Source organism: Arthrobacter sp. SAFR-044, from assembly GCF_051965175.1.
GTDB lineage: Bacteria > Actinomycetota > Actinomycetes > Actinomycetales > Micrococcaceae > Arthrobacter.
In genome coordinates this window covers 1-97,209 of sequence record NZ_JBQCMK010000015.1, presented here as the reverse complement: position 1 = coordinate 97,209, position 97,209 = coordinate 1, and the positions used below count along the sequence as shown (strand labels likewise).

Below are 97,209 nucleotides of genomic sequence, written 5' to 3'. Positions count from 1 at the left end.
CGCCGGAACAATCATTGAGGTCGAGGCCCCAACCACACGGTTGGGGCCTCCCACATTTAACAAACAAAACACCACACGCGCCGGCCGTTTCAACAGCACGCCCCGCCAGATTCTGCCCGCTTTCCTCCGACGCGCCATCTCCTCCTGCCCGGTTACCTGAGACGCCCCACCAGATCCCGCCCCCAGCCCACAGGACATGATGGCGCGTCTGGGGGGTGAGTGCAGGACGTGATGGGGCGTTGGGGGAGAAGGTGCAGGACGTGATGGGGCGTTGGGGGAGAATGTGCAGGACGTGATGGGGCGTTGGTTGTGAAGATGGCCACGATCCCGGTCCCAGGGCCTGCACTGTTCGGGGGGGTTTGGTGGCTCCACTAGAATTGATGAAGATGTACGGACTTCGAAGCGCTTGATTTCGGGTTGCGTAGGAAACGAAACGAGCGGCTGCAGTTGCGCCAGTGGTCGGCTCACAACAGGAGGAATCCACATGGCCGAGCATAACGGTGGCAACCGAGGCAACGACCGGGGCGCGTTCCGCGGCAACAACAACTCCGGCGGTGAGCCCCGCGGATTCCGGTCCCGGTCCGATCGCGATGGCAACAGCTTCTCCCGCGGCGGCGGTGCCGGCGGTGGCGAGCGGAAGCCTTTTAGTGATCGTGACCGCAAGCCGTTTGGCGACCGTCCCCGTCGCGATGGCGAGGGTGACCGGGGCGGTTTTGGCGGCGGTGCCGGCGGTGGCGAGCGGAAGCCTTTTGGTGATCGTGACCGTAAGCCGTTTGGTGACCGTCCGCGCGGCGATGGTGAGGGTGACCGCCGTGGTTTTGCTGGCGGTGATCGTGACCGTAAGCCGTTTGGTGACCGTCCGCGCCGCGACGGTGAAGGTGACCGTCGCGGTTTTGGCGGCGGTGCCGGCGGCGGCGAGCGGAAGCCTTTTGGTGACCGTGACCGTAAGCCGTTTGGTGACCGTCCGCGCCGCGATGGCGAGGGTGACCGCCGTGGTTTTACGGGCGGTGACCGTGACCGTAAGCCGTTTGGCGACCGTCCCCGTCGCGATGGCGAGGGTGACCGCCGTGGTTTTACGGGCGGTGACCGTGACCGTAAGCCGTTTGGCGACCGTCCGCGCCGCGACGGTGAGGGTGACCGTCGTGGTTTTGGTGGTGGCGACAACCGCAAACCGTTCGGGGACCGGCAGGACCGCGCACCCCGCAGCTTCGATCGCGGTGACTCCCGCGCTGATTCAGGCCGTGGTGGCGGCCCCCGCGGCTTTGGCCGCGATCGGCAGGAAGACCGTCCTGTCCGCGTGCCCAACGCCGCTGACCTCCGCAGCGCCAACCGCCCGGACCGGGAACGCTCGCCCGAGATCGATGAAGACGTCACGGGCAAGGAACTGGACCGCGCCACCCAGCACCAGATCAAGACCCTCGAAGCCAAGAGCTCGGAATGGGTGGCCCGCCACCTGGTGATGGCTGGCCGTCTCATCGATGACGAGCCGGAGCTTGCCTTCCAGCACGCCCTGGCAGCCAGCCGCCGTGGCGGCCGGCTCGCCGCTGTCCGTGAAGCCGTTGGCCTGACTGCCTACGCCGCCGGGCACTACGGTGAGGCGCTTCGCGAGTTCCGCACCTTCCGCCGCATCAGCGGTTCCAACGTCCACCTCCCCGTCATGGCGGACTGCGAGCGTGGACTGGGACGCCCCGACCGCGCCCTGGATGTGGCGCGCTCGGAGGAAGCCCAGGACCTGGATGCTCCCGGGAAGGTGGAACTGGCAATCGTCGCGGCCGGCGCGCGCACCGACCTGGGCCAGCTGGACGCGGCAGTAGCCGAACTTGAAATCCCGCAGCTGGACATGAACCGCGCGTTCTCCTACAGCCCGCGACTCTTCCGCGCCTACGCCGACGCGCTGGCTGCGGTAGGACGCGAAGACGAGTCGCAGAAGTGGAGCCGGCAGGCCGTCGTGGCAGAAAATGCCCTGGGCCTGGGCGCCGACGAGGAACCCGAGATCATCGACCTCGGCTGGGATGAGGAAGAGGAAGCCCGGGAAGAGGCAGAACGCCGCAGGATGCTGGACCAGGCCTCCAAGGGCGCTGGGGCCGAAACGCCCGCAGCAGGTCCCACGGAGGCATCGGCCGGAAGTGCCCGCGCAGCCGAGGCGAAGTCCTCACAGGACAGCAGCATCGACGACCAGGATGCCGACTACTTCGTTTCCGACGACGCAGAATCGGACCAGGACTCGGCGGAACACGACGAGCTCGACTCCGTGCCCGCCGACGACGCCGATGCTGACAATGCCAGCGCAGACGATGCCGACGCGGACAACGCAGAAGCCCAGGACAACGCAGGCATTGAGCACGACCAAGACCGCCGGGAAGACTGACCACAGATGAGCGATGTTTCCCTGGTTTCCCGCTTCGATGCACTTCTCGCCGACCTGGACGGCGTGGTCTACGCCGGGCCCAACGCCATTCCCGGAGCTGTTGAATCGCTGAAGCAGCTTTCCGGGCTAGGCATAGGCCTTGGCTATGTCACCAACAACGCCTCCCGGTCGCCGGCAGAAGTGGCAGCACATCTGCGTGAGCTTGGTGCACCGGCGGAGGACAACCAGGTGGTCAGCTCCTCCCAGGCGGCGGCCGAGCTGCTCGCCTCGATGCTGGCACCCGGGTCCAAAATCCTGATTACCGGCAGCCCGGCGCTGGCCCGGGAAATTGAGCTGGTGGGCCTGGTGCCGGTAGCCGGACAGGATGAGGACCCGGTCGCCGTGGTCCAGGGTTTCAGCCCCGCCATTGGGTGGAAGGACCTGGCGGAAGCCACCTATGTGGTGAACGCCGGCGCCCTCTGGGTGGCCACCAACACGGACATGTCCATTCCCCAGGCGCGCGGCATCGCTCCCGGCAACGGCACCCTGGTGGCCGCCGTCGCTGCAGCCACCGGCCAGCAGCCGAAAGTTGCGGGCAAACCGGAAGCGCCGCTGTTCCATTCGGCTGCCAAGCGGCTTGGCGCCGGCCGACCCCTGGTGGTGGGAGACCGGCTGGATACGGACATCCTTGGCGGCAATAATGCCGGCTTCGCCACCGTGGCTGTCCTGACCGGCGTCGACACGCGCGAGACCATCCTGGCAGCCCGCTCCGCCGAACGTCCCGGTTACATCATCGAAAACCTTGCGGACCTGCACCGGCCGTACCCGGAGGTCACGCACGACGACGGCACCTACACGTGCGGGCAGTCAACGGCGCGCGTGGCCAACGGAGCAGTGGGCATCATTGGCAGGCAGGACGACCTGAACGCTTGGCGCGCGGCGTGCGCGGCTTGGTGGGCGGAGACGCCCGACGCCCCAGCGGCACAGGCACCCAAGCTCGTGTGGCTGGATCACTAGACTGGTTCAATGACTGAGCTGACCGAACCGGACGACTCGACAGCCCAGCCCGCCCCGGAGTGGCCGCACGCGGCCATGCGGGACCGCGGGCAGGAGACCACCGATCCACAGGTGGCCCGCGCCATGGCCAGGCTCCTCGACATCCCCGGCCTCCCGACCGCGGACCACGAAACCGTCTACAACGAACTCCACGATGAACTGCTGGCCGCCCTCAACAGCGATCCCATCGACCAGGTCCGGGCGGCAACCGACCGAGCCGGCGGGGCCGCCTGATGCCGGTACGCCTCGACCAGGCATTGGTGGCCCGCGGCCTGGCGAGGTCGCGGACCCACGCGGCCTCGCTTATCGCCGAGGGCAAGGTCACCTCCGCCGGCCAGGTGCTGGCCAAAGCCTCCCTGCAGGTTGATGACAGCCGTGACCTGGCCGTCGAACTTGATGACCAGGACACCTACGCCAGCCGCGCCGGCCACAAGCTGGGCGGCGCCCTCGACGCCTTCCCGGACGTTTCGGTCCAAGGCAAAAGGTGCCTTGACGCCGGTGCCTCTACCGGCGGCTTCACGGACGTCCTGCTGAGGCGCGGTGCCGCGCACGTGGTGGCGGTCGACGTCGGACACGGCCAGCTGGTGCCGCACCTCCGCAACGACCCGCGGGTGGACGTCCATGAGGGCATGAACGTCAGGTACATGGCACCGGCCGACATCGGCGGCCCCGCCGCCCTGACCGTGGCCGACCTGTCCTTCATCTCCCTCACCCTCGTGGTGCAGCCGCTGGCTGACTGCACCGAGCCAGGCGGCGACCTGGTGCTCATGGTCAAGCCACAATTCGAGATCGGCAAGGACCGCCTGGGCCGCACGGGCGTCGTTACGTCGGAGCGCGAGCGGCGGATGGCCGTGGAAAAGGTGGCCAGGGCAGCGCTCGACGCCGGCCTGGACCTGTGCGGCCTGGCGGCGAGTCCGCTGCCGGGACAGGACGGAAACGTCGAATACTTCCTGTGGATAAAACGCAGGATCACCCAAGACTTGCCTAAGATCGAAGAGCGAGAGGCAGCAGCCGCTGCCTTGCTCGGACGAATCTGGCAGAACCACTAGAGAGCGGAACCTGATGAGCAGGCGTGTACTGGTCCTTGCCCACACCGGCCGCGAGGAGTCACTGAAGGCCGCCTGGGAAGCCTGCGCCCTGCTGCATGCCTCAGGCATGGTCCCGGTGATGCAGGAGTCCGAGCTGGGGGACATGGAACGGTTCTTCGGGCACCTGGCCCAGCCGGTGGAGGTGCTCCACGACCATGTCCAGCTGCCCGACGTCGAACTCGTGATGGTCCTCGGCGGCGACGGCACCATCCTGCGGGCCGCTGAACTGGTCCGCGAGGTGGACGTGCCGCTGCTGGGCGTCAACCTTGGCCATGTGGGCTTCCTGGCGGAAAGCGAGCGGGCCGACCTTGCCCAGACCGTCGAATGGATTGCCAGCCGGGAGTACACCGTTGAAGAGCGGATGACCATCGATGTCCAGGTCTGGGTGCGCGGCCAGAAGATTTGGCACACCTGGGCTTTAAACGAGGCCGCCATCGAGAAAGCCAACCGCGAACGGATGCTGGAAGTCGTCACCGAGGTGGACGAGCGGCCCCTGACGTCCTTCGGCTCCGACGGCATCGTGCTGGCCACCCCCACCGGGTCAACGGCCTACGCGTTCTCCGCCGGTGGACCGGTGGTGTGGCCCGAGGTGGAGGCGTTGGTCATCGTGCCCATCAGTGCCCACGCGCTCTTTGCCAAGCCCCTCGTCGTGTCGCCCCGGTCCAGGCTTGCTGTTGAGGTGCTGGGCCGGACCGACGCCCAGGGGGTGCTGTGGTGCGACGGCCGGCGCTCCGTGGACTTGCCGCCCGGCGCACGCGTGGAAGTGACCAAATCGGCCACCCCGGTCCGCCTTGCCCGCACCCACCAGACCCCCTTCTCGGCCCGCCTGGTCCGCAAGTTCGAGCTGCCCATCCACGGCTGGCGCGGCCCGGTTCCCAAGTCGGATGCCGTGCACACGGGTCCCATCCCCATTGTGCGCACGCCACGGCCCATGCCGCCGCTGCCGGTACCGCATGCGGAGAACCCCGGCAGCGATCCCGATCCGTCGACTGCGAAGTGAAGCCATGCTTGAAGAACTGAGAATCCGCGACCTGGGCGTCATCACCGACGCGACGCTTCCGCTCGGCCCCGGACTGAGCGTGGTGACCGGCGAAACCGGTGCCGGCAAGACCATGGTGGTCACCGCCGTCGGACTGCTGCTGGGCGCCCGATCCGACGCCGGCGCCGTCCGGAGCGGCGCCAAGAGTGCCACGGCGGAAGCGGTGCTCAAACTCGACGCCGGACACCCGGCCATTGCCCGTGCCCTTGACGCCGGTGCCGAAGCCGAGGAGTTCGACGGCGGCGCGGAGCTCATCCTGGCCCGCCGCCTGGGTGCCGACGGCCGCAGCCGCGCTTTCCTGGGCGGCCGTGCCGCCCCGGTGGGCGTCCTGGCCGAGATCGGCGAATCCCTTGTGGTGGTGCACGGCCAGTCGGACCAGATCCGGCTCAAAAGCGCCACGGCCCAGCGGGAAGCCCTGGACAAGTTCGCCGGGGACAACCTGGCCGGACCGCTGGGTGCGTACCAGGAGCTGTACAGCCGGTGGAAGGCCAGCCAGGCAGAACTGGACAGCCTGCGGAGCGCCGCCCGGGACAGGCTCCGCGAAGCCGAATCCCTGGAGGCAGCCCTCGCGGAAATCGACGAGGTGGACCCGCAGCCGGGGGAGGACGAGCTGCTGAAGGCTGAGGCCGTCAAGCTCGCCAATGTGGAGGAACTGCGGATCGCCGCCAGCACGGCACACCAGGCCCTCATTGCCGAAGATTTCGGTGAAACCGGTGACGCCACCACACTGGTGGATGCCGCCAAACGCACGCTGGAGCACGTGGCGGAGCACGACGCCGAACTTGGGTCCGCGGCCGCCCGGCTTGCAGAGGTGGGGTTCCTGCTCAACGACATTGCCACCGAACTGGCCAGCTACCAGGCGGGCCTGGATTCGGAGGGCCCGGAGCGGCTCGCGGAGATCGAGGACCGGCGGGCAGCGCTGGCCAAACTGGTCCGCAAGTACGCGCCCACCATTGACGAGGTGCTGGAGTGGGCGGAGAAGGCACGCGTCCGGTTCGACGAGCTCCAGGACGACTCCTCCCGCATCGAGGCGCTGGACGCGGAGGTGGTCCGCGCCGAAGCGGAACTGAAGAAGCAGTCCGCGGCCATCAGCAAGATCCGGGGCAAAGCCGCCAAGGACCTTTCTGCCCGTGTCAGCGCCGAACTGAAAGCCCTTGCCATGGCTGACGCCACCCTGGTGATCAACCTGGAGGCCGCCGGCCAGCTGGGCCCGCACGGAGCGGACGAGATCAGCTTCCTGCTGCAGCCGCACTCCGGAGCCCCGGCCCGGCCGCTGGGCAAAGGGGCGTCCGGTGGTGAATTGTCCCGGGTGATGCTCGCCATCGAAGTGGTGCTCGCCGCCGTCGACCCCGTCCCCACGTTTGTGTTCGACGAGGTCGATGCCGGCGTGGGCGGACGCGCCGCCGTCGAGATCGGCCGCCGGCTGGCCATGCTGGCGCGCCACGTTCAGGTGTTGGTGGTCACGCACCTTCCCCAGGTGGCCGCCTTTGCCGACCAGCACATCACTGTGACCAAAACGTCCGTCAGGGGAGCCGACGGCGGCACGGCCACCGGATTCACTTCCAGTGACGTCCGGCTCCTTGACGGGCCGGAACGCGTGCGTGAGCTCGCCCGCATGCTGGCCGGCCAGGAGGACTCCGAGTCCGCACAGGCGCACGCCCAGGAACTGCTGGATGACGCCAAACTCCTGCCACAACGGGCCTGACGGGACAACCACGGGAAGGCTCAATTGATGATAGGCTCGAATTCCGTGGTGCAGCGATCAAATTCCCGTGTAAATTCCCGGTTCCCGGGCTCCTCCAAGATGACCAAGCACATCTTCGTCACCGGCGGCGTGGCGTCCTCGCTCGGCAAGGGACTGACGGCCTCCAGCCTCGGTCACCTGCTCCGGGCACGCGGCCTGTCCGTCACGATGCAGAAGCTCGATCCCTACCTGAACGTGGATCCGGGCACGATGAACCCCTTCCAGCACGGTGAGGTCTTCGTCACCGACGACGGCGCCGAGACGGACCTGGACATCGGGCACTACGAGCGCTTCCTCGACGAGAACCTTGAGGGTTCGGCGAACGTGACCACCGGCCAGGTGTACTCCACGGTGATCGCCAAGGAACGGCGCGGCGAATACTTGGGTGACACCGTCCAGGTCATCCCGCACATCACGGACGAAATCAAGCGCCGCATGCGGCTGCCTGCTGAAGGCAAGAACGCCCCCGACGTCATCATCACCGAAATCGGCGGCACCGTTGGCGACATCGAATCCCAGCCGTTCCTCGAATCGGCCCGCCAGGTCCGCCAGGACGTGGGCCGCGGCAACGTCTTCTTCGTCCACGTGTCACTGGTCCCGTACATCGGACCGTCGCAGGAACTGAAGACCAAGCCCACCCAGCACTCGGTGGCAGCCCTGCGCTCCATCGGTATCCAGCCCGAAGCCATCGTCATCCGGTCCGACCGCGAGATCCCGGAAGCCATGCGCGCCAAGATCGGCCGCATGTGCGACGTCGACCTCGAAGCCGTCATCGGCTGCCCGGATGCCCCCAGCATCTACGACATCCCCAAGACCCTGCACGCCCAGGGCCTGGACTCCTACATCGTCCGTGCCCTGGACCTGCCGTTCAAGGACGTGGACTGGACCAGCTGGGACCGTCTCCTGGAGGCCGTCCACAACCCCAAGCACCAGGTGGAAATTGCCCTGGTGGGCAAGTACATCGACCTTCCGGATGCCTACCTCTCGGTGACCGAAGCCCTGCGTGCCGGCGGCTTCGCCAACGAAACCAAGGTCAAAATTCGGTGGGTCCCGTCCGACGAGTGCGAGACCCGTGAGGGTGCCATTAAGGCGCTCGACGGCGTGGACGCCATCTGCGTGCCGGGCGGCTTCGGCATCCGCGGCCTTGAAGGCAAGCTGGGCGCCCTGAAGTTCGCCCGCGAGACCAAGCTGCCCGTGCTGGGCCTGTGCCTTGGCCTGCAGTGCATGGTCATCGAGTACGCCCGCAACGTGGTGGGCATGGAGGGTGCTTCCTCGAGCGAGTTCGAGCCGGATTCGAAGTACCCGGTCATCGCCACCATGGAAGAGCAGCTGGAGTTCGTTGAAGGCCGCGGCGACCTGGGCGGCACCATGCGCCTGGGCCTCTACGAAGCCAAGCTCGACGAGGGCTCGGTCATCGCCGGCACCTACGGCAAGACCACCGTCAGCGAACGCCACCGGCACCGCTACGAGGTCAACAACAAGTACCGCCAGCAGATTGCCGACAAGGGCCTGGTGTTTTCGGGCACCTCCCCGGACGGCAAGCTCGTCGAATTCGTTGAGCTGCCCGCCGACGTCCACCCGTACTACGTGGCCACGCAGGCGCACCCCGAGCTGAGCTCCCGGCCCACCCGCCCGCACCCGTTGTTCGCCGGGCTGGTCAAGGCTGCCCTGGACCACCAGGGCAACGGACACCAGGACGCCAACCACCAGGGCGCTGCCGACACGGCTGCGCCCGCGGCGGGGGAGCCTGCAGCATCGGGTACCGTTACCGCTAAGTAGTCAATAGAACAAAAAGGACGGCGCGATGCCTGGTACACCTGAAGCCACCCCTGCCAAACAGGTTTCGGATGCACCAAGCCCGCGCCGTCTTTTGTCCACGGAGAAGGTCTACCAGGGCCGGATCTGGGACGTCGTCAGTGACACCTTCCAGCTCTCCGAGTCCGGCGACGCCCTCACGCGTGACTACATCGACCACCCGGGCGCTGTCGCCGTCCTGCCCATGAACGGCGAAGGCCAGATCCTGCTGCTGAAGCAGTACCGGCACCCCGTGGGCATGGACCTTTGGGAAGTCCCCGCCGGCCTGCTGGACGTCGAAGGCGAAGACTTCCTGGTGGGGGCGGCGCGGGAACTCGCCGAGGAAGCGGACCTGGCCGCCGGGACCTGGAACGTCCTGGCCGATGTCTTCAATTCCCCCGGATCCTCCAGCGAGGCCATCCGCATCTACCTGGCCCGCGACCTCACCGAGGTGCCGCATCACGAGCGCCACGAGCGGACGGACGAGGAAGCGGAGATCGAGTTCCACTGGATCAGCCTGGACGATGCCGTGGCCTCCGTACTGGCAGGCCGCCTGCACAACCCGTCCGCCGTCGTCGGGATCCTTGCCGCCGCTGCCGCACGGGCCGGCAACTATGAAGGTCTTCGTCCCGCCGACGCCCCCTGGCCCGCGCACCCCAGCCAGCGGTGATGGGTCCCGGTCCCTCGGCTGAAGCGCCCCCGGTCGCTGAACCGGCCCCCAACGCTGAAACTGCGAACCCTGCAGCGGCTGCCACCGCCCCGGCTATACCGGCCGCGATCGACCGCGGAATCACTGACTACCTCCAGCACGTGGGCGTGGAACGGGGCCTGGCCGTGAACACCCTGGCAGCTTACCGGCGGGACCTCGCACGCTACGCCCGCTACCTCGCCGCCGCCGGGTGCAAGCGCCCCGGGGAGATCACGAGGCATCACGTCACAGGGTACGTCCGTGCCCTGTCGGACGGATCCGATGGCGGCTCCGCCCTGGGCGTGCGTTCCGCGGCACGGACGGTTGTGGCCGTACGGGGACTCCACAAGTTCTGGGCCCTGGAGGGGTTCACGCCAACGGATCCGGCCAGCGAAGTGCACCCGCCGATGGCCGGCAAGCGGCTGCCCAAAGCCATCAGCGTTGACGAGGTGACCCGCATCCTCGAAGCGGCGGGAACTGACACCGCCACGGGACTGCGGGACCGCGCCCTGCTTGAATTCCTCTACTCCACCGGCGCCAGGATCAGCGAAGCCGTTGGGCTGGACGTTGACGATATATCCCTGGCGGAGCCGGAGTCCGGGCCCGCCATTGTCCGCCTGTTCGGCAAGGGATCGAAGGAACGCCTGGTGCCACTTGGCTCATACGGGGCACGGGCACTGGATGCCTACCTGGTCCGTGGGCGCCCGCTGCTTGCCGCCAAAGGGAAGGGCACGCCGGCGCTGTTCCTCAATGCCCGCGGCGGCAGGATCAGCCGGCAGAGTGCCTGGACCATCCTGAAGGCGGCGGCGGAGAAGGCCAACATCACCCGTGATGTCTCGCCGCACACCCTGCGGCATTCCTTTGCTACCCACCTGCTGGAAGGCGGGGCGGACGTACGGGTGGTGCAGGAACTGCTGGGCCACGCCTCCGTGACCACCACGCAGGTGTACACACTGGTCACTGCCGACACACTCCGCGAGATCTACGCCGCGGCGCATCCCCGGGCATTGGGCTGAACACGGTCCTGACACCGGGCCTTGGGTCGATTCCCACGATAATTTTCCCGCTGCTGTAAGAATCAGCGCTGCCCGGGACACTTAGTCTTCAGGAAGAAGTCATCACGTGTCCGGGGGAAATACTATGTTGGCAGCGGACGAGCAGGCATTCATCGATCTGCATTCCCGGCATTCGGGGCGGGTCTACCGGTACATCGCCTGCCGCATCAGCGACACGGGCCGGGCCGAGGAGCTGGCGGCCGATGTGTTCCGGATTGCCTGGCAGAAGCAACTTCCGGAACCACCCGGCATCGGCTGGCTGCTCGCAACGGCCCGGCATGTGCTCGGCAACGAGTACAAGGGCCGTCGCCGCCGCCAGGAACTTCTCGACCGGTTGCAGGACGAGGCACGCAGCAAGGTCCCGCAGGAGGAGACCGGGGAACAGTCCGCGGTAGCGGACGTACTTGGCCGCCTTCGGGAACGGGACCGCGAGATCCTCATGCTCTGTTACTGGGATGACCTGACCATCTCCGAACTTGCCCAGGCCTTTGAATGTTCCGCCTCAACGGCTGCCGTGCGGCTGCACCGTGCACGCCGGGCGTTCGCCAAAGCTGCACCAGCCCAGCTCATGACCGAACGGAAGGACTAGCCATGGATCGGATCGAGCAGTTGATGAAGGCAGCCAAGCCCCGGCCCACGGCACCGAATGAGGTGGCCGGAGGCGACGCGGCCCACGGGTTGGGGCCCATCGTGGAAACGGAAGTCATCCACCTGGCCGCCCGGGCACCGGAACGCCGAACCCAGCGGGGACGGACAGCCGTCCGCACAGCTGCTGCGACAGTGCTCGCTGCGGCAGCTGTGGCCGGCGCCGTATACGTGGGCGGAACCATGGCACAGAGGCCCATGCCCGGCCCCGCCGTGGCGCCCTTGGAGCCAGCCGGAAGCCCTGCTTCGGCCAGCCCGTCGGCCACACCGCCGGCCAGTGGAAAACCCACAGCCACCGCGCCATCCTCCACCGCACAACCGGGAAACCCCGCCGCCGGTGGCCTGAGCACCGGCGGGGTGCCCTGCACCATGGACAACGTGGACCTGCAGCGAAGTGACCAGCAGCGCATTATCTTCCCGATCCCCGCCGACCAACAGCATCTCTACACCGTCCTGGGTTGTGCCGGCGGTTGGCTGGCCTTCTCCATCTCGGATGAGGGAGCCAAAGCCCTCCAACTCGATGGCGGCAACGCCTGGTACCAGATTGCCAGGCTGCAGGACAGCCGGTTCCTTTGCGATTTCCGCCAGCAGACCGCCAGCGTCCTGAACTGGGAGTTCCAGGCGCTCAACAACCAGGGCCTCACACCCCAGGAAGCGATGGACCGGGACTTTGCCACCAAGGGGCTGCCGGTGGAGCTCCGGCAGCAACTGGTTGGCGAGGGCCCGTCCGGCGGATAGCTTCAGGGCCCGCTGGCAGCTATAGGGTTGTGCACATGAAATCCTCCCAGGTGACCCTCTGCTTCCTGCTCCGCGACGGGGAGAACGGGGCCGAAGTCCTCCTGGGGCTCAAGCAAACGGGGTTCGGCAAAGGCAAGATCGTGGGCATCGGCGGCCATGTGGAACCGGGGGAGACCGACGCGCAGGCAGTCGTCCGGGAAGTCCTGGAAGAAACCGGCGTGGTGCTCCGGGTGGAGGACCTGGCCGACGCCGGTGCCGTGCACTTCGTCTTCCCGGCGCGGCCGGACTGGGACATGCAGACCACGCTGTTCACTGCCCGTATTTGGGAGGGCGAACCGGAACCCAGCGACGAGATCCTGCCCGAGTGGTTCCCGGTGGATACCCTGCCTGTGGACCGCATGTGGCAGGACGCCGACCACTGGCTGCCGGTGGTGCTGGAGGGCCGGAGGGTCAACGTGGTGGTCACCATGCACACCGACAACGAGACCGTCGCTTCGTCCCATAGCCTCCTCGGCCAGGGCGGCCAAACGCCAGGGGGTTAAACGCCGACGGCGGAACAGGCACCAAGGCGCCCGCCCGCCGTCTGACGTTCCTGCCAAACGCTAGGCCAGGTGCCGTTCCTCCACACCGTTGTATTCGCTCAGTGGCCGGATCAACGAATTGGCATCCAGTTGCTCCATGATATGCGCGGTCCAGCCCGTGATGCGGCTGGCCACGAACAGCGGAGTGAACGTGGGCGTATCGAAACCCATGAGGTGGTACGTGGGCCCGGCGGGGTAGTCCAGGTTCGGCTTGATGGCCTTCGCCTCGTCCATCGCAGTTTCCAGGCCGTTGTACAGCCCCAGCAGCTCGGGGCGGCCGTAGTGGGCGATCATCTTGTCCAGGGCAGCCTTCATGGTGGGAACCCGGGAATCGCCGTGCTTGTACACACGGTGGCCGAAGCCCATGACCTTCTTCTTCTGCGCCAGGGCATCCTCCATCCACGCCTTCGCCCGCGCCGCAGCCTCCTCGAGGGACTCCTCCTGCCGGATGCCGATCTCGTCGAACGTGTGCATGACGGCCTCGTTCGCCCCGCCGTGCAGCGGACCCTTCAGTGCCCCGATGGCTCCGGTCACCGCCGAGTGCAGGTCCGAGAGCGTCGACGTGATGACGCGGGCGGTAAACGTTGACGCGTTGAAGGAGTGCTCGGCGTAGAGGATCATCGAGACGTTGAAAGCCTCCACCACCTCGGGCACCTGTTCCTCGCCGAAGGCCATCCACAGGAAGTTCGCCGAATAGCCCAGGTCATCGCGGGGCTCCACGAGTTCCTGGCCGTGCCGGCGGCGCTGGTCATAGGCGACGACGGCCGGCATCGCGGCGAACAGGTCCACGGCCTTGGCCATGTTGGCATCCCGCGAGGAGTCCTCGGCCAGCGGGTGCCGGGCACCCATCACCGAGGCCGCAGTCCTGCAGACATCCATCGGGTGCGAGGTCACCGGCAAGGCGTCGATGACCTGCTTCACCACGGGGTCAAGGGCACGTCCGGCGCGCTCCCGCGCGGTGAACTCCGCCAGCTGCTCTTTTGTGGGCAGTTCGCCGTTCCAGAGCAGGTAGGCCACTTCTTCGAAGCTGCACCGGGCGGCCAGTTCCTGGACGGGGTAGCCACGGTAGAGCAGGGAGTTGGTGTCAGGGTTGACCTTGGAGACGGCGGTGTAGTCCACCACGACGCCGGCGAGGCCCTTTTTGATCTCATTTTCAGCCATTGCTGAAACTCCTTTGTTCCTAAAGCCTGTGTTCCTGAAGCCGGTGTCCTCAAAGCCTTGTTCCAAAGGCCTTGTCCGGCAGTTGCCGGCGTCCGGTGTGGTGCAGGGGCGGGATGTCAGGTTCCGGGAATCCGGAAATTGAACACCCCGGTGTCAAAGTGGTTGTAGGCCTCATAGTCAACGAGGTCGTAGAGCCTGGCACGGGTCAGCATGCTGGGAACCTGTGCCTCCTGGGTGCCGTCGGATTTGATCGATTCCAGAGTACGCTCAGCAGCCCCCATGGCACTACGGAGCAGCGTCACCGGGTAGATGACCATGTTGACGCCCACTCCCGCCAGTTCATCCACCGTGAAGAGCGCGCTCTTGCCGAACTCGGTCATGTTGGCCAGGATCGGCACGTCCACCGCGTCCCGGATGGCCTTGAACTCGCTGAGGTCCTTCATGGCTTCGGGGAAGATCGCGTCGGCGCCGGCTTCAACCAGGGCTTTGGCACGCTGCTGCGCCGCCTCCAGTCCATCGGTGGCACGGACGTCGGTGCGGGCCATGATGAGGAAGTTCGGGTCCCGGCGGGCATCAGCTGCGGCACGGATCCGCTTGGTGGCAGTGTCCAGGTCCACCACGTTCTTTCCGTCCAGGTGGCCGCAGCGCTTCGGGTTGAACTGGTCCTCGATGTGGCAGCCGGCCAGGCCGGCATTCTCCAGCTCCTGCACGGTGCGGGCCACGTTCATGGGTTCACCGAAGCCGGTGTCGGCGTCGACGATCGAGGGCAGGTCCGTCATGCGCGCGATCTGGCCCGCCCGGGTGGCCACTTCGGTCAGCGTGGTCAGGCCGATGTCCGGCAGGCCCAGGTCGTTGGCCAGGACGGCGCCGGAGATGTACACCCCGGCGAAGCCCTTTTCCTCAATGAGCCGGGCGGACAGCGGGTTGAACGCGCCCGGGAACTGCTGGATGGTACCGGAGGACAGCAGCTCCCGGAAACGGATCCGCTTCTGCTCCGGGGTGGTCTTCGAATACAGCATCAGAAGAGTCCCTTCGGTGCCGCTGCCAGGTCGATGACCCCGGGCGCGGCGGTGATGTTGAGCTGGTCCAGCTCGCCGGCGGCGAGCTCGGGGAGGCGTTCGACGGCGGCGAGGAACCTTTCGATCTCGGCCTCCTCCACCAGCCCCGCGGCGAGGGTGCGGAACTTGTTGATGTACTGTTCCCGGGCGAACGGCCGGGCGCCGAGGGGGTGGGCGTCGGCGACGGCGATCTGGTCCATGATGACGGTGCCGTCCTTGAGCGTGATCTCCACGGAACCGCCGAAGGCCTTCTCGGCAATGTCGAGGGAGTGGTAGCGCCGGGTCCATTCCGGATCCTCCACCGTGGTGACCTTGTGCCACAGCTCCACGGTGTCCGGGCGTGCAGCGCGTGCCGGTGCGTAGGAGTCCACGTGGTGCCAGGCGCCGTCCTGCAGCGCGACGGTGAAGATGTACGGGATGGAGTGGTCAAGCGTTTCCCGGGACGCGGTGGGGCTGTACTTCTGGGGATCGTTGGCGCCGGAGCCGATCACGTAGTGGGTGTGGTGGCTGGTCTTGATCAGGACTGATTCGACGTTGGCCGGGTCGGTCACCTCGGGGTGTTCGCGGTGCAGCTTGCGGGCGAGGTCGATCCAGGCCTGGGCCTGGTATTCGGCCGAGTGTTCCTTGGTGTAGGTGTCCATGATGGCTCGCTTGGCTTCGCCGGGCGTGGGGAGCGGGACCAGGTAGGAAGCGTCCGGGCCGTCGAGCATCCAGGCGATGACGCCGTCTTCGCCTTCGTAGATCGGCACCGGTGAGGTCTGGCCGCGCATGGCCCGGTCCGCGGATTCGATGGCCATCTTGCCCGCGAACGCAGGGGCGTGGGCCTTCCAGGTGGAGATCTCGCCCTTGCGGGACTGCCTGGTGGCGGTGGTGGTGTGCAGTGCCTGCCCCACCGACTGGAAGATGGTCTCGACGTCGAGGCCCAGCAGGGTGCCGATCCCGGCGGCAGCCGAGGGGCCAAGGTGCGCGACGTGGTCGATCTTGTGCTTGTGCAGGCAGATGGCCTTGACCAGGTTCACCTGGATCTCGTAGCCGGTGGCGATGCCGCGGACCAGGTCGTGGCCGCTGGAGCCAACGTGCTGGGCGACGGCAAGGATCGGGGGAATGTTGTCGCCGGGGTGGGAATACTCGGCGGCGAGGAAGGTGTCGTGGTAGTCGAGTTCCCGCACGGCCACGCCATTGGCCCAGGCAGCCCATTCCGGCGCCACGCGCTCCTCGATGCCGAACACCTTGGAACCCTTGCCGCCGGTGCTGGGTCCGTGGGTGAGCGCCTGCGCCCGGGCCGCGACGATCGGTGCCCGGTTCAGGGAAGCGATGGCCACCGAGGCGTTGTCGATGACGCGGTTGATGACCATGTCGGTCACTTCGTCGGAGACGGCTACAGGATCGGCCGCAACCTGGGCGATCTTGTACGCGAGCTGGTCCTCGCGGGGCAGGTTCTCTTCGCTCTTATAGACGCGGACGTGGTGTTCCTTAACCATGGTGCTCCTTCGGGTGGGATGCGTGGGTTGCTTTGACGTGGGAGAGGCTTCGGTGCAGGTGGAGGACGGTGGCCGCCTCGGCGAGCTTCGGGTTGCCGGCCGCAATGGCCTCCGCGATGGCGGCATGTTCGGCGGCCGCGGCTGTGAGGCGGCAGGCGTCGTCCGCAGCCAGCCGGCGGATCCGGACCAGGTGCACCCGCAGGCTTCGCATGGCCTGGGCCAGGTAGGAGTTGGAAATGGCGGCGTCGATGGCTGTGTCCAGCCTGCCCACCAGTTCGTAGTAGTCGTGCAGGGCTGGGTCCTCGCCGCTGACCAGTTGGGGAGCATTGAGGAGTTCGCGCTGCAGGCGCTCGAACGTGGCTGCGTCGCCGCGCCGGGCGGCTAACGCGGCAGCCTTGCCCTCCAGCGTTTCGCGCAGTTCGAACAGTTCGTCGATGTCCTCGAGGGAGATGTCTGTGACGACGACGCCGCGGCCGCCCGCCGTCGTCAGCCCTTCCGCCGTCAGGCGGCCCAGTGCTTCGCGAAGCGGCGTGCGCGAGACGCCCAGGCGTTCGGACTGCTCCACTTCGGCCAGCACCGTGCCGGGGGCCAGGCGCCATTCAATGATGTCGTCCCGCAGGGCCGCGTAGGCCTTGTCGCTGGCGCGCATAGTGTCCTCCTTCCTCGGTGACAGCATCAGTGTATACACAGATGCTGCCTGAATGCAGTAGAAGCGGGGAAATCTTCCTTGGCATCAAGGTTTTGTATACATGACCCTTGTGGCGAGCGTCCCTCGGCCGCTACCATGAGCTGCATCACAACGTCGTGGACGGGATACCCTCATGGTCACCAACAGCTACCGGGACAGCTATCAGCGCAGCATTGAACAGCCTGAAGATTTCTGGCTGGAGGCAGCGCAAAAGATCTCCTGGACCACTCCACCGGGACGGGCCCTGGACTCCAGCCGGGCGCCGCTTTACGGCTGGTTCCCCGACGGCATCCTGAACACCTGCTACAACGCGCTGGACCGGCACGTCGCCGAGGGCCGCGGTGGGCAGGATGCCCTGATCCATGACTCCGCCATGCTGGGAACGCAGCGGCGCTACACCTACGCCGAGCTGACCGACCTCGTGGCCCGCTTTGCCGGTGTGCTTCGCAGCAACGGCGTAGGCAAGGGCGACCGGGTGGTGATTTACATGCCCATGATCCCGGAAGCGGCTATTGCCATGCTGGCCACTGCCCGGCTTGGCGCGGTCCACTCGGTGGTCTTTGGCGGTTTCGCGCCCAAGGAGCTCGCCGCGCGCATCCGCGATGCCGCCCCCGCCGCGGTGGTCACTGCCTCCGGCGGAATCGAACCGGCCCGCCGCATCGAGTACCTCCCGGCGGTTGCGGAGGCCCTCGGGCTGGCCGGCGCGCCGGACATTCCCGTGCTGGTCAAAGCGCGCGACGGGTTCGCATCCGCCGCCGCGGACCATGCGGGCTGGCTGGACTGGGACTCGGCCATGGCGTCGGCCGAACCCGTGGCCCCTGTCGCCGTGCAGGCCACGGACCCGCTGTACATCCTTTACACCTCCGGAACCACGGGCGCGCCCAAAGGTGTGGTGCGGGACAATGGCGGGCACGCCGTCGCCCTGCGCTGGACCCTGGAGAACATCTACGGCATCGGTCCCGGCGACGTCATGTGGACTGCCTCAGATGTTGGCTGGGTGGTGGGGCACTCGTATATCGTCTACGGTCCGCTGCTGGCCGGAGCCACCACCGTGATGTATGAGGGCAAACCGGTGGGCACGCCGGATGCCGGGGCGTTCTGGCGTGTAGTCCAGGACCACCGGGTCAACGTGCTGTTCACCGCTCCCACTGCACTGCGCGCCATCCGCAAGGCTGATCCGGAGGCATCGCTGCTGGGAGGCTACGACGTCTCCAGCCTGCGGACGCTGTTCGCCGCCGGTGAGCGGCTGGACACGGACACGTTCCACTGGGCATCCCGGGTTTTGGGGGTGCCGGTGGTGGACCACTGGTGGCAGACCGAGACGGGCTGGGCTATTTGCGCCAATCCCCGTGGCTTGGAGCCGCTGCCCATCAAGGCGGGCTCACCGAGCGTTCCCATGCCCGGGTTCCGGCTGCGGATCCTCGACGGCGCGGGCGGGGAAGTGGAGCCCGGAACCGAAGGCAACATCGTGCTGGAACTGCCCCTGCCGCCGGGGACCCTCACCACCCTGTGGGGCAACGACGAACGCTTCATCTCGTCCTACCTGCAGGCCTTCGAGGGCTGCTACGCCACGGGTGATTCGGGATACCGCGATGACGACGGGTACCTGTTCGTCATGGGCCGCACCGACGACATCATCAATGTTGCCGGCCACCGGCTGTCCACCGGCGCCATGGAACAGGTGATCGGCCAGCATCCCGCCGTCGCCGAGTGCGCCGTGATCGGACTCGCCGACCCCCTTAAGGGCCAGCGTCCCAGTGGCTACGTGGTGCTCAAATCCGGCGTCGACATCCCCGAGGACGTCCTGGCCAAGGACCTGGTGGCACTGGTCCGGCGGGACATCGGCGCGGTTGCGGACTTCAAGCACGTGACGGTGGTGGACGCCTTGCCCAAGACCCGGTCCGGAAAAATCCTCCGCAAGACCATGCGCCAGATCGCGGACGGCGAGGAGTATACGGTGCCCTCCACCATCGAGGATCCCGGGGTTATCGAGCAGCTGATCGGCGCCCTTCGGGTGGGCGGGGCGGAAGCCCGCTGACCCGCCAGGCATGCAGCCTGGGGCGGGTCAGCGCGCGTTCCAGCGGTACTCGTTTTCCGGCCTCCCCGGGGTGCCATAGCGCGCGGTCCGGGAAACCGTGCCGGCGTCCGCTAGGTATTCCAGATAACGCCGCGCCGTCACCCGGGACATTCCCAGGGCATCCATGACCTCGGTGGCGGACACTGCTTCGGGCTGCCGGCGGAGGAACTCCTGGACCGAGCCGAGCGTCGAGGTGGAGAGGCCCTTGGGGAGCGGCAGCTCGGACGGCGCCCGGAGGCTGGCGAAAGCCTGGTCCACCTCGCTTTGCGAAGCGCCACCCTTGCCGGGGCCGCCGGGTGAACCTGCCAGCTGCTGGCGGAACTGGCGGTAGTTTTCCAGCTTGTCCGAGAAGGTGGCGAACGTGAACGGCTTGATCAGGTACTGGACCACGCCGATGGCAACGGCGCTGCGGACAATCGCCAGCTCGCGCACGGCGGTGATGGCGACGATGTCCGCGAGGATCCCGGCCGAACGCATGCGCCGGGCGATGTCCAGGCCGTGCAGGTCGGGCAGGTTCATGTCCAGCAGGACCAGTTCCACCGGCTCGCCCGCAGCCACGAATTCGTTGAGGAGCCGCAGGGCGGACTGCCCGTCGGGCGCGGTCCCCGCGAGTTCAAATCCTTCCAGCCGCCCCACGTACGCGGCGTGGGCGGCCGAGGCGACGGCCTCGTCTTCGACGACGAGGACCCGGATGTTGCTCACTGTCTATGCTCCTTCTCCACGGGCACCGCCGCAGGAAGGAATACTTCGAACTTCGCGCCGCGCCGGCCGTTAATGGCCAGCGTACCGCCCAAACGCTGCACGGCCTGCCGGACCAGCGCCAGGCCGATTCCCCGGCCCCCGGTCCCCGCAGGCTTGGTGCTGAATCCGTGCCTGAGGATTTTTTCCGAATCCGCGGGGTCGATGGGCGCCCCGGAATCGTTGACGGCGATGTCCAGTCCTTCCTCGTCCAACTCCAGCGTCAGATCCACCCGCCGCGGAGGAGGTGCATCCGCGGCGGCGTCGATGGCGTTGTCCAACAGGTTCCCCAGGATCGTCACCAGGTCCTGGACAGCCACCCCGGCTGCCGCGCCGGAGCCGAGGGTGGAGAAATCCAGCTGGACGCCGCGTTCGTGGGCCTCGGCCACCTTGCCCATGACCAGGGCCCCCACCACGGGTTCATCGATCGAGCTCACCATGTCGTCAGTGAGCTGCTGGCTCAGGGCCAGGTCCTGGGTGGCAAAATCGAGGGCTTCGCCTGTCCGGCCGAGTTCCAGGAGCGAGACCATGGTGTGGAGCCGGTTGGCGTGTTCGTGGGTCTGGGCACGCAGCGCATCAGAGAGGGTCCGCATGGTCTGCAGCTCATTGCCAAGGGCCTCGATCTCCGTCCGGTCCCGGAGCGTGGCCACTGTTCCGTATACGGGCACCTTTCCGCGCGACCCGGGGGACTCGGGGCCCCTTGCCGGCCCCTGATTAACGACCAGCACGCGGGATCCGGTCAGCACCATCTCGTCCTTGGTGGTGCGTCCGGATTCAAACAGGCTGCGCAGTTCGCTGTCCAAGGGGAGGTCTGCCAGCGACGGGGGCCGGGTGGGATCGTTGCTGCCGGTTTCGGCCAGGCCCAGCAGTTCGGCGGCCTGGTCGTTGTACATCACCACCCGCTTCCTGGCATCGATGAGGATCAGTCCTTCGCGGACCGAGTGCAGGACCGATTCGTAGTAGGTGAACAGCTGTGCCAGCTGTTCGGGCCCCCAACCGCGCGTCACCCGGCGGAGATACCTGCCCAGCAGCCACGACGCAAGGGACCCGCCCACCAGCAGGGCTATGCCCACGGCGAGCAGGACCGGCAGGCGGCCGGTGAAGGCCACATCGACGCTGCGGACGGTGACGCCCGCTGCCACCAGCGCCTTGACGGTCCCTTGGGCGTCCTTGACCGGAACGATGGTGCGGACGGAGGGGCCAAGGGTGCCCGCGGTGACTTCGGTGAATGCCCTGCCCTGCAATGCGGCGTCGATGGAGCCGATGTACGGGCGGCCCAGTTCTTCGTCCCGTGGGTGCGTCCAGCGGGTCCGGTCAGGCGCCATGATGGTGATGAAATCGATATGGGCGGCGCTGGTGACGTCTTTTGCGTAAGGCTGCAGCAGGGCGGACGGGTCCGGAGTGGCGGCAGCCTGCAGCACCAGGGGATTGGCGGCAATGGAGGCGGCCACCCCTTCCATCCGGCGGCCGGCTTCGTCATACGTCCGGTCCCGGGCGTCCACATAGGCGGCAGTCCCCACGATGGCGATGAAGGAAACGACGATCAGCAGGTTCGCCAGGAAGAGCCGGCGGGCGATGCTCCAGCGGTGGATCATGCAAACCTCCAAGGGACCCCTGCGGATGCCGCGACCAATATGAACGCAACGGTGAGCTGTATCACGGAGTGCCCAATGATGGATATCACATTGCACGGACGTGTTGAGCCCAGAATCTGCGCCGCAGCGTCTATCAGAATATCCACAAGGAGACACATCATGGCTTCTCAACGAGGAGAGTCGCTCGAGACCGCGACCCCGCGGCGCAAGGGACTGGACAAGTCCCACTACCTCTACATCGCCGTTATCGCCGCCGTCATCCTTGGCGCGGTGGTAGGCCTGCTCTTCCCGGAGGTGGGCAAGTCCCTCAAGCCCCTGGGCGACGGCTTCGTCAAGCTCATCAAGATGATGATCGCACCAGTCATCTTCTGCACCATCGTCCTGGGCATCGGCTCCATTGCCAAAGCAGCCACCGTCGGGAAGGTGGGTGGCCTGGCACTGGGCTACTTCATCGTCATGTCCACCTTCGCCCTGGCCATTGGCCTGGTGGTGGGCAACATCATCCACCCGGGCGAAGGCCTGAAGCTGACGCCTTACGACCCCAACAAGAAGGCGGCCACGGACAGCACCGTGGACTTCCTGCTGGGCATCATTCCCGGTGACGTTCCCGTCCTGCCCACCCTGCTGGCCGCCATCCTGGTTGGCTTTGCGCTCCAGAAGATGGGCGCCCAGGGCGCACCGATCCTCAAGGCCATCGGGTACGGCCAGGCGCTGGTGTTCCGCATCCTCATCATGATCATGTGGCTCGCCCCGGTAGGCGCCTTCGGTGCCATCGCCGCCGTCGTCGGTGCAACCGGCTTCCAGGCCATCGTGAGCATGTTCACCCTGATGATCGCCTTCTACATCACCTGCGCACTGTTCATCGTGGTGATCCTGGGCGGCCTCCTCCAGGTGGTAGCCGGCGTGAACATCTTCAAGCTGATGAAGTACCTGGCCCGTGAATACCTCATCATCTTCTCCACCTCCTCCTCCGAAGCGGCGCTGCCCCGCCTGATCGCCAAGATGGAACACCTCGGCGTCTCCAAGCCGGTCGTCGGTGTCACCGTTCCCACCGGCTACTCCTTCAACCTGGACGGAACCGCCATCTACCTGACCATGGCGTCCCTCTTCGTGGCCAACGCCATGGGAACCCCGCTGGACCTGGGCGCCCAGGTCTCCCTGCTGGTCTTCATGATCATCGCCTCCAAGGGCGCCGCCGGCGTGACCGGCGCCGGCCTGGCAACCCTGGCGGCAGGCCTGCAGGCACACCGTCCCGAGCTGCTGGGCGGCGTGGGCATGATCGTAGGCATCGACCGCTTCATGTCCGAGGCCCGCGCCCTGACCAACTTCACCGGAAACGCCGTGGCGACGGTCCTGGTGGGGACCTGGGTCAAGGAGATCGACGGCGGCCAGGTGGGCCGGGTGCTCTCCGGCGAAGAACCCTTCGACGAGGCAACCATGATGGTTCACCACCACGGCGAGATGGCTCCCAAGGAAGAGGGCGCACGCGAGGCCGCAAAGGCCTAGCCTCCACCCGCATAACTCACCAAACCGCCCCTGCAGCCCTGCTGCGGGGGCGGTTTTGCGTTGCCCGAAACTCCAACCTTCGACCTCAGCTAGAGGGTCAAGGCTCAACATTCGCGGAAAGTCAAGTTCCGTCGAATACCGTGTCGGGCGCTGTAGCCTAGGGAGCAGAACGAAGGGCGCTGGTAAGCCAGCGGCAGGAAATCACCGTCATCGAAAGTGTGGACAGATACGTGAGCAGCGAACAGGGTTCAGCAACTCTGGAGGGCACGGAATTCGACCTGGAAAACGCGGTGATGGGCCCCACGGGGCGCCCATACCGCGAGTTCCCGGAACCCGCGCCCCTGTCCTCCCACGGTCCGGCCCGCGTCATCGCCATGGTCAACCAGAAAGGCGGGGTCGGGAAGACCACCTCCACCATCAACCTGGCCGCGGCGCTCGCAGAGTACGGCCGCCGGGTCCTGCTGGTGGATTTCGACCCCCAGGGTGCGCTGTCAGCTGGCCTCGGCGTCAACCCGCACGAGCTCGACCTCACCGTGTACAACGTCCTGATGGACCGCAAGGTGGACATCCGCGACGCCATCCACCAAACCGGCGTCGAGAACGTCGACCTGCTGCCGGCCAATATCGACCTCTCCGCGGCGGAAGTGCAGCTGGTCAATGAGGTGGCGCGCGAACAGGTCCTGGACCGTGCCCTGAAGAAGGTCGAAGACGACTACGACGTCGTCCTTATCGACTGCCAGCCGTCCCTGGGCCTGCTGACCGTCAACGCCCTCACCGCGGCCCATGGCGTCATCATCCCGCTCATCTGCGAGTTCTTCGCGCTCCGCGCCGTGGCCCTCCTCGTCGAAACCATCGACAAGGTCCAGGACCGGCTGAACCCGCGGCTGCAGGTGGACGGCGTGCTGGCCACCATGTACGACGCACGGACGCTGCACAGCCGCGAAGTGATCACCCGGCTGGTGGAGGCGTTCGGGGACAAGGTCTTCGAAACCGTCATCAAGCGCTCCATCAAGTTCGCCGATGCCACCGTGGCCGCTGAGCCCATCACCAGCTACGCCGGAAACCACGTGGGAGCCGACGCCTACCGCCGGCTCGCCAAGGAGCTGATCTCCCGCGGCGGCGCACCCTAAGCACGCCGTGGCCGAATCCAAACCCGGCTTCGAGGTGCGGCTGGCCAACTTCACGGGTCCCTTCGACCTCCTCCTGGGGCTGATCGCCAAGCATCAGCTGGACATCACCGAAGTGGCCATCGCCACGGTCACCGACGAGTTCATCAAGTACATCCGCGGGCTGCAGCAGCTCGGTGAAGAATGGGCCCTGGACGAGGCGAGCGAGTTCCTGGTCATTGCGGCCACCCTGCTGGACCTCAAGGCGGCACGGCTTCTCCCCGCCGGCGAAGTCGAGGACGACGAGGACATCGCGCTGCTGGAGGCCCGGGACCTCCTCTTTGCCCGGCTGCTCCAGTACAAGGCCTTCAAGCAGGTGGCCGGCATCCTGGGCGAGACCCTGCACCAGGAAGGCCGCCGCTTTCCGCGGCAGGTGGCGCTCGAGGAGCATTTCGCAGCCATGCTGCCCGAACTCGTCTGGAAACACACCCCGCAGCAGTTCGCCGCATTGGCCGAAGCCGCGCTCCGGCCCAAAGTGCCGGCGCAACCCCCGCAGGTTGCCCTCGGCCACCTGCACGGCAGCAATGTCAGCGTCAAGGAGCAGGCCGAAGTGCTGGGCCTCAGGCTCCAGCAGGAGTCACCGCTGACCTTCCGTTCCCTGATTGCTGACGCCGAGTCCACCCTCGTTGTGGTGGCCCGGTTCCTGGCCCTCCTGGAACTGTTCCGGGACCGGGCCGTATCCTTCGACCAACTGTCCCCGCTGGCGGACCTTGCCATCCACTGGACGGCCGGCCGCGGGGACTGGTCGGCGGAAAACCTAAGCGAAGAATTCGAGGAGCAACCGTGAACCCGTCGCAGGAAACGCAGGCACAGCATACGCAGCGGCAGGACGACGCCAGCCACGCTCCGGACTTCGCCCACCTTCCCGGCGGTGCCAAGGCAGCCCTGGAAGCGGTCCTTATGGTTTTGGACGAGCCGGCCACGGAGGAGGAGCTGGCCGCGGGGGTGGGGCTGACGGTCGATGCGGTCCGCACCCTGCTGGCAGAACTGCAGCGCGATTATAACGGCTATACTGTTAAAGCCCCGGAGGTGGAGAGTGCCAGCAGCGCTGGTATCGGATCCAGTCCCCGGGGTTTTGAATTGCGGAACATCGCCGGTGGGTGGCGCATCTACTCCCGCACTGAATTTGCCGACATTGTGGGCAAGTACGTGCTGGAGGGGCAGACTGCCAGGCTTACCCAGGCGGCGTTGGAAACACTGGCGGTCATCGCGTACCGCCAGCCCGTTTCCCGGGCGCGCGTGTCTGCAATTCGCGGGGTCAATGTTGACTCTGTCGTACGGACGCTGGCCCAGCGCGGGCTGATCGAGGACGCGGGAACGGATCCCGAGTCCGGCGCAATCCTCTACAGGACTACCTCGTATTTCCTCGAACGGATGGGAATCAGTTCAGTGGGGGACCTGCCCCATCTGTCGCCGCACCTTCCGGGGCTCGACGGGATCGCAGAGTTCTACGACGCCGGGACGATGTAGGCAGGACGCCCCTGCCCGCACCAGTCCATCCAGCACGGTTATTTATCAGGGCAGACGAAGTCTGCGCGGCTGGCTAAGGTTGTCCTTGGACATCTCAGCCGGCCAAAACATATTGAAGGACGGGTCATGACACAGGCGGGACGCCAGGGTTCACCACGTAACGGTTCGGGACGCGGCGGGAACGAACGAAACAGTTCACAGCGCAACCCGGCACAGGGCGGCAGCTTCAGCGGCGGCTCCCGCGGCGGAGCAGGCAAGCGTGCCTCGGGATTCGGCGGCGACCGTCCGCACCGCGCGCCCAAGCCACGCGAAGAGCGCTTCATCGACCCCGACCTCGCCGGGGACCAGCAGGGACGCGGAGCCGAGCCCGCCAGGGGTGCCAAGCCGTCGTCGCGCAAGCCGGCGGCCCGCAAGCCCGGTGCCAAGAAAGCCCCCGGAACTCCCGGGGCGCTCAAGCCCAAGCCGCGTACCGGCGCTCCCGGTGCAGCCGCTTCCCGCGCCTTCGGCAGCGAACGCTTTGGCCAGAACCTGGGGCCGGTCCGCAAACCCGCCCGGAAGAAGGGCCCCCGGGGCAACGTTCCCCAGTCCGAACTCCACGATGCCGACGGCGTGCGCCTCCAGAAGGTGATGGCCTCCGCAGGAGTCGCGTCCCGGCGCGTCTGCGAGGAGATGATCGCCGAGGGCCGCGTTGAGGTGGACGGCCAGGTGGTCACCGAACTCGGTGTCCGCGTGGACCCCAAGACTGCCGTGATCCACGTTGACGGACTGCGGATCCAGCTGGACGAGAACCTGGTGTACATGGTCTTCAACAAGCCCAAGGGCGTGGTGTCCACCATGGAAGACCCTGAGGGCCGTCCCTGCATCAGCGACTTCCTGAAGAACAACAAGAACACCGGCGAACGCCTCTTCCACGTCGGTCGGCTCGATGTCGCCACCGAAGGCCTGCTGCTGCTGACCAACGACGGCGAACTCGCCAACCGGCTGACCCACCCGTCCTATGAAGTACCCAAGACCTATCTGGTGCAGGTGCGGGGGCCGTTCCCGCAGGGCGTCGGCGCCCAGTTGAAGGCAGGCGTCGAGCTGGAGGACGGGTTCGCTTCGGTTGACTCCTTCCGCCTGGTGGACTCCACCCCCGGCCACGTGCTGATCGAGGTTGTGCTCCACTCCGGCAAGAACCGGATTGTGCGCCGGCTGTTCGATGCTGTTGGTTTCCCGGTCCAGCGGCTGGTCCGCGTCAAGGTGGGCCCCATCGGGCTCGGCGACCAGCGCCAGGGCAGCATCCGCAACCTGGGCAAGCAGGAAGTCGGCCACCTGCTGGCATCCGTAGGGCTCTGAGGCATGTCCGCGTTCAAAAGCCATGGCCGCGGCCACCTGGATGGCCCGGTGGTGGTCATTGGAACCGGACTGCTGGGCACCAGCATTGGGCTGGGCCTGCGGGGGCGCGGAGTGCCCGTGTTCCTTTCGGACCCGTCGCCCACCAACCAGGCCGTGGCCGTGGACATCGGTGCCGGGCGCCCGTTGTCCGAACTCGGCGACGCGTCGCCGCAGCTTGTGGTGGTGGCTGCTCCGCCGGACGTCACGGCCGACGTCGTCCTCGCCGCCTTATCCACCCACCCGGATGCTGTGGTCATCGATATCGCCAGCGTGAAGGCGCACATCCTGGCCCGGCTGCGGGAATCCGGCGTGGACCTGTCCCGCTACGTGGGGACCCACCCCATGGCGGGACGGGAAAAGTCCGGCCCGGTGGCGGCGCGCGGTGAGCTTTTCACCTCCATGCCCTGGGTGCTCTGCCCCTCGGAGGAAACGTCCGGTGCCGCCTTGCAGGTGGCCCGCTCGCTCGCCTCGGACCTTGGGGCCGTCGTCTCGCAGTTCACGGCTGACGAACACGACGAAGCTGTTGCGCTGGTCTCGCACCTGCCCCAGGTGATGTCCTCGCTGCTCGCCAGCCGGCTGCAGGGAACTCCGCTGCATGCGCTGTCCCTGGCGGGCAACGGCCTGCGGGACGTCACCAGGATCGCAGCCAGCGACCCCACCCTGTGGGTCCAGATCCTTGGCGGCAACGCGGACAAGGTGGTGGAGATCCTCTACGGTGTCCGGGAAGACCTGAACCGGTTGATTGGAACCCTGGAGAACCCCACGGCACCCGGGGCACGGCTGGACCTCGCGCAGCTGATCAGCGAGGGCAACGCCGGACAGGCGCGGATCCCCGGGAAACACGGCGGCCCGCCGCAGGCTTACGCGTGGCTTACCGTCCTGGTGGATGACAAACCCGGCCAAATCGCCCGGCTGCTCACCGAGATCGGGGAGATCGGCGTCAACCTTGAGGACCTGCGGCTTGACCACTCCTCGGGCCAAAACGTGGGTATGGTGGAAATCTCCGTGTTGCCGAACAAGCACGACCACTTGATCGAAGCTCTCAACGACCGCGGATGGCGGGTACTTCAGTAATGACACAGGAACTCCTCGAATCCATGCGCGCCCTGCGCATCGGCCGGCCGCTGGTGGTTGCCATCGACGGGCCTTCAGGCTCCGGAAAGTCCAGCGTGAGCAAGGAAGTTGCCCGCAGGCTGCGGCTGGCCTACCTGGACACCGGCGCCATGTACCGTGCCCTGACCTGGTACTGCGTGACCGAAGGGATCGACCTCGAGGACGGCGCTGCGGTGGAGCAAGCGTCCCGCGATTTCGTCCTGGAACTGAGCACCAGCCCCTTGGAGGAATATGTCCGGGTCGGTGGCGTGGACGTCACTGATGCCATCCGTGAGCCGGCCATTTCTTCCGCCGTCAGCGCCGTCGCCACCACGCTCGGTGCCCGCACCGAACTGATCCGGCGGCAGCGGGACCTGATCGAAAAGCACCACCGCCGGATGGTGGTGGAAGGACGGGACATCACCACCGTCGTCGCCCCCGGTGCCGAGGTGCGCATGCTCCTCACCGCCAGCGAGGAAGCCCGCCTCCGCCGCCGGGGCATCCAGCTGGGCGGAACGCAGAACGCCGAGCAGCTGGCAGCCCAGGTGACGCACCGGGATGCCAAGGACTCCACGGTAGTGAACTTCACGCAGGCCGCTTCCGGCGTAGTGACGCTGGATTCCTCGGACCTCGACTTCGAACAGACCGTGGATGCTGCCCTCGTGATCGTCACCAAGGTCCTGAACCGTGACTGACGCCGGGGCCGGCCTGCCGTCCGGGCTGACCACGGCATGGAGCAGGCCGGTGGGCTGGATCCTGGACCACCTGGTCTACCGGACCACCGTGAACGGCAGGACCAACGTGCCCACGGGCGGACCGGTGATTTTCGCAGCCAACCACATCAGCTTCCTTGACGGGCCGGTGATGTTCGGCGCCGCGCCGCGGCCCATGCACATCCTGGTGAAACAGGAGATGTTCAAGGGCTTCCTGGGCCGCGTGCTCACCGCTTCCGGGCAGCTGCCCGTGGACCGCAGCGGGGACCGCGCAGCGCTGCAGCGCTGCAAGGACGTGCTCGACGCCGGGCGCTGCGTAGGCATTCTTCCGGAAGGGACGCGGGGGAGCGGCGCAGCAGCGGACATCAACGGCGGGGTGGCCTGGCTGGCGCTGAACTCCGGAGCGCCCGTGGTCCCGGTCGCCATCCTGGGCACCAGGCGGGGAGACGAGCACCTGGACTTCGTTCCACGGCCCGGGCGGCGCATCCACGTCAGCTTCGGATCAGCCCTGACCCTGGCCCGCCGGGCCGGTGAAACCGGCCGTGCTTCAATGGACAGGGCGGCGCAGGACATCCGTGCAGCGCTGGCAGGGCACGTCCAGGACACCATCCAACTCAGCGGGCAGCCCCTGCCCTTCGCTGACCACACAGACTTGACAGCAGTAGCCGGGGACGCCGGCAGATGACCACTAAGGACAGTGCAATGAGCGACACCACCCAGACTTCCGGGCACTCCGGCGCCGACGACGAATACACCCCCTCCGGCACCGACCAGGTTGCAGAGCGCCTGGCAGCGATTGGCGACGACGAAGCCGAGCTCCGTGCCGCCTCCCTCCGGGCCGGCCTGGAGGACTACGAGCTGGACGAGGACGACGCCGCCCTGCTGAGCGGGGAATACGGCGACGAGGACCTCGAGGGTCCGCTCAAGCTGGACCCCGTCCTGGCTATCATCGGCCGTCCCAACGTGGGCAAGTCCACGTTGGTGAACCGCATCCTGGGCCGCCGCGAAGCGGTCGTGGAGGACACCCCCGGCGTGACCCGCGACCGCGTGATGTACTCCGCGAACTGGAACGGCCGCAACTTCACCCTGGTGGACACCGGGGGATGGGAACACGACGCCCGCGGCATCCACGCCAGGGTTGCAGAGCAGGCCGAAATGGCAGTGGAACTCGCCGACGCCGTCCTTTTCGTAGTGGACTCCGCCGTCGGCGCCACCGCTACGGATGAAGGCGTCATGAAGATGCTGCGCCGCAGCAAGAAGCCGGTCATCATGGTGGCCAACAAAGTGGACGACTTTGCCCAGGAAGCCGACAGTGCAGCACTCTGGGGCCTGGGCTTCGGCGAGCCGTACCCCGTCTCCGCCCTGCACGGCCGGGGCGTGGCCGACCTCCTGGACCACATCATGGACACGCTGCCCGAGTTCTCCACCGTTGAAGGAGTGGAACGCTCCGGCGGCCCGCGGCGTATTGCCTTGATCGGCCGCCCGAACGTGGGCAAGTCCTCGCTGCTGAACAAGCTGGCAGGATCCGAGCGAGTGGTGGTGGACAACACTGCCGGCACCACCCGCGATCCCGTGGACGAGTTCATCGAACTCGGCGGCCGCACCTGGCGTTTCGTGGACACCGCCGGCATCCGCCGCCGCCAGCACATGGCGCAGGGTGCCGATTACTACGCCTCACTGCGGACGCAGGCCGCGCTCGAGAAGGCGGAGGTCGCCGTCGTGCTCCTTGCTGTGGACGAGGTCCTCAGCGAACAGGACGTGCGCATCCTGCAGCTGGCCATCGAGTCCGGACGGGCGCTTGTCCTGGCCTTCAACAAGTGGGACCTGCTCGACGATGAACGCCGCCGCTACCTGGAGCGCGAAATCGAACAGGACCTGGCCCACGTGGACTGGGCGCCGCGGGTCAACATCTCCGCGAAGACCGGCTGGCACAAGGACCGACTGGTCCCTGCCCTGGACCTGGCGCTGGAGAACTGGGACCGGCGCATCCCCACCGGGCGCCTTAACGCGTTCCTGGGCGAGCTCGTCGCCGCCCACCCGCACCCGGTCCGCGGCGGCAAGCAGCCCCGGATCCTCTTCGGCACCCAGGCCTCCAGCCGGCCGCCGAAGTTCGTGCTGTTCACCACCGGGTTCCTGGATCCCGGGTACCGCCGTTTCATCACGCGGCGCCTGCGGGAGACCTTCGGATTCGAGGGCACGCCCATCGAGGTGAGCATGCGCGTCCGGGAGAAGCGTGGCCGCAAGCGTTAATTGCGACACACCTTGGGGCTGATCACCGGAAAGTGTCACTGGCACCCCTCCGGATCGTGTAAGCTCTTCTAGGTGGTTCGGCCGGACTGCTGATGAAAACCTTCGGGTTGGGTTCAGCGGAGAACGGCGGAACCAGCGGGCTGTAGCGCAGCTTGGTAGCGCACTTGACTGGGGGTCAAGGGGTCGCAGGTTCAAATCCTGTCAGCCCGACCAGAAAGCGGAAAGCGCCGGAGAATTTCTCCGGCGCTTTTCGCTTTTTTGGCTTGCGGGACCCGGTGCATCCGACACCCTGCGCCGTCTGCGATGCCCGCGTGGAGTCCATGCCTACTTCAGGAACTTCGACGTCCTCCGGTCCGCCAGGATCTTGCCCTTGGTCTGGCAGGTGGGGCAGTACTGGAGTGCTGTGTCCGCGAACGACACTTCGCGGACGGTGTCGCCGCAGACCGGGCAGGGCTGGCCGGTCCTCGCATGGACCCGCATATGGCTGCGTTTGACGTCCTTGAGATCCTTGGGCGGCTTGCCGGCCGACTCTGCCAGCGCTTCACCCAGCACGCTGTGGATGGCGTCGTACAGCACCTGCACGGTCTCCCGGTCCAGGGACTTGGCGATGGCGAACGGCGAGATCCGGGCGGCGTGCAGGATCTCGTCGCTGTAAGCGTTGCCAATCCCGGCGATGACGCTCTGGCTGCGCAGGAGGCCCTTGATCTGCTGGGAACTGCCACCCAGGATCTCAGCCAGCATGCCGGCGTCGAACGCCTCCGTAAAAGGATCCGGGCCCAGAGTGGCGATGCCCGGCACCTCCTGCGGATCGCGTACCACGTAGACGGCCAGGCTCTTCTTGGTACCCGCCTCCGTCAGGTCCAGGCCCCGCGGCCCATTGGGCCCTGAAAACGCGCACCGGACCGCGATGAGGCCGTTGCCCATGCGGAGCTGACGGTCTGCAGGGGAGTCGGTGAAGCGCACCCAGCCCGCCCGCGCCAGGTGGAACACCAGCGAAATACCGTCCGTCTCGATACTGATGAACTTCCCGAACCGGCGGACGCCGGACACTGTACGGCCCTCGACGGCGTTGAAGGGCGGATCCGCCGTCTTGAGCACGGCGAAGGAGACGATCTGCAGTTTGGTGACCACGCAGCCCCGCAGCTGTTCATCAAGGAACCCGGCGAGGCCGGCGACTTCAGGCAGTTCGGGCATGGGCTACCTGGCCTGCCCTAAGGATGCTGCACCCGTGCTTGCACTCATGGCTCCCATCTTGTCAGAAAGCCCCGTGCCGGCCCCGGCAGTTATGCCTATACTTTCAGCGGCGGCCCGATTTCCGGGCCCCTCGTGACATTGGCGCGTACCCCGACGAAAGGCCCCCCATGAGCAACATTCCCGAAGACCTGTCCTACACCGCCGAACACGAGTGGGTCACCGCACCGAACGCCGACGGCGTGGTCCGCGTGGGAATCACGGATTTTGCCCAGGACGCCCTTGGGGATGTCGTTTACGCACAAATGCCCGAGGTGGGCACGAAGATTACGGCAAACGAAGTGGTAGGCGAGGTTGAGTCCACTAAGAGCGTGAGCGACATCTATGCACCGGTTTCCGGTGAAGTCGTGGCCCGCAACGACTCCCTGGACAGCGATTCCGCGCTGATCAACACCGATCCGTACGGTGACGGCTGGCTCATCGAGATCAAACTGGCCGAAGCTGACGCGGTTGAGTCTTTGCTCAGTGCATCCGAGTACGAACAACAGGTAGGCTAAAGCTAACCGGTATGTCCGGTCCGGCCCCGCATCGCGGGCACGGCGTCTGCGCACGTCAGAGCCCGGATCGGGAGCCGGTGCCGGACCTGCCGGGCAGGCCCGGAGACTAACCGTTGGTTGCCGGTTTAATGCCTGCAACGTCAAAGAGGAGGAATCCATGGCTGGCCACAGACACAACCCTGCCGATGGGGATTACGGCAAGGGTGCGGCTAGGGCGTCGGAGACCACCTCGATCCATCTCACCCCCGTCACTGACGAACCCACCATCACCCCGCGGCTTTCGTCGGACGAGCGCAACTCGGTGGAGGCCCTGCCTGCCGGCTCGGCGCTGCTGGTGGCCCACAGTGGTCCCAATGCCGGTGCCCGGTTCCTGTTGGATTCGGATGTCACCACTGCCGGCCGCCACCCTGACGCGGACATCTTCCTGGATGACGTCACGGTGTCCCGGCGCCACGTGGAGTTCCGGCGGACCGCCCGCAGCTTTGAAGTGGTGGACAAGAACAGCCTCAACGGCACCTACGTCAACCACGACCGCGTGGACAGCGTGGAACTGAAGTCCGGAAGCGAAGTCCAGATCGGCAAGTTCCGCCTCACCTTCTACCTGAGCCCTGCCACGGCTGCAGGCCGCAGCTGAACCGGGGACCGCTGCCTGTGGCAATGGCACAACCGGAACGCCGGGGCCCCCAGGTCCTGAACATTGGTGAAGTCCTCGCCCAACTGAGCGCCGACTTCCCGGGCATGACCGCGTCGAAGATCCGGTTCCTTGAGGAAAAGGGCCTGATCAACCCGCGGCGCACCCCTGCCGGTTACCGGCAGTATTCGGACGGCGACGTGGAGCGGCTGCGGTTCGTGCTGGCCCTGCAGCGGGACCAGTACCTGCCCCTGAAGGTGATCAAGGACTACCTGGACGCCATCGACAGGGGAGAGCGGCCGGAGAACCTGCCGCCCGGTGTCGTGGTTTCCCCCCGCATTGTTTCGGACGAACTGGCCGCCGAATTGCAGAACCGCGGCCGCAAGCTGAGCGAGGAGCAGCTCCGCACCGAGTCCGGTGCCAGCGTACCGCTGCTGCAGTCGCTCCTGAGCTTCGGCCTGATCAGCCACAGCAACGGCCAGTTCGACGAGCATGCCCTGCAGGTGGCCCGCGCCTGCGTCCAGCTGGAAAGCCACGGGCTCGAGCCACGGCACCTGCGGCCTTTCCAGGCAGCGGCCGAAAGGGAATTCGGCCTGGTGGAACGCGCTGTCGCGCCCCTTGCCTCCCGCAAGGACTCGGCATCACAGGCACGCGCGGCAGAGGCGGCCCGCGAGATCAGCGATCTTTGCCTCACCCTGCACCGGGCCCTGGTGCAGGACCACATCTCACGCATGGACATCTGATGATCGAAGTCGAGATTGTGGGCGTTCGGATCGAACTGCCCTCCAACCAGCCGCTGGTCCTGCTCAAGGAAATGCACGGCGAACGCCACGTCCCCATCTGGATCGGCACCCCGGAAGCCAGCGCCATCGCCCTGGCCCAGCAGGGCGTGGTCCCGCCCAGGCCCATGACCCACGATCTCCTGGTGGACGTTGTGGAGTCGCTGGGCCACTCGGTGGTCAGCGTGAACATCGTTGCCGTGGAGGACAACATCTTCTACGGGCAGCTGCAGTTTGAAAACGGCACCACCGTAAGCTCCCGCGCATCAGACGCGCTGGCGGTCGCGCTGCGCGCCAAGTGCCGGATCTGGTGCGCCGATTCCGTGATGGACGAGGCTGGGGTCCGCATCACGGAGCATGACGAGGGGGAGGACGCCGAGCCCGGCCCCACCGTTGATGAGGAGCGCGAACTGCGGCGGTTCCGGGAATTCCTGGATGACGTGGAACCAGAGGACTTCGACGGCTAAGGTCACGTTAAGGTTAAAGTTAAGGCTGAAAGTTTCGACACGCCTCATCGAAGCGGCCAGGGTCTTTGACCTCGGGACCCGCCGGGCCTAACGTCGAAGTATCAAGTTCCCTTGCTTACGGCAGCCGCGCAAGTCACACTGGAAAGTGCGCCCCGCGGAGAAATTACACCCATGGTCTTCACGCCACGGTTGCTGTATCAGTTCCGGGGGAGCGTACGACAAGGAGGATCCAGGTGAGTCCCAAAGGCGAAGCAGGCGGGCTTAAACAGCCCACGGCTGGTGTTGCTGTGCCCGTGAGCGGTGCCCAGGGCCTCCTGTTCACCGAAGACCTGCCGGTACTGGACGAGGACGCCGGCTACCGGGGCCCCACCGCCTGCAAGGCCGCAGGCATCACCTACCGGCAGCTCGATTACTGGGCACGCACCGGCCTGGTTGAGCCCGCAGTCCGCGGTGCTGCCGGCTCAGGCTCGCAGCGGCTCTACGGATTCCGGGACATCCTGGTGCTCAAGGTGGTCAAGCGCCTCCTGGACACCGGAGTTTCCCTGCAGCAGATCCGCAGCGCCGTGGAACACCTGCGGGAGCGCGGCGTTGAGGACCTGGCCCAAATCACGCTCATGAGCGACGGCGCCAGCGTCTACGAGTGCACCTCCGCCGATGAGGTCATTGACCTGGTCCAGGGTGGCCAAGGTGTCTTTGGCATTGCCGTGGGGCGGGTATGGCGCGAAGTCGAGGGCAGCCTTGCATCGCTGCCCAGTGAGCACGCCGCGGAGCAGTCCTTTCCGGACGACGAATTAAGCAAGCGACGGGCAGCGCGGAAGATCAGCTGACGCAGAATTTAATGAGTAAGGGCCACGCTCCGGACGGAGCGTGGCCCTTACTCATTAAAACGTGTTCCTAGCGGGCGCGGCTGCGCAGGCCGGATCCTGCAGTCATCAGGGTGGACAGCAGGTCGTCGAACAAGCCGGCCGCGGACTTGGCGGAATCGCCGGGCCAATGATGGACGGGGTGGGCTGCGCCCTGGATCTGCTGCCAGTTGGCCTGTTCGGGAATGCGCGGGCTGAGCAGGAGGTCGCCGAACATGGACTCCATCTCCGCCAGCCGGTAAGTGTGCTCAGAGGAGCCGCTCCGGACCCGGTTCGCCACGATTCCTGCCGGTGAAAGATTCGGCGCAAACTCCTGCCTGAACAGCTGGATGGCCCTCATAGTGCGTTCGGTGCCGGCCACCGAGAACAGCCCGGGCTCGGCAACCAGGGCAACTTTGTCACTCGCCGCCCAGGCCATGCGCGTCAGGCCATTGAGTGAGGGAGGGCAGTCGACCAGGACCAGCTGATAGCCGTCGGCGGCGGCGAGTACGGCGGAAAGCCGGCGGAGATCGCGGCGGCCCAGGTCCGGCCGGTCATAGATTCCGGTGTAGGCAGAGCCGACGGCGACATCGAGGACGGCGGGGCCGGAGCCGTTGGAGGGGGCACGGTCAGCCCAACTGCTCCGCACCACGTTTTCCGCCAGTTTCGCCCGGCGCGGGCTCTTCAGCATCCTGCCGATGTCCAACTGGTCACCCGGCTGCACGCCCAGGGCGGTCGTGGCGTCGGCGTGCGGATCCAGGTCCACCACCAGCGTGCGGACTCCTGCGGCCAGCGCCGCAGACGCCAATCCTGTGGTGACGGAAGTCTTGCCGACTCCACCCTTGAGGCTGCTGATGCTGACTACTTGCACTTGAGAGACCAAAACCTAACGCCGGATGCCGTGTTGGGGGTAATGTTTGCCTCGGCAGAGCCGAAGCCGGACGGTCCTGCCGCCCTACTCATCATATGTTGATGCGTCGGCGAATCCTGCTTTATCGGGCGTCGGCATGGCACCGACTATGCTGCCGGGGCGGTTTCCGCCAGCCAGGCTAAAAGCGTTCGGGACATGACGGGAAAATCTGTGACCGTGGCCACAAAGATTTGTGTTTGGCCTTGCAGGTCCTAGACACTGTGACCACTCATCGATCCACCCGCAATGATGCAGGAGAAGTATGTTTTCCAAAGTTCTGGTGGCCAACCGCGGCGAAATCGCGATCAGGGCCTTCCGCGCCGGCTACGAGCTGGGCGCAAAGACCGTTGCCGTTTTTCCCCAAGAGGACCGTAACTCGATCCACCGCCAGAAAGCGGACGAGGCTTACCTGATTGGCGAGGAAGGACATCCCGTCCGGGCATACCTGGACGTGGCTGAGGTGGTCCGCGTTGCGAAAGAGTCCGGGGCAGACGCCATCTACCCCGGCTACGGCTTCCTCTCGGAAAACCCGGAACTGGCCCGCGCGGCAAAGGAAGCGGGCATCACCTTTGTAGGTCCGCCTGCCGAAGTCCTGGAGCTCGCCGGCAACAAGGTGGCGGCCCTGAAGGCTGCCCGCGCGGCCGGCGTACCGGTCCTGAAGTCCAGCGAGCCGTCCAAGGACCTGGATGAGCTCCTGGCCGCGGCCGATGAGATCGGATTCCCCATTTTCGCCAAGGCAGTGGCCGGCGGCGGTGGCCGCGGCATGCGGCGGGTGGATACCCGCGAGGCACTGCCCGAAGCCCTGAAGTCGGCCATGCGCGAAGCTGATGCTGCGTTCGGTGACCCCACCATGTTCCTGGAGCAGGCGGTCCTTCGCCCCCGGCACATTGAAGTTCAGATCCTCGCGGACGCCGAGGGCAACGTCATGCACCTCTTCGAGCGTGACTGCTCCATCCAGCGGCGGCACCAGAAGGTCATCGAGATCGCTCCTGCCCCCAACCTGGACGACAGCATCCGCCAGGCCCTGTACCGGGACGCGGTGAAGTTCGCCCAGGCGCTGAAGTACGTCAACGCCGGTACGGTGGAGTTCCTCGTGGACACCGAGGGCGAGCGGGCAGGCCAGCACGTCTTCATCGAAATGAACCCCCGCATCCAGGTGGAGCACACGGTCACCGAGGAAGTCACCGACGTGGACCTGGTCCAGGCCCAGATGCGGATCGCCGCCGGTGAGACGCTCGCCGACCTGGGCCTCTCGCAGGACACGGTCAAGCTTCGCGGCGCCGCCCTCCAGAGCCGCATCACCACGGAAGACCCCGCCAACGGGTTCCGGCCCGACGTCGGAAAGATCACCGGTTACCGTTCCGCCGGTGGTGCCGGTGTCCGCCTGGACGGCGGCACGGTGTACTCCGGTGCCGAGATCAGCCCCCACTTCGACTCCATGCTGGTCAAGCTCACGTGCCGAGGCAGGGACTACCCGGCTGCGGTTGCCCGCGCCCGCCGCGCCCTGGCGGAGTTCCGTATCCGCGGTGTCTCCACCAACATCCCCTTCCTGCAGGCTGTGCTTGACGACCCCGACTTCATTGCCGGGGATGTCGCCACGAACTTCATCGACCAGCGCCCGGAACTGCTCAAGGCCCGGGTCTCGGCCGACCGCGGCACCAAGCTCCTCACGTGGCTGGCCGACGTGACCGTCAACAAGCCCAACGGCGACCTGACCCTGCATTCAGACCCCGCCCACAAGCTGCCCGAGGTCAAGGACAGGCAGGCAGTCCCGGGCTCACGCCAGAAGCTCCTTGAGCTGGGCCCCGAGGGCTTTGCGAAGGCGCTCCGCGAGCAGACCGCCGTCGCCGTCACGGACACCACCTTCCGCGATGCCCACCAGTCGCTGCTGGCCACGCGTGTCCGCACCCGCGACCTTGTCGCCGCCGGCCCCGCCGTGACGGCCCTCCTGCCGCAGCTGCTGTCCGTCGAGGCCTGGGGTGGCGCCACGTACGATGTGGCACTGCGCTTCCTGGGCGAGGACCCCTGGGACCGTCTTGCCGCCCTGCGCCAGGCCATGCCCAACGTCTGCATCCAGATGCTGCTGCGTGGCCGCAACACGGTGGGCTACACGCCCTACCCGGAAGAGGTCACCGAAGCCTTCGTCAATGAGGCTGCCGCCACGGGCATCGACATCTTCCGCATCTTCGATGCCCTGAACGACGTCAGCCAGATGGCTCCTGCCATCCGCGCCGTCCGCGCCACCGGCACTGCCGTCGCGGAGGTGGCCCTCTGCTATACCGGCAACCTGCTGGACCCGGAAGAGAAGCTCTACACCCTGGACTACTACCTGGGGCTGGCGCAGAAGATCGTCGACGCCGGAGCCCACATCCTGGCCATCAAGGACATGGCCGGGCTGCTGCGGCCCGCTGCCGCCGCCAAGCTTGTCGCGGCGCTGCGCGAGCGCTTCGACCTGCCCGTCCACCTGCACACCCACGACACCGCGGGCGGCCAGCTGGCCACGCTCCTGGCGGCTGTCGACGCCGGTGTGGATGCCGTGGACGTGGCGTCGGCGTCGCTGGCCGGGACCACCAGCCAGGTGTCGGCGTCGGCCCTTGTTGCCGCCCTGGCCCACACGCCGCGGGACACGGGCCTCAGCCTCGATGCCGTCAGTTCACTTGAGCCGTACTGGGAAGCAGTCAGGCGGGTCTACGCGCCGTTCGAGTCCGGACTGCCCGGCCCCACCGGCCGCGTGTACAAGCACGAGATCCCCGGCGGGCAGCTTTCCAACCTGCGCCAGCAGGCCATGGCCCTGGGCCTGGGGGAGCAGTTCGAGGCGATCGAGGACATGTACACGGCAGCTGACCGCATCCTCGGCCACCTGGTGAAGGTGACGCCGTCCTCCAAGGTGGTGGGCGACCTCGCACTGCACCTGGTGGGACTCAACGCGGATCCCGCCGACTTCGAAGCAAACCCGCAGAACTACGACATCCCCGACTCCGTCATCGGTTTCCTGTCCGGCGAGCTCGGTGATCCTCCCGGAGGCTGGCCCGAGCCGTTCCGCACCAAGGCCCTGCAGGGCAGGAGCGTGAAAGTCCGGGACGTGGAGCTCAGCGCAGAGGACAGTGCTGCGCTCAAGTCCGACTCGAAGACCCGCCAGCACACGCTGAACCGGCTGCTCTTCGACGGCCCCACCAAGGACTACCTGAAGAGCGTGGAGACGTACGGGAACATCTCGGTCCTTGACACCCGCGACTACCTCTACGGGCTCCAGCGCGGCACCGAGCACGAGATCCAGTTGGAGCGTGGCGTGAGGTTGATCGCGTCCCTGGAAGCCGTGTCCGAGCCGGACGAGAAGGGCATGCGCACCGTCATGTGCACCCTCAACGGCCAGTCCCGGCCCGTGGTGGTGCGCGACCGCTCCGTGGTGAGCAACGTCAAGGCCGCTGAGAAAGCCGATCCCGCCCAGCCCGGCCAGGTGGCCGCTCCCTTCGCCGGGGCAGTCACCGTCACCGTCAAGCCGGGGGAGACGGTCAAGGCAGGAGACACCGTGGCCACCATTGAGGCAATGAAGATGGAAGCATCCATCACGACGCCGGTAGCCGGCAAGGTCTCCCGCCTCGCCATCTCCGCGGTGGAGCAGGTCCAGGGCGGAGACCTGCTGCTGGTCATCGAGCAGTAAGAAGTTCCGGAAACGGCGAAAGGGTCCTTCACGTTGTGAAGGACCCTTTCGTTTGTGGCGGGTCAGGAACGCGGGGCCGAGTACATTTCCTCGATGACGGTTTCGAAGTCTTTCATTACTTGTGCCCGCTTTACCTTCATGGACGGTGTCAGGTGTCCGGACGCTTCGGTGAAGTCGGCCGGGACAATGCGGAAGGACTTGATGGCCTCGGCTTGCGAGACCGAGGTGTTGGCCGCGGTGACCAGGTCCTGCACCGCTGCCTTGACCACCGGATTGGCCGCTGCCTGCTCCAGGGTGGTGTCCGCCGGGAGCCCGTGGCGCTGGAGCCAGCCCGGCAGGGCTTCCTGGTCCAGGGTGACCAGGGCCCCGATGAAGGGCCTGTTGTCGCCCACCACGAGCACCTGCGATACGAGGGCGTCCGCACGGATCTGGTCCTCCAACAGGGCCGGGATGACGTTCTTGCCGCCTGCGGTGACAATGATTTCCTTCTTGCGGCCGGTGATCCAGACGAAACCTTCGTCATCCAGCTTGCCGATGTCCCCGGTGTGGAACCACCCATCGGTGAAGGCCTCGGTGGTGAGGTCGTCCCGCTGGTAGTAGCCGCGCATGACGCAGACTCCCTTGGCCAGGATCTCGCCGTCGTCGGCAATTTTGACGGCGTTGCCCGGCAGGGGCTTGCCCACGGAGCCGATCTTGATTCGTGATGGGGTGTTTACCGTGATGGGCGCGGTGGTTTCGGTGAGCCCGTATCCCTCCAGCACCTGCAGGCCGATGCCCTGGAAGAAGTGGCCCAGCCGCTCGCCCAGCGGGCCGCCGCCGGATACCGCATGGGCAACGTGTCCACCCATGGCCGCCCGAAGCTTGCCGTAGACCAGCTTGTCGAACAACGCGTGCCGCAGCTTCAGGCCCAGACCTACCCGTCCTTCCTGCCGGGCCTTGGAGAAGGCGATGGCAGTTTCGGCGGCCCGGTGGAAGATGGCGCCCTTGCCGCCGTCCTCGGCCTTGGTCAGCGCGGAGTTGTAGACCTTCTCGAAGACCCTGGGCACCGCCAGGATGAACGTCGGTTCGTAGCTCTGCAGGTCGGCCAGGAGGTTCTTGATGTCCGGGGTGTGGGCCACCGTGGTTCCGGCTGCCATGGCCAGCACCGAGATGTACCTCGCAAATACGTGGGCCAGCGGCAGGAACATGATGGTCTTGGCCTTCTCGTGGACAATCTCGCCGATGATGGCCAGGGCGTTGTCCGAGAGTTCCACGAAGTTGCCGTGGGTCAGCTCGCAGCCCTTGGGGCGTCCCGTGGTGCCGGAGGTATAGATGATGGTGGCCACGTCCCGCAGTCCCGCTGCGCTGCGGCGGGACTCAAGTTCCTCGTCGCTGACGCCGCTGCCGGCCTCGCGCAGGCTATCGAGGCCCTGGCCCTCAAGCTGCCATACGTGCTGCACTTCCGTCAGGCCTTCGGCAGTGACGGCCTGCCGGATAACGTTCTCGTGGTGGGCGGACTCGCCGAAGGCGGCCACCGCGCCGGAGTCACCCAGGTTCCAGGCCACCTGGGAAGGGGAAGAGGTTTCATAGATGGGAACCGAAACCGCTCCCGCGAACCAGATGGAAAAATCCACGAGAGACCACTCATAGCGGGTGCGGGACATGATGCCCACACGGTCACCGGCGCCGACCCCACTGGCAATGAGCCCCTTGGCCAGGGCCTTGACGTCGGCCAGGAATTCGGTGGCGGGCACGTCGCGCCACGAGCCCGCCGAATCCAGGCGGGAAAACAGTGCCGGGTTGCTGGCCTTGCCCGCCTGGCGCAACACCAGGTCAGTGATGTTGGTTTCGGGTGGGACAACAACCAGGGGCGGAACACTGAATTCGCGCACTATAGCTCCTTTGATATCTGAAGTCCCGCGCAGGGGTTGCCTAAAGACTAGTACCCCGGGCGGAACAGTGCAGTACATAAACCTACTGGTGAGTAACTTAGCCGTCAATGGGCGCTATGAAGGGGTGTATGTCAAGACAATCTTGCTGCCCGCCTAGAATGGTGGACTATGTACGGACCGTTGCCCGGCGATCAGGCCGGCCCCCTGAAAAGACCCGCTCCGTGGCGCCGCCGTCCCGCCGCCCACCGTGTCGGACAGCTCCATGGCGGCACGGGCGGGCACCTCCGCCTGGGCCGCAAGGGACTGGCCATCGGAATCGACATCGGGGGAACCAAGGTCGCCGCAGGCGTGGTGGACGCGGAAGGCCGGATCCTCAACGAGGCCCGGCGCTCCACCCCCGGAACGGATCCACGCGCGGTGGAGCAGGTCATCGTGGAACTGGTCGAGGAACTGGGCCGGGGGCACCGCATCTGGTCGGTGGGTATCGGCGCCGCGGGCTGGATGGACCTTGCCGGTGGAACGGTCCTTTTCAGCCCGCACCTGGCCTGGCGCAACGAGCCCCTGCGCGAGAACCTCCAGCGGCTCCTCCGCCGCCCGGTGCTCTTGACCAACGATGCCGATGCCGCAGCGTGGGCTGAGTGGCGCTTTGGTGCCGGTCAAGGGGAGGACCGGCTTGTCTGCATCACGCTGGGCACCGGCATCGGCGGCGCCATGGTGATGGACGGCAGGGTGGAACGCGGCCGGTTCGGCGTGGCAGGGGAGTTCGGCCACCAGATCATCATGCCGGGCGGCCACCGCTGCGAATGCGGGAACCGCGGCTGCTGGGAGCAATATGCTTCGGGCAACGCGCTGGGACGGGAGGCGAGGCTCCTGGCCCGGTCCAACTCGCCGATGGCCCAAGACCTGCTGGCAGCCGTGGGCGGACATCCCGAAGCGATCACCGGCGCCATTGTGACCGAACTGGCCCTGGCCGGCGACCCCGCGTCGCGGGAGCTGATTGAGGAGGTCGGCGAATGGCTGGGGCTCGGGCTGGCCAACCTGGCAGCGGCACTGGACCCGGGTCTGTTCGTTATCGGCGGCGGCCTGTGCTCGGCGGGGGACCTGTTGGTGGAGCCGGCCCGCAAGGCCTTCGCGCGGAACCTGACTGGGCGCGGATTCCGTCCGGCTGCGGGGATCGAATTAGCGGCACTGGGCCCCAACGCGGGCCTTATCGGGGCCGCTGACCTTTCCCGCGTCAGCAGCCGCGTCCGCAGCTGACGACGACGGCAGGATGGCTGGCGGGAAGCTAGACCCGGGCGCCGTCGTCGTCGCCGTTTTTTTCCTGGGGCAGCTTCATGATCAGGTACACCGTGGCCAGCACGAACACCGCAACGATGCCAACGACGGCCAGCAGGGGCGCTGACCGCCAGAACATGGCGGAGAGCAGCAGCGCGACAGGGCCGCCGACGGCGCCGAGCCACGCGAGCATGGTCAGGGGATCGGTGCCGGCCAGGCTGGGCGGTTCCTCCGGCACGAACTCCTCGCCGTCGTCGTCCACCTCGTAGTCCCGGGGCCCCTCTCCGGGCCCGTCCGTCCCATCCCCGGGCCGCGTCCGGCGCTCCGCCGGGGGCCTCTCCGCGGGCTGCGTTCCCGCCAGGCCCAGGGGATCGAAGTCGCGGAAGGTGGGCGGTGCCGGGGGCTCCGGCGCCGCAGCAACCGGTCCGGTTGGCAACTGTTCCCCGGGGGCGGGGGAATCGGGGCGGATCGCAACTGTGTCCGATTCGAGCCTGGCCACCAGGTCCAGCCACACGGCGTCGTCCTGGTTGGCGCCCTGGTCCGGCTGGTCGGAGTCAGGCCTGTTCACTGCGGACCTCCTGTCCCGGTCCCGCGTACCCCGGCGGGCGCGTCCTGCAGGACGCGCTTGATAAAGTCCACGGACCCTTCGAAGATGCGGTCGGCGTCGTTGTCCAGGGTGGCGACGTGGTAGCTGTTCTCGAGCCGCACCACTTCCAGCGGAGCATGCGTCAGCCCCCGCCTGAGGACGTCCATGCTGGCATCCGACACCACATGGTCCACGGTGGAGCGGTAGGCCTGTACAGGGGCGGTAACCCGGGGAAGGAGCCGGACGGTGTCCCTGAACATCTTGTTCAGTTCATGGGCAGCGGCCACGGGCGTGCGCGCGTAGGCGCCTTCATCCATCCCTGCCTTGAGGATGTCATTGCCGATCGACGGGGTGCTTTTGAGCACCAGCTTCAGGATTCCTGCCAAGGGCGCCCGGGGATCGTCAATCACCAGGCCGGGGTTCACCAGGAGCACTCCGGCGACGGGCCGGGTGGCCGCAATGCGCAGGGCCAGCGCCCCGCCCATGCTGAGGCCGGCCGCGAAGACCTGGTCGCACTCGGCGTCCAGTTCCAGGAAGGCGTCATCCAGGGCGCCGTGCCACTGTTGCCAGCGGGTGCGGGCCAGATCCTGCCACGTGGTCCCGTGGCCCGGCAGCAGCGGCATCCGGACGGCGAAACCGGCTGCTGCGAACGCCGTGGCCCAGGCGCGCAGGCCATGCGGGCTGCCCGTGAAGCCGTGGGAGAGGACCACCCCCGTGCTGGCCCCTTCGCCGCTGAAGGCGCTGGTGAACGGGCTGTGGTCCGGACCGGAGGTCATGGCGTCTCCAAGGTACTGGTGCGGCGGGCGTGGGCGGCGACGAATTCTCCGGACCTGGCGAAGATCGCGGGCGCGTCAACGTCCAGAGTAGCCACATGTCCGCTGCTGGCAAGCTCCGTCACCTCGTCGAGGTTGGCGCCCAGCCCCTTCTGCAGCAGTGCCAGTGAGGTGGGCGGGACCACGGCGTCGGTGCGGGACTTGAAGACCTGGACGGGGGCGTCAACACCTGGCAGGCCGCGAACGGCGGCGCGGAACAGTTTCTTGAGTTCATGCACGGCAGCCAGCGGGGTCAGCGAGTAGTCGCCGTCGTTCGTCGCAGGCGCCGTCGGCTGGTCCTCCTGGATGGGGACCGTGGTCCGCTGGAAGTACTTGAGGAGGCCGATGATCCGCACCCGGCGGTCGTAGAAGCTCAGGCCGGGGTTGACAACGCTGACCCCGGCCACCGGGTGGCGGGATGCCGCGAGGAGGGCGATGGCACCGCCCATCGACAGGCCCGCGGTGAAGCATGAATCCGTCCGGCCGGCCAGGTCGAGGAGGGCCTCTTCATAGCTGCGGTACCAGTCCTTCCAGCCTGTGGCTGCGAGCTGGCGCCAGTCTGTTCCGTGCCCCGGCAGCAGGGGGACGGATACGGCGTATCCCAGATCTGCGAGGTGCTGCGCCCACGGCATGACACTCAGGGGACTGCCTGTGAAACCGTGGCAGATGGCTACGCCGATGCGGGCGTTGGCCCCGTGGCCTGGATAACTGAAAGCGGCCGGACGGGGCGGGGTGCTGCTTTCAGTCATGACTCCATCGTGTCACTGTTCCAGCCAAATCTCACTAGAGTAGGGTTGCATTGAATCGCTGGCCAGGCCCGACGCAGGGCCTGGGGCTGCCTTCCGGAGAGGTTCACCACGTGTTCTATTGGGTCATGAAAAGGATCTTCCTCGGTCCGGTGATCAAGCTGCTCTTCAGGCCCTGGGTCAAGGGCCTGGACAACATTCCGGCGCAGGGGGCCGCCATCATCGCCTCCAACCACCTGTCGTTCTCCGACTCCATCTTCATGCCGCTCATGGTGCGGCGGCCCGTGGTCTTCCTCGCCAAGTCGGAATACTTCACTGGAACCGGCATCAAGGGCAGGCTTACGGCCGCATTCTTCCGCCTCACCAACCAACTGCCCATGGACCGCTCCGGAGGCGCTGCTTCCGCCGCGTCGCTGAACGCCGGGATGGAAGTGCTCAACGCAGGCGGGTTGCTGGGCATCTACCCGGAGGGCACGCGAAGCCCTGACGGACGGTTGTACCGGGGCAAGGTGGGCGTGGCCAGGCTCGCGCTGCAGGCAGGCGTCCCCGTGATCCCCGTGGCCATGATCGGCACGGACAAGGTGCAGCCCATCGGCAAACGGCTGCCGAACATCCGCAGGATCGGCATGATCTTCGGCGAGCCACTGGATTTCAGCCAGTACCGGGAGCAGGCGGAGGACCGGACGGTCCAGCGCAAGGTCACGGACGAGATCATGTCCCAGCTGCTGCGGCTCTCCGGCCAGGAGTACGTGGATGAATACGCAGCCGTAGTGAAGCTGCGGCTCGCCGGCAAGCCTGAGGAACCCCGGGCCGCAGCTGAGCCCCTTGCCGCCCCGGCGGCCTCCGACGGCGGGTTCGTCCCGGACGCCGGCTCCGGTACGGCGTCGGCACATCCTGGTATGGAGGACGACGCCGGCACGCAGGCCACGGGGTAGCGGAACCTGCCGGCGGCCGCGCGGCAGTTATGACGGGGACAGCGGACAGCGTGACGGTCCGGTGCCCGCCGCTGCCGCCCTGCCGCTAGTCTTAGAGGGTGACTGAGCTATCTGCAAAACCAGCCTTTTCTCTGTCCAGCACCGCCCAGAGCGGAGCGGCCAACTATCCCGGACTGGACCACTGGCGGGACCTTCCCATCTCCCAGCAGCCCAGCTGGCAGGACCGGGATGTATTTGAGGCGTCGGTGAAGGAACTGTCGGTCCTTCCGCCGCTGGTGTTTGCGGGTGAAGTGGACGTCCTGCGGGAGCGGCTGGCTGCCGCCGCCCAGGGCAAGGCGTTCCTGCTGCAGGGCGGCGACTGTGCCGAGACCTTCGAGGCAGCCACGGCTGACAAGATCAGCGCCCGCGTCAAGACCATCCTCCAGATGGCAGTGGTGCTTACCTACGGCGCCGCCATGCCGGTCATCAAAATGGGCCGCATGGCTGGCCAGTTCGCCAAGCCCCGTTCCTCCAATGACGAAACCCGCGACGGCGTGACCCTGCCCGCCTACCGCGGCGACATCGTCAACGGGTACGACTTCACTCCCGAGTCCCGCGGCCACGACGCCGCGCGCATGCTGCGCGCCTACCACACGTCGGCCTCCACCCTGAACCTCATCCGCGCCTTCACCCAGGGTGGTTTCGCGGACCTGCGCTCGGTGCACCAGTGGAACAAGGGCTTTACCGAAAACCCCGCCCACGCCCGTTACGAGTCGCTGGCCCGCGACATTGACCGTGCCATCAAATTCATGGACTCCTGCGGCGCAGACTTCGAAGCCCTCAAGCGGGTGGAGTTCTTCGCCAGCCACGAGGCACTGCTGCTGGATTACGAACGCGCGCTGACCCGCATTGACTCCCGCACCGGCTTCCCGTACGACACCTCGGCCCACTTCCTCTGGATCGGCGAGCGTACCCGGGAACTCGACCACGCCCACGTCGACTTCCTCTCGCGGGTACGCAACCCCATCGGCGTGAAGCTGGGCCCGTCCACCACCGGTGATGACGCCCTTCGCCTGATCGACAAGCTCGACCCGGACCGCGAGCCCGGCCGCCTCACCTTCATCACCCGCATGGGCGCCGGCAACATCCGCGAGAAGCTGCCTGCCGTCGTCGAGAAGGTCACCGCCTCCGGGGCGCAGGTCCTGTGGGTCACCGACCCCATGCACGGCAACACGGTCACGTCACCCAACGGATACAAGACGCGGAACTTCGACGACGTCATCGACGAAGTTCGCGGCTTCTTCGAGGTGCACCACGGGCTGGGGACCGTACCGGGCGGCCTGCACGTGGAGATGACAGGCGACGACGTCGCCGAGTGCCTGGGCGGCGCCGACCCGATAGACCAGGATGCGTTCCTGGACCGCTACGAGTCTGTCTGCGACCCCCGCCTGAACCACATGCAGTCACTCGAAATGGCCTTCCTGGTAGCCGGCGCGCTCGCCAAGCACTAGGAACAAAGCCAAACGGTTCAAGGTGGGCAGGCGATGCCTGCCCACCCTGACTACACCACCGTGATGGTGACGACCGAGCCTTCCGGGACCTCGCGGTCCACCGGCGACTGGTCCCGCACGGTGCCGAAGAAGCCGCCCAGGATGTTGTTCACCCGGACCTGGAAGCCCAGTGCCTCGAGCGCCTTGCGTGCCTCCGATGCCTGCTTGCCGATGAAGCTGGGGACGGCAACCATCCTGGGGCCCTTGGAGATGGTCAGGGTGACCGTGCCGCCCCTGGCCAGCGTCCCATTGGGCGGGGACTGGCTGACGACGGCGCCCTCCGGAACGTTCCGGTCGAACACCTCATCAGGGGCCACCTCAGCGGTGAGGCCTGCCGCCTCAACCGCAGCCACGGCATCGTCCTCGGCCTTTCCCACGACCGACGGAACGGCAATGGGCTGCGGGCCCTTGGAAACCACAAGTCCTACGGGAGTACCGTGCCGGGCAGGGGTGCCGGCAGCGGGATCCTGGGACAGGACGGCTCCGGCAGCTGCTTCCTCATCGAATTTTTCGGCGACCGTCCCCAGCGCCATCTCCGCCGCATTCAGGACGGTCTTTGCTGCGTCCAAACTCCCGCCGGTGAGCTTTGGCAACGGGAAAAGCTGGGGCCCCTTCGACACCAGCAGTGAGACAGGCTGGAACTTCCGGATTTCCGTCCCCGCGGCGGGTTCGCTGCCCACCACGAGGCCGGTCGGCACGTCGTCGTCGAAGACATCGCTCGTGGTGGAGCGGAAGCCCACCCCGTCGAGCAGTTGCTGGGCCTGGGCCACTGTCTTGTTGGCCACTGCAGGAACGGCAGCGGCGGCACCGGGCCCCATGCCGAAGAACCAGCCGGCGCCCGTGGCCAGCAGGGCCGCGAGGATGAGGACCACCACCCATATGAGGCCGCGGCGGCGCGGATTTCCTTCCCGAAGGGTACGCACCGCTGTGGCGGCGGCCAGCGCGCGCAGCTTCTCGCTTTCCCGGTCGGCTTTCCGCTGCGCCCGCTTGCCCAGCCGCGGTGGCGGGGGAGACCAGCCGCTGTCCGCATCGTCGTCGTCGGGCAGCGTAAGTCCGGGCCGCTGATGGTGGGCCACGTGCTCGGTCGGGAAATCGGCTGTCGGGTACTGCCCCGGCGGGTAGGCGGGGGCAGCCGGCCGGGAGGGAGGCATCAGGGTTGTCGGATTGCTGGCGCGGCCCAGGACCTCGGTCTGGTGCGGATACGCGGCCGCTGCCGCTGCCGGGGGCTGCAGGTCCAGCTCCGCGTCGGTGAGGTTGGTCCGGATGTGGCGCAGTTCCTGGAGCAGCGCGTTGCCGTCCACCGGCCGGTTCTCGGGATCGTTGGCGGTGCACCACTGCACCAGTTCATCCACTTCGGCGGCGAGCCGGGGGACAAGATCCGACGGTGGTCCCACCGTACCGTTGACGTGCTGGTAAGCCACCTGGATGGGTACTTCGCCCTCGAACGGCTGGCTCCCGGTCAGCATTTCATACAGCATGATGCCCACGGAATAGACGTCGCTGCGCGCATCCGCCGGTTTTCCAAGGACCAGTTCCGGCGAGATGTAGGCCACTGTCCCGATCAGGGCCCCGGTGCTGGTTGAGCTGGTGACGGCACGGGCCAGGCCAAAGTCCCCGATCTTGATCCGGCCGTCGTCGGCGATCAGGACGTTCTCGGGCTTCACGTCGCGGTGGATGAAGCCGGCTGCGTGTGCCGCACCCAACCCCTCCACCACAGGGTCGATCAGTGCCAGCGCCAGCCGGGGTGGCAGGGCGCCCCTGTCCCTGAGGACGTCCCTGAGCGTGTGGCCCTTGATGTATTCCATAACGAGATAGGCGGTATTGCCGTCGTTGCCCTGGTCCAAAACACCCACTACGTGCGGATGGGACAGGCGGGCGGCTGCCTTGGCCTCACGGCCTAGCCTGCCCAGGAAGTTTTCGTCGGCGGCGAGGTGGGGGTGCAGCACCTTGAGCGCCACCTCACGGTCCAGCCTTTGGTCAATGGCCAGGTAGACGGTGGACATCCCGCCACGGGCAAGCCTGGAGGTGACGGCATAGCGGTTGTCCACCAGCGTCCCTACAACTGGGTCTGACACGTGTTCCTGCACCCTACGATCCTAATCCCGCAGCAAAACGCGTCCGAAATGAAAACGGGTCCGAACCGGTAACGGTTCGGACCCGCAAACAGATATTGGTCAGTGGCAGCAGCTCAGCTGAAGTTCTTCTGATGTGCCTTGATCGCCGCCAGGTAGGCCTTGGTGTCGTCGTACATGCCGTACTTACTCACCGAGTACTGGCCCTGGTAGTAGCCCGCAATCGCAGTGTCCTGGTCCTTGCTGGTGGCCAGCAGTTGCCGGATGATGGCGACGCCGGCCGTGGCGTTGTCGTACGGGTCCAGCAGGTTCAGCTTCCGGCCAACAAGGTCGGACGCCCACTGCCCGGAGCTGGGAATGACCTGCATGGTGCCGATCGCGTTCGCCGGTGACACTGCCCGCTGGTTGAAGCCGGATTCCTGGAAAGCGAAAGCCATGGCCAGGGAGGGATCCACACCCATGCGGCGCGCGGTGTCGGCAACGATGTTCTTCATCTCATCCCGTGAGGGGACGGGGGAGGCGTTCAGCAGGGCCTTGTTCTCGTTGGCGGAGCTGACCACAGCGGCGGGGTAGCTGAACCCCAGGAAGGAACTGGGCACCAGCGGAGCGGCTGCCGGCTGGGGTGCTGCCGCTGCGGGCTGCGCGGCCGCCTGGCCGGAGCCGCCGGGAATCACCAGTTTGCTGCCCGGATAAATGACCGTGGTCATACCCAGTTTGTTCGCGGCGAGCAGGTCCGACAGCTTGACGCCGTGGCGGGATGCGATGGCCGAGAGCGTATCGCCGGCCTTGATGGTGTAGGAGCCCGTGGCCGGTGCCGTGGTGTTGGCCAGTGCCGGTGCCGCCGGGGCCGGGGCCGCGGCCGGTGCAGGCGCTGCCGGTGCAGGCGCGGCGTCGCCGCCGCCCACCTTGACCTTCTGTCCCGGATAGATGATGGAGCGCATCGAGAGGTTGTTCCAGGCAAAGACGTCCGAAAGCGACACGTTGTGCTTCGCGGCGATGGCGCCAAGGGTGTCACCGGGCTTTACCGTGTAAGTTGCGCCGCCGGCCGGGGCCGGGGCTGCGGGCGCAGGGGCAGCGGCGGGTGCCGGAGCCGCAGGCTCCGCCGAGCCGGAAAGCTTGAGCTTCTGGCCGGGGTAAATAATGGTGTTGGCCTGAAGGTTGTTCAGCTTCAGGATGTCTCCGGTGCTGAGGCCAAAACGTCCGGCGATGGCGCTGACGGTATCACCGCGGACGATCGTGTACTCAGCGGGCGCAGCCGGCTGCGTGGGCTGGAAGGCCGCGGGAATGGTGGTGGAGACAACAGCGGCAGGGATTACGCTGCCCGCCGCTTTCGCTGCGGCCTGGGCCTTCATCGCTGCTGCAAGGCTGCTCGGAATATTCCGTGCGGGCTGCTGGGCCGCGGCCGGCTGGGCGAGGGCCAAGGATGACAGTACGACCGCTGGCAGCGCCGCAGTGGTTGCGGCAATCATCGGCAGACTCGGCTTGGGGGGCTGCTTGGGCGAGCGGGACATCGTCATCGGAAAGAATCCTCTTCTCAACTGCGGGTGCGGACGCGGGCGGGGATGCCGCTGTCAATCTTGATACTACTGTGACTTAAGTTATCCGTGTTACAAATGTGATGTGTGTGAATCTCTCATGAATTTGCTGATAGCACAAGAATTTTAGGAATTCCCGTAATGGCTTCTTTTCGGGAGTGTCCGCAGGCCAGGGGCGGAATGAATTGCTCCGACTAGGCGGCGGGGTGGACGGCGTGGCAACCTTGATCCGTGAGTAATGTAGAAAACCTGGTGGGCCAGTGGTTGCCGCTGCCCGACGTCGCCCGTTTGTTGGATGTTTCAATTACCAAGGTGCACAGCCTGATTGACGAGCGTTCCCTGGCGGCGTTGCGCGTGGGCGACCGGAAAATCCGTTCGGTACCCGCCGAGTTCATCCAGGACGGCCAGGTAGTGGACAGCCTTAAAGGAACCATCGTGGTGCTGGCGGACGCCGGCTACTCAGACGAGGACCTCATCGTCTGGCTGTTCACCGAAGACGAATCGTTGCGCGGCCGCCCCATTGACGCCCTGCGGGAAGGCCGCAAGACGGAAATCAGGCGCAGGGCCCAGACCCTGGCCTGGTAACGGACCGGCTCAGGAGGCTCGGCTGACCGTTACCTCGGCCAGCCTCCGAAGGGCGGTTTTGGGCAGCTCTTCCAATTCGAGTCCGTCCAGGGCGTCAAATGCCGCGGATCCGAATTCACTGATGAGGACCTCAGTAGCCTGCAGCGCTCCGGAATCCTCGATGATCCGCCGGATTTCCAGGATGTCAGCGTCCGAAAGATCCGGGCTGCCAAGGCTGGCATCAATGAAGGCCGATTCCTCCGGCGAAGCCTGGTCCAGGGCGAGGGCCACCAGAACCGTCCGCTTTCCTTCGCGCAGGTCATCGCCCGCCGGCTTGCCCGTGGTCAACGGATCCCCGAACACGCCCAGGACGTCGTCGCGGAGCTGGAAGGCTTCACCGAGCGGAAGGGCAAAAGCTGAATAGCCCCGAAGCAACTCATTCGAGGCTCCAGCCAGGGCTCCGCCCAGGGCCAAAGGGTGTTCCGTGGAGTATTTGGCGCTCTTGAACCGGATGATCGACTGTGCCCTGCCGACGGCACCTGCCCGGTCCCGGACCGGACCTGCTACTTCTTCCAGGATGTCCAGGTACTGGCCGGCCATCACCTCTGCCCGCATGAGGTTGAAGATCAACCGGGCCCGGCTTCCCGAGGCAGCCCGCTCGCCGATGTCCGTGAACGCCTCCTCGCTGAAGGACAGGCAAAGGTCGCCCGCAAGTATGGCAGCGGCCTGGCCAAACCGTTCGCTGTCCAGTGCCCAGCCCTGCGCGGTGTGCAGTTGGCTGAAGCGGCGGTGCACGCTGGGACCGCCCCGCCGGGTATCCGAACGGTCGATGATGTCATCGTGGATCAGGGCGGCCGCCTGGAACAGCTCGAGCGCAGCACCGGCCGTAACCACCTCGCCGGCCCCCGCCTCGCCGCCTGCACCCCGCCAGCCCCAGTAGCACATCAAGGCTCGGAGGCGCTTGCCGCCGGTGACCAGATTGGAGATCGACCCCATGATGGGCTCGATATCAGGGGAGATGCCGGACATGACGGCCTGCCGGGCCGTCAGGAAACCTGTGAGCTCACCAGCCACCCCTGCTACGAAGCCGGCCTGTTCATTCCTCAGCTGCTCGGCGGCCGTCACTTTGCAGACTCAGCTGCCACGTTGGCACCGATGGTGAAGGTGGAAACGCCGGCGGCTTCAACGACCGAGAGGTTAACAGTCTCGCTGTCCCCGCGGACGAAATCCTTGGATGCCACTCCGCCCACTTTGTCCCCGGGCACGGCCTTGAACCCCTGGCCCTCCAACGCCTTGCTGTAGAAGTCGATGACTGAGGCGGTGGGGGCGCTGACCGTACCGACGAGTGCGGCGGTCGAAGGGGAGGAGGCCTTGTCGAAGCTGCTGGAGACAACCGTTGCGCCGGTCATCAGCGGGAGGAGCTGCTGCGGAAAGCCCGCCACCATGGCACCCACGGTTGCGGAGGTATTGGGCGACGCCGAGGGGCTGGGTGAAGCCGTCAGGGCTGACTGGGTTGCGGCAATGGAAGCGGACTGGGACGGCTCAGCTTGTCCGGACGGTGCCTGGCTGCAGGCAGCCAGGACAAGCGCCCCAACAGCGGCAAGCGCGGCCAGGCCAGCTGGCTTGAAGTATCCAATAGCCGTCACGAAGACTTTCCTCCTGGTGTTGTTGGCGGAACCAGCCTCCAGTTTAGCCAGCCTGAAATGCTCTCCTGACAAACCCGGGCAGTCCCTACCAACCGATAGGATTGCAGCCGTGGGGCCCGCAGGTATGAACCAGGCATCCGCCGCGCGCCTTCCGGGCCGGCGGCGCACGTGCATCATGCACGTCGACATGGATGCGTTCTTTGTCTCGGTGGAACTGCGCACGCGGCCCGAACTTCGCGGCAAGCCCGTGATCGTCGGCTTCCCTGGGGAGCGTTCGGTGGTCCTCTCCGGTTCCTACGAGGCCCGGGCCTTCGGGGTCAAATCAGCGATGCCCATGGCCGTGGCAATGCGGATGTGTCCGCAGGCAGTGGTGATCGAACCGCGGCACAAGCTCTACTACGAGGTGTCGGGGCAGCTGATGGCCATCTTCGAATCCATCACCGGCCTCGTCGAGCCCCTCAGCGTTGACGAGGCCTTCCTGGATGTCACGGGAGCACTCCGGAGGTTGGGCCCGCCCAGGGGAATCGGTGAGATGATCCGCCGCCGGGTCGCAGCGGAACTTGGCATCACTGCGTCGGTGGGGATCGCGGAGACCAAGTTCGTTGCCAAGATCGCATCCACCCGGTGCAAGCCGGACGGGCTGCTGCTCATCGGGCCGGACCAGACCGTTCCTTACCTTCATAGCCTGCCCGTGGGCGCACTCTGGGGCGTTGGTGCCAAAACGAAAGAGGTGCTGGCAAAGATGGGCATCAAAACCGTGGCCGACGTTGCGGAAACTCCGGTGTCGTCCTTGAAGAAGGTCCTGGGCGCAACGGGAGAGCACGTTCACCAGCTTGCATGGGGCATCGATCCCCGTCCGGTGACGCCGGTGCGGTTGGAAAAGAGTATCGGGGCGGAAGAGACCTTTGCCACGGACACCGACGACGACGCCCTCCTTCGCCGGGAACTGCTGCGGCTTTCCCACCGCACGGCGGGCCGTCTGCGGAGCTCTGGAATGGTGGCCCGGACCGTCGCCCTGAAGTTGCGGTTCGCCGACTTTTCCACAATCACCCGCAGCAGGACCGTCCAGACCCCTGTGGACAGCGCCCAACTCATCTATGCGGTGGCAGTCCAGCTCCTGGAGTCCCTGGGGGCCAGGGCCATGACCGTACGGTTGGTAGGTGTCCGGGCCGAGCAGCTCGAGGAAGCGGCCCGGACCTCTCTCCAGCTGAGCATTGACCGCAGGGATGACAACTGGCGTGCCGCGGAGCAGGCGCTGGACGAGGTGGCCCGGAAATTCGGCAACAAGTCGGTCCTCCCGGCACGCCTCATGGAGCCGGAAAACCGGCCGGGCGACAGCACGCAACGGCCCGCCTGACAGGGGCCCCTGAAGTCATTGCCGTCTTTCAGATCAGCCCTCAACAATCTATCCTTAGAGGTACATAGTTTCGAGTGAATGGACTTACTGCCGGACCCTCTTGGACATGCTCCCGCTCCCGCGACCGCATGCTGGGTTCCTGCTTTGGCCAAAGCCGGCCGGGCGGGAACTTTCCAGCAACAGCAGGCGTTCTACGGAGTAGAAGTAGTGGCTGGGATCAGCCCGGACGTTGGCCTACAAAAGGAGGTCGTGATGCCGCTGTCGGAGCACGAACAGAAGCTGCTTGAGCAGCTTGAAAAGCAGCTTCACGAGGACGACCCGAAATTTGCGAACTCAATGGGTTCGGATCCGGGGCGTTCATGGTCAACCAGGCATGTGGTCATTGGGGTCCTGTGCGCGCTGGCCGGCGTCTTCCTGTTGCTGGTGGGCGTCAGTTTCCAGAACATCCTTGTAGGAGTGCTGGGCTTCGTCGTCATGGGCGGCGGGGTGTACTTCGCCACAATGCGCAGCTCCCGCGGCAAGGCCGGATCCAAGGCCGGCAGCGGCAAACCCGGAAAGCAGCGCAGTTCGTTTATGAGCAGCCTGGAAGAGCGTTGGGACGAGCGCCGCAGGGGAGAGCCCTAAGCAACTCCGGGAGGCCGGCCGCTTTCCGGCTCCCGCCTCCTCCATTTCGCTCCCCCTGGCAGCAGGGGAATGCGAAAAGATCCGCTCCGGCGGGTCTTTTCGCATTTAAAGGGCAATTTCGGGGAAATTCGCTCCATGCCGGCGGTTGATCGGAATTCCGACGCCCCAGCCGATGTGAAACTTCCTCCACTTCCCACCACCGGGCCCAATCCGCGGTAATTCAAGGCCTTTTTCCCATATTCCGGTCCTGCGCGGGGCGGTTTTGCGTTGACTGTGGTGGAAAGTGGAGTAATGTGGAGGACATAAGAGGGTGGTTGCAACATAGGGGATGTGCAGTTCCTGACGGCGGACAGGCGGTGGGCCAGTGTTTCTGGGCACTCACTCGCCGCGTCTGGATGAAAAGGGACGGATCATTCTCCCCGCTAAGTTCCGTGAGGAACTTGCCAGCGGGCTGGTGCTCACGAGGGGCCAGGAGCGTTGCATCTACGTCTTCAGCGAGAAGGAATTCGCACGGGTTCACGAGCAGATGCGGGAGGCTCCAATCTCCTCCAAGCAGGCACGTGACTACATCCGCGTATTTCTCTCTGGAGCCTCGGACGAGGTACCTGACAAGCAGGGGCGCGTGACTATTCCACCGGCGCTCCGGGAGTATGCAGGACTCGGTAGGGAACTTGCCGTTATCGGCGCCGGTACCCGCGCCGAGATCTGGGACGCCCAGGCTTGGAATGAATACCTTGCGGAGAAGGAGACGGCCTTTTCCGAAACTGACGATCCCATTCCGGGCATTCTCTGAATCCCGGAGCAGGGCGGCAGATGGTTTCTTGGATGAGATCTCCAGCCGGCCCATCGGCTGCCAACCTGGCTCACCTTCCCCGGAGCCAGGCGGGCGGAACGGTAGGCGCGGATGGGGATCTGATCCCAGAAGCAACAGGGGACAACGACGGCGGAAAGGACCAGGCATGACCGATCAACCCAAGCCCACGTCCGAACGCCATGTACCGGTCCTTCGCGACCGGTGCATCAATTTGTTGGCACCGGGATTCGAAGCGGCAAGGCTGCGCGGTGAGACCCCCGTTGCTGTCGACACCACCCTGGGCATGGGAGGGCACTCCGAGGCCATGCTCCAACGGTTTCCCGACCTCCACCTCATCGGGATCGACCGTGACGAGGAAGCACTGGCACTTGCAGGCGAACGCCTTGAGCCGTTCACCGCCCGCACTGACCTGGTCCACGCCGTGTACGACGAGATCCAGGACGTCCTGGCAGACCTCGGCATCGCCGAAGCGCACGGCATCCTCATGGACCTGGGCGTCTCCTCCCTGCAGCTTGACGAGCGTGAGCGCGGCTTCGCCTACTCTTTCGACGCTCCGCTGGACATGCGCATGGACACCAGCCGGGGCCAAACCGCTGCGGACGTCGTGAACACTTACAGCGAGGAAGACCTGGTCCGGATCATCCGGAAGTGGGGCGAGGAAAAGTTCGCCGGCCGGATTGCCAACCGGATCGTCGCAGCGCGCGCCGCCAAACCATTCGCCACCACCGGGGAGCTTGTGGAGCAGATCCGTTCCGTGGTCCCAGCCTCCGCTGCGAAGTCCGGCGGACATCCCGCCAAGCGGACCTTCCAGGCCTTGCGGATCGAGGTCAACGAAGAACTCGATGTCCTGGAACGGGCGGTTCCCGCCGCCGTCGATTCACTGGCCCTCGGCGGCCGCATCGTGGTCATGTCCTACCACTCGCTGGAGGACAAGATCGTCAAAGGCGTTTTCCAGTCCCGCTCCAAGTCTTCGGCGCCCCTGGGTTTCCCGGTGGAGCTGGAAGAACACAAGCCCGAACTCAAGACCCTGACCAAAGGCACCGAGGTGCCCACCGCCGTCGAAATCGCCGAAAACCCGCGTGCCGCCTCCGCCAGGCTCCGCGCGGCAGAACGAATCAGAGCCAGGAGAGCTGCATGAGCACCGCCGCCGTCAAGAACTTTCCCGTTGTTTCCGGCAGCTCGGCGCCCGATGCCAGGCCGGCAGGCAAACCGGGCGGGGCGCAAAAGGCCCGTACACCGCTCTCCGTGGTCCGGTCGGCCCCGCGGAAGCGGCGTGCACCTTTCGTTGTGCTGTGCTTTGCGATGCTCGCAGTAGCACTGGTTGCGGTGCTGGTCCTGAACATCTCGGTGTCCACCGCGCAGTACCAGCTGGTGGAGCTGCGTGCCAAGCAGAGCTCGCTGACCAAGGCCAACCAGGACCTTACCCAGCAAGTGCAGAACTATGAGGCCCCGCAAAACCTCGCGGCCAAGGCCACCGAGCTGGGCATGGTGGCATCCACGGTGAAAGGCCAGATTGACCTGTCCACCCTGTCTGTCACAGGAAAGGCGACCCCCGCAGTCAAGGGCGCGGCAACAGGAGCGGTGATCCCGTCGCCTGCCGTGGCCGGCCAGCTGATTGTGCCGCCGGCGTCCAAGGGCGCTGAGTCCAAGAATGCGGAGTCCAAGGCTGCAGATCCCAAGGCGCCCGCAGCTGACAAGGCCGCGGCGCCGGGCGCCGGGAACGCTGGAGCTCCCTCCGCAGATGCCGCCCAAGCCGCTGCAAACCAGGCTGCTGCAGCCGCGCAGGCCGCAGCAGCGGCGGCAAAGCCGGCCCCCGAACTTCACGGCGGCTCCGTACCGGCACCGCAGCAGAAGGTTCCCGGACAGTAGGCCGGCGGGCACGTCAGGCAACAGCGTCGAGCAGCAAGGAAATCCACGGTGGCGAAGACGACCGGCAAGGCAGGAAAAAGCAAGGTACCCAACGCCACGAAGCGCTTGCGGCTGGGGCTCGGCGTCATGCTTACCCTCCTGCTCGTGGTGGGCGGGAAGCTCTTCCTGGTCCAGGGGCTGGACGTCGGCGGCATGGCGGAAGCTGCACTGAACAGCAGGATGACGTCGGCCATCCTGCCGGCCGAGCGGGGCAGCATCCTGGACTCGCGCGGCACCGTCCTGGCCAACAGCGTGATCCGCTACAACATCGTGGTTGACCAGCGGGTCAACACCAAAACCGAGTCTTACAAGCGGCTGGAACAAACTGACGGCCACGAAAAGCTGGTGGACGTCAGCCGCGACCAGGCAATCTCCGAACTTGCCTCGGCCCTGGGCATGGACACCAACGCTGTCAGGGACGCCGTGACCGGCCAGCAGCCCTATTACATCGTGGCCAAGGATGTAAAACCCGATGTTGAGGACCGGATCTCCAAGCTCCAGGTTCCGGGCATCGTTGCCGAGGGCGTCAGCAAGCGCGTTTATCCGAATGGTGCCGTTGCAGGGGGAGTAGTGGGATTCCTCCAGGACGGTACCACCGGGCAGGCCGGCATTGAGCAGACGCAGGACGACAAGCTGAAGGGAACGGACGGCAAGCGCCTGTTCGAGATCGGCGCCGACGGGCTCCGCATCCCCGTTGGCCTTGACGAGTTGACCCCGCCCCGGAACGGCGAGGACGTCAAACTCACCCTCAACTCCGACCTGCAGTACTTTGCCCAGCAGGCCATCCAGAGCCAGGCGGACAAGCTGAGCGCCGAATGGGGCGTCATCATCGTGATGGATGCCAAAACCGGGAACCTGCTTGCCCTGGCGGACACCAACTCCCCGGACCCCAACAACCCCGGACTGGTGGCGGCCAAGGACCGCGGCGTCCGCTCCGTGACGGCAGCGTATGAGCCGGGCTCGGTGGAGAAGATGATGACGGCCGCAGCCGTGATCGATGAAGGCCTTGCCAAGCCACTGGACAGGTTCACCATTCCACCCACCTACACCGTGGATGGCCAGACGTTCAGCGACGCCTTCACGCACGGCACGGAGGAACGGACGCTGGCGGGAATCATCGGCTATTCCATGAACACCGGAACCGTGATGGCAGGCCAGCGGCTTAGCAAGGAACAGCGCTACGACTGGCTGAAGAAGTTCGGCATTGGCGAGGCGCCGGACATTGGACTTCCCGCGACGGCCTCCGGCATCCTTTCACCCCCGGACCAGTGGGACGGGCGCCAGCAGTACACCGTCCTCTTCGGCCAGGGCGTATCGCAGTCCACACTCCAGACCGTCCGGGCCTACCAGAGCATCGCCAACAACGGCGTCATGCTGCAGCCACGGCTGATCGACTCCTACATTTCCGCCGATGGGACTGAGGAGAAAGTACCGGCCCAGCCATCCCGGCAGATTGTGTCGGACAGTACCGCCCAGCAGGTCCAGGACATCCTGGAAAGCGCCGTCACCGAGGGCGAAATCAAGGATGCCGGCATCGACGGCTACCGGGTGGGTGCCAAGACCGGTACCTCCGAATCGCCCTGCGACGACGGCAAGTCCGGTTACTGCGGCTACACCGCCTCCATCGTGGGAATGGCGCCGATGGATGATCCGCGGTTTATTGTGGAGGTGGTGCTCCAGCGGCCGAAGGGCAGCATTTACGGCATCACGAACGGACCGGTGTTCCGGTCCGTCATGAGCCAGACGCTGCGGACCTACAACGTCCAGCCTTCAACCGGCGAACCGGCCAGGATGCCCCAGTACGCCAAATAGCAGCTGTTCCACGCCGGCAGTACCAGCAGCATCCAGCGCATCACAGTGCCCGGGGCCGAACCATGCCGGGCACGCACTAGCACCATCGGAGATTCCCTTGTCAGAGTTCACCACGCCCGGCGCCGACGCTGTCCGGGATGAAAGTGCAGGCCGCTTCCGGCCCGCAGCCGTTGCGCCCGTCCCGCTGGCCGCCGTCGGGCAGGCCCTTGGCGTCGCCGTGCCCGCTCCGGCTGCTGACGTGGAGATCACAGGCATATCCCTCAACTCGCGCACTGTGGAGCCGGGCGACCTTTACGTGGCGTTGCCGGGCGCCAGCAGGCACGGCGCTGACTTCGTGACGGACGCCATCGGCGCCGGCGCCGCCGCCGTTCTGACGGACGACGCCGGCGCGCGCCTGATTGCCCTGGCCGCGGACACGCCCGTCCCCGTGCTCGTCGTCGAAAACCCCCGCAACGATGTGGGCCCCCTCTCTGCCATGATCTACCGGAGCCAGCCTGCAGACGGACGCCCGCTGCCGCTCTTCGGTGTCACCGGCACCAACGGGAAGACCACCACCACCTACTTCATCACCTCGCTGCTGCGCGCTTTGGGACGGCAGACAGGGCTGATCGGGACCATCGAGATCCTCGCCGGAGGGGAGTCCATTCCCAGCCTCCTCACCACGCCGGAATCACCTGAGGTCCATGGCCTCATTGCCCTCATGCGCGAACGCGGGCTCGACGCCGCAGCCATGGAGGTGTCCTCGCATGCCATCTCGTACCAGCGGGTGGACGGACTTCTCTTCGACGTGGCGGGATTCACCAACCTCACGCAGGACCACCTGGACCTGCACAACACCATGGCAGAGTACTTCGCCACCAAGGCAGAGCTTTTCACTCCAGCCCGTGCCCGGCAGGCAGTTGTAACGGTCGACGACGAGTGGGGCCGGCGGCTGGCCGGCACCGCCCAGGTGCCGGTCACCACCCTCAGCACCACGGGCAAGGACCCGGCGGACTGGACAGTCACCGCTGCCTCACCGCGCGGCCTGGGAACCGAATTCACCTTGACTGGCCCGGACGGCGCCGTCCTGGACGTGCACACCGGGCTGCCTGGCAGTTTCAACGTGGCCAACGCCGCCCTGGCGGTGCTCATGGTGCTGGCGTCCGGCGTCGGCCTGGCCGACCTTCAGGCAGCCCTGGACCAGGCCGATCCCTTCACCGTCGCCGTGCCCGGACGCATGCAGCTGATCTCCGAACGGCCCGCGGCCGTGGTGGACTTCGCCCACAACACCGATGCCCTGGCGCGGGCCTTGGAAGCGGTCCGGTCGCCGGAACCGGACTCGCGCCTCATCGTCGTTTTCGGCGCCACGGGACAGCGGGACCAGGGCAAACGCCCGGCAATGGGCGCCATCGCCGCCCGGCTCGCCGACACCGTGATCATCACCGACGACGACCCGCACGACGAGGACGCAGCAGCCATCCGCGCCGATGTCCTGGCCGGGGCACGCGACGCCGTTGAACAGGAGTCCTTGGGTGCCGAGCTGCTGGAGGTCTTCCCGCGCGCGGAGGCCATCCAGCATGCCGCAGCGGTGGCGCGCCCCCAGGACACCATCCTCGTCGCGGGCCGCGGCCACGAGGTATGGCAGGAAGTGAAGGGCGTGAACCTCGCCCTGGACGACAGGGTGGAGCTGCGCACCGCCTTGACAGCCAGGGGATTCAACGTTCTCCATGACGACCGGATAGAGTCCTAGACCGAGATGATTGCATTTACTGCGGCGGAAATCGCCGAAATCACCAGCGGGCGCCTGGACGCCGATCCCGGAATCACGCCCCTCTCGGTGGTGACGGATTCACGCGAAGCCATCCAGGGTTCGCTTTACGTCGCAAAGCCGGGCGAGCACGCCGACGGCCATGATTTCATTGACGCGGCCTTCGCTGCCGGTGCGGTCCTGGCACTCGTTGAGCGCCCCGCGGCAGGCCCCGACGGCGCCGCCTACCCTTCCATCGTGGTTCCCGACGCCGTGCTGGCGATGGGAGCCCTCGCAGCCGAAGCCGTCCGCCGCATCCGCGCCGCCCGTGCAGAAACCGGCAGCCAGCTGACAGTGGTTGGCATCACCGGTTCCGCCGGCAAAACCACCACCAAGGACCTGCTGGCCGGAATCCTGGCCACGCAGGGCAACACCGTGGCGCCCCAGGGCTCCTACAACGGCGAGGTGGGTGTCCCGCTCACGGTTTTCCGGGCGGACACCGAAACCCGCTACCTGGTCATTGAGATGGGGGCCACCGGCATCGGGCACATCCGCTACCTCGCGGAGATGGTCAAGCCGGACATCGGAGTGGTCCTGGCAGTAGGCACCGCACACGCCGGCGAGTTCGGCGGAGTCGGAAACATCGCGCTGGCCAAGGGCGAAATGGTTGAAGGCCTGACAGCCCGGGGAACCGCCATCATCAACCTCGACGACGAGCGCGTCGCCGCCATGCGCAGCCGTACCCAGGCCACGGTCCTCGGCTTCTCCGCGGAAGGCCGCCAGGACGCCCAGGTGCAGGCGCTGAACGCCGATACCAACGCCGAGGGCAGCCCCGAATTCGACCTCCAGCTGCCCGACGGCGCCGCTCCCCGCCACGTCAGCAGCAGGCTCATCGGAGCCCACCACGTGGGGAACCTGCTGGCAGCCGCCGCGGCGGCCTGGGCCGCAGGCGTGCCCGGAGACCACATCGCTGAGTCGTTGAGCAAACAGGCTGCCGCAAGCCGCTGGCGCATGGAACGCACCGAACGGCCCGACGGCGTCACCATCATCAACGATGCCTACAACGCCAACCCGGAATCGATGCGCGCCGCCCTTCGCACCCTGGCCGACCTTGGCCGGGGACGGCGCACCTGGGCGGTGCTGGGCGCCATGCTGGAACTCGGCGAGGACTCCATCCGCGAGCACACTGCCGTTGGCACCCAGGTTGTCCGCCTCAACATCGCACGGCTGCTGGTGGTGGGCCGGGAAGCGCGGGCACTCTATGTATCGGCCGTGCAGGAGGGATCCTGGGGCGACGAATGCCTCTTCGCCGAGACCCTCGATGAGGCCTACGACGTCCTGGACGCAGAACTCGAGCCGGGCGACCTGGTGCTGTTCAAGTCCTCCAACAGCGTAGGACTGCGCCATTTGGGCGATCGGATAGCATTACCCCCAGCCCCGACCCCTGCCGACGAAAGGAGCACTCTGCTGTGATTGCTCTGTTGATCGGCGCAGGCCTGGCCCTGCTCTTTGCCCTGGTGGGGACCCCGCTTTTCATCCGCCTGCTGGTGCACCGCGGCTACGGCCAGTTCATCCGAGACGACGGCCCCACATCCCACCACACCAAGCGCGGGACGCCCACCATGGGCGGCACCGTGGTGGTGGCCGCAGTACTTCTGAGTTACGGGCTCACCCACCTCATCATGCTGCTGATGAATCCGGACTCGCCCGGGCCCTCGGCCTCGGCCCTCATCCTGCTGTTCCTCATGGTGGGCATGGGCCTGGTGGGCTTCCTGGACGATTTCATCAAGATCTCCCGGCAGCGCAGCCTGGGCCTGAACGCCAAGGCCAAGCTCATCCTCCAGGCAGCGGTCGGCATCATCTTCGCCGTCCTGGCTTTGAATTTCCCAAACAGCGCCGGGCTGACGCCGGCGTCAACCAAGATTTCCCTGGTCCGCGACCTGCCCTGGCTTGACCTCGCCTTCGGCGGCACCGTCCTTGGCGCGGTCCTGTTCGTCATCTGGTCCAACCTCATCGTTACCGCCGCCACCAACGGCGTGAACCTTACCGACGGACTGGACGGCCTTGCGGCCGGAGCCTCCATCATGGTCTTCGGCGCCTACACCCTCATGGGCATCTGGCAGAGCAACCAGGCCTGCGGTTCCCCGCGGGAGGCCGGAAGCGGCTGCTACTCCGTCAGGGACCCGTTGGACCTGGCACTCCTGGCCGCCATCCTCAGCGCCGCCCTGGTGGGCTTCCTCTGGTGGAACACCTCCCCGGCGAAGATCTTCATGGGCGACACCGGATCGCTGGCCATCGGTGGAGCCGTGGCTGGATTCGCCATCCTGTCCCGCACTGAACTGCTGCTGGGCATCGTGGGCGGGCTTTTCGTGCTCATCACGCTGTCCGTCATCATCCAGGTGGGCTACTTCAAGGCAACCGGCGGGAAACGTGTGTTCAAGATGGCGCCGCTGCAGCACCACTTTGAATTGAAGGGCTGGGCCGAGGTTACCGTCGTTGTCCGGTTCTGGATCCTTGGCGGACTCTTCGTCGCCGTTGGCCTGGGCATCTTCTACGCTGAATGGGTTGTACTGCTGTGACCGTTTCCCCCCGCCTGGCAAACCTTGTTTCCTGGGACTCCGACTGGGCCGGCCTGCGCGTCGTCGTGACGGGCATCGGAGTCTCCGGCTTCGCGGCCGCGGACACCCTGATCGAGCTCGGCGCCCGCGTGGTGGTGGTGGACGCCGCCACCAGCGACCCCGCGCGTGCACACGCCGATACCCTGAAAATCGTCGGCGCCGCCGACGTGCTGCTGGGCCCTGACGCGGTAACCCACCTCCCGCGGATCGACGGCGAACTGCCGGAACTGATTGTGACCTCGCCGGGCTGGCGTCCCGACCAGGCACTGCTGGCGGCTGCGGCACGGAAGCACATTCCGGTGTGGGGCGACGTCGAACTGGCCTGGCGCGTACGGGTCAGGGAAGGCCGGAAGACGGCGGACTGGCTGGCCATCACAGGTACCAACGGCAAGACCACCACGGTGGGACTCACGGAATCGATGCTGCGGGCCGCCGGACTCAAGGCCATCGCTGTGGGCAACGTGGGCACCCCCATCCTTGATGCCCTTCGCGATCCCGTGGAGTACGACGTCTTCGCGGTGGAGCTTTCCAGCTTCCAGCTGCACTGGGCGGAATCGGTGTCGCCTGTTGCCAGCGTTTGCCTCAACGTAGCCGAGGACCATGTCGACTGGCACGGCTCCTATGATTCCTACCTGGCGGACAAGGCCAAGGTTTACGAACGCACGCAGAAAGCCTGCATCTACAACGCTGAGCAGGTGGAAACCGAGCGCATGGTGGAGAACGCCGACGTGGTCGAAGGCTGCCGCGCCGTCGCCTTCACCACGCTGACGCCGGCCATCAGCATGCTCGGAGTGGTGGAGGGGCTGCTGGTGGACCGGGCGTTCATCGAAGAACGCAGGGACAGCGCAGCCGAGCTTGCCTCGATGGCCGACCTTGGACCGCTGGCCCCGCGCCACATGGTTGCCAATGCCCTTGCCGCTGCCGGTTTGGTGCGGGCCTACGGGGTGGAGGCCAAGGCGGTGCGCCAGGGCATCCTCGATTACGTGCCCGGCGACCACCGCATCCAACCCGTGGCCCGTCTGGACGGGGTCCTGTGGGTCAATGACTCCAAAGCCACCAATCCCCATGCCGCGTCGGCGTCCCTGTCGGCCTTCAGCAAGGTGGTCTGGATTGCCGGCGGCCTCTCGAAGGGCGTGAGCTATGACGACCTGGTGCGTGATCACGCAGCGCGGCTCAAGGCCGTGGTCCTGATCGGAACGGACACCTCGCAGCTCCGGGAAGCCCTCCAGCGACACGCCCCGGATGTCCCGGTGATCGAACCGGGGGCAGGTGACACTGAAGGAGTGGAGACTGCTTCGGCGCCCGGCGGCACCACTGCCGGTACCCCCGGCAACGGAGAACAGGTGATGTCCTGGGCCGTTGCGTCGGCAGCCCGGCTCGCCGAATCCGGCGATACCGTGCTCATGGCTCCGGCAGCTGCTTCCATGGATCAGTTCTCTTCCTACGCTCACCGTGGTGGTACTTTCATCGATGCTGTCCGCGAGCTGGTGGAAGGGCAGGCCCAGACCGGCGAGGAGTAACAATGGTCAGCACGCCCACCCGGCAGCAGGGTGTTAAGCCCAAGGGTGCCAAACCGCGCCCCGGCTCCACCGCCATCCGGCAGCCTGCTGAAGCCGGTGCCAAACTGCGCACCATCTACCGCGGGTTCTGGTCGGCGCTGGAGGGCACGGGCAAGTCCCGGAACGGCTCCACCTACTACCTCATCCTGGGCGCGACCCTGGCCTTGACGGCCATTGGGATCATGATGGTCCTCTCGGCCTCCAGCGTCGAATCGATCGCCGCCGGAAAGTCCCCCTACGGTGATGCCCTGAAGCAGGGCGTCTTTGCCGCGATCGGCATCTTCACCATGTTCGTGCTCTCACGCGTCAACGTGGTCTGGCTGAAGCGGCTCGCGTGGCCCGCCGTCGGAGTTGCCGTGCTCCTCCTGGGCCTGGTCCAGGTGGTAGGCGACGAGATCAACGGCAACCGGAACTGGATCGACCTGGGCGGCATCACCTTCCAGCCGTCCGAGGCGGCCAAGCTGGCCCTGGCCCTGTGGCTGGCCACCGTGCTGGCCAGGAAGGGCAAGCTGCTGAGCCGGTGGCAGCACGTGCTGGTGCCCGCCGTTCCGATGGCGGCCATCGTCATCGTGCTGATCCTGGTGGGCAACGACCTGGGCACGGCCATGATCATCATGATGATCATGGCGGCGGCCCTGTTCTTCGCCGGCGTTCCCCTCTACCTCTTCGGCATCGCAGGCATCATCGCCGCTGCCGGCACCGCGGTCATGGCCGTCACCAGCTCCAACCGCATGTGCCGCATCACCTCCTGGTGGACCGGGCAGTCCTGTGCCGACGGCATCGACGCCAACTACCAGGCCACCAACGGCATGTACGGCCTCGCCTCCGGAGGCTGGCTGGGCGTGGGCCTGGGGCAGAGCCGCCAGAAGTACAGCTGGATCCCCGAAGCCCACAACGACTTCATCTTCGCCATCATCGGCGAGGAACTCGGCCTGGTGGGAACCGTCGTCGTCCTGGTCCTCTTCGCCATCCTGGGCGCTGCCATTTACCGCGTGGTGGTGGCACAGGAGGACATGTTCCACCGGGTCCTTGCCGGCACCATCATGGTCTGGCTGCTGGGCCAGGCCACGGTGAACATGTCCGTGGTCACCGGCCTCATGCCTGTCATCGGTGTTCCGTTGCCATTCATTTCCTACGGCGGTTCGGCCCTGCTGATGTCACTCTGCGCAGTGGGCGTGGTCCTGTCCCTGGCCCGGGAGCAGATGGCTCCCGCCATGCGCCCCAAGCGGATGCTGAAGTTCAAGGGCCGGCCAGGGCGGGACAAGAACCAACCAAAGAATTCCAGAAAGCGTGCCTAACCCCAGATGACTCCGACACAACCTTCCATCGTCCTGGCCGGTGGCGGAACAGCCGGCCATATCAGTCCGTTGCTCGCCATCGCCGCGGCCCTTCGCAGCGAGGCCCCGGAGGCTTCAATCCTGGCGGTAGGAACGCCGTCGGGAATGGAGACCCGGCTGGTTCCCGCTGCCGGCGTCCAGCTGGCCACGATCGACCGGGTGCCTTTTCCCCGCAAACCCTCCGGTGACCTGCTGCGCCTGCCGGCCCGGCTGGCCGGCGCAGTCCGGCAGGCCGGCGCCATCCTGGACCGTGCCCAGGCCGACGTGCTGGTGGGCGTAGGCGGCTACGTCTGCACCCCCATGTACCTTGCGGCGCGGAAGCGCGGCATACCCCTGGTGATCCATGAGGCCAACGCCCGGCCGGGACTGGCCAACCGGGTAGGTGCCTTCCTGAAAGGCCGGGTTGCCGTGGCCTTCGAGGAAACTCCGCTTCCCAACGCCGTGCACGTGGGCATGCCGATGCGCAAGGAGATTTCCGGCCTGGACCGGAAGAGTGCGCGCACCGCCGCCCGCGAGGCCCTTGGACTGGATCCCCACCGGCCCACCCTGATCGTCACCGGCGGGTCCTCCGGCGCGCAGAGCATCAACCGGACAATCGCAGCCTCCGTTGCCCTCCTTGCGGACGCCGGTATCCAGACACTCCACGTCACCGGCCGGGGAAAGACCGTCCTGGACGAGGCCGGCCAACCCCTGGCCGCGAAGGGCTACCGGCAGGTGGAGTACATCGACGGCATGGAACTTGCCTACGCTGCGGCCGACCTGTTGCTGGCCCGGTCGGGGGCTGCCACCGTGTGCGAAGTTGCCGCCGTCGGCGTCCCGGCGGTCCTGGTGCCCCTTCCCATTGGGAACGGGGAGCAGGCACTGAACGCGGCGGGCCTGGTTGCCGCAGGCGGCGCGGTGCTGGTGGACGACCGCGACTTCACCCCGGAATGGGTTGAGCGCGAGCTGGTTCCTCTGGTCACCGATAAGGCCCGGCTTGCCGCCATGGAAGCCAAGTCCTACCGGCTCGGCATCCGAAACGCCGACCAGCGCATGGCTGGTCTTGTCCTGGAAGCGGTATCTGCATGAACCCCCACAACACCCCCCGCTTGGAATCCCTTGGCAAGGTGCACTTCATCGGCATTGGGGGAGTAGGAATGTCCGCCGTGGCCCGCATCATGGTGGCGCGCGGTGTCCCGGTCAGCGGCTCCGACGCCAAGGACCTGCCCGTCATGGCGGACCTTGCCGCGGCCGGCGCGCGGATCTGCGTTGGTTACGCCGCCGGGAACCTCGGTGACGCGCAGACCGTGGTGGCGGGTTCGGCGATCCGCGGGGACAATCCCGAACTGGCGGCAGCGCAGCGTGCGGGCCTGCCGGTGCTGCACCGGTCCCAGGCGCTGGCAGCCACCATGGGCGATGACACCGTCGTCACCGTCGCCGGCACGCATGGCAAGTCGACCACCACGTCCATGGTCACCGTGCTGCTGCGGGCGGCCGGGCTGGATCCTTCTTTTGCGGTGGGCGCCAACATCCCCGCCCTCGGCGTCAACGCAGCCAACGGCACGTCCGGCATCTTCGTCGCCGAAGCGGATGAATCCGACGGGTCCTTCCTGAACTACAGGCCCCGCATCGCGGTCGTCACCAACGTGGAGCCAGACCACCTTGACTACTACGGCACCGCCGAGGCCGTGTACGAGTCCTTTGACCGCTTCACGGCGCTGCTGCCGGCCGACGGCCTCCTGGTGGCCTGCGCGGACGACGCCGGAGCGTTGGCCCTCGCAGAGCGGACCAGGACCAGGGGCAACACCCGGGTGGTCCTGTACGGCACCAATGAGGCGGCGGACGTCCGGCTTTACGACGACGGCCCCGGCAATGTCGCGGTGTCGGCGCATGGTGCCCGGTACGCGCTGTCGCTGCAGGTACCGGGACGCCACAACGCCCTGAACGCCGCTGCCGCCTTTGCCGTGGCCCTTGAACTCGGCGTGGACCCGGTGGCCGCGGCCGCGGGCCTGGCCCATTTCGCCGGCGCATCGCGCCGCTTCGAACTCAAGGGATCGGTGCGCGGCGTCCGGGTCTTCGACGACTACGCCCACCACCCCACGGAAGTCCGTGCGGCGCTCACGGCAGCCCGTTCGGTAGCCGGCGGCCACAAGGTGCACGTCCTGTTCCAGCCGCACCTGTTCTCCCGCACCCGTGAGTTCGCAGCCCAGTTCGCCGACGCCCTCAACCTTGCCGATACCGCCCTGGTCCTCGATATCTACCCTGCCAGGGAGGATCCCATCCCGGGCGTCACCAGCCAGCTCATCGCCGACCACCTCAATGAAGGCGGCCGGCTGGCAAGTGCAGCTGACGCCGTCGAAACCCTGGCCAAAGCCGCGGCCGACGGGGACGTAGTCCTCACGGTCGGCGCGGGTGACGTCACGGCCTACGGGCCCCGGATCGTGGAGGCGCTGCATGCCTAGCTCCCGCCGTCCCACCTACGCCCCGCCCAAGCGGAATGCCAGCCCCGCCGCGGCGCCCGCGAGCAGCGCCAAGACAGAGCCGCGACCATCTGGTACGGCGGACAGCCCCGCCGGCGGTGACGTGATCACAGCATCCCGCAGCGTCCCGGACCAGGCGGTGCACAAGCCGGCGAAGGCCGGGAAACCTTCCGGGGCGACGGTACTGGCGTTCCCCGAGCCCAAAGGACGGCGCCGCAGGAAGAAAGTCCTGATCGCTGCCGGAACGGTGCTTGCGCTGGTGGTGGGGCTGCTGGCAGCCGCCATCTATTCGCCGGTCCTCGCCCTGCAGACCATTTCCGTGACGGGCACGCGTTTCGTCACACCTGCCCAAGTGCAGACAGCACTGGAACCCCTTCGCGGCAAGCCGCTGCCCCAGATCGCCGACGACGACGTCCGGGGGCTCCTGGGCTCCCTGGTCCAGATCAAATCCGTATCCGTCGAGGCGCGGCCGCCGTCGACCCTTGCCGTTGCCGTGCATGAGCGGGTGCCGGTTGCACTGGTCAAGCAGGGGGAGCAGTACCAGCTGGTGGACGTCGACGGCGTCCAGCTGGCCACCACCGACGATCCTGCGACGGCATCGCTGCCGGTCATCGACGGCGGTGCCGGCGCCATCGGCCAGGACCTGTTCCGCGCCACGGCCGCAGTGCTGGGTGCCCTGCCTGCCGACGTCCTGGCCAAGCTTTCCAATGCCTCCGCGCAGTCCGTGGACGCCGTGGAACTCAAGCTGGTTGACGGCCAGACCATCGTGTGGGGCAACGCCTCCGAGAAGGAACTTAAGGCCAAGGTCCTGGCCGCTCTCCTCAAGGCTCCGGCGGATCCCAAGAACCCCGTCAGGGTCTACGATGTCAGTGTGCCCCGGCACCCCGTGACGCGCTGAGCGCTTTCTTTCCCGGTATTAATCCGACACGCGGACCCGGTTATTGAATGTCGGAACCAGAGGAAATACCGTCACAGACAAGAGTTACTTGACATAACTATAACCTTCAACTGGAGGGTTAGGGTTGAAGGTTTCAAGCTCTCCATCAGTTTTCGCAATAAGACACGAACAAGGGACACGTAACGTGGCAGCTCCGCAGAATTACTTGGCCGTCATCAAAGTCGTCGGCATCGGCGGCGGTGGCGTGAACGCAGTCAACCGCATGATCGAGGTCGGCCTCAGGGGTGTTGAGTTCATCGCCATCAACACCGACGCCCAGGCCCTGCTCATGAGCGACGCCGACGTGAAGCTCGACGTAGGACGCGAGCTGACCCGTGGCCTGGGTGCCGGCGCCAACCCCGAGGTGGGCAAGCAGGCCGCCGAGGACCACGCGGACGAGATCGAGGAAGTCCTCCGCGGCGCCGACATGGTCTTCGTCACCGCCGGTGAAGGCGGCGGCACGGGCACCGGCGGCGCGCCCGTCGTCGCCCGGATCGCACGTTCGCTTGGTGCCCTGACCATTGGCGTGGTCACCCGCCCCTTCACCTTCGAGGGCCGCCGGCGTGCCGGTTCGGCCGAGGCAGGCATCGATGCCCTGCGCGACGAGGTGGACACCCTGATCGTGATCCCCAACGACCGCCTGCTCTCCATCAGCGACCGCAACGTGTCCGTCCTTGACGCGTTCCGCTCGGCGGACCAGGTCCTGCTGTCCGGCGTCCAGGGCATCACCGACCTCATCACCACCCCGGGCCTGATCAACCTTGACTTCGCGGATGTTAAGTCCGTCATGCAGGGAGCCGGCTCCGCCCTTATGGGCATCGGTTCGGCCCGCGGCGAAGACCGCGCCGTGAAGGCGGCCGAACTGGCCATCGCCTCGCCGCTGCTGGAAGCATCCATCGACGGCGCGCACGGCGTGCTGCTGTCCATCCAGGGCGGTTCGGACCTGGGCCTGTTCGAGATCAACGAGGCCGCCCGGCTGGTCCAGGAAGTGGCCCACCCCGAGGCGAACATTATTTTCGGTGCCGTCATCGACGACGCCCTGGGGGACGAAGCACGCGTCACCGTGATCGCCGCCGGCTTCGACGACGTCAAGGCCACCTCGCCCTCCATGGACCAGTCCCAGCCGCAGGCCGCACCCCAGCGGCCAGCCGCCCCTGCTGTTGCTCCCGCCTCGGCCCACCCCCAGGGCGGAAACCACCAGGGCAACGGTAACCACCAGCAGAACGTCCAGCCGATCCACGCCGGTGTCGGCGCAGCAGGACTCAGCAACTGGGGGCAGCAGCGTCCGCAGGCCGTTCCGGCCGACTCCGGCTTCGACGTCGACCTGCCGTCCGTGGTGGAGCCGGACCTGACCGGCACCCACCCGGACGACCTGGATGTCCCCGACTTCCTGAAGTAGGCAGCGGCTTGTTCCATTGGCGCGCCGACATCCTGCCCGGGGTGTCGGCCGCATTTACCGATGCGGGTGCGGGAAACCTTGCCCTGCATGTGGGGGACCATCCCGCCGCGGTCCAGGAGCGCCGGTCGCGCCTGGAACAGTCCATCGCCGCGGTGCCCGGCTCGCTGCGCTTCATGAACCAGGTCCACGGCAACACCGTGGCCGTCATGGACAGCGGCTCACCTGCCCCTGAAGCTGATGCCATGGTCTCCCGTGGCCTTCCCTTGGCTGTCATGGTGGCGGACTGCATTCCGGTGCTGCTGGCGGGGGAGTCCGGGAACGGACCCGTCCTTGCCGCCGCGCATGCCGGCCGCCCCGGTATCGCAAACGGTGTCCTCCCGGCTGCCGTGGACAGCATGAAGTCCCTTGGCGCATCCCGGATCCGGGCCTGGCTGGGCCCCTCAATCTGCGGGTCCTGCTACGAAGTCCCTGCCGCCCTGCGCGATGAGGTGTCGGCGCTGGTTCCAGCAACGTGGAGCACCACTACGTGGGGGACGCCGGCGCTGGACCTTCCGGCCGGCGCCCGGGCACAGTTGGAGGCTCTCGGGGTGCCGGTGGAGTATGCGGGTCCCTGCACGCTTGAGACGGACACGCTCTATTCGTACCGCCGGAACCGGAACACGGGCCGCTTCGCCGGACTGGTCTGGTGCCATGACTGATCGGCCAGCCAAGAACCAGGGGAATGATTCCCGCAGCGCAGAGCTTGCCGAAAGGCTCGCCGCGGTGCGGAAGCGGATCGCCGCGGCATCCGAAAGTGCGGGGCGCAGTGACCGCCCGCCGTCGTTGATCGTGGTCACCAAGTTCCACCCGGCAGAGGACGTCCGGCGGCTGGCGGCCCTCGGGGTCACCGACGTCGGCGAGAACCGGGACCAGGAGGCCGCGGCCAAGGCGCTGGAGCTGGCAGACCTTGCCCTGACCTGGCACTTCGTTGGCCAGCTGCAGACCAAGAAGGCCAAATCCGTTGCGCGGTACGCCGCCGCGGTCCATTCGGTGGACCGCCCGCAGCTTGTCGATGCCCTGGCAAAGGCAGTGCGGAACGAGATGGACGCCGGCGGCCGCGCCCGGATGGACTGCTTCATCCAGGTCAGCCTCGAGGAGGACGGACGCAGTGACGACGGCGGCACGCACCGCGGCGGGGCAACCCCCGCCGACGTGCCCCTCCTGGCAGAACGGATCGCCGGGGCTGACAGCCTGAACCTGGCCGGCGTCATGGCAGTTGCACCGCTGGGAGCGCCGCCGGAACCGGCGTTCGAAAAGCTTGCGGAAATTTCGGCCCGGCTCGTGACGCAGCATCCGGGTGCGGCAGCGATCTCGGCAGGCATGAGCCAGGACCTGGAGGCTGCCGTCAGGTTCGGAGCGACACACCTGCGAATCGGTTCCGATATTCTCGGTTCCCGTCCTGCCGTGGGGTAGCGTCGGTCCTATTGGAAGTGATGGGCGGGGGACTCCAGTGCTGTCAAATCATTGGGCGGCCCGCTTACGGGACACGATTAGGAGTCGACCATGGCCGGCGCTCTGCGCAAGACAATGATCTATCTTGGGCTCGCCGACGGCGATGAGCATTACGAGTCCGAGCAACAGACCACACGTAAGGATGAGGACGAACCCATGGAAGTTGACCGCGAGGAACGCCGTGCTCCGGCACCGGTCCGCGAAGTCAGCCGCGAGGCGTCCTATGCCCCTGAAGAGGAATACCGCGCCCCTGTGACCCCCATTAAGCGCGCGGCATCGAGCCGCGAAGAGAACACCGGCCTGCGCCAGATCACCACCATCCATCCCCGCTCGTACAACGATGCCAAGCTCATCGGTGAGAGCTTCCGGGACGGCATTCCGGTGATCATGAACGTGACGGACATGGGTGAGGCCGATGCAAAGCGCCTGGTGGACTTCTCGGCAGGCCTTGTCTTCGGCCTGCGGGGGAGCATTGAACGGGTCACCAACAAGGTGTTCCTGCTTTCACCGTCCTACGTCGAAGTGATCGGTGACGACAAGAAAGCCAGCGACACACAGGCCAGCTTCTTCAATCAAAGCTAAGCGCCACAGGCTGTACGGAGATGCCAGACAGGGACACCTGTCTGGCATCTGTGCTGAAATAGACGTGACAACAGCAGGACGACAGCGGCCGCCGCAACGGACGGGCCGCACGAATATGGAGATATGAAATAAGTCATGGGAATTGTTTTCGGACTTCTCTATCTCGCCCTGCTGCTGTTCTTCGTGGGCCTCATCATTCGCCTGGTGTTCGACTGGGTGCAGATGTTTGCGAGGGAATGGCGGCCGCGGGGCGCCGCCCTGGTGGTGGCACACGCCGTCTACTCCATCACGGATCCGCCACTCAAGGGTCTGCGGCGGCTGATTCCGCCCCTTCGCCTGGGCGGAGTCTCCCTGGACCTGGGCTTCCTGATCCTGTTCATCGGCGTCAGTATCGCGATGAGCGTCACCAGGGGCCTGGCCTGACTTTCACACCAGACCCCGCAATGCAGTGTGATCCTTCCCGGAACAGCTACTGTAAAGCGAAGAAACCTCCCGTTTGACACCGCAGTGTTGAATTAGAGTAAGCAGACCAAATTTAGGTACCTTAGTTTTGACGGCCGGAAGGCCTACTGACTAACCAGACCAGTGAGGTGACCAGATGGCTTTGACGCCAGAAGACGTTGTCAACAAGCGCTTTCAGCCCACCAAGTTCCGTGAGGGCTATGACCAGGACGAGGTTGACGACTTCCTGGACGAAATCGTCGTTGAACTCCGCCGCCTGAACCAGGAAAACGACGAGCTCCGCAAGAAGCTCGCCGAAGCAGGTTCCAGCGTTCCGGCAAGCTCCGCCGCCGCCCCCGTGGTGGAGAAGGTCCCCGCGCCGGTCAAGGCCGACAAGGACGAGGCCCGCGAGAAGGCGGAAGCCGAAGCGAAGGCTGCCGAAGCCAGCAAGAAGAAGGACGTCCAGCCGGCCGCCCCTGCCGCTGCCGCGCCCGCTGCGCCGGCTCCCGCCGCCACTGCCTCCGCCGAGTCTGCTGCAGGCCTGCTGGCCATGGCACAGCAGATGCACGACCGCCACGTCGCCGACGGCCAGGCCCAGAAGGACAAGATCATCGCCGAAGCGCAGATCGAAGCCAGCAGCCTCGTCAACGACGCCCAGGAAAAGTCCCGCAAGATCCTCGGTGCCCTGGAGCAGCAGCGCTCCGTTCTGGAACGCAAGGTGGAGCAGCTCCGCGGCTTCGAACGCGATTACCGTTCACGCCTGAAGGCCTACATCGAAGGCCAGCTGCGCGACCTGGATGCCCGCGGCTCCGTCGCGACCCCGGAAGTCAGCGAAGCCAACTAAGTCTGGCAGCACGTATTCTGAAAGCCGGTGGCTGAGGATTCCTCGGCCACCGGCTTTTGGCATTGACACCCAAATTTCCCGAATTGAAAGCACCATGACTGACGATCTTGCCGCCGACGCGGCACGCCCTGTCCCACCCTCGCCGCGCCCCCGCCGGGCCGTGCTGCTGTCCCTGTTCGCGGGGTTCGCGGTCTTCGCCTATGTCCTGGACCAGCTGACCAAGCTCTGGGTCACCTCCACCATGGTGGAGGGGGAGCGGATCCCCGTGCTGCCACCCCTGCTGCACTGGTATTTCATCCGGAATTCGGGCGCGGCATTCTCCATCGGCGAGAACGTCACCTGGGTGTTTTCCATCATTATGGCCGGTGTGGCCGTCGCCATCCTTTTCCAGGTCCGCCGGCTCGGCTCGGCCTGGTGGTCCCTTGCCTTGGGCCTTCTGCTTGGCGGGGCGCTGGGCAACCTCACCGACCGGCTCTTCCGCGAGCCGTCCTTCGGCATGGGACACGTGGTGGACTTCATCCAGCTTCCCAACTTCGCCATCTTCAACATTGCCGACTCCGCCGTGGTATCCGCCGTCGCCATCATCTGCATCCTGACCATCCGGGGGATCGCCCTGGACGGAACACGGCTGGGGAGCGCACACAAGGGCAACCCGGGCCATGACTGACCGCATCGTCGTCGCCGAGGAGTACGCGGGGGCGCGGGCGGACGCCGGCCTGGCCGGCCTCCTGGGCGTCTCCCGGTCCGTCGCCGCGTCCCTTCTCGCGGACGGGCACGTGCTGAACCGGGGCAAGGCGCTGGGCAAATCGGCAAAACTCGTGGCCGGGGACACCCTCGAGGTCACCGTCCCGGAACGGCGGGACCCGCTTGAAGTCGTGGAGGAACCTGTGGAAGGCCTGAATATCCTGCTCGACGACGACGATTTCGTCGTCGTCGACAAACCCGTTGGCGTGGCCGCCCATCCCTCGCCCGGCTGGGTGGGGCCCACCGTGGTGGGCGGGCTTGCCGCCGCCGGGTACCGCATCTCCACCTCGGGTGCCCCGGAGCGGGCAGGCATCGTGCACCGGCTCGACGTCGGCACTTCCGGGGTGATGGTGGTTGCCAAGTCAGAGCGCGCCTACACCGCACTCAAGCGAGCCTTCAAGGAGCGCACCGTTGACAAGGTCTATCACGCGGTGGTGCAGGGCCTTCCCGATCCCTTGACGGGAACCATCGACGCCCCCATCGGCCGCCACCCCGGGCATGACTGGCGTTTCGCCGTCATTGAGGACGGGCGGCCCTCCGTTACCCATTACGAAGTCCTGGAGGCGTTCGGCAAGGCCAGCCTGGTTGAAGTCCACCTCGAAACCGGCCGCACCCACCAGATCCGGGTCCACTTCTCCGCGCTCCGCCACCCCTGCGCCGGCGACCTGACCTACGGCGCCGATCCGCGCCTGGCCGCCAACCTGGGGCTCACGCGGCAGTGGCTGCACGCCCGCCAACTGGCCTTTGACCACCCCGTGACGGGGGAGCGCGTTACGGTCACCAGCGAGTACCCGCAGGACCTTTCCTACGCCCTGGAAGTGCTGGAGTCGGGCCAGGCCTGACACGGCCGGCCTGGCAGGACAGTCCCGGGGCAGCGCTTAGAATAGTGCGGTGAGTTCCAGCAATGATTCGTTTGTCCACCTGCACACCCACACCGAATATTCCATGCTGGATGGAGCCGCCCGCCTGGGGGAGCTGTTCGACGAAACCGAGCGGCTGGGCATGCCGGCCCTCGCCACCACAGACCACGGCTACCTGTTCGGTGCATTCGACTTCTGGCGCAAAGCCACGGACAAAGGCATCAAGCCGATCATCGGCGTCGAAGCCTATGTGACTCCCGGTACTGCCCGGACGGACAAGGAACGCGTGCGGTGGGGCGATGAATCCCAGCGCAAGGACGACGTCTCCGGCGGTGGGTCCTACACCCACATGACCCTCCTCAGTTACAACAACGTAGGCATGCGGAACCTCTTCCGGGCCTCGTCCATCGCCTCCCTTGATTCAGTTTTCGGCAAGTGGCCCCGGCTGGACCGGGAACTGCTCAACACGTATTCAGAGGGGCTCATCGCCACCACGGGCTGCCCCTCCGGGGAGGTCCAGACCCGGCTCCGGCTCGGCCAGTACCGCGAAGCGCTGGAGGCCGCGGCCGAGTTCCGGGACATCTTTGGCGCGGAGAACTACTTCTGCGAACTGATGGATCACGGCCTGGACATCGAACGGCGGGTCACCGGCGACCTGCTGCGGCTCGCCAAGGACCTGAACCTGCCGCTGGTGGCCACCAACGACCTCCACTACACGCACGAGCACGACGCCAAGGCGCACGAAGCCCTGCTGGCCATCCAGTCCGGTTCCACGCTGCTGGAACCCACCTACGACAACGGCGGCTCAAGGTTCGCGTTCTCCGGCAGCGGCTACTACCTGAAATCCCCCCAGGAGATGCGGGAGCTCTTCCGTGACCACCCGGAGGCGTGCGACAACACCCTCCTGATTGCCGAACGCTGTGAGGTGTCCTTCAACACCGACGCCAACTTCATGCCGCGGTTCCCCTGCCCGCCCGGCGAGGACGAGACCTCCTGGCTGGTCAAGGAAGTGGACAAGGGCCTGCAGTACCGCTACCCGGGCGGCATCCCGGACGAGGTCCGCAAGCAGGCCGATTACGAGCTCGGCGTCATCACCTCCATGGGCTTCCCCGGCTACTTTCTGGTGGTCGCCGACTTCATCAACTGGGCCAAGAACAACGGCATCCGGGTAGGCCCCGGCCGTGGTTCGGGTGCCGGCTCCATGGTGGCCTACGCCATGCGCATCACCGACCTCGACCCCCTGCGCCACGGCCTGATCTTCGAACGCTTCCTCAACCCGGACCGCGTCTCCATGCCCGACTTCGACGTCGACTTCGATGACCGGCGCCGGTCCGAGGTCATCGATTACGTGACCCGCAAGTACGGCGACGAGCGCGTGGCCATGATCGTCACCTACGGCACCATCAAGACCAAGCAGGCCCTCAAGGACTCCTCGCGCGTCCTGGGCTACCCCTTCAGCATGGGCGAGACGCTGACCAAGGCCCTGCCGCCCGCCGTCATGGCCAAGGATATTCCGCTCGCGGACATCCAGAACCCGGAAGCCAAGCGCTACAGCGAGGCCGGTGACTTCCGGCAGCTGATCGCCACTGACCCGGAGGCTGCCAAGGTCTTCGAGACGGCCCTGGGCATTGAAGGCCTGAAGCGCCAGTGGGGCGTGCACGCGGCAGGCGTCATCATGTCCTCGGACCCCATCATCGACGTCATCCCCATCATGCGCCGCTTCCAGGACGGCCAGGTGATCACCCAGTTCGACTACCCCACGTCCGAGGGCCTTGGCCTGATCAAGATGGACTTCCTGGGCCTGCGGAACCTGACGATCATTTCCGATGCCCTCGAGAACATCAAGATGAACCGCGGCATCGACCTGGACCTGGAAAACCTCGAGCTGGACGATGCCCCGTCCTACGAACTCCTGGCCCGCGGCGACACCCTGGGCGTGTTCCAGCTCGACGGCGGCCCCATGCGGTCCCTGCTCAAGCTCATGAAGCCCGACAACTTCGAAGACATTTCCGCTGTTCTGGCGCTCTACCGGCCCGGGCCCATGGGCGCCAACGCCCACACCGACTACGCACTGCGCAAGAACGGGATCCAGGAAGTCATTCCCATTCACCCTGAGCTGGAGGAACCACTCAAGGAGATCCTCGGCGGAACGTATGGCCTGATCGTGTACCAGGAGCAGGTCATGGCCGTAGCGCAGAAACTGGCCGGCTACTCGCTGGGCCAGGCAGATATCCTCCGGCGCGCCATGGGCAAGAAAAAGAAGTCGGAGCTGGATAAGCAGTTCGCCGGCTTCTCCCAGGGCATGCAGGACAACGGCTACTCCATGGAAGCGGTCAAGACCCTCTGGGACATCCTCCTGCCCTTCTCCGACTACGCCTTCAACAAGGCCCACTCAGCCGCGTACGGGGTCATCTCCTACTGGACCGCGTACCTGAAGGCGCACTACGCGCCCGAATACATGGCAGCGCTGCTGACCTCGGTCGGTGACGACAAGGACAAGTCCGCCATCTACCTGAACGAGTGCCGCCGCATGGGCATCACGGTGCTTCCGCCGGATGTCAACGAGTCCGCCCTGAACTTCACCCCGGTAGGCACTGACATCCGCTTCGGCATGGGCGCCATCCGCAACGTGGGTGCCAACGCCGTCGAGGCCATGGTCACCGCACGCGAGAGCGAAGGCGCCTACACGTCCTTCAAGGACTACCTCATGAAGGTGCCGGCGGTGGTCTGCAACAAGAGAACCATCGAATCGCTGATCAAGTCCGGGGCCTTCGACTCCCTGGGCCACCACCGGCGTGCGCTGGCCATGATCCATGAAGAGGCCATCGACTCCGTCATCACCTTGAAACGGAACGAGGCGATCGGCCAGTTCGACCTCTTTGCCGGCTTCGAGGAAGCCGAATCGGAGGCGTCCCTCAGCATCGAGATTCCGGACCTGCCCGAGTGGGAGAAGAAGGACAAGCTCTCCTTCGAACGGGACATGCTGGGCCTGTATGTTTCCGACCACCCGCTGCAGGGCCTGGAGGGCCTCCTGGCCCAGCATGCCGAGATGAGCATTACCTCCATCATTGGCGAGGACGGGCCGCAGGACGGGGCCATCATTACCATCGCCGGCATGATCACCTCGCTGAGCCGCCGGATCGCGAAAGCCAGCGGCAACGCCTACGCCCGGGCGGAGATCGAGGACCTGGGCGGTTCCATCGAGGTGATGTTCTTCGGGCAGGTGTATGGGCCCATCGCCTCCGTGCTCGCCGAGGACCTGATCGTGGTGGTCAAGGGCCGCCTGCAGAAGCGCGACGACGGCGCCATCACGCTGAACTGCATGGAACTGTCGGTTCCGGACCTCAGCGAAGGGCTGCATGGGCCCCTGGTCATCACCATGCCCACCCACAAGGCCACCGAGACCGTGGTCACCGAACTCGGCGACGTGCTGCGCACGCACCGGGGCAACTCGGAGGTGCGGCTGCACCTGCAAGGTGACACGCGGACCGAAATCATGGGCCTGCCGGTCCACCTGCGGGTGAACCCCAGCCCGTCGCTGTTCGGTGACCTTAAGGTCCTGCTGGGCCCGGCCTGCCTGGACGCCTGACAAACAGGCGGCCGACGGCGGGAATCACCTCCCGCCGTCGGCCGCCTGTTGGTGCTGCGCCGGTCCGTGGTCGTCAGATCTCGTAGTCCAGCGGCACCGGCTGGCCGTAGGCGCCGCCGTGGTAAAGCAGCGGCGATCCCTCGCCGCCCACTTGGCCGTCCACCACCTGGACCACCACCACGGCGTTGTTCTCGAAGGAGAGCCGCATCTGGATCTCGCCGATCAACCATCCGGCCACGTCCTTGAGGATGGGCACCCCGTGCGGGCCGATTTCCCAGTGGTTGCCTTCGAAGCGGTTGCCAGGGCGGGCAAAGCGGGCCGCCAACTCCTGGTTCTCCAGGCCCAGCATGTGCACCCCCAGGTACTGGGTGTTGGCCACGGCGGGCCAGGACCTGGAGCTGCGCGCCATGTTGAACGTGAAGCGCGGCGGTTTCGCCGACAGGGACGCGACGGAGGTTGCCGTGAAACCGTAGGGCTCATCCTGGTAATTCACGGTGATGATGGCGACGCCCGCGGCATGCCGGCGGAACATCTCCCTGAACGTCTGCTCGAACGGCTCGCTGTTATCGGTCACCGGAACTCCTGAACTAAGTGGCATAACTCTTTCCCCAAGCGTATTGGCCCGCGGTCACGGCGGGAAAACAGGCTGGCGGCAGCACCACGGCGGATGGCCTGGCAGGAACCTTTGTTAAGGTGTGTTGCATGACGAACTTCGCCCGCCCCGCCAGGCGGTTGCTGCCATGGTCCCTGCTGCTGGTCCCGGCGGCCGCGGGTATTCCGGCGGGAATCCTGTGGTGGCTCCTGGCGCCGGGCGGGCTGAACCTGATCACCCGCGACCCGGCCCTGGCGGCCGGGACCGTGCCCCTGGTGTGGCTGCCGCGCGATCTCACGCTCGCAGGCATCATGGTGCTGGCAGGCTGCCTGCTGGCCGTATTCCTGGCGGACGGCAAGCGTCCGGACCCGCAGGCGGCACTGCTCACCGGCCTGGCCGGGGCGTTCGCGGGCAGCGCCGTGGCATGGGGGACAGGTGTCCTGGCGGGACGGCTGTGGGGCCCGGCCGTCGACACGTCGGCAAACGCCAGCATCGCCTTCTCCCTGCGCGCGTGGCCGGTCCTGCTGCTCTGGCCCGCCGCCACGGCCGTGTCCGTCTTCATCCTTGAACTGGTGGGCGCCACGGGCAGAAAGCCTGGTCCCGCCGGCTCGGAAACAGCAGGCGTGCACAGCCCCGTAAAATAGAGCGGTGACCACATCCCCGGAGTTTCCCGCCCCCGTGACAGCCGCCGTCGACTTCCGCACCATTGACCTTCGGGGCCGCCACCTGAGCCTCCCGGCACTGCGCGCCGCGGTGCCCCGCGCCAAGGGCCAGACCGTGGCGGACGCCGAGGAAAAGGTCCTGAAGATCATTTCCGCCGTCCGGGAGCGCGGCTTCGCGGCACTGGCTGAGCTGGCTGAACGGTTCGACGGCGTCGCGCAGGAGCACCCGCTGGTCCCCAGGGAGGCAATGGCCGCGGCCCTGGACCAGCTGGATCCGGCCGTGCGGGCTGCGCTGGAGGAATCCATCAGCCGGGCGCGGAAGTTCGCCGACGGGCAGCGCCCCCGCAACGTCGACGTCGAACTGGGCGACGGCGCCGTGGTCAGCCAGAACTGGGTGCCCGTTTCCCGCGTGGGACTGTACGTTCCCGGTGGCCTTGCCGTGTACCCGTCATCGGTGATCATGAACGTGGTGCCCGCGCTGGCTGCGGGCGTGGAGTCCATCGCCCTGGCCTCGCCCCCGCAAAAGGAATTCGACGGGCTGCCGCACCCCACCATCCTGGCGGCGGCAGCGCTGCTGGGCATCACCGAGGTCTACGCCATCGGCGGCGCCCAGGCCATCGCCGCCTTCGCCTATGGCGTCGATGCAACGGATGCGGGCCCGGCACTGCAGCCTGTGGACGTGGTGACCGGTCCCGGCAACATCTTCGTCGCCACGGCCAAGCGCCTGGTCAAAGGTGTCGTCGGGATTGACTCCGAGGCGGGAACCACCGAGATCGCCATCCTGGCGGACGACTCCGCCCAGCCCGCCCTGGTTGCCGCCGACCTGCTCAGCCAGGCCGAGCACGATCCCAAGGCAGCATCGGTCCTCATCACCGATTCCGAGGACCTGGCCGCTGCCGTGCGGGCTGAGCTGGCACTCCAGGCCGCCGCGACCAAGCACGCGGCCAGGGTGCAGGAAGCGCTGTCCGGTCCCCAGTCCGGAGTCGTGCTGGTGGACGGCCTGGACCAGGGCATCGCGGCCTGTGACGCCTACGCTGCGGAGCACCTGGAAATCATGACCCGGAACGCTTCCGCCGTAGCCGCGCGCATCCGGAACGCGGGCGCCATCTTCGTGGGCGACTACAGCCCGGTCAGCCTTGGCGACTACTGCGCCGGCTCCAACCACGTGCTGCCCACCAGCGGTACGGCCGCGTTTTCGTCCGGGCTGAACGTGACCACTTTCCTACGCGCCATCCAGGTGGTCAACTACAGCCGGGAAGCCTTGGCCGAGGTCAGCGGACACATCGTGAGCCTGTCCCGGGCCGAGGATCTTCCGGCCCACGGCGACGCCGTCACGGCCCGGTTCGACGGTGACCGGTGACACCACTACATGTAGTAATTACAGGATTGTTATTACCCCAGATCTGCCCGTAAACTGGGTACGCCACGGCATCGCCCCCCGGCGGTGCTGCTGGCTTCGAATTCCGTTTCACACCACAAGCGAAAAGGGGGAACGCCATGTACTGCCCGTTCTGCCGCAACCCTGATTCCCGCGTGGTGGACAGCCGGATGGCTGATGATGGCTCGGCCATCCGCCGGCGCCGGCAATGCCCTGAATGCGGCCGCCGGTTCACCACGGTCGAAACCACCAGCCTGTCCGTGATCAAGCGTTCCGGCGTTGGTGAGCCGTTCAGCCGCAGCAAGGTGATCAACGGCGTGCGCAAGGCATGCCAGGGGCGGCCCGTGAGCGAGGACGACCTCGCCATGCTGGCCCAGGAAGTCGAAGAACAGATCCGTGCCTCGGGTGCCGCTGAAATTGACGCCCACGAGGTGGGCCTGGTGATCCTCGGGCCCCTGCAGAAACTTGATGAGGTAGCCTACCTGCGCTTTGCCAGCGTCTACCAGGCCTTTGAATCCCTCGAGGACTTCGAGACCGCCATCGCCCTGCTCCGCCACGAGGCCGGGGAAGGCGCCAAGGGCGCAGCCGCTCCGGCCAAGAGCTCCGAGAAGAGCCCGCTCTAAAACTCCGGTGGCGGCAGCGGAGGGGAAGCCGCAGCCGCCACCGGCACCACTCCTATTTGGCCAGCTTGTGCTGCAGCGCGATTTCCAGCGCTGCCCCCACGATGCCTGCCTCATTGCGGAGGACGGCAGGGACAATCGGGGTGCGGAGCCTGAGGTTGGGAAGGTATTCGTCGGCGCGCTTGGAAATTCCGCCGCCCACGATGAACAGTTCAGGGGAGAACAGGAACTCCACATGCGAGAAGTAGCGCTGCAGCAGCACGCTGTACTCGTCCCAGGACAGCCCGTCCCGCTCGCGGGCAACAGCTGACGCCTTCGATTCGGCGTCGAAACCGTCAATTTCCAGGTGCCCCAGCTCTGCGTTGGGGACCAGCTTTCCGTCGAAGATGAAGGCTGAACCGATGCCGGTGCCCAACGTGATCACCAGGACGGTGCCCGAGACGCCCGCGCCGGCACCATAGCGTGCTTCCGCCAGGCCTGCGGCGTCGGCATCATTGATGACCTCCACCGGGCGGCCGAGCCGTGCCGTGAGAAGGGCGTCGATGTCCGTGTCCAGCCAGCTCTTGTCCACATTGGCGGCGGAGTGGACCACGCCGTGCTGGATGATGCCCGGGAAGGTCACCCCCACAGGGGAGCCGGCTTCCGGTGCTTCCGGACGTGCCGAGAGCTCGGCCACCACCAGGGCCACGGCCTCCGCCACGGCTTCAGGGGTGGCCGGCTGCGGGGTGGGAACCCGGAACCGTTCTCCGAGCAGCTTGCCCTTCTTCAGGTCGACAATGCCGCCCTTGATGCCCGTACCACCGATGTCGATGCCGATCAGCGGTGCGTTCTTGTGCGACTTCTCGTCCTTCTTGGCCAATGGGATTCCGTTCTTGACAGGGGCGGGCAGGAAAAGGGCCAGCTTGGGGCGGCCCATGACAGGTGTCCGGTCTGCACCGGCAGCATGCCCCGGGGGCATGGACCAGGCTACGGCAGGGTAAGGATTTCGGCGCCGGTCTCGGTGACCAGCAGGGTGTGCTCGAACTGGGCGGTGCGCTTGCGGTCCCGGGTGACGACGGTCCAGTCATCGCTCCACATGTCCCACTCCACGGTGCCCAGCGTGAGCATCGGTTCGATGGTGAACACCATTCCGGTTTCGATCACGGTGTTGTAGGCAGGGGCCGCGTCATAGTGGGGGATGATCAGCCCGGTGTGGAAGGCCTCCCCGACGCCGTGGCCGGTGAAGTCACGCACCACGCCGTAACCAAAGCGCTTGGCGTAGGACTGGATGGCCCTGCCAATGATGTTGATTTCGCGTCCCGGTGCCACGGCCTTGATGGCCCGGTTCAATGACTCCTGGGTGCGCTCCACCAGCAGCCGGGATTCCTCGTCCACATCCCCCACCAGGAAGGTGTAGTTGGTGTCTCCGTGGACGCCGTTGAGATAGGCCGTGATGTCGATGTTCAGGATGTCGCCGTCCTGGACCACCGTGCTGTCCGGGATGCCATGGCAGATGACCTCGTTCAGGGAGGAGCACAACGACTTGGGGAATCCGCGGTAACCGAGCGTGGAGGGGTAGGCATTGTGGTCGAGCAGGAATTCGTGGCCCACCCTGTCCAGTTCGTCGGTGGTGACACCCGGCTGGATGTGCTTGCCTACTTCCACGATGGCCTGGGCCGCGATTTTTCCGGCGATCCGGATCTTCTCGATGGTTTCGGCGGACTTGACCTCGGACCCGGTGAATTTTGCGGGGGCGGGGTTGCCAACGTACTCCGGACGGGGGATGGACGCCGGGACGGGACGCTGCGGACTCAGGGTACCCGGGGTGAGGGTGCCAATGGGTGCAGTCGAGGCAAGGGAAGGCATAGATTGATCATATAAGGCACCACAGAACGCCTAACAACCGACAAGCTGGGGAGGGGCGCGTAAGTGTTTGTGTTACGTGGATCACCCCCTGGTTCCTGTCGCCGGAACGAGGAGCAACGATGACTGAGTACTGGTTCAACATCAACACCCACGAAGTGGAAGAGGACCGGCTGTCGGACTGGAGCCAGCTCATTGGGCCCTACAAGACCCGCGAAGAAGCGGAGCACGCCATCGAGAAGGTCAGGGCGCGCAACGAGGCCTGGGAAAAGGGCGACGACGACTGATGGCCTGTTTCCTGCCTAGAACGAATGCTCCGGGCCGGGGAACCCGCCTGACCTGACGTCGTCGCCATAGGCCGTGGCGGCGTCGTGCAGTGTGCTGCGAAGGTCCGCGTACTGCTTCACGAACTTGGCCATCTTTCCGCCGCGGAGTCCCGCCATGTCCTGCCACACCAGGACCTGGCCAGTCGTGGCCTTTCCGGCGCCGATGCCCACCGTCGGGACATTGACCGCGGCGTCAACCGCCGTGGCCGTCTCAGCGGGCACCATTTCCATCAGTACGCAGAACGCCCCGGCTTCTTCGAGTGCGCGGGCGTCGTCGATCAGCCGCTGGGCGTCGTCGCCGCGGCCCTGGACGCGGTAGCCGCCCAGGGCGTGCTCGCTCTGCGGAGTGAAGCCGATGTGCGCCATGACCGGGATGCCGGCCTGCACCATGGCCCTGACCGTGGGTGCGTAGTACTTGCCGCCCTCGATCTTCACCGCGTGGGCGAGCCCTTCCTTCAGGAACCGGACACCGGCGGCCACGGCCTGTTCGGCACTGACTTCGTAGCTGCCGAAGGGCAGGTCGGCAACCACCAGGGCGCGTTTGGCCGACCGTGCCACCGCCCGGCAGAGGGGGAGGAGTTCGTCGACAGTGACCGGGAGGCTGGTCTCGTTGCCAAAGACGTTGTTGGACGCCGAATCTCCCACCAGGAGCACCTCGATGCCGGCAGCATCAAAAATCTCGGCCGTGTACTGCTCGTACGCGGTGAGCATGGCGAATTTGGTGCCATCGCGCTTGGCCTGCTGGAGGTGGTGGAGGCGCACCCTTGCCGGCTTCCGTTCTGCGGGGGCAGGCACGCCGGGGCCGCTGCCGTAGGGGGCGGGTACTTCTGCGGACGCGCTGGAGCCGGAGCTGTTGGAGGCCATGGGATGAGCGTAATGCGGTACCGGCCGTCCTAGCTACCGGGGCCAGCGCGGGGCAGGGGTGATCAGCGTCATAACGGCAGCTGGGGCCCACCGGTGATGCGCCGCCTGGAACCGGACGCAGGGGCGGCCCGAGGGTGTCATTTGGGGCCCGCCAGGTTAATGCTGTGTTACGCGCGGCGCAGGCTTCGGCATCGGCGCAGAATGATTAGTACAGTGTTGATGAACTGCTGCCGGCATTCCCCTCGCGTGGACCCGGAGCATGGACGTTGACCGGAGAAGAGGCCATCATGGACCGCCAGCAAGAGTTTGTCCTGCGCACAATCGAAGAGCGCGACGTACGTTTCGTGCGCCTGTGGTTCACCGACGTCGTGGGTTCGCTGAAGTCCGTGGCGCTGGCCCCGGCAGAGGTCGAGGGCGCATTCGAAGAAGGCCTGGGTTTCGACGGTTCCTCCATCGAAGGCCTGGCCCGTGTTTTTGAATCCGACATGCTGGCGCAGCCCGATCCCGCCACCTTCCAGATCCTGCCGTGGCGCGGCGAGACGGAACAGACGTCCAGGATGTTCTGCGACATCCTGACCCCCGACGGCGAGCCCTCCGCTGCCGATCCGCGCAACGTGCTCAAGCGGACCCTGGCCAAGGCCGCGGACATGGGCTTCACCTGCTACACCCACCCCGAAATCGAGTTCTACCTGCTCAAGTCGCACGAGCCGGGTCCTAACGGTGCTCCTGTTCCGGTGGACGAGGGCGGCTACTTTGACCATGTCCCCGGTGGCGTGGCCCAGGACTTCCGGCGCACCGCGGTGACCATGCTGGAATCGGTCGGCATTTCCGTGGAATTCAGCCACCACGAGGCAGGCCCGGGCCAGAACGAGATCGATCTGCGCTACGCGGACGCCCTGCAGACGGCGGACAACATCATGACGTTCCGCACCGTGATCAAGGAAGTGGCACTGCAGCAGGGCACTTACGCCACGTTCATGCCCAAGCCGTTCACCGACCACCCCGGTTCCGGCATGCACACGCACTTCTCACTGTTCGAGGGCGACAGCAACGCGTTCTTCGAGGCGGGCGCAGAGTTCCAGCTGTCCAAGACGGCCCGGCAGTTCATTGCCGGCATCCTCAAGCACGCCCCCGAGTTCACGGCTGTCACCAACCAGTTCGTCAACTCCTACAAGCGCCTGTGGGGTGGCGGCGAGGCGCCCAGCTATCTCAGCTGGGGCCACAACAACCGCTCTGCGCTGGTCCGCGTGCCGCTGTACAAGCCGGGCAAGGGCCAGTCCGCACGGATCGAGTACCGCGGCATCGACTCCGCCGCCAACCCGTACCTCGCCTACGCCGTCCTGCTCGGCGCGGGCCTGAAAGGCATCGAGGAAGGCTACGACCTTCCCGCCGCAGCCGAGGACGACGTCTGGTCGCTCAGCTCCGCTGAACGCCGGGCCATGGGCCATGATCCACTCCCGGCCAGCCTGCACGACGCCATCCGCTCCATGGAGGACTCAGAGCTGATGCCGCAGATCCTGGGCGAACAGGTCTACGAGCACTTCCTGCGCAACAAGCGCGCCGAATGGCAGGACTACCGGCTGCAGGTGACGCCCTACGAGCTGCAGCGCAACCTCGGCATCCTCTAGGTGCCCGGCGTGAGCCTGGCTCGCCGCCTGATCGCGGCGGGATTCAGTGACCTGGAAAAGGGCGAACGGTTCCTTGCCGCGCGCGAACTCGAGGGACTGGACCAGGACAGGCTCTTCGCCGGGCTGCAACTCGCGGCCAGCCCGGACACCGCCCTGCAGTCGCTGGTGCGCCTGATTGAGAAGCACCCCCAGCTGCGGGACCTGGCGGCCGCCGACCTTGAAGACAGCGAGCCGATGTACCGGGTCCTGGGCGCGTCCGAGGCCCTGGGGGAATTCCTCATCAGGCACCCGGAGCATCTGGAGGCTTTCCGGGTCCGGGCCAGCCCCGAGCCACTGCCCGCCGACCCGGACCGGCTGCGCGCCACGCTCCTGCAGTCCGTGGGCGCCGATCCCCGCGCCGCCCGGCCCGTGGCCTCGGCTACCGGCGCGGATGCTTACGCGGCCCTGCGCACCGCCTATCGGCGTGGTTTGGTGGACCTCGCCGTCAAGGACCTCTGCGCCGCGGATCCCCTGGATTTCCTGCCGTCGGTGGGCGGTGAACTGGCGGACCTGGCCGCCGCCGCCATCGAGGCTGCCCTCGCCGTCTCCCGTGCGGAAGCGGCGGAGCAGCACAGCGCTGCCGACGTCGCCGACGTCGGCCTTGCCGTCATCGGCATGGGCAAATGCGGAGCCCGGGAGCTTAACTACATCTCTGATGTCGACGTCATCTACGTGGTGGACGCCGGGAGCCTGGAGGACGCCCAGGCGAACACCATAGGCACGGCCCTGGCAAGCGGCATCTCCAGGGCCATCTCCTCCGTGGCCAGGGAACCGGGCCTGTGGGAGGTGGACGCCAACCTGCGTCCCGAGGGCAAGTCCGGCCCGTTGGTCCGCACGCTGGCCTCCCACGAGACGTACTACGCCAGGTGGGCCGAAAGCTGGGAATTCCAGGCGCTGCTCAAGGCCCGTTCCATTGCCGGCGACGCCGCCCTGGGCCGGGCCTATGAGGACGCCGTGGCGCCCCTGATCTGGAGCTCGGCAGGGCGCGAGGGCTTTGTGGAGTCCGTCCAGGCGATGCGCCGCCGGGTGACCGAGCACATCCCGGCCGCCGAGGAGCAGCGCCAGATCAAGCTGGGCCGCGGCGGACTGCGCGATGTTGAGTTCACCGTCCAGCTGCTCCAGCTGGTGCACGGCAAGGCAGATGAATCATTACGACGGCGGGACACCACTTCCGCGATCGCCGCGCTGTCGGCAGGTGGTTATATCGGCCGTTCCGACGCCGCAGCGTTCGACAACGCCTACCGGTACCTGCGGCTCCTGGAACACCGGATCCAGCTGTTCCAGCTGCGGCGCACCCACCTGATGCCGGTGACGGAGCCGGCACTGCGGTCGCTGGCGAAGGCCGTGCTGGGCCCCTTCTCCAACGAACGGCCCAGCCCGGATTCCCTGCTGTCCGCCTGGCAGCGCACCAAGCGCTCGGTCCGTGAACTCCACGAGCGCATCTTCTACCGGCCTCTGCTGAACACGGCTGCCAAACTCAGCAGCGAGGATGCCAGGCTGACCCCCGAGGCGGCGCAGGGGCGGCTTGCGGCCCTCGGCTACCGGGATCCGAAGGGCGCAATGCGCCACATCGAGGCGCTGACGGCCGGGGTGAGCCGGCGGGCGGCGCTGCAGCGGCAGCTGCTGCCCGTCCTGCTGGACTGGCTCGCCGAAGGCGTGGACCCCGACGCCGGCCTGCTCGCCTTCCGCCGCGTCAGCGAGGCGCTGGGCACCACGCACTGGTACCTTGGCCTGCTCCGTGACTCCAACGCCGCGGCTGAGCGGCTCTGCCACATGCTGTCCAATTCGCGGCTGATAGCCGACCTCCTGGAGGTCTCGCCCGAGTCCGTGGCATGGCTGGGACAGGACAAGGACCTGCTGCCGGTGGGTTTCGAAGCCCAGTGGCAGGAAATCATCGCCAAGATGTCGCGGCACGAGGATCCGGAGAGTGCCATGCGCCTGATCCGGTTGATCCGCCGCCGGGAAATCCTGCGCATCGCCATCGCCGATTCCGCCGGCCTCCTGGACCAGGACCACGTGGGCAGGGCCCTGGCGGACACCGACCGCGCCGCCGTCCTGGGCGCCCTGCGGGTGGCAGAAGGAATAGTCTCCGCCGCCGGGCCGCTCAAGACCACCGTGCTGGTGGTGGCCATGGGCCGCCAGGGCGGCCGTGAAATCGGCTACGGCTCCGATGCCGACGTCATGTACGTCCACCGGGCGCTGCCCGGCTTTACGGAAGCGGAGGCTCAGGAACAGGCCGGCCGCATCGTGGCAAAGGTGTCCAGCCTCCTCACCCAGCCCCTGAAACCGGCCATCATGGCGGAACGGGTCCTCCAGATGGACGCCGACCTCCGTCCGGAAGGCAAGAACGGGGCCATGGTGCGGTCCCTTGACTCCTTCGCCGAGTATTACCGCCGCTGGTCCCTGATCTGGGAAGCCCAGGCCCTGCTGAGGGCAAGGCCCATGGCCGGCGACGATACCCTGGCCGCTGATTTCCTCAAGCTGATCGACCCCATCCGGTATCCGGAAACCGTGGCGGAGCAGGACGTGCGCGAGATCCGGCGCATTAAGGCCCGGGTGGAATCGGAGCGGCTGCCACGCGGCGCCGACCCCGCCCGGCACCTCAAACTGGGCCGCGGCGGCCTCAGCGACGTCGAGTGGCTGGTGCAGTTGCTGCAGCTCCAGCACGCCGGTAAACATCGGGAACTCCGGACCACGTCCACGCTGGAGGCCCTGGAAGCGGCAGCAGAACTCGGCCTGCTGGATGCCGCCGATGCCGGGCTCCTGGCCGACGCGTGGCGGCTGGCCAGCCGGATCCGGTCCGCAAACGTCATTTGGAGCGGTAAGGCCTCCGACCTCCTGCCGTCCTCGCGCCGCGACCTGGAGGCCGTGGCGCGCTGGTGTGGTTACGAACCGGGTCACGCAGCCGCGCTGGAGGAAGACTACCTGCGGGTGAGCCGCCGGGCCCGGGCCGTGTTTGAACGTGTCTTCTATGGGCACTGACTGGGTCTGGCTCATCCCGTTGCGGGACCTGGACGCAGACGCCCGCGCCATCCAGTTGGGTGCGATCGTCGGCATGTCGCTGCTGCCTGGCCAGGAACGTTTCGTGGGCGACCCCCTGCGCATGGCGCTGGCAGGACTGGCGGATGAATCGCGCTGGCCGTACGTGGTGGAGTCGGAGGGTAAGGCGGTCGGCCTCCTGACGCTCCAGGCGGGGGCCGCCTGCCTCGCCGGGTGGCCCGAGGACCAGTCAGCCTGGCTGCTGCGGGGCTTCCTCATCGACAGCAGGCACCAGGGCAAGGGGCTCGGCACCCTGGCGGCCAGTGCCGCTGTGGAGGCCGCACGCAGGCTGACCGCCCGGCACCAAGGCGGCGAGTCCGGCGTCGTACTTTCCGTCAATGAAGAAAACCCCGCGGGCCTGGCCGCATACCGCCGCGCCGGTTTTATCGATGCAGGGCCCTACCTGGGCGGCTCCGCGGGCCCGCAGCGGACCATGTTCCACAGCTTTGCCGCACCCGACATACGCACGACGCCGGCGCAAGGCGCGCCGGACACACGTACGACGCAGGCGTAACGCGCCGGACCGGCATTGCGCTTGCCAAGCGTTTGCCCGATTATGTGGATGGCGGTGCTCTCCAACCTTGTTGGGGGGAAGGCTGGACAGTCTTCGTCTCGGGGGGCATTCGTCAGGGGGTCCGGCTCCCGGTCTCAGCACGTCTGGAGGCGGGCCCCCACCTTTACGGTCTCCGTCCGTGGCCTGGCGGCCCGGACAACGCGAAAGGCGGCCACCGGATGAACCGGTGGCCGCCTTTGCTGCTTCAGGAAGCGGTGGTGCTAGACGCCGTAGTAGAGCTCGAACTCGTAGGGGTTCGGGCGCAGGGACAGCGGGCGGATCTCGTATTCGTACTTGTACTCGATCCAGGTGTCGATCAGGTCCTGGGTGAAGACGCCACCGGCCTGCAGGAACTCGTTGTCCTCACGCAGGGCCTCCAGGGCTTCCTCCAGGGTGCCCGGAGCCTTGGGGATGTCCTTGGCTTCCTCGGCGGGGAGCTCGTAGAGGTCCTTGTCGATGGGAGCCGGGGGCTCGATGCGGTTACGGATGCCGTCAATGCCGGCCATCAGCTGGGCAGCGAAGGCCAGGTACGGGTTGGAGGACGGGTCCGGTGCGCGGAACTCGATGCGCTTGGCCTTGGGGTTGGAGCCCGTGATGGGGATACGGATACCGGCGGAGCGGTTGCCCTGCGAGTAGACCATGTTGACCGGGGCTTCGAAGCCCTTGACCAGGCGGCGGTAGGAGTTCACCGTCGGGTTGGTGAAGGCCAGCACGGCGGAGGAGTGCTGCAGCAGGCCGCCGATGTACCAGCGGGCGGTGTCGGACAGGCCGGCGTAGCCCTTCTCGTCGTAGAACAGCGGCTCGCCGCCGTTCCACAGCGACTGGTGGCAGTGCATGCCGGAGCCGTTGTCGCCGAAGACCGGCTTCGGCATGAAGGTAACGGACTTGCCCCAGGCGTCAGCGGTGTTCTTGATGACGTACTTGAACTTCTGCAGGTCATCGGCAGCGTGGGTCAGGGTGGTGAACTTGTAGTTGATCTCGGCCTGGCCGGCGGATCCAACTTCGTGGTGGCTGCGCTCGACCTCGAGGCCGGCTTCGTCCAGGGCAACACACATGGCGTCACGCAGGTCAGCCTGCTTGTCGGTGGGGGAGACCGGGAAGTAACCGCCCTTGACGGGGGTCTTGTAGCCCAGGTTGCCGCCCTCTTCCTCGCGGCCGCTGTTCCAGTGGGCTTCTTCGGAGTCGATCTTGTAGAAGCTGCCCTCGGGGGAGGACTGGTACTGGACGTTGTCGAACACAAAGAATTCGGCTTCGGGAGCGAAGAACGCGGTGTCGGCGATGCCGGTGGAGGCCAGGTAGGCCTCAGCCTTCTCGGCCACGCCGCGCGGGTCGCGGTGGTAGGGATCACCGGTGCGCGGGTTGACGATCGAGAAGTTCAGCGCGAGGGTCTTCTCCATGCGGAACGTGTCCAGGAACGCGGTGGTGACGTCCGGGATCAGCTGCATGTCAGACTCGGCGATGCCCTGGAATCCGCGGATGGACGAACCGTCGAAGAGCTGGCCGTTGACGAAGAAATCAGCGTCAACGCTCTTGGCGGGGACGTTGAAGTGCTGCTGGACGCCCGGCAGGTCGGTGAAGCGGATATCGACGAACTTTACATCTTCGTCCTTGATGAACTTGAGGACTTCGTCCGCAGTCTTGAACATCTATGCTCCTAACGCATATGTAAATATCTGGCATGCAAGCCATGTGATCCAGCGCAATCCAAAATCAGGGAGAACGCACGGTTTTCCCTGTCGCCTGTACCTGCCGGGGGATTGCTTGAAACTGCTAACAGACTATGGATCCGGCATTTCCCGTCCGTGTCCGCATTGTTTCGGGCAGGTTACAGAATGCCCTGCTATGTCCACGCTATCCTCCGTCCACAGTGTGGTCGAGTCCCATCCACACTGTGGGCGCGCCGCGGCGGGATGGATCGGTAAACTTGGACGGTGGTAGATCGCAAAGACATTGGCTCCTGGCTCACTGGACCGGATACCTCCGGAATCTCAAAGTATCCGGGGGAGCGCCTGGGACTGCCGGAGTCCGGCCCCGGCTCCATTGCGCGCGCTGGACGCCGGATCGTTGCGATCATGATCGACTGGGGCATCGCGCTGCTGATCAGCAACTTTGCCTTTGGTGGCGATTCCTGGGCCACGCTTGGGGTCTTCGCCATCGAGCAGACCCTGCTGGTGGGAACCCTTGGTTACAGCATCGGCCACCGCATCATGGGCATCGCCGTGATAAAGCCGGGAGGCGGCACCCCGGGACCGCTGGCTGGTTTGGTGCGGGCAGTGCTCCTCTGCCTGGTCATCCCCGCCGTCATTTTCGACCCGGACCAGCGGGGGCTGCATGACAAGGCCATGAATACGCTCCTCATCCGGCGGTAGTCCCGCGTCCCAACGGGCGTCAGTGGGCGTCCTTCTGGCCGGGCAGCTGCCTGGACCGCCGCTGCCGGCGGAAGGCCGGCGCGTTCGTGACGATTACACCGCCGATCACGATGGCGCCGCCCACAAACTGCGCGGCTGTGTGGACGTGTCCGGTGAGAATGGTGAGGACTGCCGTGAAGACGGTGATCAGGTTGAGGAACACGCCTGCACCGCCTGCCGGCAGGACCGTCAGTGCCCGGTTCCACAGGAGGTAGGACAGTACCGACGGGAAGATGGCGATGAAGAGCAATGACGCCACCGTGCTGCCCGTTGCGGGAAGGGCCAGGCCGCCCGTCGCGAACCGCACCGGGGCCAACAGGGCCACCGCCAGGGCTGCTTGAACGGCAGTAGCGGTAATCGGCGGGATCTTTGGTGCCAGCCGGCCAATGACGGTGTAGGCCGTCCAGACAAGAACTGCCCCCACCATAAGCATCTCGCCTGTGCCGAAGCCGGCAGAGGCCAGCCTGCCAATATTCCCTCCACTGATAACGATGAGGACGCCGGCCAGGGCCATCACGACGCCGGCGACTGCCAGTCGCGTGAGCCGTTCGCGCAGGAAGAGCGCGGCCGCGAGCGTGATGAGCGCGGGATTGAAGGCATTGATCAGCGATGCATTGAATGCGTCGGTGTGTTCCAGCGCAAAGTAAAGGAGGAGGTTGTAGCCCAGCAGCCCGCACACGCTGAGCGCCAGCAGCCACGGCCACGCGGCCGCGACTTCCCGCCAGCATGGCCGCTCCACCAGCTGGGCTATCAGCAGCAGCGGCACCAGCGCGATGGCCCACCGCAGGAAGACCAGGCTCAGGGGGTCGATGCTTTGGACGGCGCCGGCGCCCACAACGTAGTTGCCGGCCCAGAACAGGGTTGCCCCCAGCAGGGACAGGAGAGCGACCAGCCGTCTGCGCCCCTGCACCCGCGGATCGGGCGCCTCCGCCTTCTGCGATCGCTGTGCCTTCAGCCCCTGCTCAACGGATTCCACGGCAGGCCTGTTCCCCTAGGCGCGGCTTGATTCAAGGACAGGGGCGGGTTCCGCGGCCCCGGCAGCGCTGAGGTAACCGCGGCGCCCGGCCCAGCGCTCGAAAAGGAGGGTGGCGAACGGGAAGACCGCCGAGCCACCGGCCAGCACGGCCACCAGGAACGGCCAGCGCTGCACCCGCCACAGCATGAGCGCGGCAACACCGTAGCCAATAAACAGGGCCCCGTGGACAGGGCCTGCGAGCTGCACGCCGATCTCCGTGGTGCCGGCAATCCATTTGAAATACATGCCGGCGAGGAGCGCTGCCCAACTGCAGGCCTCGGCCACGGCGAGGATGCGGAAAGCACGGATCACGGTAGTCCTGGGGTGCACGGTCATGTCCTGTCGTCGTGTGATGTATGGTGCCGCCGGCGGTGAAAGGGGCTGCGGGCGGCGGTGCGGGCCCAAGAAAAAACGCCCCGGCTGCCGGCAGGGCCGGTACCGGGGCGTCCTATCAGCTAGCGTCCGCGGTTGGGACGGGCCTTGTAGGGGTCGATGCCCTTGGGAATGGGAAGCCGGGTGCCCATGGATGCGATGCGCTTGGATACCGTGCTGACTTCAAGTTTGGTCAACTCGTTCTTCATCTTGCCCATCTGCTTTGCCACCTGGCTCAGCGGCACCTGGCCTTCGCCGCGCCCGGTCTGGATGGTGTGGACAGGGACGTTGGGCAGGATGCGCGCAAGGCGCTTGCGCTCGGCATCGAGCAGCGGCTTCACCCGGTGGGTGGGGCCTTCGCTGACAAGGACGACGCCGGGACGGCCGACTGCGCGGAACACGGCGTCCTGCGTGCGCGGGTTGACAGCCACAGGCTGTTCTTCCGTGATCCAGCCGCGGCGGAGCGTCCCCAGGGCGGCGCCGGAGGCTCCGGGCTGGTTCTCGATCTGCGCGAATGCAGCACGCTCAGCGCGGCGGGACAGAATAAAGGTTGCTGCCAGCAGACCCAGGGGAATGCCGATGATCAGGCCGGTGATCCAGTTATCCAGCCAGAAACCCACCAGGAAGCTCACGGCCACAACACCGAGGAACACCAGGAGCATCAGCCACGGAACCATGGGGTCGTGGCGGCGGGTCATGGTAAAGACCTCGCCGATCTGCTTGAGCCTGCTGGGCTTCTTGGCCTTAGCTTCCTTGGGCTTGCGCGTGAACAGGCCGCGCTTCACCGCGCTTGAGCCCGCCGGGGTGGAGTTGCTGGAGTCAGGGGATTTCGCCATAGTGCCTCAATTCTACGTGACTTAAACCAAAGGGCCGGACGTTGGAATCATCCAGCGTCCGGCTCATGGCAACTTCACGAAGGTGAGGTCAGGAATGGGCTGCGAGGAGGGTGGCGGCTTCCTGGCGGGTGGTGCCGGAGTCCTGGATGCCTTCTGCGATGTGGGCGAGGTTGGCGGGGAT

The 97,209-nt window shown here is 66.4% G+C and carries 86 protein-coding genes, 1 tRNA gene and 1 pseudogene; 64 read left to right on the top strand and 24 right to left on the bottom strand.

Translation table 11 applies throughout. From position 1 onward, the window contains the following. Positions 1–484 precede the first annotated feature (484 nt). The 12 genes from ACTHQS_RS18910 to ACTHQS_RS18855 all read left to right on the top strand — a co-directional run bounded on the left by ACTHQS_RS18910 (position 485) and on the right by ACTHQS_RS18855 (position 12,736). Positions 485–2,368 (top strand): hypothetical protein, encoded by a 1,884-nt coding sequence (locus tag ACTHQS_RS18910; protein ID WP_440171947.1) that lies wholly within the window; start codon positions 485–487, stop codon positions 2,366–2,368. 6 nt (positions 2,369–2,374) lie between these two features. Continuing rightward, positions 2,375–3,364 carry an HAD-IIA family hydrolase gene (locus ACTHQS_RS18905; RefSeq protein ID WP_440171945.1) on the top strand — a complete coding sequence of 330 codons (990 nt, stop codon included), beginning with the start codon at positions 2,375–2,377 and terminating at the stop codon, positions 3,362–3,364. Between the two features lie 9 nt (positions 3,365–3,373). Beyond that, positions 3,374–3,637, top strand: coding sequence for a hypothetical protein (locus ACTHQS_RS18900; protein ID WP_440171943.1), 264 nt, complete (start codon positions 3,374–3,376; stop codon positions 3,635–3,637). Beyond that, positions 3,637–4,452 carry a TlyA family RNA methyltransferase gene (locus ACTHQS_RS18895; protein ID WP_440171941.1) on the top strand — a complete coding sequence of 272 codons (816 nt, stop codon included), beginning with the start codon at positions 3,637–3,639 and terminating at the stop codon, positions 4,450–4,452. The genes ACTHQS_RS18900 and ACTHQS_RS18895 overlap by 1 nt, the downstream gene beginning before the upstream one ends. 13 nt (positions 4,453–4,465) lie before the next feature. Then, positions 4,466–5,491, top strand: a complete 1,026-nt coding sequence (locus ACTHQS_RS18890; RefSeq protein ID WP_159632284.1) for an NAD kinase — start codon at positions 4,466–4,468, stop codon at positions 5,489–5,491. Positions 5,492–5,495: 4 nt separating this feature from the next. After that, the gene (recN, locus tag ACTHQS_RS18885; protein WP_440171938.1) at positions 5,496–7,235 is read left to right on the top strand and encodes a DNA repair protein RecN; all 1,740 of its coding nucleotides are present in this window, start codon (positions 5,496–5,498) and stop codon (positions 7,233–7,235) included. Between the two features lie 27 nt (positions 7,236–7,262). Next, a complete protein-coding gene (locus tag ACTHQS_RS18880) occupies positions 7,263–9,053 on the top strand; it encodes a CTP synthase (RefSeq protein ID WP_440171936.1) in 1,791 nt (596 codons plus the stop codon). A gap of 25 nt (positions 9,054–9,078) precedes the next feature. Further along, the gene (locus ACTHQS_RS18875; protein ID WP_440171934.1) at positions 9,079–9,738 is read left to right on the top strand and encodes an NUDIX domain-containing protein; all 660 of its coding nucleotides are present in this window, start codon (positions 9,079–9,081) and stop codon (positions 9,736–9,738) included. Beyond that, a complete protein-coding gene (gene xerD / locus ACTHQS_RS18870; RefSeq protein ID WP_440171932.1) occupies positions 9,738–10,772 on the top strand; it encodes a site-specific tyrosine recombinase XerD in 1,035 nt (344 codons plus the stop codon). Before ACTHQS_RS18875 ends, xerD begins: the two co-directional genes overlap by 1 nt. A gap of 124 nt (positions 10,773–10,896) precedes the next feature. Continuing rightward, positions 10,897–11,400: an RNA polymerase sigma factor gene (locus ACTHQS_RS18865; protein WP_440171930.1), complete on the top strand. Its 504-nt coding sequence runs from the start codon at positions 10,897–10,899 to the stop codon at positions 11,398–11,400. 2 nt (positions 11,401–11,402) lie between these two features. Next, on the top strand, positions 11,403–12,194 hold the full coding sequence (locus ACTHQS_RS18860) for a hypothetical protein (protein WP_440171928.1): 792 nt from the start codon (positions 11,403–11,405) through the stop codon (positions 12,192–12,194). Between the two features lie 35 nt (positions 12,195–12,229). Continuing rightward, positions 12,230–12,736 (top strand): 8-oxo-dGTP diphosphatase, encoded by a 507-nt coding sequence (locus ACTHQS_RS18855; RefSeq protein ID WP_440171926.1) that lies wholly within the window; start codon positions 12,230–12,232, stop codon positions 12,734–12,736. A gap of 60 nt (positions 12,737–12,796) precedes the next feature. On the opposite strand, the gene ACTHQS_RS18850 is transcribed toward ACTHQS_RS18855, so the two are convergent. The 4 genes from ACTHQS_RS18850 to ACTHQS_RS18835 form a co-directional block, all read right to left on the bottom strand. Next, the gene (locus ACTHQS_RS18850; protein WP_440171925.1) at positions 12,797–13,936 is read right to left on the bottom strand and encodes a bifunctional 2-methylcitrate synthase/citrate synthase; all 1,140 of its coding nucleotides are present in this window, start codon (positions 13,934–13,936) and stop codon (positions 12,797–12,799) included. A gap of 116 nt (positions 13,937–14,052) precedes the next feature. Then, a complete protein-coding gene (gene prpB, locus ACTHQS_RS18845) occupies positions 14,053–14,955 on the bottom strand; it encodes a methylisocitrate lyase (protein ID WP_440171923.1) in 903 nt (300 codons plus the stop codon). Continuing rightward, positions 14,955–16,475 carry an MmgE/PrpD family protein gene (locus ACTHQS_RS18840; RefSeq protein ID WP_440171921.1) on the bottom strand — a complete coding sequence of 507 codons (1,521 nt, stop codon included), beginning with the start codon at positions 16,473–16,475 and terminating at the stop codon, positions 14,955–14,957. Before ACTHQS_RS18840 ends, prpB begins: the two co-directional genes overlap by 1 nt. After that, positions 16,468–17,124: a GntR family transcriptional regulator gene (locus ACTHQS_RS18835; protein ID WP_440171919.1), complete on the bottom strand. Its 657-nt coding sequence runs from the start codon at positions 17,122–17,124 to the stop codon at positions 16,468–16,470. The genes ACTHQS_RS18840 and ACTHQS_RS18835 overlap by 8 nt, the downstream gene beginning before the upstream one ends. Before the next feature lie 172 nt (positions 17,125–17,296). Between ACTHQS_RS18835 and ACTHQS_RS18830 the strand changes: the two genes are divergently transcribed. Continuing rightward, positions 17,297–19,201 carry a propionyl-CoA synthetase gene (locus ACTHQS_RS18830; protein WP_440171917.1) on the top strand — a complete coding sequence of 635 codons (1,905 nt, stop codon included), beginning with the start codon at positions 17,297–17,299 and terminating at the stop codon, positions 19,199–19,201. Between the two features lie 27 nt (positions 19,202–19,228). On the opposite strand, the gene ACTHQS_RS18825 is transcribed toward ACTHQS_RS18830, so the two are convergent. Next, positions 19,229–19,942 (bottom strand): response regulator, encoded by a 714-nt coding sequence (locus ACTHQS_RS18825; protein WP_440171915.1) that lies wholly within the window; start codon positions 19,940–19,942, stop codon positions 19,229–19,231. After that, complete coding sequence (locus ACTHQS_RS18820; protein WP_440171913.1) at positions 19,939–21,573, bottom strand: sensor histidine kinase; 1,635 nt, start codon at positions 21,571–21,573, stop codon at positions 19,939–19,941. Before ACTHQS_RS18820 ends, ACTHQS_RS18825 begins: the two co-directional genes overlap by 4 nt. A gap of 159 nt (positions 21,574–21,732) precedes the next feature. Between ACTHQS_RS18820 and ACTHQS_RS18815 the strand changes: the two genes are divergently transcribed. From ACTHQS_RS18815 to ACTHQS_RS18770, 10 genes and pseudogenes are all read left to right on the top strand, one after another. Continuing rightward, the gene (locus ACTHQS_RS18815; RefSeq protein WP_440171911.1) at positions 21,733–23,079 is read left to right on the top strand and encodes a cation:dicarboxylate symporter family transporter; all 1,347 of its coding nucleotides are present in this window, start codon (positions 21,733–21,735) and stop codon (positions 23,077–23,079) included. A gap of 230 nt (positions 23,080–23,309) precedes the next feature. Then, on the top strand, positions 23,310–24,209 hold the full coding sequence (locus tag ACTHQS_RS18810; RefSeq protein WP_079597205.1) for a ParA family protein: 900 nt from the start codon (positions 23,310–23,312) through the stop codon (positions 24,207–24,209). Between the two features lie 7 nt (positions 24,210–24,216). Beyond that, positions 24,217–25,032 carry a segregation and condensation protein A gene (locus tag ACTHQS_RS18805; protein WP_440171909.1) on the top strand — a complete coding sequence of 272 codons (816 nt, stop codon included), beginning with the start codon at positions 24,217–24,219 and terminating at the stop codon, positions 25,030–25,032. Beyond that, complete coding sequence (gene scpB, locus ACTHQS_RS18800) at positions 25,029–25,715, top strand: SMC-Scp complex subunit ScpB (protein ID WP_440171907.1); 687 nt, start codon at positions 25,029–25,031, stop codon at positions 25,713–25,715. Before ACTHQS_RS18805 ends, scpB begins: the two co-directional genes overlap by 4 nt. A 126-nt stretch (positions 25,716–25,841) precedes the next feature. After that, positions 25,842–27,050 carry a pseudouridine synthase gene (locus ACTHQS_RS18795; RefSeq protein WP_440171905.1) on the top strand — a complete coding sequence of 403 codons (1,209 nt, stop codon included), beginning with the start codon at positions 25,842–25,844 and terminating at the stop codon, positions 27,048–27,050. Positions 27,051–27,053: 3 nt separating this feature from the next. After that, entirely contained in the window at positions 27,054–28,163 is a 1,110-nt protein-coding gene (locus tag ACTHQS_RS18790; RefSeq protein ID WP_440171903.1) for a prephenate dehydrogenase, read from the top strand. Then, complete coding sequence (gene cmk, locus ACTHQS_RS18785; RefSeq protein WP_440171901.1) at positions 28,163–28,876, top strand: (d)CMP kinase; 714 nt, start codon at positions 28,163–28,165, stop codon at positions 28,874–28,876. Before ACTHQS_RS18790 ends, cmk begins: the two co-directional genes overlap by 1 nt. Beyond that, positions 28,869–29,586: pseudogene (locus ACTHQS_RS18780) on the top strand (lysophospholipid acyltransferase family protein). Before cmk ends, ACTHQS_RS18780 begins: the two are co-directional and overlap by 8 nt. 10 nt (positions 29,587–29,596) lie before the next feature. Beyond that, complete coding sequence (gene der, locus ACTHQS_RS18775) at positions 29,597–31,144, top strand: ribosome biogenesis GTPase Der (protein WP_440171899.1); 1,548 nt, start codon at positions 29,597–29,599, stop codon at positions 31,142–31,144. A gap of 136 nt (positions 31,145–31,280) precedes the next feature. After that, positions 31,281–31,357, top strand: a tRNA-Pro gene (locus ACTHQS_RS18770). 111 nt (positions 31,358–31,468) lie between these two features. Here ACTHQS_RS18770 and ACTHQS_RS18765 read toward each other — a convergent pair. After that, complete coding sequence (locus tag ACTHQS_RS18765; RefSeq protein WP_440171897.1) at positions 31,469–32,338, bottom strand: Fpg/Nei family DNA glycosylase; 870 nt, start codon at positions 32,336–32,338, stop codon at positions 31,469–31,471. A gap of 167 nt (positions 32,339–32,505) precedes the next feature. Between ACTHQS_RS18765 and gcvH the strand changes: the two genes are divergently transcribed. The 5 genes from gcvH to ACTHQS_RS18740 all read left to right on the top strand — a co-directional run bounded on the left by gcvH (position 32,506) and on the right by ACTHQS_RS18740 (position 35,596). Next, on the top strand, positions 32,506–32,892 hold the full coding sequence (gcvH, locus tag ACTHQS_RS18760) for a glycine cleavage system protein GcvH (protein ID WP_440171895.1): 387 nt from the start codon (positions 32,506–32,508) through the stop codon (positions 32,890–32,892). Positions 32,893–33,049: 157 nt separating this feature from the next. After that, on the top strand, positions 33,050–33,526 hold the full coding sequence (locus ACTHQS_RS18755; RefSeq protein ID WP_440171893.1) for an FHA domain-containing protein: 477 nt from the start codon (positions 33,050–33,052) through the stop codon (positions 33,524–33,526). 23 nt (positions 33,527–33,549) lie between these two features. Then, positions 33,550–34,266 carry a transcriptional regulator FtsR gene (gene ftsR / locus ACTHQS_RS18750; RefSeq protein WP_018763526.1) on the top strand — a complete coding sequence of 239 codons (717 nt, stop codon included), beginning with the start codon at positions 33,550–33,552 and terminating at the stop codon, positions 34,264–34,266. Continuing rightward, entirely contained in the window at positions 34,266–34,769 is a 504-nt protein-coding gene (locus tag ACTHQS_RS18745) for a bifunctional nuclease family protein (RefSeq protein ID WP_056331728.1), read from the top strand. The genes ftsR and ACTHQS_RS18745 overlap by 1 nt, the downstream gene beginning before the upstream one ends. A gap of 233 nt (positions 34,770–35,002) precedes the next feature. Continuing rightward, the gene (locus ACTHQS_RS18740; RefSeq protein ID WP_440171891.1) at positions 35,003–35,596 is read left to right on the top strand and encodes a MerR family transcriptional regulator; all 594 of its coding nucleotides are present in this window, start codon (positions 35,003–35,005) and stop codon (positions 35,594–35,596) included. Between the two features lie 67 nt (positions 35,597–35,663). Here ACTHQS_RS18740 and ACTHQS_RS18735 read toward each other — a convergent pair whose 3' ends face one another. Next, the gene (locus ACTHQS_RS18735; protein WP_440171889.1) at positions 35,664–36,482 is read right to left on the bottom strand and encodes a ParA family protein; all 819 of its coding nucleotides are present in this window, start codon (positions 36,480–36,482) and stop codon (positions 35,664–35,666) included. A 301-nt stretch (positions 36,483–36,783) separates the two neighbouring features. On the opposite strand from ACTHQS_RS18735, the gene ACTHQS_RS18730 reads away from it, so the two are divergent. Further along, on the top strand, positions 36,784–40,182 hold the full coding sequence (locus ACTHQS_RS18730; protein WP_440171887.1) for a pyruvate carboxylase: 3,399 nt from the start codon (positions 36,784–36,786) through the stop codon (positions 40,180–40,182). A 62-nt stretch (positions 40,183–40,244) separates the two neighbouring features. On the opposite strand, the gene ACTHQS_RS18725 is transcribed toward ACTHQS_RS18730, so the two are convergent. Then, on the bottom strand, positions 40,245–42,053 hold the full coding sequence (locus ACTHQS_RS18725) for an AMP-dependent synthetase/ligase (protein WP_440171885.1): 1,809 nt from the start codon (positions 42,051–42,053) through the stop codon (positions 40,245–40,247). 168 nt (positions 42,054–42,221) lie between these two features. Here ACTHQS_RS18725 and ACTHQS_RS18720 point away from each other — a divergent pair, with 168 nt between their 5' ends. Continuing rightward, positions 42,222–43,310, top strand: a complete 1,089-nt coding sequence (locus tag ACTHQS_RS18720; protein ID WP_440171883.1) for an ROK family glucokinase — start codon at positions 42,222–42,224, stop codon at positions 43,308–43,310. Positions 43,311–43,338: 28 nt separating this feature from the next. Here the strand turns inward: ACTHQS_RS18720 and ACTHQS_RS18715 are convergent, their stop codons facing one another. From ACTHQS_RS18715 to ACTHQS_RS18705, 3 genes are read right to left on the bottom strand one after another with little or no spacing between them, the layout of a single operon-like run. Then, positions 43,339–43,896: a hypothetical protein gene (locus ACTHQS_RS18715; protein ID WP_440171881.1), complete on the bottom strand. Its 558-nt coding sequence runs from the start codon at positions 43,894–43,896 to the stop codon at positions 43,339–43,341. After that, on the bottom strand, positions 43,893–44,690 hold the full coding sequence (locus tag ACTHQS_RS18710; protein ID WP_440171879.1) for an alpha/beta hydrolase: 798 nt from the start codon (positions 44,688–44,690) through the stop codon (positions 43,893–43,895). The genes ACTHQS_RS18715 and ACTHQS_RS18710 overlap by 4 nt, the downstream gene beginning before the upstream one ends. After that, the gene (locus tag ACTHQS_RS18705; RefSeq protein ID WP_440171877.1) at positions 44,687–45,475 is read right to left on the bottom strand and encodes an alpha/beta hydrolase; all 789 of its coding nucleotides are present in this window, start codon (positions 45,473–45,475) and stop codon (positions 44,687–44,689) included. The genes ACTHQS_RS18710 and ACTHQS_RS18705 overlap by 4 nt, the downstream gene beginning before the upstream one ends. Positions 45,476–45,585: 110 nt before the next feature. Here ACTHQS_RS18705 and ACTHQS_RS18700 point away from each other — a divergent pair, with 110 nt between their 5' ends. Together ACTHQS_RS18700 and ACTHQS_RS18695 are read left to right on the top strand one after the other, a co-directional pair. After that, complete coding sequence (locus ACTHQS_RS18700; protein ID WP_440171875.1) at positions 45,586–46,407, top strand: lysophospholipid acyltransferase family protein; 822 nt, start codon at positions 45,586–45,588, stop codon at positions 46,405–46,407. A 98-nt stretch (positions 46,408–46,505) separates the two neighbouring features. Next, positions 46,506–47,897, top strand: coding sequence for a class II 3-deoxy-7-phosphoheptulonate synthase (locus ACTHQS_RS18695; protein WP_159632253.1), 1,392 nt, complete (start codon positions 46,506–46,508; stop codon positions 47,895–47,897). A 50-nt stretch (positions 47,898–47,947) separates the two neighbouring features. On the opposite strand, the gene pknB is transcribed toward ACTHQS_RS18695, so the two are convergent. Next, complete coding sequence (pknB, locus tag ACTHQS_RS18690; protein ID WP_440171872.1) at positions 47,948–50,023, bottom strand: Stk1 family PASTA domain-containing Ser/Thr kinase; 2,076 nt, start codon at positions 50,021–50,023, stop codon at positions 47,948–47,950. Positions 50,024–50,124: 101 nt separating this feature from the next. After that, entirely contained in the window at positions 50,125–51,525 is a 1,401-nt protein-coding gene (locus ACTHQS_RS18685; protein WP_440171870.1) for a LysM peptidoglycan-binding domain-containing protein, read from the bottom strand. 249 nt (positions 51,526–51,774) lie between these two features. On the opposite strand from ACTHQS_RS18685, the gene ACTHQS_RS18680 reads away from it, so the two are divergent. Further along, positions 51,775–52,128 (top strand): Rv2175c family DNA-binding protein, encoded by a 354-nt coding sequence (locus ACTHQS_RS18680; RefSeq protein WP_324644755.1) that lies wholly within the window; start codon positions 51,775–51,777, stop codon positions 52,126–52,128. A gap of 9 nt (positions 52,129–52,137) precedes the next feature. Here ACTHQS_RS18680 and ACTHQS_RS18675 read toward each other — a convergent pair whose 3' ends face one another. Both ACTHQS_RS18675 and ACTHQS_RS18670 read right to left on the bottom strand, forming a co-directional pair. Continuing rightward, positions 52,138–53,232 carry a polyprenyl synthetase family protein gene (locus ACTHQS_RS18675; RefSeq protein ID WP_440171868.1) on the bottom strand — a complete coding sequence of 365 codons (1,095 nt, stop codon included), beginning with the start codon at positions 53,230–53,232 and terminating at the stop codon, positions 52,138–52,140. Next, entirely contained in the window at positions 53,229–53,753 is a 525-nt protein-coding gene (locus tag ACTHQS_RS18670) for a hypothetical protein (protein ID WP_440171866.1), read from the bottom strand. The genes ACTHQS_RS18675 and ACTHQS_RS18670 overlap by 4 nt, the downstream gene beginning before the upstream one ends. A 124-nt stretch (positions 53,754–53,877) precedes the next feature. Between ACTHQS_RS18670 and dinB the strand changes: the two genes are divergently transcribed. The 23 genes from dinB to dnaE all read left to right on the top strand — a co-directional run bounded on the left by dinB (position 53,878) and on the right by dnaE (position 80,854). Then, positions 53,878–55,110: a DNA polymerase IV gene (dinB, locus tag ACTHQS_RS18665; protein WP_440171951.1), complete on the top strand. Its 1,233-nt coding sequence runs from the start codon at positions 53,878–53,880 to the stop codon at positions 55,108–55,110. 252 nt (positions 55,111–55,362) lie between these two features. Then, complete coding sequence (locus tag ACTHQS_RS18660) at positions 55,363–55,734, top strand: DUF3040 domain-containing protein (RefSeq protein WP_440171864.1); 372 nt, start codon at positions 55,363–55,365, stop codon at positions 55,732–55,734. A 364-nt stretch (positions 55,735–56,098) separates the two neighbouring features. Further along, complete coding sequence (mraZ, locus tag ACTHQS_RS18655) at positions 56,099–56,527, top strand: division/cell wall cluster transcriptional repressor MraZ (RefSeq protein ID WP_018763545.1); 429 nt, start codon at positions 56,099–56,101, stop codon at positions 56,525–56,527. 166 nt (positions 56,528–56,693) lie between these two features. Beyond that, complete coding sequence (gene rsmH, locus ACTHQS_RS18650) at positions 56,694–57,686, top strand: 16S rRNA (cytosine(1402)-N(4))-methyltransferase RsmH (RefSeq protein WP_440171862.1); 993 nt, start codon at positions 56,694–56,696, stop codon at positions 57,684–57,686. Further along, positions 57,683–58,417, top strand: coding sequence for a hypothetical protein (locus tag ACTHQS_RS18645; protein ID WP_440171860.1), 735 nt, complete (start codon positions 57,683–57,685; stop codon positions 58,415–58,417). The genes rsmH and ACTHQS_RS18645 overlap by 4 nt, the downstream gene beginning before the upstream one ends. A 48-nt stretch (positions 58,418–58,465) precedes the next feature. Continuing rightward, entirely contained in the window at positions 58,466–60,268 is a 1,803-nt protein-coding gene (locus ACTHQS_RS18640; RefSeq protein ID WP_440171858.1) for a peptidoglycan D,D-transpeptidase FtsI family protein, read from the top strand. Positions 60,269–60,365: 97 nt separating this feature from the next. Further along, positions 60,366–61,997, top strand: coding sequence for a UDP-N-acetylmuramoyl-L-alanyl-D-glutamate--2,6-diaminopimelate ligase (locus ACTHQS_RS18635; RefSeq protein ID WP_440171856.1), 1,632 nt, complete (start codon positions 60,366–60,368; stop codon positions 61,995–61,997). Between the two features lie 6 nt (positions 61,998–62,003). After that, positions 62,004–63,467, top strand: a complete 1,464-nt coding sequence (locus ACTHQS_RS18630) for a UDP-N-acetylmuramoyl-tripeptide--D-alanyl-D-alanine ligase (protein ID WP_440171854.1) — start codon at positions 62,004–62,006, stop codon at positions 63,465–63,467. Further along, entirely contained in the window at positions 63,464–64,573 is a 1,110-nt protein-coding gene (gene mraY, locus ACTHQS_RS18625) for a phospho-N-acetylmuramoyl-pentapeptide-transferase (protein WP_440171852.1), read from the top strand. The genes ACTHQS_RS18630 and mraY overlap by 4 nt, the downstream gene beginning before the upstream one ends. Beyond that, a complete protein-coding gene (gene murD, locus ACTHQS_RS18620; protein ID WP_440171850.1) occupies positions 64,555–66,132 on the top strand; it encodes a UDP-N-acetylmuramoyl-L-alanine--D-glutamate ligase in 1,578 nt (525 codons plus the stop codon). The genes mraY and murD overlap by 19 nt, the downstream gene beginning before the upstream one ends. A gap of 2 nt (positions 66,133–66,134) precedes the next feature. Next, positions 66,135–67,469, top strand: a complete 1,335-nt coding sequence (gene ftsW, locus ACTHQS_RS18615) for a putative lipid II flippase FtsW (RefSeq protein ID WP_440171848.1) — start codon at positions 66,135–66,137, stop codon at positions 67,467–67,469. A 6-nt stretch (positions 67,470–67,475) separates the two neighbouring features. Continuing rightward, on the top strand, positions 67,476–68,576 hold the full coding sequence (gene murG, locus ACTHQS_RS18610; protein ID WP_440171846.1) for an undecaprenyldiphospho-muramoylpentapeptide beta-N-acetylglucosaminyltransferase: 1,101 nt from the start codon (positions 67,476–67,478) through the stop codon (positions 68,574–68,576). Beyond that, entirely contained in the window at positions 68,573–69,949 is a 1,377-nt protein-coding gene (gene murC / locus ACTHQS_RS18605) for a UDP-N-acetylmuramate--L-alanine ligase (protein WP_440171845.1), read from the top strand. The genes murG and murC overlap by 4 nt, the downstream gene beginning before the upstream one ends. Continuing rightward, the gene (locus tag ACTHQS_RS18600) at positions 69,942–70,865 is read left to right on the top strand and encodes a cell division protein FtsQ/DivIB (protein WP_440171843.1); all 924 of its coding nucleotides are present in this window, start codon (positions 69,942–69,944) and stop codon (positions 70,863–70,865) included. Before murC ends, ACTHQS_RS18600 begins: the two co-directional genes overlap by 8 nt. A 184-nt stretch (positions 70,866–71,049) precedes the next feature. Continuing rightward, the gene (gene ftsZ / locus ACTHQS_RS18595) at positions 71,050–72,303 is read left to right on the top strand and encodes a cell division protein FtsZ (protein ID WP_440171841.1); all 1,254 of its coding nucleotides are present in this window, start codon (positions 71,050–71,052) and stop codon (positions 72,301–72,303) included. Between the two features lie 8 nt (positions 72,304–72,311). Further along, on the top strand, positions 72,312–73,001 hold the full coding sequence (locus tag ACTHQS_RS18590; protein WP_440171839.1) for a polyphenol oxidase family protein: 690 nt from the start codon (positions 72,312–72,314) through the stop codon (positions 72,999–73,001). Then, the gene (locus tag ACTHQS_RS18585; protein ID WP_440171837.1) at positions 72,994–73,755 is read left to right on the top strand and encodes a YggS family pyridoxal phosphate-dependent enzyme; all 762 of its coding nucleotides are present in this window, start codon (positions 72,994–72,996) and stop codon (positions 73,753–73,755) included. Before ACTHQS_RS18590 ends, ACTHQS_RS18585 begins: the two co-directional genes overlap by 8 nt. A gap of 90 nt (positions 73,756–73,845) precedes the next feature. Continuing rightward, complete coding sequence (locus tag ACTHQS_RS18580) at positions 73,846–74,376, top strand: cell division protein SepF (protein ID WP_142121297.1); 531 nt, start codon at positions 73,846–73,848, stop codon at positions 74,374–74,376. Between the two features lie 135 nt (positions 74,377–74,511). Further along, entirely contained in the window at positions 74,512–74,799 is a 288-nt protein-coding gene (locus tag ACTHQS_RS18575) for a YggT family protein (protein WP_440171835.1), read from the top strand. A gap of 175 nt (positions 74,800–74,974) precedes the next feature. Beyond that, entirely contained in the window at positions 74,975–75,661 is a 687-nt protein-coding gene (locus ACTHQS_RS18570) for a DivIVA domain-containing protein (RefSeq protein WP_440171833.1), read from the top strand. Between the two features lie 94 nt (positions 75,662–75,755). Beyond that, on the top strand, positions 75,756–76,328 hold the full coding sequence (gene lspA / locus ACTHQS_RS18565) for a signal peptidase II (protein WP_440171831.1): 573 nt from the start codon (positions 75,756–75,758) through the stop codon (positions 76,326–76,328). Further along, positions 76,321–77,247 carry an RluA family pseudouridine synthase gene (locus ACTHQS_RS18560; protein ID WP_440171829.1) on the top strand — a complete coding sequence of 309 codons (927 nt, stop codon included), beginning with the start codon at positions 76,321–76,323 and terminating at the stop codon, positions 77,245–77,247. The genes lspA and ACTHQS_RS18560 overlap by 8 nt, the downstream gene beginning before the upstream one ends. Before the next feature lie 49 nt (positions 77,248–77,296). Continuing rightward, positions 77,297–80,854, top strand: a complete 3,558-nt coding sequence (dnaE, locus tag ACTHQS_RS18555; protein WP_440171827.1) for a DNA polymerase III subunit alpha — start codon at positions 77,297–77,299, stop codon at positions 80,852–80,854. Between the two features lie 73 nt (positions 80,855–80,927). Here dnaE and ACTHQS_RS18550 read toward each other — a convergent pair whose 3' ends face one another. Further along, complete coding sequence (locus ACTHQS_RS18550) at positions 80,928–81,428, bottom strand: flavin reductase family protein (RefSeq protein ID WP_056331660.1); 501 nt, start codon at positions 81,426–81,428, stop codon at positions 80,928–80,930. Between the two features lie 128 nt (positions 81,429–81,556). Here ACTHQS_RS18550 and ACTHQS_RS18545 point away from each other — a divergent pair, with 128 nt between their 5' ends. From ACTHQS_RS18545 to nrdR, 3 genes are all read left to right on the top strand, one after another. Next, on the top strand, positions 81,557–82,090 hold the full coding sequence (locus ACTHQS_RS18545; RefSeq protein WP_440171825.1) for a hypothetical protein: 534 nt from the start codon (positions 81,557–81,559) through the stop codon (positions 82,088–82,090). A gap of 4 nt (positions 82,091–82,094) precedes the next feature. Then, entirely contained in the window at positions 82,095–83,468 is a 1,374-nt protein-coding gene (gene hisD / locus ACTHQS_RS18540) for a histidinol dehydrogenase (protein ID WP_440171823.1), read from the top strand. Between the two features lie 137 nt (positions 83,469–83,605). Then, positions 83,606–84,109, top strand: coding sequence for a transcriptional regulator NrdR (gene nrdR, locus ACTHQS_RS18535; protein WP_440171821.1), 504 nt, complete (start codon positions 83,606–83,608; stop codon positions 84,107–84,109). A 52-nt stretch (positions 84,110–84,161) separates the two neighbouring features. On the opposite strand, the gene ppgK is transcribed toward nrdR, so the two are convergent. Continuing rightward, complete coding sequence (gene ppgK, locus ACTHQS_RS18530; protein WP_440171949.1) at positions 84,162–84,965, bottom strand: polyphosphate--glucose phosphotransferase; 804 nt, start codon at positions 84,963–84,965, stop codon at positions 84,162–84,164. Between the two features lie 107 nt (positions 84,966–85,072). Further along, positions 85,073–85,951 carry a type I methionyl aminopeptidase gene (gene map / locus ACTHQS_RS18525; RefSeq protein ID WP_440171819.1) on the bottom strand — a complete coding sequence of 293 codons (879 nt, stop codon included), beginning with the start codon at positions 85,949–85,951 and terminating at the stop codon, positions 85,073–85,075. 119 nt (positions 85,952–86,070) lie between these two features. Between map and ACTHQS_RS18520 the strand changes: the two genes are divergently transcribed. After that, positions 86,071–86,235 (top strand): SPOR domain-containing protein, encoded by a 165-nt coding sequence (locus ACTHQS_RS18520; RefSeq protein WP_255175160.1) that lies wholly within the window; start codon positions 86,071–86,073, stop codon positions 86,233–86,235. 15 nt (positions 86,236–86,250) lie between these two features. On the opposite strand, the gene panB is transcribed toward ACTHQS_RS18520, so the two are convergent. Next, positions 86,251–87,138, bottom strand: coding sequence for a 3-methyl-2-oxobutanoate hydroxymethyltransferase (gene panB, locus ACTHQS_RS18515; protein ID WP_440171817.1), 888 nt, complete (start codon positions 87,136–87,138; stop codon positions 86,251–86,253). Positions 87,139–87,425: 287 nt separating this feature from the next. Here panB and glnA (ACTHQS_RS18510) point away from each other — a divergent pair, with 287 nt between their 5' ends. The 3 genes from glnA (ACTHQS_RS18510) to ACTHQS_RS18500 are packed head-to-tail and all read left to right on the top strand — an operon-like array spanning position 87,426 to position 92,358. Beyond that, the gene (gene glnA, locus ACTHQS_RS18510) at positions 87,426–88,766 is read left to right on the top strand and encodes a type I glutamate--ammonia ligase (RefSeq protein ID WP_141160830.1); all 1,341 of its coding nucleotides are present in this window, start codon (positions 87,426–87,428) and stop codon (positions 88,764–88,766) included. A gap of 9 nt (positions 88,767–88,775) precedes the next feature. Continuing rightward, a complete protein-coding gene (locus ACTHQS_RS18505; RefSeq protein WP_440171814.1) occupies positions 88,776–91,787 on the top strand; it encodes a bifunctional [glutamine synthetase] adenylyltransferase/[glutamine synthetase]-adenylyl-L-tyrosine phosphorylase in 3,012 nt (1,003 codons plus the stop codon). Beyond that, entirely contained in the window at positions 91,777–92,358 is a 582-nt protein-coding gene (locus ACTHQS_RS18500) for an N-acetyltransferase family protein (protein ID WP_440171813.1), read from the top strand. The genes ACTHQS_RS18505 and ACTHQS_RS18500 overlap by 11 nt, the downstream gene beginning before the upstream one ends. 260 nt (positions 92,359–92,618) lie before the next feature. Here ACTHQS_RS18500 and glnA (ACTHQS_RS18495) read toward each other — a convergent pair whose 3' ends face one another. Continuing rightward, on the bottom strand, positions 92,619–94,043 hold the full coding sequence (gene glnA, locus ACTHQS_RS18495) for a type I glutamate--ammonia ligase (protein ID WP_440171811.1): 1,425 nt from the start codon (positions 94,041–94,043) through the stop codon (positions 92,619–92,621). A gap of 285 nt (positions 94,044–94,328) precedes the next feature. Between glnA (ACTHQS_RS18495) and ACTHQS_RS18490 the strand changes: the two genes are divergently transcribed. After that, complete coding sequence (locus ACTHQS_RS18490; protein ID WP_440171809.1) at positions 94,329–94,766, top strand: RDD family protein; 438 nt, start codon at positions 94,329–94,331, stop codon at positions 94,764–94,766. Positions 94,767–94,785: 19 nt separating this feature from the next. Here the strand turns inward: ACTHQS_RS18490 and ACTHQS_RS18485 are convergent, their stop codons facing one another. The 3 genes from ACTHQS_RS18485 to ACTHQS_RS18475 all read right to left on the bottom strand — a co-directional run bounded on the left by ACTHQS_RS18485 (position 94,786) and on the right by ACTHQS_RS18475 (position 97,028). After that, positions 94,786–95,781 carry a DMT family transporter gene (locus ACTHQS_RS18485; RefSeq protein ID WP_440171807.1) on the bottom strand — a complete coding sequence of 332 codons (996 nt, stop codon included), beginning with the start codon at positions 95,779–95,781 and terminating at the stop codon, positions 94,786–94,788. Between the two features lie 15 nt (positions 95,782–95,796). After that, entirely contained in the window at positions 95,797–96,156 is a 360-nt protein-coding gene (locus tag ACTHQS_RS18480) for a DUF3817 domain-containing protein (RefSeq protein ID WP_440171805.1), read from the bottom strand. Positions 96,157–96,275: 119 nt separating this feature from the next. Continuing rightward, positions 96,276–97,028: a DUF4191 domain-containing protein gene (locus tag ACTHQS_RS18475; RefSeq protein ID WP_255175166.1), complete on the bottom strand. Its 753-nt coding sequence runs from the start codon at positions 97,026–97,028 to the stop codon at positions 96,276–96,278. Positions 97,029–97,209 lie beyond the last annotated feature (181 nt).

What these genes read in the sequence shown, in the direction of transcription:
- nrdR (WP_440171821.1), top strand. Translation starts at nt 83,606, where the DNA reads ATGTACTGCCCGTTCTGCCGCAACCCTGATTCCCGCGTGGTGGACAGC.
- ACTHQS_RS18905 (WP_440171945.1), top strand. Translation starts at nt 2,375, where the DNA reads ATGAGCGATGTTTCCCTGGTTTCCCGCTTCGATGCACTTCTCGCCGAC.
- glnA (WP_141160830.1), top strand. Translation starts at nt 87,426, where the DNA reads ATGGACCGCCAGCAAGAGTTTGTCCTGCGCACAATCGAAGAGCGCGAC.
- ACTHQS_RS18710 (WP_440171879.1), bottom strand. Translation starts at nt 44,690, where the DNA reads ATGACCTCCGGTCCGGACCACAGCCCGTTCACCAGCGCCTTCAGCGGC.
- ACTHQS_RS18600 (WP_440171843.1), top strand. Translation starts at nt 69,942, where the DNA reads ATGCCTAGCTCCCGCCGTCCCACCTACGCCCCGCCCAAGCGGAATGCC.
- ACTHQS_RS18580 (WP_142121297.1), top strand. Translation starts at nt 73,846, where the DNA reads ATGGCCGGCGCTCTGCGCAAGACAATGATCTATCTTGGGCTCGCCGAC.
- ACTHQS_RS18585 (WP_440171837.1), top strand. Translation starts at nt 72,994, where the DNA reads ATGACTGATCGGCCAGCCAAGAACCAGGGGAATGATTCCCGCAGCGCA.
- ftsR (WP_018763526.1), top strand. Translation starts at nt 33,550, where the DNA reads ATGGCACAACCGGAACGCCGGGGCCCCCAGGTCCTGAACATTGGTGAA.
- rsmH (WP_440171862.1), top strand. Translation starts at nt 56,694, where the DNA reads ATGACCGATCAACCCAAGCCCACGTCCGAACGCCATGTACCGGTCCTT.
- murG (WP_440171846.1), top strand. Translation starts at nt 67,476, where the DNA reads ATGACTCCGACACAACCTTCCATCGTCCTGGCCGGTGGCGGAACAGCC.
- ACTHQS_RS18880 (WP_440171936.1), top strand. Translation starts at nt 7,263, where the DNA reads ATGATAGGCTCGAATTCCGTGGTGCAGCGATCAAATTCCCGTGTAAAT.
- ACTHQS_RS18685 (WP_440171870.1), bottom strand. Translation starts at nt 51,525, where the DNA reads ATGACGATGTCCCGCTCGCCCAAGCAGCCCCCCAAGCCGAGTCTGCCG.
- ACTHQS_RS18910 (WP_440171947.1), top strand. Translation starts at nt 485, where the DNA reads ATGGCCGAGCATAACGGTGGCAACCGAGGCAACGACCGGGGCGCGTTC.
- ftsW (WP_440171848.1), top strand. Translation starts at nt 66,135, where the DNA reads ATGGTCAGCACGCCCACCCGGCAGCAGGGTGTTAAGCCCAAGGGTGCC.
- ACTHQS_RS18795 (WP_440171905.1), top strand. Translation starts at nt 25,842, where the DNA reads ATGACACAGGCGGGACGCCAGGGTTCACCACGTAACGGTTCGGGACGC.
- ACTHQS_RS18820 (WP_440171913.1), bottom strand. Translation starts at nt 21,573, where the DNA reads ATGATCCACCGCTGGAGCATCGCCCGCCGGCTCTTCCTGGCGAACCTG.
- ACTHQS_RS18560 (WP_440171829.1), top strand. Translation starts at nt 76,321, where the DNA reads ATGACTGACCGCATCGTCGTCGCCGAGGAGTACGCGGGGGCGCGGGCG.
- ACTHQS_RS18865 (WP_440171930.1), top strand. Translation starts at nt 10,897, where the DNA reads ATGTTGGCAGCGGACGAGCAGGCATTCATCGATCTGCATTCCCGGCAT.
- lspA (WP_440171831.1), top strand. Translation starts at nt 75,756, where the DNA reads ATGACTGACGATCTTGCCGCCGACGCGGCACGCCCTGTCCCACCCTCG.
- ACTHQS_RS18875 (WP_440171934.1), top strand. Translation starts at nt 9,079, where the DNA reads ATGCCTGGTACACCTGAAGCCACCCCTGCCAAACAGGTTTCGGATGCA.
- murD (WP_440171850.1), top strand. Translation starts at nt 64,555, where the DNA reads ATGGGTTGTACTGCTGTGACCGTTTCCCCCCGCCTGGCAAACCTTGTT.
- ACTHQS_RS18755 (WP_440171893.1), top strand. Translation starts at nt 33,050, where the DNA reads ATGGCTGGCCACAGACACAACCCTGCCGATGGGGATTACGGCAAGGGT.
- panB (WP_440171817.1), bottom strand. Translation starts at nt 87,138, where the DNA reads ATGGCCTCCAACAGCTCCGGCTCCAGCGCGTCCGCAGAAGTACCCGCC.
- ACTHQS_RS18815 (WP_440171911.1), top strand. Translation starts at nt 21,733, where the DNA reads ATGGCTTCTCAACGAGGAGAGTCGCTCGAGACCGCGACCCCGCGGCGC.
- gcvH (WP_440171895.1), top strand. Translation starts at nt 32,506, where the DNA reads ATGAGCAACATTCCCGAAGACCTGTCCTACACCGCCGAACACGAGTGG.
- ACTHQS_RS18830 (WP_440171917.1), top strand. Translation starts at nt 17,297, where the DNA reads ATGGTCACCAACAGCTACCGGGACAGCTATCAGCGCAGCATTGAACAG.
- ACTHQS_RS18790 (WP_440171903.1), top strand. Translation starts at nt 27,054, where the DNA reads ATGTCCGCGTTCAAAAGCCATGGCCGCGGCCACCTGGATGGCCCGGTG.
- xerD (WP_440171932.1), top strand. Translation starts at nt 9,738, where the DNA reads ATGGGTCCCGGTCCCTCGGCTGAAGCGCCCCCGGTCGCTGAACCGGCC.
- prpB (WP_440171923.1), bottom strand. Translation starts at nt 14,955, where the DNA reads ATGCTGTATTCGAAGACCACCCCGGAGCAGAAGCGGATCCGTTTCCGG.
- map (WP_440171819.1), bottom strand. Translation starts at nt 85,951, where the DNA reads ATGCCTTCCCTTGCCTCGACTGCACCCATTGGCACCCTCACCCCGGGT.
- glnA (WP_440171811.1), bottom strand. Translation starts at nt 94,043, where the DNA reads ATGTTCAAGACTGCGGACGAAGTCCTCAAGTTCATCAAGGACGAAGAT.
- dinB (WP_440171951.1), top strand. Translation starts at nt 53,878, where the DNA reads ATGAACCAGGCATCCGCCGCGCGCCTTCCGGGCCGGCGGCGCACGTGC.
- ACTHQS_RS18705 (WP_440171877.1), bottom strand. Translation starts at nt 45,475, where the DNA reads ATGACTGAAAGCAGCACCCCGCCCCGTCCGGCCGCTTTCAGTTATCCA.
- ACTHQS_RS18730 (WP_440171887.1), top strand. Translation starts at nt 36,784, where the DNA reads ATGTTTTCCAAAGTTCTGGTGGCCAACCGCGGCGAAATCGCGATCAGG.
- der (WP_440171899.1), top strand. Translation starts at nt 29,597, where the DNA reads ATGAGCGACACCACCCAGACTTCCGGGCACTCCGGCGCCGACGACGAA.
- ACTHQS_RS18545 (WP_440171825.1), top strand. Translation starts at nt 81,557, where the DNA reads ATGACGAACTTCGCCCGCCCCGCCAGGCGGTTGCTGCCATGGTCCCTG.
- ACTHQS_RS18570 (WP_440171833.1), top strand. Translation starts at nt 74,975, where the DNA reads ATGGCTTTGACGCCAGAAGACGTTGTCAACAAGCGCTTTCAGCCCACC.
- cmk (WP_440171901.1), top strand. Translation starts at nt 28,163, where the DNA reads ATGACACAGGAACTCCTCGAATCCATGCGCGCCCTGCGCATCGGCCGG.
- ACTHQS_RS18900 (WP_440171943.1), top strand. Translation starts at nt 3,374, where the DNA reads ATGACTGAGCTGACCGAACCGGACGACTCGACAGCCCAGCCCGCCCCG.
- ACTHQS_RS18720 (WP_440171883.1), top strand. Translation starts at nt 42,222, where the DNA reads ATGTACGGACCGTTGCCCGGCGATCAGGCCGGCCCCCTGAAAAGACCC.
- ACTHQS_RS18850 (WP_440171925.1), bottom strand. Translation starts at nt 13,936, where the DNA reads ATGGCTGAAAATGAGATCAAAAAGGGCCTCGCCGGCGTCGTGGTGGAC.
- ACTHQS_RS18765 (WP_440171897.1), bottom strand. Translation starts at nt 32,338, where the DNA reads ATGCCCGAACTGCCTGAAGTCGCCGGCCTCGCCGGGTTCCTTGATGAA.
- ACTHQS_RS18855 (WP_440171926.1), top strand. Translation starts at nt 12,230, where the DNA reads ATGAAATCCTCCCAGGTGACCCTCTGCTTCCTGCTCCGCGACGGGGAG.
- ACTHQS_RS18645 (WP_440171860.1), top strand. Translation starts at nt 57,683, where the DNA reads ATGAGCACCGCCGCCGTCAAGAACTTTCCCGTTGTTTCCGGCAGCTCG.
- ACTHQS_RS18835 (WP_440171919.1), bottom strand. Translation starts at nt 17,124, where the DNA reads ATGCGCGCCAGCGACAAGGCCTACGCGGCCCTGCGGGACGACATCATT.
- ACTHQS_RS18575 (WP_440171835.1), top strand. Translation starts at nt 74,512, where the DNA reads ATGGGAATTGTTTTCGGACTTCTCTATCTCGCCCTGCTGCTGTTCTTC.
- ACTHQS_RS18890 (WP_159632284.1), top strand. Translation starts at nt 4,466, where the DNA reads ATGAGCAGGCGTGTACTGGTCCTTGCCCACACCGGCCGCGAGGAGTCA.
- ACTHQS_RS18500 (WP_440171813.1), top strand. Translation starts at nt 91,777, where the DNA reads ATGGGCACTGACTGGGTCTGGCTCATCCCGTTGCGGGACCTGGACGCA.
- ACTHQS_RS18660 (WP_440171864.1), top strand. Translation starts at nt 55,363, where the DNA reads ATGCCGCTGTCGGAGCACGAACAGAAGCTGCTTGAGCAGCTTGAAAAG.
- ACTHQS_RS18860 (WP_440171928.1), top strand. Translation starts at nt 11,403, where the DNA reads ATGGATCGGATCGAGCAGTTGATGAAGGCAGCCAAGCCCCGGCCCACG.
- murC (WP_440171845.1), top strand. Translation starts at nt 68,573, where the DNA reads ATGAACCCCCACAACACCCCCCGCTTGGAATCCCTTGGCAAGGTGCAC.
- ACTHQS_RS18630 (WP_440171854.1), top strand. Translation starts at nt 62,004, where the DNA reads ATGATTGCATTTACTGCGGCGGAAATCGCCGAAATCACCAGCGGGCGC.
- ACTHQS_RS18520 (WP_255175160.1), top strand. Translation starts at nt 86,071, where the DNA reads ATGACTGAGTACTGGTTCAACATCAACACCCACGAAGTGGAAGAGGAC.
- ACTHQS_RS18840 (WP_440171921.1), bottom strand. Translation starts at nt 16,475, where the DNA reads ATGGTTAAGGAACACCACGTCCGCGTCTATAAGAGCGAAGAGAACCTG.
- ACTHQS_RS18480 (WP_440171805.1), bottom strand. Translation starts at nt 96,156, where the DNA reads ATGACCGTGCACCCCAGGACTACCGTGATCCGTGCTTTCCGCATCCTC.
- ACTHQS_RS18475 (WP_255175166.1), bottom strand. Translation starts at nt 97,028, where the DNA reads ATGGCGAAATCCCCTGACTCCAGCAACTCCACCCCGGCGGGCTCAAGC.
- recN (WP_440171938.1), top strand. Translation starts at nt 5,496, where the DNA reads ATGCTTGAAGAACTGAGAATCCGCGACCTGGGCGTCATCACCGACGCG.
- ACTHQS_RS18745 (WP_056331728.1), top strand. Translation starts at nt 34,266, where the DNA reads ATGATCGAAGTCGAGATTGTGGGCGTTCGGATCGAACTGCCCTCCAAC.
- ACTHQS_RS18895 (WP_440171941.1), top strand. Translation starts at nt 3,637, where the DNA reads ATGCCGGTACGCCTCGACCAGGCATTGGTGGCCCGCGGCCTGGCGAGG.